The sequence below is a fragment of the Streptococcus sp. FSL L8-0526 genome, assembly GCF_038007145.1.
Lineage (GTDB): Bacteria > Bacillota > Bacilli > Lactobacillales > Streptococcaceae > Streptococcus > Streptococcus thermophilus.
The window spans coordinates 230,686-346,028 of sequence record NZ_JBBOWP010000002.1; the positions used below are offsets into that span (position 1 = coordinate 230,686).

General features: G+C 40.3%; 103 protein-coding genes, 3 tRNA genes, 1 other RNA gene, 13 pseudogenes and 1 other annotated feature (1 of these 121 running past the window's edge). Of the genes and pseudogenes, 105 read left to right on the top strand and 15 right to left on the bottom strand.

What is annotated here, in order from left to right; genetic code table 11:
* The first annotated feature begins 91 nt into the window (after positions 1 to 91).
* From NSQ85_RS08415 to NSQ85_RS08510, 20 genes are all read left to right on the top strand, one after another.
* Positions 92 to 289, top strand: coding sequence for a F0F1 ATP synthase subunit C (locus NSQ85_RS08415; protein WP_179974306.1), 198 nt, complete (start codon positions 92 to 94; stop codon positions 287 to 289).
* Positions 290 to 324: 35 nt separating this feature from the next.
* Complete coding sequence (gene atpB / locus NSQ85_RS08420; protein WP_179972716.1) at positions 325 to 1,032, top strand: F0F1 ATP synthase subunit A; 708 nt, start codon at positions 325 to 327, stop codon at positions 1,030 to 1,032.
* A 20-nt stretch (positions 1,033 to 1,052) separates the two neighbouring features.
* Positions 1,053 to 1,550 (top strand): F0F1 ATP synthase subunit B, encoded by a 498-nt coding sequence (atpF, locus tag NSQ85_RS08425; RefSeq protein WP_179974307.1) that lies wholly within the window; start codon positions 1,053 to 1,055, stop codon positions 1,548 to 1,550.
* Positions 1,550 to 2,086 (top strand): F0F1 ATP synthase subunit delta, encoded by a 537-nt coding sequence (locus NSQ85_RS08430; RefSeq protein WP_179972718.1) that lies wholly within the window; start codon positions 1,550 to 1,552, stop codon positions 2,084 to 2,086. The genes atpF and NSQ85_RS08430 overlap by 1 nt, the downstream gene beginning before the upstream one ends.
* A 15-nt stretch (positions 2,087 to 2,101) precedes the next feature.
* Complete coding sequence (atpA, locus tag NSQ85_RS08435) at positions 2,102 to 3,607, top strand: F0F1 ATP synthase subunit alpha (RefSeq protein WP_179972719.1); 1,506 nt, start codon at positions 2,102 to 2,104, stop codon at positions 3,605 to 3,607.
* Between the two features lie 18 nt (positions 3,608 to 3,625).
* A complete protein-coding gene (locus NSQ85_RS08440; protein WP_179972720.1) occupies positions 3,626 to 4,504 on the top strand; it encodes a F0F1 ATP synthase subunit gamma in 879 nt (292 codons plus the stop codon).
* Positions 4,505 to 4,581: 77 nt separating this feature from the next.
* Entirely contained in the window at positions 4,582 to 5,988 is a 1,407-nt protein-coding gene (atpD, locus tag NSQ85_RS08445; protein WP_179972721.1) for a F0F1 ATP synthase subunit beta, read from the top strand.
* A gap of 12 nt (positions 5,989 to 6,000) precedes the next feature.
* Positions 6,001 to 6,420, top strand: coding sequence for a F0F1 ATP synthase subunit epsilon (locus NSQ85_RS08450; RefSeq protein WP_179973204.1), 420 nt, complete (start codon positions 6,001 to 6,003; stop codon positions 6,418 to 6,420).
* 262 nt (positions 6,421 to 6,682) lie between these two features.
* On the top strand, positions 6,683 to 7,963 hold the full coding sequence (gene ftsW, locus NSQ85_RS08455; RefSeq protein ID WP_179972723.1) for a cell division peptidoglycan polymerase FtsW: 1,281 nt from the start codon (positions 6,683 to 6,685) through the stop codon (positions 7,961 to 7,963).
* 236 nt (positions 7,964 to 8,199) lie between these two features.
* Positions 8,200 to 9,396, top strand: a complete 1,197-nt coding sequence (tuf, locus tag NSQ85_RS08460) for an elongation factor Tu (RefSeq protein WP_179972724.1) — start codon at positions 8,200 to 8,202, stop codon at positions 9,394 to 9,396.
* Between the two features lie 248 nt (positions 9,397 to 9,644).
* The gene (tpiA, locus tag NSQ85_RS08465) at positions 9,645 to 10,403 is read left to right on the top strand and encodes a triose-phosphate isomerase (protein ID WP_179974310.1); all 759 of its coding nucleotides are present in this window, start codon (positions 9,645 to 9,647) and stop codon (positions 10,401 to 10,403) included.
* A 236-nt stretch (positions 10,404 to 10,639) separates the two neighbouring features.
* The gene (gene tmk, locus NSQ85_RS08470) at positions 10,640 to 11,269 is read left to right on the top strand and encodes a dTMP kinase (RefSeq protein WP_064355413.1); all 630 of its coding nucleotides are present in this window, start codon (positions 10,640 to 10,642) and stop codon (positions 11,267 to 11,269) included.
* 8 nt (positions 11,270 to 11,277) lie between these two features.
* Positions 11,278 to 12,153, top strand: coding sequence for a DNA polymerase III subunit delta' (locus tag NSQ85_RS08475; RefSeq protein ID WP_179974311.1), 876 nt, complete (start codon positions 11,278 to 11,280; stop codon positions 12,151 to 12,153).
* Positions 12,150 to 12,956, top strand: a complete 807-nt coding sequence (gene ricT / locus NSQ85_RS08480; RefSeq protein ID WP_179974312.1) for a regulatory iron-sulfur-containing complex subunit RicT — start codon at positions 12,150 to 12,152, stop codon at positions 12,954 to 12,956. The genes NSQ85_RS08475 and ricT overlap by 4 nt, the downstream gene beginning before the upstream one ends.
* A complete protein-coding gene (gene yabA / locus NSQ85_RS08485) occupies positions 12,943 to 13,263 on the top strand; it encodes a DNA replication initiation control protein YabA (RefSeq protein ID WP_002946304.1) in 321 nt (106 codons plus the stop codon). The genes ricT and yabA overlap by 14 nt, the downstream gene beginning before the upstream one ends.
* Positions 13,264 to 13,265: 2 nt before the next feature.
* Positions 13,266 to 14,132 (top strand): 16S rRNA (cytidine(1402)-2'-O)-methyltransferase, encoded by an 867-nt coding sequence (gene rsmI / locus NSQ85_RS08490; RefSeq protein WP_024704223.1) that lies wholly within the window; start codon positions 13,266 to 13,268, stop codon positions 14,130 to 14,132.
* Between the two features lie 139 nt (positions 14,133 to 14,271).
* Positions 14,272 to 15,507, top strand: a complete 1,236-nt coding sequence (locus NSQ85_RS08495; RefSeq protein WP_014621245.1) for an ammonium transporter — start codon at positions 14,272 to 14,274, stop codon at positions 15,505 to 15,507.
* Between the two features lie 10 nt (positions 15,508 to 15,517).
* Positions 15,518 to 15,859, top strand: a complete 342-nt coding sequence (locus tag NSQ85_RS08500; RefSeq protein WP_014621246.1) for a P-II family nitrogen regulator — start codon at positions 15,518 to 15,520, stop codon at positions 15,857 to 15,859.
* Positions 15,860 to 15,956: 97 nt separating this feature from the next.
* On the top strand, positions 15,957 to 16,613 hold the full coding sequence (locus NSQ85_RS08505) for a glucosaminidase domain-containing protein (protein ID WP_024009763.1): 657 nt from the start codon (positions 15,957 to 15,959) through the stop codon (positions 16,611 to 16,613).
* Between the two features lie 22 nt (positions 16,614 to 16,635).
* Complete coding sequence (locus tag NSQ85_RS08510) at positions 16,636 to 17,487, top strand: Cof-type HAD-IIB family hydrolase (protein WP_232087354.1); 852 nt, start codon at positions 16,636 to 16,638, stop codon at positions 17,485 to 17,487.
* 7 nt (positions 17,488 to 17,494) lie between these two features.
* Here the strand turns inward: NSQ85_RS08510 and NSQ85_RS08515 are convergent.
* Positions 17,495 to 18,012, bottom strand: a pseudogene (locus NSQ85_RS08515) (YgjV family protein).
* 37 nt (positions 18,013 to 18,049) lie between these two features.
* Here NSQ85_RS08515 and NSQ85_RS08520 point away from each other — a divergent pair.
* The 7 genes and pseudogenes from NSQ85_RS08520 to NSQ85_RS08560 form a co-directional block, all read left to right on the top strand.
* Positions 18,050 to 18,639 (top strand): annotated as a pseudogene (locus tag NSQ85_RS08520) (PhoU domain-containing protein); the annotation flags it as partial.
* An 84-nt stretch (positions 18,640 to 18,723) separates the two neighbouring features.
* Positions 18,724 to 19,872 (top strand): N-acetylglucosamine-6-phosphate deacetylase, encoded by a 1,149-nt coding sequence (nagA, locus tag NSQ85_RS08525; RefSeq protein WP_340781683.1) that lies wholly within the window; start codon positions 18,724 to 18,726, stop codon positions 19,870 to 19,872.
* A gap of 104 nt (positions 19,873 to 19,976) precedes the next feature.
* Positions 19,977 to 21,221, top strand: a pseudogene (locus NSQ85_RS10755) (YkvI family membrane protein).
* A 391-nt stretch (positions 21,222 to 21,612) separates the two neighbouring features.
* Positions 21,613 to 22,527 (top strand): glycine--tRNA ligase subunit alpha, encoded by a 915-nt coding sequence (glyQ, locus tag NSQ85_RS08545; protein ID WP_340781685.1) that lies wholly within the window; start codon positions 21,613 to 21,615, stop codon positions 22,525 to 22,527.
* 285 nt (positions 22,528 to 22,812) lie between these two features.
* Positions 22,813 to 24,849, top strand: coding sequence for a glycine--tRNA ligase subunit beta (glyS, locus tag NSQ85_RS08550; protein WP_340781687.1), 2,037 nt, complete (start codon positions 22,813 to 22,815; stop codon positions 24,847 to 24,849).
* A 12-nt stretch (positions 24,850 to 24,861) separates the two neighbouring features.
* Positions 24,862 to 25,119, top strand: a complete 258-nt coding sequence (locus tag NSQ85_RS08555) for a DUF896 family protein (protein ID WP_002949992.1) — start codon at positions 24,862 to 24,864, stop codon at positions 25,117 to 25,119.
* Between the two features lie 168 nt (positions 25,120 to 25,287).
* The gene (locus NSQ85_RS08560; protein ID WP_179974314.1) at positions 25,288 to 26,679 is read left to right on the top strand and encodes an amino acid permease; all 1,392 of its coding nucleotides are present in this window, start codon (positions 25,288 to 25,290) and stop codon (positions 26,677 to 26,679) included.
* A 68-nt stretch (positions 26,680 to 26,747) separates the two neighbouring features.
* Here NSQ85_RS08560 and NSQ85_RS08565 read toward each other — a convergent pair.
* Positions 26,748 to 27,373: pseudogene (locus NSQ85_RS08565) on the bottom strand (nucleotidyltransferase).
* Between the two features lie 303 nt (positions 27,374 to 27,676).
* Between NSQ85_RS08565 and NSQ85_RS08570 the strand changes: the two are divergent.
* Positions 27,677 to 29,579 (top strand): annotated as a pseudogene (locus tag NSQ85_RS08570) (glucose PTS transporter subunit IIA).
* A 35-nt stretch (positions 29,580 to 29,614) separates the two neighbouring features.
* On the opposite strand, the gene NSQ85_RS08575 reads toward NSQ85_RS08570, so the two are convergent.
* The gene (locus NSQ85_RS08575; RefSeq protein WP_340781690.1) at positions 29,615 to 30,373 is read right to left on the bottom strand and encodes a peptidylprolyl isomerase; all 759 of its coding nucleotides are present in this window, start codon (positions 30,371 to 30,373) and stop codon (positions 29,615 to 29,617) included.
* 361 nt (positions 30,374 to 30,734) lie between these two features.
* Between NSQ85_RS08575 and NSQ85_RS08580 the strand changes: the two genes are divergently transcribed.
* The 21 genes from NSQ85_RS08580 (at position 30,735) to rplL (ending at position 47,120) form a co-directional block, all read left to right on the top strand.
* Positions 30,735 to 30,998 (top strand): hypothetical protein, encoded by a 264-nt coding sequence (locus NSQ85_RS08580; RefSeq protein WP_084828561.1) that lies wholly within the window; start codon positions 30,735 to 30,737, stop codon positions 30,996 to 30,998.
* Between the two features lie 63 nt (positions 30,999 to 31,061).
* Positions 31,062 to 31,469, top strand: a complete 408-nt coding sequence (locus NSQ85_RS08585) for a hypothetical protein (protein WP_179974316.1) — start codon at positions 31,062 to 31,064, stop codon at positions 31,467 to 31,469.
* Positions 31,466 to 31,942, top strand: a complete 477-nt coding sequence (locus tag NSQ85_RS08590; protein ID WP_340781692.1) for a hypothetical protein — start codon at positions 31,466 to 31,468, stop codon at positions 31,940 to 31,942. The genes NSQ85_RS08585 and NSQ85_RS08590 overlap by 4 nt, the downstream gene beginning before the upstream one ends.
* On the top strand, positions 31,939 to 32,310 hold the full coding sequence (locus tag NSQ85_RS08595; RefSeq protein WP_232087356.1) for a hypothetical protein: 372 nt from the start codon (positions 31,939 to 31,941) through the stop codon (positions 32,308 to 32,310). The genes NSQ85_RS08590 and NSQ85_RS08595 overlap by 4 nt, the downstream gene beginning before the upstream one ends.
* Positions 32,311 to 32,424: 114 nt before the next feature.
* Positions 32,425 to 33,330, top strand: a complete 906-nt coding sequence (locus tag NSQ85_RS08600) for a LysR family transcriptional regulator (protein WP_084828564.1) — start codon at positions 32,425 to 32,427, stop codon at positions 33,328 to 33,330.
* Positions 33,331 to 33,338: 8 nt separating this feature from the next.
* Positions 33,339 to 33,800, top strand: coding sequence for a signal peptidase II (gene lspA, locus NSQ85_RS08605; protein ID WP_002950014.1), 462 nt, complete (start codon positions 33,339 to 33,341; stop codon positions 33,798 to 33,800).
* Positions 33,784 to 34,674, top strand: a complete 891-nt coding sequence (locus tag NSQ85_RS08610; RefSeq protein WP_084828565.1) for an RluA family pseudouridine synthase — start codon at positions 33,784 to 33,786, stop codon at positions 34,672 to 34,674. The genes lspA and NSQ85_RS08610 overlap by 17 nt, the downstream gene beginning before the upstream one ends.
* Positions 34,675 to 34,897: 223 nt before the next feature.
* Entirely contained in the window at positions 34,898 to 35,419 is a 522-nt protein-coding gene (gene pyrR, locus NSQ85_RS08615; RefSeq protein WP_179972735.1) for a bifunctional pyr operon transcriptional regulator/uracil phosphoribosyltransferase PyrR, read from the top strand.
* Between the two features lie 341 nt (positions 35,420 to 35,760).
* The gene (locus tag NSQ85_RS08620) at positions 35,761 to 37,038 is read left to right on the top strand and encodes a uracil-xanthine permease family protein (RefSeq protein WP_179974317.1); all 1,278 of its coding nucleotides are present in this window, start codon (positions 35,761 to 35,763) and stop codon (positions 37,036 to 37,038) included.
* A 24-nt stretch (positions 37,039 to 37,062) separates the two neighbouring features.
* The gene (locus NSQ85_RS08625; RefSeq protein WP_179974318.1) at positions 37,063 to 37,989 is read left to right on the top strand and encodes an aspartate carbamoyltransferase catalytic subunit; all 927 of its coding nucleotides are present in this window, start codon (positions 37,063 to 37,065) and stop codon (positions 37,987 to 37,989) included.
* Between the two features lie 266 nt (positions 37,990 to 38,255).
* Complete coding sequence (locus NSQ85_RS08630) at positions 38,256 to 39,344, top strand: carbamoyl phosphate synthase small subunit (protein ID WP_179974319.1); 1,089 nt, start codon at positions 38,256 to 38,258, stop codon at positions 39,342 to 39,344.
* A gap of 344 nt (positions 39,345 to 39,688) precedes the next feature.
* Entirely contained in the window at positions 39,689 to 42,868 is a 3,180-nt protein-coding gene (carB, locus tag NSQ85_RS08635) for a carbamoyl-phosphate synthase large subunit (RefSeq protein ID WP_340781693.1), read from the top strand.
* A 119-nt stretch (positions 42,869 to 42,987) separates the two neighbouring features.
* The gene (locus NSQ85_RS08640) at positions 42,988 to 43,746 is read left to right on the top strand and encodes a class I SAM-dependent methyltransferase (protein WP_179972740.1); all 759 of its coding nucleotides are present in this window, start codon (positions 42,988 to 42,990) and stop codon (positions 43,744 to 43,746) included.
* Positions 43,747 to 43,848: 102 nt separating this feature from the next.
* On the top strand, positions 43,849 to 44,031 hold the full coding sequence (locus NSQ85_RS08645; protein ID WP_179971883.1) for a hypothetical protein: 183 nt from the start codon (positions 43,849 to 43,851) through the stop codon (positions 44,029 to 44,031).
* A 33-nt stretch (positions 44,032 to 44,064) separates the two neighbouring features.
* A complete protein-coding gene (locus tag NSQ85_RS08650; RefSeq protein WP_340781694.1) occupies positions 44,065 to 44,310 on the top strand; it encodes a hypothetical protein in 246 nt (81 codons plus the stop codon).
* Between the two features lie 293 nt (positions 44,311 to 44,603).
* Entirely contained in the window at positions 44,604 to 44,849 is a 246-nt protein-coding gene (locus tag NSQ85_RS08655; RefSeq protein ID WP_113870410.1) for an efflux RND transporter periplasmic adaptor subunit, read from the top strand.
* Positions 44,850 to 44,910: 61 nt separating this feature from the next.
* The gene (locus tag NSQ85_RS08660; RefSeq protein WP_232087358.1) at positions 44,911 to 45,267 is read left to right on the top strand and encodes an ABC transporter permease; all 357 of its coding nucleotides are present in this window, start codon (positions 44,911 to 44,913) and stop codon (positions 45,265 to 45,267) included.
* Between the two features lie 112 nt (positions 45,268 to 45,379).
* Positions 45,380 to 45,610 carry an ABC transporter permease gene (locus NSQ85_RS08665; RefSeq protein WP_096811899.1) on the top strand — a complete coding sequence of 77 codons (231 nt, stop codon included), beginning with the start codon at positions 45,380 to 45,382 and terminating at the stop codon, positions 45,608 to 45,610.
* 56 nt (positions 45,611 to 45,666) lie between these two features.
* Positions 45,667 to 45,882 carry an ABC transporter permease gene (locus tag NSQ85_RS08670; RefSeq protein WP_269473443.1) on the top strand — a complete coding sequence of 72 codons (216 nt, stop codon included), beginning with the start codon at positions 45,667 to 45,669 and terminating at the stop codon, positions 45,880 to 45,882.
* A 123-nt stretch (positions 45,883 to 46,005) separates the two neighbouring features.
* Positions 46,006 to 46,142, top strand: a sequence feature (ribosomal protein L10 leader region).
* A gap of 31 nt (positions 46,143 to 46,173) precedes the next feature.
* Entirely contained in the window at positions 46,174 to 46,677 is a 504-nt protein-coding gene (gene rplJ, locus NSQ85_RS08675; RefSeq protein ID WP_179974321.1) for a 50S ribosomal protein L10, read from the top strand.
* Between the two features lie 74 nt (positions 46,678 to 46,751).
* Positions 46,752 to 47,120: a 50S ribosomal protein L7/L12 gene (rplL, locus tag NSQ85_RS08680; protein WP_011225636.1), complete on the top strand. Its 369-nt coding sequence runs from the start codon at positions 46,752 to 46,754 to the stop codon at positions 47,118 to 47,120.
* Between the two features lie 465 nt (positions 47,121 to 47,585).
* On the opposite strand, the pseudogene NSQ85_RS08685 reads toward rplL, so the two are convergent.
* Positions 47,586 to 48,715, bottom strand: a pseudogene (locus tag NSQ85_RS08685) (IS3 family transposase); the annotation flags it as partial.
* Between the two features lie 72 nt (positions 48,716 to 48,787).
* On the opposite strand from NSQ85_RS08685, the pseudogene NSQ85_RS08690 reads away from it, so the two are divergent.
* From NSQ85_RS08690 to NSQ85_RS08710, 6 genes and pseudogenes are all read left to right on the top strand, one after another.
* Positions 48,788 to 49,809, top strand: a pseudogene (locus NSQ85_RS08690) (LPXTG cell wall anchor domain-containing protein); the annotation flags it as partial.
* Between the two features lie 368 nt (positions 49,810 to 50,177).
* On the top strand, positions 50,178 to 54,389 hold the full coding sequence (locus tag NSQ85_RS08695) for a mucin-binding protein (RefSeq protein ID WP_340781695.1): 4,212 nt from the start codon (positions 50,178 to 50,180) through the stop codon (positions 54,387 to 54,389).
* 179 nt (positions 54,390 to 54,568) lie between these two features.
* Positions 54,569 to 54,649: pseudogene (locus NSQ85_RS10760) on the top strand (hypothetical protein); the annotation flags it as partial.
* Between the two features lie 365 nt (positions 54,650 to 55,014).
* Complete coding sequence (locus tag NSQ85_RS08700) at positions 55,015 to 56,598, top strand: mucin-binding protein (protein ID WP_445330298.1); 1,584 nt, start codon at positions 55,015 to 55,017, stop codon at positions 56,596 to 56,598.
* 1,064 nt (positions 56,599 to 57,662) lie between these two features.
* Positions 57,663 to 59,399, top strand: a complete 1,737-nt coding sequence (locus tag NSQ85_RS08705) for an ABC transporter ATP-binding protein (protein WP_340781696.1) — start codon at positions 57,663 to 57,665, stop codon at positions 59,397 to 59,399.
* Positions 59,400 to 59,411: 12 nt separating this feature from the next.
* Positions 59,412 to 61,199, top strand: coding sequence for an ABC transporter ATP-binding protein (locus NSQ85_RS08710; RefSeq protein ID WP_340781697.1), 1,788 nt, complete (start codon positions 59,412 to 59,414; stop codon positions 61,197 to 61,199).
* Positions 61,200 to 61,296: 97 nt separating this feature from the next.
* On the opposite strand, the gene queA is transcribed toward NSQ85_RS08710, so the two are convergent.
* Positions 61,297 to 62,340, bottom strand: a complete 1,044-nt coding sequence (queA, locus tag NSQ85_RS08715; RefSeq protein ID WP_340781698.1) for a tRNA preQ1(34) S-adenosylmethionine ribosyltransferase-isomerase QueA — start codon at positions 62,338 to 62,340, stop codon at positions 61,297 to 61,299.
* A 149-nt stretch (positions 62,341 to 62,489) separates the two neighbouring features.
* Between queA and NSQ85_RS08720 the strand changes: the two genes are divergently transcribed.
* The 11 genes and pseudogenes from NSQ85_RS08720 (at position 62,490) to NSQ85_RS08770 (ending at position 71,910) form a co-directional block, all read left to right on the top strand.
* Positions 62,490 to 63,191: a glucosamine-6-phosphate deaminase gene (locus NSQ85_RS08720; protein ID WP_340781699.1), complete on the top strand. Its 702-nt coding sequence runs from the start codon at positions 62,490 to 62,492 to the stop codon at positions 63,189 to 63,191.
* 189 nt (positions 63,192 to 63,380) lie between these two features.
* The gene (gene trhO / locus NSQ85_RS08725; RefSeq protein WP_179974326.1) at positions 63,381 to 64,364 is read left to right on the top strand and encodes an oxygen-dependent tRNA uridine(34) hydroxylase TrhO; all 984 of its coding nucleotides are present in this window, start codon (positions 63,381 to 63,383) and stop codon (positions 64,362 to 64,364) included.
* Positions 64,365 to 64,542: 178 nt separating this feature from the next.
* Positions 64,543 to 64,740, top strand: a complete 198-nt coding sequence (locus NSQ85_RS08730; RefSeq protein WP_179974327.1) for a helix-turn-helix transcriptional regulator — start codon at positions 64,543 to 64,545, stop codon at positions 64,738 to 64,740.
* 13 nt (positions 64,741 to 64,753) lie between these two features.
* The gene (locus NSQ85_RS08735; protein ID WP_340781700.1) at positions 64,754 to 65,251 is read left to right on the top strand and encodes a DUF6773 family protein; all 498 of its coding nucleotides are present in this window, start codon (positions 64,754 to 64,756) and stop codon (positions 65,249 to 65,251) included.
* A 78-nt stretch (positions 65,252 to 65,329) separates the two neighbouring features.
* Positions 65,330 to 66,100 carry a nucleoside phosphorylase gene (locus NSQ85_RS08740; RefSeq protein ID WP_340781701.1) on the top strand — a complete coding sequence of 257 codons (771 nt, stop codon included), beginning with the start codon at positions 65,330 to 65,332 and terminating at the stop codon, positions 66,098 to 66,100.
* An 84-nt stretch (positions 66,101 to 66,184) separates the two neighbouring features.
* Entirely contained in the window at positions 66,185 to 66,874 is a 690-nt protein-coding gene (locus NSQ85_RS08745; RefSeq protein ID WP_340781702.1) for a VIT1/CCC1 transporter family protein, read from the top strand.
* A gap of 79 nt (positions 66,875 to 66,953) precedes the next feature.
* Positions 66,954 to 67,672 (top strand): annotated as a pseudogene (locus NSQ85_RS08750) (16S rRNA pseudouridine(516) synthase).
* Between the two features lie 235 nt (positions 67,673 to 67,907).
* Positions 67,908 to 69,053 carry an amidohydrolase gene (locus NSQ85_RS08755; RefSeq protein ID WP_340781703.1) on the top strand — a complete coding sequence of 382 codons (1,146 nt, stop codon included), beginning with the start codon at positions 67,908 to 67,910 and terminating at the stop codon, positions 69,051 to 69,053.
* Between the two features lie 432 nt (positions 69,054 to 69,485).
* Positions 69,486 to 69,623, top strand: coding sequence for an alanine dehydrogenase (locus tag NSQ85_RS08760; RefSeq protein WP_023909500.1), 138 nt, complete (start codon positions 69,486 to 69,488; stop codon positions 69,621 to 69,623).
* Positions 69,592 to 69,936, top strand: a pseudogene (locus tag NSQ85_RS08765) (alanine dehydrogenase); the annotation flags it as partial. The gene NSQ85_RS08760 and the pseudogene NSQ85_RS08765, both read left to right, overlap by 32 nt.
* Positions 69,937 to 70,593: 657 nt before the next feature.
* Positions 70,594 to 71,910 (top strand): FAD-containing oxidoreductase, encoded by a 1,317-nt coding sequence (locus NSQ85_RS08770; RefSeq protein ID WP_340781704.1) that lies wholly within the window; start codon positions 70,594 to 70,596, stop codon positions 71,908 to 71,910.
* A gap of 268 nt (positions 71,911 to 72,178) precedes the next feature.
* On the opposite strand, the gene NSQ85_RS08775 is transcribed toward NSQ85_RS08770, so the two are convergent.
* Entirely contained in the window at positions 72,179 to 72,742 is a 564-nt protein-coding gene (locus NSQ85_RS08775) for a nucleotidyltransferase family protein (RefSeq protein ID WP_179972752.1), read from the bottom strand.
* Positions 72,743 to 73,004: 262 nt separating this feature from the next.
* Here NSQ85_RS08775 and mvk point away from each other — a divergent pair, with 262 nt between their 5' ends.
* The 18 genes and pseudogenes from mvk (at position 73,005) to NSQ85_RS08860 (ending at position 89,371) form a co-directional block, all read left to right on the top strand.
* Positions 73,005 to 73,883: a mevalonate kinase gene (mvk, locus tag NSQ85_RS08780; RefSeq protein ID WP_340781705.1), complete on the top strand. Its 879-nt coding sequence runs from the start codon at positions 73,005 to 73,007 to the stop codon at positions 73,881 to 73,883.
* Entirely contained in the window at positions 73,865 to 74,809 is a 945-nt protein-coding gene (gene mvaD / locus NSQ85_RS08785) for a diphosphomevalonate decarboxylase (protein WP_179974335.1), read from the top strand. Before mvk ends, mvaD begins: the two co-directional genes overlap by 19 nt.
* Positions 74,802 to 75,797 carry a phosphomevalonate kinase gene (locus NSQ85_RS08790; protein ID WP_011680888.1) on the top strand — a complete coding sequence of 332 codons (996 nt, stop codon included), beginning with the start codon at positions 74,802 to 74,804 and terminating at the stop codon, positions 75,795 to 75,797. The genes mvaD and NSQ85_RS08790 overlap by 8 nt, the downstream gene beginning before the upstream one ends.
* Positions 75,798 to 75,846: 49 nt before the next feature.
* Positions 75,847 to 76,854, top strand: a complete 1,008-nt coding sequence (fni, locus tag NSQ85_RS08795; protein ID WP_011680889.1) for a type 2 isopentenyl-diphosphate Delta-isomerase — start codon at positions 75,847 to 75,849, stop codon at positions 76,852 to 76,854.
* A 548-nt stretch (positions 76,855 to 77,402) separates the two neighbouring features.
* On the top strand, positions 77,403 to 78,785 hold the full coding sequence (gene glmU / locus NSQ85_RS08800) for a bifunctional UDP-N-acetylglucosamine diphosphorylase/glucosamine-1-phosphate N-acetyltransferase GlmU (protein ID WP_014608101.1): 1,383 nt from the start codon (positions 77,403 to 77,405) through the stop codon (positions 78,783 to 78,785).
* 75 nt (positions 78,786 to 78,860) lie between these two features.
* The gene (locus NSQ85_RS08805; protein WP_179974336.1) at positions 78,861 to 79,409 is read left to right on the top strand and encodes an NUDIX domain-containing protein; all 549 of its coding nucleotides are present in this window, start codon (positions 78,861 to 78,863) and stop codon (positions 79,407 to 79,409) included.
* Between the two features lie 3 nt (positions 79,410 to 79,412).
* Positions 79,413 to 79,673 (top strand): cell wall synthase accessory phosphoprotein MacP, encoded by a 261-nt coding sequence (macP, locus tag NSQ85_RS08810; protein WP_011226984.1) that lies wholly within the window; start codon positions 79,413 to 79,415, stop codon positions 79,671 to 79,673.
* Positions 79,674 to 79,739: 66 nt separating this feature from the next.
* Entirely contained in the window at positions 79,740 to 80,432 is a 693-nt protein-coding gene (locus tag NSQ85_RS08815; protein WP_002947976.1) for a 5'-methylthioadenosine/adenosylhomocysteine nucleosidase, read from the top strand.
* A 495-nt stretch (positions 80,433 to 80,927) separates the two neighbouring features.
* Positions 80,928 to 81,236 carry a hypothetical protein gene (locus NSQ85_RS08820; protein ID WP_179974337.1) on the top strand — a complete coding sequence of 103 codons (309 nt, stop codon included), beginning with the start codon at positions 80,928 to 80,930 and terminating at the stop codon, positions 81,234 to 81,236.
* A gap of 87 nt (positions 81,237 to 81,323) precedes the next feature.
* Complete coding sequence (locus tag NSQ85_RS08825; protein WP_232087359.1) at positions 81,324 to 82,238, top strand: Spy0128 family protein; 915 nt, start codon at positions 81,324 to 81,326, stop codon at positions 82,236 to 82,238.
* 130 nt (positions 82,239 to 82,368) lie between these two features.
* A complete protein-coding gene (locus NSQ85_RS08830; protein ID WP_198506948.1) occupies positions 82,369 to 83,367 on the top strand; it encodes a glycosyltransferase family 4 protein in 999 nt (332 codons plus the stop codon).
* A complete protein-coding gene (locus NSQ85_RS08835) occupies positions 83,368 to 84,690 on the top strand; it encodes a glycosyltransferase family 4 protein (RefSeq protein WP_179974338.1) in 1,323 nt (440 codons plus the stop codon).
* A gap of 331 nt (positions 84,691 to 85,021) precedes the next feature.
* A pseudogene (locus NSQ85_RS08840) lies at positions 85,022 to 85,347 on the top strand (MazG-like protein).
* A 55-nt stretch (positions 85,348 to 85,402) separates the two neighbouring features.
* Positions 85,403 to 87,349 carry a threonine--tRNA ligase gene (thrS, locus tag NSQ85_RS08845; RefSeq protein ID WP_179974339.1) on the top strand — a complete coding sequence of 649 codons (1,947 nt, stop codon included), beginning with the start codon at positions 85,403 to 85,405 and terminating at the stop codon, positions 87,347 to 87,349.
* 100 nt (positions 87,350 to 87,449) lie between these two features.
* Positions 87,450 to 87,866, top strand: coding sequence for an alpha/beta fold hydrolase (locus NSQ85_RS10765; protein WP_232087360.1), 417 nt, complete (start codon positions 87,450 to 87,452; stop codon positions 87,864 to 87,866).
* A gap of 230 nt (positions 87,867 to 88,096) precedes the next feature.
* The gene (locus NSQ85_RS10770) at positions 88,097 to 88,291 is read left to right on the top strand and encodes a hypothetical protein (RefSeq protein ID WP_232087361.1); all 195 of its coding nucleotides are present in this window, start codon (positions 88,097 to 88,099) and stop codon (positions 88,289 to 88,291) included.
* Positions 88,292 to 88,310: 19 nt separating this feature from the next.
* Positions 88,311 to 89,177 (top strand): DUF3114 domain-containing protein, encoded by an 867-nt coding sequence (locus NSQ85_RS08855; RefSeq protein ID WP_179974340.1) that lies wholly within the window; start codon positions 88,311 to 88,313, stop codon positions 89,175 to 89,177.
* Positions 89,178 to 89,188: 11 nt separating this feature from the next.
* Entirely contained in the window at positions 89,189 to 89,371 is a 183-nt protein-coding gene (locus NSQ85_RS08860) for a hypothetical protein (RefSeq protein WP_179972764.1), read from the top strand.
* Positions 89,372 to 89,432: 61 nt separating this feature from the next.
* On the opposite strand, the gene NSQ85_RS08865 is transcribed toward NSQ85_RS08860, so the two are convergent.
* From NSQ85_RS08865 to NSQ85_RS08885, 5 genes and pseudogenes are all read right to left on the bottom strand, one after another.
* A complete protein-coding gene (locus tag NSQ85_RS08865) occupies positions 89,433 to 89,513 on the bottom strand; it encodes a PspC domain-containing protein (protein WP_232086292.1) in 81 nt (26 codons plus the stop codon).
* Positions 89,514 to 89,682: 169 nt separating this feature from the next.
* The gene (trhA, locus tag NSQ85_RS08870) at positions 89,683 to 90,360 is read right to left on the bottom strand and encodes a PAQR family membrane homeostasis protein TrhA (protein WP_179974341.1); all 678 of its coding nucleotides are present in this window, start codon (positions 90,358 to 90,360) and stop codon (positions 89,683 to 89,685) included.
* Positions 90,353 to 90,802: pseudogene (locus NSQ85_RS08875) on the bottom strand (DUF1836 domain-containing protein). The gene trhA and the pseudogene NSQ85_RS08875 overlap by 8 nt, the downstream one beginning before the upstream one ends.
* Positions 90,803 to 90,977: 175 nt before the next feature.
* A complete protein-coding gene (locus tag NSQ85_RS08880) occupies positions 90,978 to 92,249 on the bottom strand; it encodes a hydroxymethylglutaryl-CoA reductase, degradative (RefSeq protein WP_179974342.1) in 1,272 nt (423 codons plus the stop codon).
* The gene (locus NSQ85_RS08885) at positions 92,242 to 93,417 is read right to left on the bottom strand and encodes a hydroxymethylglutaryl-CoA synthase (RefSeq protein WP_011680902.1); all 1,176 of its coding nucleotides are present in this window, start codon (positions 93,415 to 93,417) and stop codon (positions 92,242 to 92,244) included. Before NSQ85_RS08885 ends, NSQ85_RS08880 begins: the two co-directional genes overlap by 8 nt.
* Positions 93,418 to 93,738: 321 nt before the next feature.
* On the opposite strand from NSQ85_RS08885, the gene NSQ85_RS08890 reads away from it, so the two are divergent.
* From NSQ85_RS08890 to NSQ85_RS08930, 9 genes are all read left to right on the top strand, one after another.
* The gene (locus NSQ85_RS08890; protein WP_179974343.1) at positions 93,739 to 94,599 is read left to right on the top strand and encodes a thymidylate synthase; all 861 of its coding nucleotides are present in this window, start codon (positions 93,739 to 93,741) and stop codon (positions 94,597 to 94,599) included.
* Between the two features lie 107 nt (positions 94,600 to 94,706).
* Positions 94,707 to 95,210, top strand: coding sequence for a dihydrofolate reductase (locus NSQ85_RS08895; protein WP_084825846.1), 504 nt, complete (start codon positions 94,707 to 94,709; stop codon positions 95,208 to 95,210).
* 4 nt (positions 95,211 to 95,214) lie between these two features.
* Positions 95,215 to 95,385 (top strand): hypothetical protein, encoded by a 171-nt coding sequence (locus tag NSQ85_RS08900; protein ID WP_002886174.1) that lies wholly within the window; start codon positions 95,215 to 95,217, stop codon positions 95,383 to 95,385.
* 17 nt (positions 95,386 to 95,402) lie between these two features.
* A complete protein-coding gene (gene clpX / locus NSQ85_RS08905) occupies positions 95,403 to 96,629 on the top strand; it encodes an ATP-dependent Clp protease ATP-binding subunit ClpX (RefSeq protein WP_084825847.1) in 1,227 nt (408 codons plus the stop codon).
* Between the two features lie 9 nt (positions 96,630 to 96,638).
* Entirely contained in the window at positions 96,639 to 97,238 is a 600-nt protein-coding gene (gene yihA / locus NSQ85_RS08910) for a ribosome biogenesis GTP-binding protein YihA/YsxC (RefSeq protein ID WP_179974344.1), read from the top strand.
* Positions 97,239 to 97,367: 129 nt separating this feature from the next.
* Positions 97,368 to 98,744 (top strand): amino acid permease, encoded by a 1,377-nt coding sequence (locus NSQ85_RS08915; RefSeq protein WP_340781706.1) that lies wholly within the window; start codon positions 97,368 to 97,370, stop codon positions 98,742 to 98,744.
* Positions 98,745 to 98,755: 11 nt separating this feature from the next.
* Positions 98,756 to 99,706 carry a homocysteine S-methyltransferase gene (gene mmuM / locus NSQ85_RS08920; RefSeq protein ID WP_084825850.1) on the top strand — a complete coding sequence of 317 codons (951 nt, stop codon included), beginning with the start codon at positions 98,756 to 98,758 and terminating at the stop codon, positions 99,704 to 99,706.
* A gap of 112 nt (positions 99,707 to 99,818) precedes the next feature.
* Positions 99,819 to 100,073 (top strand): DUF1912 family protein, encoded by a 255-nt coding sequence (locus NSQ85_RS08925; RefSeq protein WP_002950164.1) that lies wholly within the window; start codon positions 99,819 to 99,821, stop codon positions 100,071 to 100,073.
* 71 nt (positions 100,074 to 100,144) lie between these two features.
* Positions 100,145 to 100,504: a helix-hairpin-helix domain-containing protein gene (locus NSQ85_RS08930; protein WP_002950165.1), complete on the top strand. Its 360-nt coding sequence runs from the start codon at positions 100,145 to 100,147 to the stop codon at positions 100,502 to 100,504.
* Between the two features lie 113 nt (positions 100,505 to 100,617).
* Here NSQ85_RS08930 and plsY read toward each other — a convergent pair whose 3' ends face one another.
* Positions 100,618 to 101,259, bottom strand: a complete 642-nt coding sequence (plsY, locus tag NSQ85_RS08935; protein ID WP_179974346.1) for a glycerol-3-phosphate 1-O-acyltransferase PlsY — start codon at positions 101,257 to 101,259, stop codon at positions 100,618 to 100,620.
* 137 nt (positions 101,260 to 101,396) lie between these two features.
* On the opposite strand from plsY, the gene parE reads away from it, so the two are divergent.
* From parE to NSQ85_RS08995, 12 genes and pseudogenes are all read left to right on the top strand, one after another.
* Entirely contained in the window at positions 101,397 to 103,346 is a 1,950-nt protein-coding gene (gene parE / locus NSQ85_RS08940; RefSeq protein ID WP_179972772.1) for a DNA topoisomerase IV subunit B, read from the top strand.
* Positions 103,347 to 103,984: 638 nt separating this feature from the next.
* Entirely contained in the window at positions 103,985 to 106,441 is a 2,457-nt protein-coding gene (gene parC, locus NSQ85_RS08945; RefSeq protein WP_179974347.1) for a DNA topoisomerase IV subunit A, read from the top strand.
* Positions 106,442 to 106,598: 157 nt separating this feature from the next.
* Positions 106,599 to 107,627, top strand: a complete 1,029-nt coding sequence (locus NSQ85_RS08950) for a branched-chain amino acid aminotransferase (protein WP_332068342.1) — start codon at positions 106,599 to 106,601, stop codon at positions 107,625 to 107,627.
* Positions 107,628 to 107,745: 118 nt separating this feature from the next.
* Positions 107,746 to 107,976 (top strand): DUF2969 domain-containing protein, encoded by a 231-nt coding sequence (locus NSQ85_RS08955; protein WP_179972775.1) that lies wholly within the window; start codon positions 107,746 to 107,748, stop codon positions 107,974 to 107,976.
* Between the two features lie 60 nt (positions 107,977 to 108,036).
* Positions 108,037 to 108,117, top strand: a tRNA-Tyr gene (locus NSQ85_RS08960).
* A gap of 68 nt (positions 108,118 to 108,185) precedes the next feature.
* Positions 108,186 to 108,257, top strand: a tRNA-Gln gene (locus NSQ85_RS08965).
* Between the two features lie 120 nt (positions 108,258 to 108,377).
* Entirely contained in the window at positions 108,378 to 109,580 is a 1,203-nt protein-coding gene (rpsA, locus tag NSQ85_RS08970; RefSeq protein WP_179974349.1) for a 30S ribosomal protein S1, read from the top strand.
* Positions 109,581 to 109,647: 67 nt separating this feature from the next.
* Positions 109,648 to 109,719, top strand: a tRNA-Arg gene (locus NSQ85_RS08975).
* A gap of 294 nt (positions 109,720 to 110,013) precedes the next feature.
* Positions 110,014 to 110,363: a transfer-messenger RNA gene (ssrA, locus tag NSQ85_RS08980) on the top strand.
* Between the two features lie 43 nt (positions 110,364 to 110,406).
* Entirely contained in the window at positions 110,407 to 111,027 is a 621-nt protein-coding gene (locus NSQ85_RS08985) for a DUF3862 domain-containing protein (protein ID WP_179974350.1), read from the top strand.
* Between the two features lie 733 nt (positions 111,028 to 111,760).
* Positions 111,761 to 112,996: an aminoacyltransferase gene (locus NSQ85_RS08990; RefSeq protein WP_179974351.1), complete on the top strand. Its 1,236-nt coding sequence runs from the start codon at positions 111,761 to 111,763 to the stop codon at positions 112,994 to 112,996.
* Between the two features lie 98 nt (positions 112,997 to 113,094).
* Positions 113,095 to 114,058: pseudogene (locus NSQ85_RS08995) on the top strand (Gfo/Idh/MocA family protein).
* Between the two features lie 40 nt (positions 114,059 to 114,098).
* Here the strand turns inward: NSQ85_RS08995 and NSQ85_RS09000 are convergent.
* The 3 genes from NSQ85_RS09000 to NSQ85_RS09010 all read right to left on the bottom strand — a co-directional run.
* Positions 114,099 to 114,401: a DUF1827 family protein gene (locus tag NSQ85_RS09000; protein WP_014608115.1), complete on the bottom strand. Its 303-nt coding sequence runs from the start codon at positions 114,399 to 114,401 to the stop codon at positions 114,099 to 114,101.
* 9 nt (positions 114,402 to 114,410) lie between these two features.
* Positions 114,411 to 114,869, bottom strand: a complete 459-nt coding sequence (locus NSQ85_RS09005) for an NUDIX hydrolase (protein WP_002947302.1) — start codon at positions 114,867 to 114,869, stop codon at positions 114,411 to 114,413.
* Between the two features lie 142 nt (positions 114,870 to 115,011).
* On the bottom strand, positions 115,012 to 115,343 hold the 3' portion of the coding sequence (locus NSQ85_RS09010) for an ATP-dependent Clp protease ATP-binding subunit (protein ID WP_014621345.1). Its footprint extends 1,927 nt past the window's final position; only the last 332 of its 2,259 coding nucleotides appear in the window; the start codon falls outside the window, past its right edge; the stop codon is at positions 115,012 to 115,014.

Sequence of the window (115,343 nt, forward strand, 5' to 3'; positions counted from 1 at the left end):
AAATGTCCAAAAAATCGTCAATTCATTGACTTTCGTAAAAAATAGGACTAGAATGGCATGGTAAAAAAATAATTAAAAGGAGAATTCTACTATGAATTTAACTATCTTAGCCCTCGGTTTGGCCGTTATGGGTGTATCTATTGGTGAGGGTATCCTCGTTGCCAATATTGCTAAGGCTGCAGCTCGCCAACCTGAGATGTTTAGTAAACTTCAAACATTGATGTTTATTGGTGTTGCCTTCATCGAAGGTACTTTCTTCGTATTGTTTGCCCTTAGCTACATTGTCTAATAGACAAATAAAAAAAGATGGAGGAGGGATGAGCAGTGGAAACTACAAGTAATCCAACCGTCTCATTATTTGGGATTGATTTTGACTTGACGATCCTTGCCATGTCTCTCTTGACAGTAATTATCGTTTTTGGAGTGGTTTTTTGGTCAAGTCGTGATATGACCATTAAACCAAAGGGAAAACAAAATGTACTCGAGTTTATCTATGAATTTGTGAACAACACCATTTCTCAAAGTCTTGGAAAATTCACAAAAAATTATAGTTTGCTCTTGTTTGTGATTTTCACTTTTGTGTTTACAGCAAACAACTTAGGTCTGCTTGTATCTATTAAAAGTGAGCATTACAATTTTTGGTCTTCTCCAACATCGAATTTCGGTGTTACTATCACTCTTTCTTTGATTATTACCCTCGTTAGTCATATTGAGGGGATTCGTAAAAAAGGGTTTAAAGGCTATCTCAAAGGTTACATTTCACCATACCCAGCTATGCTACCGATGAACATTTTGGAACAATTTACCGACCTTGCATCATTGGCCTTGCGTTTGTTTGGTAACATTTATTCTGGTGAGGTAGTAACTGACTTGATTCTTCAATTAGTGACATGGTCTGTTTTTGCAGCACCTGTGTCCTTTGCTTTGAACCTTGTCTGGGTTGCCTTTTCAGCTTTTATTGGGTTCATTCAAGCCTATGTCTTTATTATCCTAAGTTCTAAATACATTGGTGATAAAGTCAACGAAGAATAATTAAGAAAGGGAAAAATGAAATGTCATTACTGATTAATAGTACGACACTTGGTAATATGATTATTACGCTCGGCTCAGTTTTTCTCTTGTATTACCTCATTCGTAAATTCGCATGGGATCAAATTACAGGAATCTTTGTCGCTCGTGAAAAGAAAATTGCCGCAGATATTGATAGTGCTGAAAATGCTCGTCAAGAAGCAGAAATCTTGGTACAAAAACGTCAAGATGAGTTAGCTGCCGCTCGCACAGAAGCAACTCAGATTATTGATGAGGCCAAGAAAACTGGTAAAATTAAAGAGTCAAAAATCATTGCAGAAGCATATGATGAAGCTAAACGCTTGAAAGAGAAAGCAAATCAAGATATTGCCCGAAGCTGGGCGGAAGCACTTGCTGGTGTTAAAGGTGAGGTTGCTGACTTGACTGTCCTTTTGGCAGAAAAAGTCATTAAACAAAACCTTGATGCAAAAGCGCAATCCGACTTGATTGATAGCTATCTTGATCAATTAGGAGATGCTTAATGGATAAGAAAACACAAGCTCTTGTTGAGCAATATGCCAGAAGTCTGGTAGAAGTCGCTTTTGAACAAGACGCCGTGTCAACAATCCAAGAAGAAGTAAGGCAAATCCTAACAGTTTTTGCTGAAACAAATCTAAAAACCTTCTTGTCTCAAGTAAATGTGACAAGCGAGGCTAAGAAGGAAAGTTTAAGTTTCTTTCAAGAATCTTGTTCAGTATACATGAACAATTTTCTTAAGATAATTTCACTCAATGACCGAGCTAACATTCTTTATGATGTCTTGAAATTGGTTCTTGAGCTCTTTGATCAAGAAGACAACACTTACGATGTCACTGTGACATCAGCAAGTCCCTTGTCTGAAGAACAAAAAACTAAACTTTTGACGATAGTTTCACAAAAATTTGAGATTAAGACACGTCGTTTAGTAGAAAAAATTGATGAGGAACTCATTGGAGGATTCGTCATCAAAGCAAAGAATAAGTTTGTTGACACGTCAATTCGCAGTCAATTACAAACATTTAAAATGAATTTGAAATAGAAAGTGGTGTGACTTTTGGCAATTAATGCACAAGAAATTAGCGCTTTAATTAAAAAGCAAATTGAAAACTTCCAGCCAAATTTTGACGTCACAGAAACTGGTGTAGTCACTTATATCGGTGATGGTATTGCCCGTGCTCGTGGACTTGATAATGCCATGAGTGGAGAACTTCTCGAATTTTCAAACGGTGTCTTCGGTATGGCTCAAAACCTTGAGTCTAATGACGTTGGTATCATTATTCTTGGAGATTTTTATACAATTCGTGAAGGTGATGAAGTTAAACGTACTGGTAAAATCATGGAAGTACCAGTAGGTGAAGCTCTTATTGGTCGTGTCGTAAACCCACTTGGTCAACCAATGGATGGTCTTGGAGATATCAAGACAACTGCAGCTCGTCCAGTTGAAGCACCTGCACCAGGCGTTATGCAACGTAAATCAGTTTCTGAACCACTCCAAACTGGTCTTAAAGCGATTGATGCTTTGGTTCCAATTGGACGTGGTCAACGTGAGTTAATCATCGGTGACCGTCAAACAGGTAAAACATCTGTTGCGATTGATGCAATTTTGAACCAAAAAGGACAAGATGTGATTTGTATCTATGTTGCTATTGGTCAAAAAGAATCAACTGTTCGTACACAAGTTGAAACACTTCGTAAACATGGTGCTCTTGATTACACAATCGTTGTGACAGCTTCAGCTGCACAACCATCACCATTGCTTTACATCGCGCCTTACGCTGGTGTTGCAATGGCTGAAGAGTTCATGTATAACGGAAAACATGTCTTGATTGTTTATGATGATTTGTCTAAGCAAGCCGTGGCTTACCGTGAACTTTCATTGCTTCTCCGTCGTCCACCAGGTCGTGAAGCCTACCCAGGGGATGTATTCTATCTCCACTCACGTCTTTTGGAACGTTCAGCTAAGGTTTCAGATGATCTTGGTGGTGGTTCAATTACTGCCTTGCCAATCATCCAAACACAAGCAGGAGATATCTCAGCTTATATCGCGACAAACGTTATTTCTATCACAGATGGACAAATCTTCTTGCAAGAAAATCTTTTCAACTCAGGTATTCGTCCTGCGATTGATGCTGGTTCTTCAGTATCACGTGTTGGTGGTTCAGCACAAATCAAAGCAATGAAGAAAGTTGCTGGTACCCTTCGTCTTGACTTGGCTTCTTACCGTGAACTTGAAGCCTTTACACAATTCGGTTCTGATTTGGATGCCGCAACACAAGCTAAACTTAATCGTGGACGTCGTACAGTTGAAGTGCTTAAACAACCACTTCATAAACCACTTCCGGTTGAAAAACAAGTTCTTATTCTTTACGCTTTGACACATGGTTTCTTGGACAGTGTTCCGGTTGATCAAATCTTGGATTTTGAAGAAGCCCTCTATGACTACTTTGATAGCCATCATGAGGATATCTTTGAAACAATCCGTTCAACTAAGGATCTTCCTGAAGAAGCTGTGCTTAATGAAGCTATCCAAGCTTTCAAAGATCAATCGGAATACAAATAGAGATAGGGAGGACAGCATATGGCAGGCTCTCTAAGAGAAATCAAAGCAAAAATTGCTTCAACTAAGGAAACGAGTCATATTACAGGAGCCATGCAAATGGTTTCTGCTTCTAAATTGACACGTTCTGAGCAAGCTGCTAAAGATTTCCAAATCTATTCCTCAAAAATTAGACAGATCACAACAGATCTTCTACATTCAGAATTGGTTAACGGTTCTTCAAATCCGATGTTGGATGCACGTCCAGTTCGTAAGTCAGGGTATATTGTCATTACTTCAGATAAGGGATTAGTTGGAGGATATAATTCAACTATTCTTAAAGCTGTCTTGGATATGATTAAACGTGACCATGATTCTGAAGATGAATATGCTATCATCTCTATTGGTGGAATAGGTTCGGATTTCTTCAAAGCTCGTAACATGAATGTTGCTTTTGAACTTCGTGGCCTTGAAGATCAACCTAGTTTCGATCAAGTCGGGAAAATCATTTCTAAAGCTGTAGGAATGTATCAAAATGAGCTTTTTGATGAACTTTATGTGTGTTACAATCATCATGTTAATAGTTTGTCTCGTGTAGTTCGTGTTGAAAAAATGCTTCCAATTGTTGATTTGGATCCCAATGAATCTGAAGGCCATGTATTGACCAAGTTTGAATTAGAACCAGATCGTGATACTATTTTGGATCAACTCTTGCCACAATATGCTGAGAGTCTTATCTACGGTGCTATCGTAGATGCCAAAACAGCTGAGCATGCTGCTGGTATGACCGCAATGCAGACTGCCACTGATAATGCTAAGAAAATGATTAACGATTTGACACTTCAATACAACCGTGCACGTCAAGCAGCCATTACTCAGGAAATCACTGAGATTGTTGGCGGTGCTAGTGCACTTGAATAGCTAGAGATTTGTCTTGATTTGACATACAATAAAAAGGGGATGATTGTCATCCAGAAAACTATCATAAGGAGAAAACAATGAGCTCAGGAAAAATTGTTCAGGTTGTTGGTCCTGTTGTAGACGTAGCGTTTGCAACTGGCGATAAACTTCCTGAGATTAACAATGCATTGGTCGTTTACACTGATGAAGAAAAGTCTAAACGTATCGTGCTCGAAGTAGCTCTTGAACTTGGAGAAGGTGTGGTTCGTACCATTGCCATGGAATCTACTGATGGATTGACTCGTGGGCTAGAAGTTCTGGACACAGGTCGTCCAATCAGTGTTCCTGTTGGTAAAGAAACTCTTGGACGTGTTTTTAACGTGCTTGGAGATACCATTGACTTGGAAGCACCTTTTGCAGATGATGCAAAGCGTGAACCAATTCATAAAAAAGCACCTACCTTCGATGAATTGTCAACAAGTACTGAAATCCTTGAAACAGGGATTAAAGTTATCGACTTGCTTGCCCCTTATCTTAAAGGCGGTAAAGTCGGACTTTTCGGTGGTGCTGGTGTTGGTAAAACTGTCCTTATTCAAGAGCTGATTCACAACATTGCTCAAGAGCACGGTGGTATTTCCGTGTTTACGGGTGTTGGGGAACGTTCACGTGAAGGTAATGACCTTTACTGGGAAATGAAAGAATCTGGCGTTATCGAAAAAACAGCCATGGTCTTTGGTCAAATGAATGAACCACCTGGAGCACGTATGCGTGTTGCCCTTACTGGTTTGACTATCGCTGAATATTTCCGTGATGTTGAAGGACAAGACGTGCTTCTCTTCATTGATAATATCTTCCGTTTCACTCAAGCAGGTTCTGAAGTATCAGCCCTTCTTGGTCGTATGCCATCAGCCGTTGGTTACCAACCTACATTGGCAACTGAAATGGGTCAATTGCAAGAACGTATCACATCAACTAAAAAAGGTTCTATTACCTCAATCCAAGCTATCTATGTCCCAGCCGATGACTACACTGACCCAGCGCCAGCAACAACATTCGCTCACTTGGATTCAACAACTAACCTTGAACGTAAGTTGACACAAATGGGTATTTATCCAGCTGTTGACCCATTGGCATCAAGCTCACGTGCCCTTTCACCTGAAATTGTTGGTGAAGAACACTATGCTGTTGCGACTGAAGTTCAACGAGTACTTCAACGATACCGTGAATTGCAAGATATTATCGCTATCCTTGGTATGGATGAATTGTCGGACGAAGATAAAACATTGGTTGGACGTGCTCGTCGTATCCAATTCTTCTTGTCACAAAACTTCAATGTTGCTGAACAGTTTACAGGTCAACCAGGTTCTTATGTTCCAGTTGCTGAAACTGTTCGTGGCTTTAAAGAAATCCTTGAAGGTAAATATGACAATCTTCCTGAAGATGCCTTTCGTAGCGTAGGGCCAATTGAGGATGTAGTAGCTAAAGCTAAAGCTATGGGCTACTAATGAGGTGAAGATATGGCACAAATGACCGTACAAGTGGTAACTCCAGATGGTCTTAAATATGACCACCATGCCAGCTTTATCCACGCGGTTACTAAAGATGGTCAAATTGGTATTTTGCCAGGCCATATTAACTTGATTGCTCCACTTGAAGTGGATGAGCTCAAGGTTCGTCGTGTGGATGACGAGAGTCACGTCGATTGGATTGCCGTAAACGGTGGTATCATCGAAGTTAAAGATGATTTCATTACTATCGTTGCCAATTCAGCAGAACGTGATCGCGATATTGATGTTTCTCGTGCCGAACGTGCCAAGAGACGTGCCGAACGTGTCTTGGAAGAAGCAACAAAATCTGACCGTAATGATGAAGTTCAACGTGCTCAGGTTGCTCTCCGTCGAGCACTTAATCGTATCAATGTCGGTAAAAAAAAATAAGATAAAAAAGCGGGACCTAAGTCTCGTTTTTTTTGTTTATCCTTAAAGAAAATATGAGAACTAGCAATATTACTACAGAAAGCTAGTTTACAAATGAATTTGAGTATAAAAGATTAAATAAAAGTTTTAGAAATGAAAACGGTTAATTTATCTTTTACTTTAGTTTAAGATATCAAAGTGTTATAATATATGCTGTTAGCTTTATGTTTTTTTATGATATGAAATGTAGGGTAACGTAATTGAAAGTATGAGTTTTTTAGATATGAAAATTGAAAAGAAACATCTTTTGGACTATACCATCTTGATACCTTATTTAATTTTATCAGTGGTTGGTTTGATTGTGGTTTATTCAACAACGAGTGCTCGTCTAGTAACTTTTGGAGCCAATCCTTTCGCATCAGTTATGAACCAAGGTGCCTTCTGGCTAGTATCCTTATTATTTATCTTTTTTATTTATCGATTGAAATTGAATTTCCTTAGAAAAGATAAGGTTTTAGGAGCTGTAATAATTGTCGAAATTATACTTTTGGTTGTTGCGAAATTTTTCACTAAAGAAATTAATGGAGCGAATGGATGGATTGTACTGGGTCCCTTATCTTTCCAACCAGCGGAATATCTTAAGGTTATTGTTGTTTGGTATTTGGCGCACACCTTCTCAAAACAACAGTCTGCTATAGAACATTATGACTATCAGGCCTTAACTAAAAATAGGTGGATACCGAGGACTAAAGAAGAATTTAATGACTGGCGTTACTATTTGCTGGTAATGATTGGCTTAGTTGCCATCCAACCAGACTTGGGAAATGCGGCTATCATCGTATTAACAACGGTTATCATGTTTTCAATTTCTGGTGTTGGTTATCGCTGGTTTACGGCACTGTTTGCTGGTATTGTAGGGCTGTCGTCTGCTTTTCTTGGATTGATTGCTTTGGTTGGAGTACAAAACATGGCTAAGGTACCTGTCTTTGGATATGTTGCCAAGCGTTTTGCAGCTTATTTTAATCCTTTTAAGGATTTAACAGGTTCAGGACTTCAGTTATCTCATTCTTACTATGCTATGAGTAATGGGGGGTGGTTCGGTCTTGGTCTCGGAAATTCGATTGAGAAAACCGGTTATCTCCCAGAGGCAACGACAGACTTTGTGTTTTCAATTGTTATTGAAGAGTTAGGTCTCATTGGAGCAGGCTTGATTCTTGCCCTTCTCTTTTTCCTTATTCTTCGTATTATGATTGTAGGAGTAAAAGCTAGAAATCCATTTAACTCTATGATGGCACTTGGTGTGGGGGCTCTCATGCTTATGCAAGTTTTTGTTAATATCGGTGGAATCTCAGGTTTGATTCCATCGACAGGGGTTACCTTCCCTTTCCTTTCACAAGGTGGTAACTCTCTTCTGGTAACTTCCGTTGGTATTGCTTTTGTCTTGAACATTGCCGCTAATGAAAAGCGAGATAATATTGTTCGGACTATTGAGGAAGAGTTGTCTCGGACTCAAGAACTTGAAAATCAAAATGAAAAAATTGTACCTTTGAGAAGAAGTCGTTAGCATACGACTTCTTCTTGTCTTTTGGAGTGTAGTCATGTTTTGGATAGAATATAAAGGTTATAAAAATAGTAGAAAGATAATTATTGAAAGAAATATTTGTGATTACTATAAAGAAAAACTGAAAACTATATAAAATACTTGCAATTATATGACATTTTGATAGAATAGTAGAGTAAAGTTAGACTGTATTGCCTACTGTCTATCTATAAAATATATTTTATTGGAGGCTTTTCCTAATGGCAAAAGAAAAATACGATCGTAGTAAACCACACGTTAACATCGGTACAATCGGACACGTTGACCACGGTAAAACTACTTTGACAGCTGCAATCACAACTGTATTGGCTCGTCGTCTTCCTAGCGCAGTTAACACACCAAAAGACTACGCTTCAATCGACGCTGCTCCAGAAGAACGTGAACGCGGTATCACAATCAATACTGCACACGTTGAATACGAAACTGAAAAACGTCACTACGCTCACATCGATGCGCCAGGACACGCGGACTACGTTAAAAACATGATCACTGGTGCCGCTCAAATGGACGGTGCTATCCTTGTAGTTGCATCTACTGACGGACCAATGCCACAAACTCGTGAGCACATCCTTCTTTCACGTCAGGTTGGTGTTAAACACCTTATCGTCTTCATGAACAAAGTTGACTTGGTTGACGATGAAGAATTGCTTGAATTGGTTGAAATGGAAATCCGTGACCTTCTTTCAGAATATGGTTTCCCAGGTGATGACATTCCAGTTATCCAAGGTTCAGCTCTTAAAGCTCTTGAAGGTGATTCTAAATATGAAGACATCATCATGGACTTGATGAATACTGTTGACGAATACATTCCAGAACCAGAACGTGACACTGACAAACCATTGTTGCTTCCGGTCGAAGACGTGTTCTCAATTACTGGTCGTGGTACTGTTGCATCAGGACGTATTGACCGTGGTGTTGTTCGTGTTAATGACGAAGTTGAAATTGTTGGTCTTAAAGAAGAAAGCCAAAAAGCAGTTGTTACTGGTGTAGAAATGTTCCGTAAACAACTTGATGAAGGTATTGCCGGTGATAACGTCGGTGTTCTTCTTCGTGGTATCCAACGTGATGAAATCGAACGTGGTCAAGTATTGGCTGCGCCTGGTTCAATCAAGCCACACACTAAATTCAAAGGTGAAGTTTACATCCTTTCTAAAGAAGAAGGCGGACGTCACACTCCATTCTTCAATAACTACCGTCCACAGTTCTACTTCCGTACAACTGACGTAACAGGTTCAATCGAACTTCCTGCAGGTACTGAAATGGTTATGCCTGGTGATAACGTGACTATCGACGTTGAGTTGATCCACCCAATTGCCGTTGAAAAAGGTACAACATTCTCTATCCGTGAAGGTGGACGTACTGTTGGTTCAGGTATCGTAACTGAAATCGAAGCTTAATTAATATTAAGTTCCCAATACAATTATTAGTCAGACAATAATTGAGAGAGTCGAGTTTACTCGGCTCTTTTTGGTTTTTAAATATCTGATAGTCTTCTTTGTTTGCATTTAGTTGACTAAAGTTAGCTTTTATAGAGAACAATCTTAATAAAGCAAGTCGAGTTTTCGGAATTTTCCTGAAATCCTAGTAATAGTAAAGGATTTGTGATAAAATAATCGAGTAAATAAAAAAAGAAGAGGTATGTGAAATGTCACGTAAACCATTTATCGTTGGTAACTGGAAAATGAACAAAAATCCAGAAGAAGCAAAAGCATTTGTTGAAGCTGTAGCGCCAAAATTGCCTTCAGCTGACCTTGTTGAAGTTGCTATTGCGGTTCCTGCAGTTGATTTGACAACTGTTATTGCTGCTGCTAAAGGTTCAAACCTTAAAGTTGCTGCACAAAACACTTACTTTGAAAATTCAGGTGCTTTCACTGGCGAAACTAGCCCACAAGTTTTGAAAGAAATCGGTACTGACTATGTTGTTATTGGTCACTCAGAACGTCGTGAATACTTCCACGAAACTGATGAAGACGTCAACAAAAAAGCTAAAGCAATCTTTGCTAACGATATGATTCCAATCATCTGTTGTGGTGAATCCCTTGAAACTTACGAAGCTGGTAAAGCAGCTGAATTCGTAGGTGCTCAAGTTTCAGCTGCTTTAGCTGGATTGACTCCTGAGCAAGTAGCTTCATCAGTTATTGCGTACGAACCAATCTGGGCTATCGGTACCGGTAAATCAGCTTCACAAGACGATGCACAAAAAATGTGTAAAGTTGTGCGTGATGTTGTGGCAGCTGACTTCGGTCAAGAAGTTGCTGACAAAGTACGTGTTCAATACGGTGGTTCAGTTAAACCTGAAAACGTTGCTGAATACATGGCTTGTCCAGATGTTGACGGAGCTCTTGTAGGTGGTGCATCACTTGAACCTGAAAGTTTCTTGGCATTGCTTGACTTTGTTAAATAATGAATAAAAAGTTCGAGAACTGTTCTCGGCTTTTTTGTTTGTAAACATATGTCTAAAAAACTAAACCTAATAAGATAAATATGTGGTTTATATAAATAGAGTTTTGAAACGTTTTGTGGTTTTGATGATATGCTAAGATGTATACTCTTTTACCATAGGCTATATGCTTTCTGAGATTGTTCATTTAGCCTAAAATTTGATAAAATAGAAGGTAAATAAACAACAAAGGAAATATCATGTCTAAAGGGTTACTAATCTCAATCGAAGGACCAGATGGGGCTGGAAAAACTTCAGTTTTGAAGGTGCTTTTGCCACGTTTAAGAGAGGTTTATCCAGCTCAGGTCATAACGACACGTGAGCCGGGTGGCGTGGCTATTGCAGAGCAAATCCGTGAAGTTATTCTGGATATGGATAATACGGCTATGGATGCTAAAACAGAACTTTTGCTCTATATTGCTGCTCGTCGCCAACATTTGGTTGAAAAAGTTTTACCAGAACTTGAAAATGGCAATATGGTTATCATGGATCGCTTTATTGATTCCTCGGTAGCCTATCAAGGAGCAGGCCGAGGGCTTGAACAAGATGAAGTTGCTTGGTTAAATAATTATGCGACGGATGGTCATAAACCTGATTTGACCTTGTTGTTTGATGTGGATTCTGAAACTGGTTTAGCTCGTATTGCGGCAAATGGTGAGCGAGAAGTCAATCGTTTGGATTTAGAAAAACTTGATATGCACCAACGTGTACGTCAAGGGTATTTAGATTTAGCTGAAGCTGAGCCAGAACGTATTAAGAGAATCGACGCCTCGCAAACTTTGGAAGAAGTTGTAGAGGATACCTGGGAAATTATTAAAAGTTATTTATAAGGAGCAAGATGAAGTTAGCTGAATGTCAAAGCAAACTTTTTGAAGAGTTTTCACAAATTATCAGAGAAAATCGTTTGAGTCATGCTTATTTATTCTCGGGTGATTTTGGAAGTTTCGACATGGCTATTTGGCTAGCGCAGAGTCGCTTTTGCTTGACTCCCGAGGATGGTCTTCCTTGTAGTCACTGTCGTCCGTGTCGTTTGATTGCACAGGGAGATTTTTCAGATGTTAAATTGGTTGAACCGCAAGGGCAGATTATAAAAACAGATATTATTCGTCAACTGACAAGAGAGTTTAGCCAATCGAGTTTCGAGGGCCACGCTCAAGTGTTTATCATTCGTGATGCAGATAAAATGCATGTTAATGCGGCCAATAGTCTCTTGAAGTTTATCGAAGAACCTCAGAGTCAGATTTATATTTTTCTGTTAACAGCTGATGATAGTCGTATCTTGCCTACGATTAAAAGTCGAGCGCAACTCTTTTATTTTCCTAAGAACAAGGCCTATCTAGAAGACTTACTCCAGAGAGAAGGTTTGTTGCTGACACAGGCCAAAGTTTTAGCGGATTTTGCTAAGGATGAAACGCAAGCTTTGAGTTTGTCTAAAGATAAAAAGGTTCTTGATATCATCGATATAGTGGAGCGTTTTGAACAATCCTTGCTGGCTAATCACGACCTTCTTTATTTGGATGTTGCAAAGTTGGCCGTCCAGTGTAGTGAAAAATCGGAACAAGAGATGGTATGGGCTTTTTTAACTTATCAATTGGGAAAGGAGATACAAAATCCACAAGCACGACGATGGTTAGATTTAGTTTTTAAGGCACGTGAAATGTGGCTTGCTAATGTCAGCTTTCAAAATGCGATGGAGTATTTGGTATTATCATGACAGAAGTCATTGGAATCAAATTTGAAGAAAATGGAGCGGTAGAATACGTTGTTCCTGATAAAAATTACACCAAAGGTGACTTTGTAGTCGTTTTGGAGAAAAAAGATAAGCGTCTAGCCCAGGTTGTTATGGAAAATACTGTTTTTCCAGATGTTAGTTTACCTGTGGATTTGAATCGGGTCGAAGGCTTGGCTAGTGAGAGAGATTTTGCTAGATATGATGAAAATCTTTTAAAGGCTGAACAGAGTATGGGAGTAGTGGCTGATTTAATTGCTCAAAATCAGCTAGATATGAAAGTGGTGGGCATAGTCTTTCCTCTAAATAGCTCTTATGTGCTTATCAGTTTCGTGGCTGAAAAGCGGGTAGATTTTCGTCAATTGCTCGAGGATTTGGCGGCTTATTTTAAGACGCGAATTGAGTTACGTCAAATTTCCAGTCGTGAGGAATCAAAAATTTATGGTGGTTTAGGTCCTTGTGGACGTGCACTGTGTTGTTCTAGTTTTTTGGGCGAATTCCCACCGGTATCGATTAAGATGGCTAAAAATCAAAGTTTGTCCTTGAATTCTGGTAAGATGAACGGTGTCTGTGGACGTCTCATGTGTTGTCTCAGTTATGAAGATGATTTTTACCGAGACAGTAAGGCTAGTTATCCTGACTTGGGTGAAGAGATTGAGACCAAGGAAGGTAGAGGTCAAGTCATTGCTATTGATGTGATTGCAGGGACTGTTAAAGTTATGTTTGAAAAAGGGGGAGCTCCCCTAACTTATGGAGTGGAGGAAGTTCAGCTAAATGGAAAAGCGTGAATTGTATGATAAATTCGAAGAATTATCACAAAATTTGATGTCAATGTTGGCAGAGGTAGAAGCGATTAAGGCGAACTTCTCAGGGATTTTCGAGGAAAATACGGCTCTCAAGTTGGAGAACGACAAGTTACGTGAGCACTTGAGTCAAGTGGTTCAAGAGGAGACAGGGACTAAAATGTCTCATGGCAAGGTGAACCTCGAGGCTATTTATGATGATGGATTCCACATTTGCCCAGATTTTTATGGTCAACGTCGTGATAATAATGAAGCTTGTGGATTCTGTGCAGAATTGTTGTACGGAGATTAAGCATGCAGGTTCAAAAGAGTTTTAAGGGACAATCTAACTACGGTACCCTTTATTTGGTTCCCACACCTATTGGGAATTTGCAGGATATGACTTTTCGTAGTGTGCAAATCTTGAAAGAGGTGGATCTTATTTGTGCGGAGGACACGCGTAATACGGGTCTCTTGCTCAAACATTTTGAAATTGAAACCAAGCAGTATTCTTTTCATGAGCACAATGCTTACGAGAAAATTCCAGATTTACTGGAACGTTTGAAGTCAGGCCTTTCTTTGGCTCAGGTTTCTGATGCGGGTATGCCTTCTATTTCGGATCCTGGTCATGATCTGGTCAAATCCGCTATTGCTGAGGATATTCCTGTAGTAGCCTTACCTGGCGCATCAGCTGGTATTACTGCTTTGATTGCTAGTGGTCTAGCGCCTCAACCTCATATTTTTTATGGTTTCCTCCCCCGTAAAAAAGGCCAGCAGATTGATTTTTTCAAGGAAAAGCTATCTTATCCTGAGACACAGATTTTTTATGAGTCGCCTTATCGTGTGGCAGATACCCTTGAAAATATGCATGAGATCTATGGCAATCGCCAAGTTACACTAGTTAGAGAACTGACCAAGCTTTACGAAGAGTACCAACGAGGAACTATTTTAGAAATCTTGGATTATATTGCTAGTAATCCACTCAAGGGTGAATGTTTACTGATTGTAGCTGGGGCTTCTGAAAATGATAGGGAAGGATATCTAACATCAGATGTTGCTCCAATCGAGGCTGTTGAAGGTTTAATTGCTTCTGGCATGAAGCCTAATCAGGCTATAAAAACCATTGCTAAAGAACGGAAAATAAATAGACAAGAGCTTTATAACCTTTTTCATGGGGTGTAAGAAGCTCTTTTTTTATGGTAATATAAAATGTCAGAAAAGAAAAAATTATCAAAAAATTACATAAATAAGCTTGTGGGTTTTTTCTTTTTGTGTTATATTATTTAACATAAAAATAATTTCTTTTGATTGGAGTGATTTTATGGATACAGGTAGCACTGCCTTTATATTGATATGTTCAGCCATGGTGTGTTTAATGACACCAGCTTTGGCCTTCTTCTATGGTGGTCTGGGGCGTCGAAAAAATGTCATTAATACCATGATGATGTCTGTTCTTCCCTTAGCAATTGCCTCCCTCTTGTGGGTTGTTGCCGGTTATTCACTTTCTTTTGGTGGTCAAGGCTATTTCTTTGGGAATATTAGTCATCTCTTTTTACATGGAGTCTCTGAAACGACTTCAAGTCGTGGTCTAGCTATTACTGATCTCTTGTTTTCGGCTTTTCAGATGATGTTTTCCATTATCAGTGTGGCGATTTTGACAGGTTCAGTAGTAGGACGTATGCGCTTTACTCCTTTAGCTATTTTCATAGTCTTTTGGTTACTTTTGGTCTATTATCCTTTTGCACATATGGTATGGGGAGACGGAATTCTTGCCAAGTGGGGGACGATTGACTTTGCGGGTGGTGATGTGGTCCACATTACTTCAGGTGTTTCGGCTTTGGTTTTGGCAATTGTTGTTGGAAAACGTCGTGACTATGGGATTTTAGAGCACCGTCCTCATAATGTTCCTTTTGTTCTGTTGGGAGCGGGTCTTCTGTGGTTTGGTTGGTTTGGTTTTAATGCAGGTTCTGCCCTAGCGGCCAATGGATTAGCAGGTCATGCTCTTGTGACTACGCATGTTTCTGCAGCAGCTGCCATGTTTTCGTGGATAGCTCTTGAAAAATATGTGATAGGTCATCCAACTTTGGTCGGTGCTTCGACCGGTTTAGTAGCCGGGCTTGTTGCCATCACGCCTGGGGCTGGCTTCGTTTCCATCTGGAGTTCCATTCTAATTGGAGCCATGGTTAGTCCGGTTTGTTTCTATGCCATCTCTGTCTTGAAAAAACACACTGACTATGATGATGCTTTGGATGTTTTTGGTTGCCATGGTGTCGGAGGAATCTTTGGTGGTTTGTGTACAGCTGTTTTTACAACACCAAATCTAGCCCTAGATAAGGCTAATTTTGGACTTATCTATGGAAATGCTCGTTTGTTTGTAGTGACAGTTCTAGCCATTGTTTTCACAGTTACTTGGTCGGGGCTGGTAACCTATGGTATCATAAAAGTAATTGGCCACTATATACCTTTGCGTGTCAGTGACTGTGATGAGGCTATTGGTCTTGATGACTGTGAACACAAGGAAACAGCCTACCCAACCTTTATGGGTATGGATTCGTAGGAGGATACTGATGAAAAAAATCGAAGCGATTATTCGTCCGGATAAATTGGAAGATTTGAAAAATGCCTTGACTGGTAGTGGTTTGGCTAAGGGAATGACTGTGAGTCAGGTCTTGGGTCATGGGACCCAACGTGGCTTTGCGGAGTTTGTCCGTGGTCAACGGATTGTTCCGACCTTATTGGCTAAGGTTAAGGTGGAAATAGTAGTCAAGGATCTGGCAGTTGATGAGGTTGTGGATACTATCCGTAGCGCTGTGGCGACAGGCGAAGTCGGTGATGGGAAGATTTTTATTGTTCCTATTGATGATGTCATTCGTATTCGTACTGGCGAACGGGGTGCAGACGCTATTTAATGTCATATTGAATTAGGGCTTAAACCAGTTGGTTTGGGTCTTTTTTAGTGAATTTTGATATACTTACAGGAGTTAGTATGATTGAGGGGGTGACCGATTGGCGAAAGGAAAAAAGAAAACTAAGTCGAAAGCTAGACCTAAGAAATCTAAAAAGAAAAAGAACTCTGTCTTGCTTTTTCCTAAATTTTTCCAAAAGTGGAGTCTGATTTTTATTGGCCTATTTGCCTTATTGGGTCTCCTAGCTAGTTTAAATTTTCCAAGATTGACTATGGAAAAAAATATGACACCTACGGATGAGACGACGGTTGCTTTTATTGCAGAGATTGGTGAGACGTCGCGCTATTTGGCAGCTAGAAATGATCTTTATGCATCTGTCATGATAGCTCAGGCTATTCTAGAATCTGACTCTGGACAATCACAATTAAGTCAAAAGCCATTTTACAATTTCTTTGGAATCAAAGGAGAATACAATGGTCAAAGTGTAACCTTACCGACCTGGGAGGATGATGGTAAGGGAAATCCCTACCATATCGATGCTGCCTTTCGTTCCTATGGTTCTGTGGAAAATTCTCTACAGGACTATGTGGAGTTTCTTAAGGGTAGCTACTATGTGGGAGTACACCGCTCCAAAACGAGAAGTTACAAAGATGCGACTGCAGCCCTAACAGGTGTTTATGCCACCGACACGACCTATGGTGATAAGTTGAACAGCATCATTGAACAATATCAGTTAACTATTTATGACACATATTAGGGTTAAGGAGGATAAGAAAAATATGAACCAGAACCAAGTGAAACTCATTGCAATTGACATGGACGGGACCCTCTTAAATACCCAAAAAGAGATACCTGAAGAGAACATCAAGGCTATTCAAGAGGCGACTGCAGCAGGTATTAAAATCGTACTCTGTACGGGTCGCCCATGTTCAGGCATTGTTCCCCATTTTGAAAAATTGGGTCTTAGTGAAGAAGAGTACATTATCATGAACAATGGTTGTTCAACTTATGAAACTAAAAATTGGACCTTGCTTGAATCTGAAAGTTTATCTCGCTCTGAAATGGAAGAACTCTTGCAGGCTTGTGAAGATTTCCCAGGGGTGGCTCTAACATTTACTGGTGAAAAAAGTTATTATGTTGTGGGTAATGAGGTACCTGAGCTAGTAGCTTATGATGCTGGGACTGTTTTTACAGAAGCGAAAGCTAGGAGTTTGGAAGAAATCTTTGAGGAAAGGCAAGTTATTTTCCAAGCTATGTATATGGCTGAATCTGAACCTTTGGACGCCTTCCAAAACGCTGTACAAGATATACTTAATCAGAGCTATAGCACAGTTCGTAGTCAAGAATATATTTTTGAAGTCATGCCACAGGGGGCAACTAAGGCTAGCGGGCTTAAACGTTTAGTTGAAAAGCTTGACATTAACCGGGATCAAATCATGGCTTTGGGTGATGCTGCCAATGACCTTGAAATGCTACAGTTTGTAGGTCAAAGTGTTGCCATGGGAAATGCTAGTGATGACATCAAGTCTTTGAGTAAATATGTGACCTTGACAAATGACCAGGCAGGGTGTAGCCTACGCCATTCGCACCTGGGCTTTATAAGAAAAAGACCTTTAGCTTTTAATTGCTAAAGGTCTTTCAATTTCGGATAATGGCAATGAGAGTGGTTAGTGTAATGGTGATATCTATGATGGCAGCGGGGTAAGCCTTAATGGTCAAATCGTAAATTAGCCAGAGTAACATATTCTCAATAATGACCCAACGAAACTACTGGAGGTTTCGTGTGATAGCAATTGCTAGACTATAAGAGACTTAAGAGATGATTGGCAAATAGCGAATAACCCCAAGTTGATTGAGATAAGATCCTACGATGGTCCGAAGAATAATGAGGATGGACAAAATAGTCTTGGTCATTTTCGTTTTGATCATCAAACGATTTCTGATGATCAAAATACTAATGGTTAAGGCACACCGGTATAGCCACCCAATAAGAGGTCAGCAGCGGCAGTGAAAATGTAGTCGGTAATTTGCCAGACGAGCATCTTATTTTTTGGTTTTGCAAAAGAGGATATGGCAACACAGAGGGCTCCAATGGCTGAGAGTGCTTGTGCTAGAAGGTAGATTGTCGTGATGCAACTTCCAATTTTTTTCTTTATTATATCACAAGAAAGAAGGATTTATTTCGATAATATCTATCCGTTAACTAAAATTATTCCTGGTGAGGATGATGTTAACAAGTACGAAGCGCTTTACTTGGATTGTTTGCTTATCACACAAGCACCAGCCATTCCCTTGGTGATGCTCAGAAAGACTTGGTTCACTTAGCATCATATGCCATTCAATCTTTGGTGGCTTCATACGCTTTCTTTGATAAAGGTGATGAGAAATACTTTGGCAAGGTAGAGAAGTATGAAACAGCTGTTAACAGTATTGATGAAGAGTTAACAACTTACTTGATTGACATCTTTAACGAATTGCTTAGTGTTTCTGAAAACGAAATTTTGGCAAGTGTTTTAGATTCTGTTCGTGACTTGGAGCGTATTGTTCTTGATAGTATTCGTGTTGTTGTGGATGATGACAAAGTGCTTGCAGGTCAAGTTATCCTTCGTCATGAAGAGTTGAAAAAACTTGAAAAACTATTGCGTAAGATTCATACCAAACGTCTTAATAATGGTGAATGTACTGTGCAGGCAGGTACCAACTATGTTGACCTCTCACATTACACACGTATTGCAGACCATACCATCAACCTTGTTGAAAAGGTTACAGAAGGTGTGATTTAATATCGAAAGTCGAGAACTTTTCTCGGCTTTTCTGATATAATGAAGGCGTATTGAGAACATAGAAAATTGATGAGAGGTAGTCCTATGACTTATTATATTTCAGCCAAACGTTTTTATTTTGATCATAAGGTCAAAGAAGGTGGCTACTTGGCGGTCACAGATGGTCATTTTGGTAAGTGGACAGAAAATGTACCTGAGGGTGCAGAAGTGCTAGATTATAGTGATTATCAGATTGCTCCTGGCCTTGTGGACACTCACATTCATGGCTTTGCAGGGTATGATGTTATGGATAATTCTGAGGAAAGTCTCCTAGGCATGAGTCAAGCCTTGCTTTCAGCAGGTGTGACTTCTTTCTTACCGACAGCATTGACAGCGCCATTTGAAGAGCTAAAAGCTATCTGTCAGACAACAGCAGAGACGGCTGGTAAGGAGCTTGGTGCTAAAATCCAGGGACTCTTCTTTGAAGGACCTTATTTCACTGAGACCTATAAGGGAGCGCAAAATCCTAAATACATGGGCAACCCAAGTATCGAACAGTTGCAAGCCTGGCAAGACGCGGCTAAAGGAAAGTTAATCAAATTAGCCCTGGCTCCCGAGCGTGAAGGAGTGGCTGGCTTTATTAAAGAAGCGACTAAACAAGGTGTAACGATTGCTTTAGGACACTCCAATGCTACTTATGAAGAAGCCATGGCAGCAGTGGAAGCTGGTGCTTCAGTCTGGGTTCACGTCTACAATGGAATGCGTGGCTTTAGTCACCGTGAGCCTGGTATGGTTGGTGCAGCCCTTGATACTCCTGAGACGATTGGTGAACTGATTGCGGATGGTCATCATGTGGTTCCTGCAGCTTGCAAGGTACTCATCAAGCAAAAAACGCCTCAAGGAGTTACCCTTATTACAGATTGTATGTCAGCGGGAGGTTGTCCTGATGGTGACTATATGCTAGGTGAGCTTCCTGTTATTGTGGAAAATGGTACCGCTCGTCTTAAGAAAGGTGGTAACCTAGCTGGCTCTATCCTACAACTCAAAGACGGTGTCAAACATGTAGTTGATTGGGGACTCGTGACGGTTGCTCAAGCCTTACAAATGGCAACTAGTGTTCCTGCTAAATCGGTTGGACTAGAAAATATTTGTGGCAGCCTTAAAGCTGGTCTCCCAGCCGATTTCATCGTCTTAGATGATTTCTTGGAGTTACAAGCAACCTATATTGATGGGTGTAAAGGTTGGGAGAAGTAATAATATAAACAGTGCTTTCTTATTTAAGTACTTTTTTTGTTTTTTACAGAATTGTAACAGTAAAGGTGTAAAACGGAAATAGCTTTTATTTTATAGGAGGTAATATGTCAAAACATATATGGAGCATTGCCCTGGCTTATGTCGGTGTAATGATTGGTGCAGGAGTATCTTCTGGACAGGACCTCTTGCAGTATTTTGTCAGTTTTGGAGTCTGGGGGGTTGATAGGTGTTATTGTCCTTGGTGTTCTACATGTTGGTTTTGGCCGTTTGATGATTGCTCTGGGAAGGTATTACCGTTCTGATGACTATTCAGTCGTTCTGGCTGAGATTAACCATCCCGTTATTTATCGTATTCTGGACATTGCTCTGATTATCACATGCTTTCTTTTTGGTTTTGTTATGACGGCAGGTGCAGGGGCTAATTTAAATCAGTAGTTTGGTATGCCGATTTGGGTAGGCTCCTTCCTCTGTACAGCCTTGACTATCTTTGTTAGTTTCTTAGATTTCAGGAAAATCATCGGTGTTATTGGAGTCTTTACCCCTCTGATTTTGATTATGATTGCCATGATTTTCGTGACCAATGTTCTGGGGCGTAACTGGGATTTTGTAGAGATGAATAAGGTGTCTCAAACTATTCAATCACCCTTCCCAAGTGTTTGGATGTCTGTAATCAATATTTTTCTGTTTGTGTCATGTCGGCTATAGCGATGGCCTTTGTGATGGGAGGCTCTATTCTCAAAATTAATGAAGCTGAAAAGAGCGGAGCATGGGGAGGCTTCATGGTTAGTGTGATTTTCTTCATCACGACCTTGATTCTCTTTGCTAACAGTGATAAAGTTGCTAGATCGGATGTTCCTATGTTGGCTATTGCTAAGGAAGTGAACCCTATCTTTGCGACACTCTACGCCTTAGTGATTTTTGGTTTGATTTTTAATACCGTCTTTAGTCTTTACTATGCCCTTGGAAAACGCTTCTCAGCGGGGAGTGATAAACGATTCAAGTTCTTTGTGGCTGCCTTTGCCCTGTCTGGTTTTTCTATATCTTTTATGGGTTTCCGTCAACTGGTGGCAGTTATGTATCCCATTATTGGTTATCTGGGGTTGTTGATGTTGGTTGTCCTAGTTGTAGCTAGCTAGCGCAAAAAAGGTGGAATTCGCAAGGACAAAGAAATCTAAAATTATCTTTTAGGTATTGTCGAGAAAGCTTATGATTCTGAACAAGATTTAACATCTCAGGATAAGGAAAAGGCAAAACAACTTCGAGAAGATTCGATTATTTATAATGATATTCTCCATGAAGATACCCATGCACATGTCCGTCAGGAAATGGGACTCGGTAAGAAGGGTTAGAATTTTATTTTACAAATTTCTCTATTTTTGCTATAATACTAAGAAGAAAGAAGAGCTTATGGCGTTTTTCTAGCGAGCTTGGGATAGTGAAAGCCAAGTAGAACAAAGTGGGCAACGGCGCTTTCTCTCAGCGAAGAGCTGAGTACAAACAGATAAAATGAAGTAATAAATTAGGGTGGAACCGCGTTTCTGACGCCCCTAGGTCGAACGACTTAGGAGCAGAGACACGGTTCTTTTTGCATCCTGAGTCTCAAAGATAAAGGAGTAAATCATGTCTAAAAAATTGACTTTTTGCTACGTCTGTGACAGAGACCTCCTTTCAGTCGGACTGCCTCGTATGATTGACGAATCAGACTCATGTCACAAGAAATTATAGAAAAAGGAGTTAACAATGTCTAAAAAATTGACTTTCCAGGAGATCATCCTTACTTTGCAACAATACTGGAATGACCAGGGTTGTATGCTCATGCAGGCTTATGATAATGAAAAGGGTGCGGGTACGATGAGTCCCTACACCTTCCTTCGTGCCATTGGTCCGGAACCATGGAATGCGGCTTATGTTGAGCCATCTCGTCGTCCAGCAGACGGTCGTTACGGGGAAAACCCAAATCGTCTCTACCAACACCACCAATTCCAAGTGGTTATGAAACCATCACCATCAAACATTCAAGAACTTTATTTGGAGTCATTGGAAAAATTGGGCATCAACCCATTGGAACACGATATTCGTTTCGTTGAAGACAACTGGGAAAATCCATCAACTGGTTCAGCTGGTCTTGGTTGGGAAGTTTGGCTTGACGGTATGGAAATTACTCAGTTTACCTACTTTCAACAAGTTGGTGGCTTGGCAACTAGACCTGTTACCGCTGAGGTCACTTATGGATTGGAACGTTTGGCTTCTTACATCCAAGAAGTAGACTCTGTTTACGATATTGAGTGGGCTCCAGGTGTTAAATACGGAGAAATCTTCCTTCAACCAGAATATGAGCACTCAAAATACAGCTTTGAAGTCTCAGACCAAGATATGCTTCTTGAAAACTTTGAAAAATTTGAAAAAGAAGCAGGACGTGCTTTGGAATTGGGTCTTGTTCACCCAGCCTACGACTACGTATTGAAATGTTCACACACTTTTAACATGCTTGATGCTCGTGGTGCTGTTTCTGTTACAGAACGTGCTGGCTATATCGCTCGCATCCGTAACTTGGCCCGTGTTGTAGCCAAGACCTTCGTTGCAGAACGTAAAAAACTTGGTTACCCACTTCTCGACGAAGCCACACGCAAAAAACTCCTCGTAGAAGAGGAATAATAAAGAGAGTTTCAAGAAAGGAAAAGGGCGAACAGAGTGAGCCCATGTGGTACCCAGAGGCAAGTTAAAGGCTTGCTAAAGGGATAGAGGTGCCGCCGTACTGCCTGGTGGAGATTTTTGAAACCTCAAGTTCAAAAATCAGTTGATTAAATCCACTTTGATGAGACTGTTGGAAATCTATGGCAAGGAGACATAGAATTTCCCTACAGCCTCACAAAGTTGGTTAGCAACGTCCCCAGTATCTTAAGGTGCCTATCAAAAAGAAGAAGATGTAAAGGAAAAAACATGACAAAAAATTTATTAGTAGAACTAGGACTTGAAGAGTTGCCAGCCTACGTAGTCACACCAAGTGAAAAACAACTGGGTGAGAAAATGGCAGCTTTCTTGGATGAAAATCGCCTTTCATATGAAAGCATTCAAACCTTCTCAACACCTCGCCGTTTAGCAGTTCGTGTACTTGGTTTGGCTGATCAACAAACCGATTTGACAGAAGATTTTAAAGGACCATCTAAGAAAATTGCCTTGGATGCTGATGGAAACTTCTCAAAAGCTGCCCAAGGATTTGTTCGTGGGAAAGGTTTGACGGTTGACGATATCGAATTCCGTGAAGTCAAAGGGAAAGAATACGTCTATGTGACGAAACATGAAGCTGGAAAATCTGCCAAAGAAGTATTGGCTGGTATACCAGAAGTACTTGCTTCATTGACCTTCCCCGTCAGCATGCACTGGGCTAACAACAGCTTTGAATATATTCGCCCTGTTCACACATTTATCGTCCTTTTGGGGGATGAAGCCCTTGAACTAGACTTTTTGGGGATTAAATCAGGTCGTGTTAGTCGTGGGCACCGTTTCCTCGGGCACGAAGTGGAAATCACCAATGCGGATTCTTATGAAGAAGACCTTCGTACCGTTTACGTGATTGCAGATAGTAAAGAGCGTAAAAACATGATCCGTGAGCAAATCAAAGCTATCGAAGCAGAACAAGGTGTTCAAGTCCAAATCGAAGAAGACCTTTTGAACGAAGTTTTGAACTTGGTCGAATACCCAACTGCTTTCATGGGAGGTTTTGATACTAAATATTTGGACGTTCCAGAAGACGTTTTGGTGACATCAATGGAGACCCATCAACGTTACTTTGTAGTGCGTGATCTTGATGGTAAGCTTAAACCAAACTTTATCTCAGTTCGTAATGGGAATGCTGAGCACTTGGAAAATGTCGTTCGAGGAAATGAGAAAGTCTTGGTGGCGCGTCTCGAAGATGGTGAATTCTTCTGGCGTGAAGACCAAAAACTCAAGATTGAAGATCTCGTTGCTAAATTGGCAAACGTCACTTTCCATGAAAAGATTGGCTCTCTTTCAGAACATATGGCACGTGTTGGTGTCATTGCGGCTTCATTGGCTGAGCAAGCAGGTTTGACTGCTGAGGAAAAGGCAGCAGTAGCGCGTGCAGCAGAAATCTACAAATTTGACCTCTTGACTGGTATGGTTGGTGAGTTTGATGAGCTTCAAGGGATTATGGGTGAAAAATATGCTCTCCTTGCTGGTGAAGATGAGGCAGTAGCGACAGCTATCCGTGAGCACTACCTTCCTGATTCAGCAGACGGAGCCCTTCCTGAAACGAAAGTTGGTGCTATCCTTGCCCTTGCGGATAAATTGGATACCCTCCTTTCCTTCTTCTCAGTCGGTTTGATTCCATCAGGTTCCAATGACCCTTATGCGCTTCGCCGTGCAACACAAGGGATTGTTCGTATCTTGGATGCCTTTGGTTGGCACATTCCTATGGATGAGTTGATTGACAGTCTTTACGGACTTTCATTTGATAGTCTCTCATATGACAATCAAGCAGAAGTTATTAGATTTATCAAGGCCCGTGTGGACAAGATGATGGGTAGCACACCAAAAGATATCAAAGAAGCTGTTCTTTCTGGTTCAAACTTTGTAGTAGCAGATATGCTTGAAGCAGCTGAAGCTCTTTCAGAAGCTGCTAAGACGGATGGTTACAAGGCAGCTGTTGAGTCACTCTCTCGTGCCTTCAACTTGGCAGAAAAAGCAGATACTTCAGTAGCAGTCGATGCTAGTCTCTTTGAAAATGATCAAGAAAAAGCCTTGGCTCAAGCAGCAGAAAGTCTTGAATTGACAGGTTCAGCTAGCGACAAATTGGCTCAACTCTTTGTTCTTAGCCCAGTCATTGATGCTTTCTTTGACAATACGATGGTTATGGCAGATGATGTGGCTGTTAAAAATAACCGTTTGGCTCTTCTTTCTGCTCTTGTGGATAAAGCTAAAACTGTTGCAGCCTTTAACCAATTGAATACAAAATAGAGGTAAGAGTAAATGGATTCTAAAAAAATAGCTCGAATCAATGAGCTTGCAAAAAAGAAAAAAACAGAAGGCTTGACACCAGAAGAAGCAGTAGAGCAAGCAAAACTTCGTGAGGAATATATTGCGGGTTATCGTCGTGCTGTTCGTCACCACATTGAAGGAATCAAAATTGTGGATGAAGAAGGAAATGATGTGACACCCGAAAAACTACGTCAAGTCCAACGTGAAAAAGGTCTACATGGGCGTAGCCTAGATGATCCTGAATCATAATAATTTAAAAATAGGGGCTTGAATTTAGTCCGAGCTCCTATTTTTAATTCAAAATATTCTGAATTATATACACAATATTGACCAATTGTTTCAAAAATGGTACAATGCAAGTTATATTAAAAATAGAAGGGCTCTCTGAGTCGTATTAAATAGAATTAGAGTGAAAAAATGTCACAAAAACAACATCATAACGACGACGATAACCAGACTAAAAATGGTATGGTACGAGGTCTTCAAAACAGACACGTTCAGCTGATTGCCATCGCTGGTACAATCGGTACAGGTCTCTTTCTTGGGGCAGGGCGTTCCATTTCCCTAACAGGACCTTCAATCATACTAGTTTATATGCTGACAGGTGTCTTCATGTACTTCATGATGCGAGCTATCGGTGAGATGCTCTACATGGATCCGGATCAACATACCTTTATTAACTTTATTACGAAATACCTTGGTAAAGGCTGGGGATTTTTCTCAGGGTGGTCTTACTGGGTATCGTTGGTATTTCTTGGTATGGCAGAAATTACAGCCGTTGCGAACTATGTGCAGTTTTGGTTTCCAAGTTGGCCTGCCTGGCAAATTCAGATTGTCTTCCTAATTATCTTGAGTTCGGTAAATTTGATTGCGGTTAAGATTTTCGGGGAAGTTGAGTTTTGGTTTGGGATGATCAAGATTATCGCCATTCTTGCTTTGATAGCTACAGGGATCTTTATGGTAGCAACTAACTTTGAAACGCCAGCTGGACATGCGAGCCTTAATAACATTACGCAAGGCTTTCAAATGTTTCCTAAAGGTTGGGTAAGGTTTGTCGTGGCCTTCCAGATGGTTTTCTTTGCCTACCAAGCTATTGAGTTTGTAGGAATTACAACATCTGAGACAGTAAATCCTCGTAAGGTGTTGCCAAAGGCAATCAAGGAAATTCCGGTTCGTATTGCAATCTTCTATGTGGGAGCACTCATTGCCATTATGGCTATCTTTCCGTGGCAGAAGCTCCCAGTTAATGAGTCACCGTTTGTAATGGTCTTCCAAATGGTTGGTATCAAGTGGGCAGCAGCTCTCATTAACTTTGTTGTCTTGACATCAGCAGCCTCATCTTTGAACTCAACACTTTATTCAACTGGTCGTCACCTTTTTCAAATCGCTAAAGAAACACCAAACAGCAAGGTTATGAAATCTTTGAAGATTGATACCTTGGCACGTAATGGTATTCCTTCTCGTGCCATCATTGTATCAGCTATTGTGGTATGTATCTCAGCCTTTATCAATGTCTTACCTGGTGTGTCTGATGCCTTTGCTTTGATTACCGCATCGTCATCAGGTGTTTACATTGCTATCTACATCTTGACCATGCTTGCTCATCTCAAGTACCGTAAATCTCAAGAATTTATGGCCGATGGCTTCCTTATGCCAGCCTATAAAATTCTTAATCCTTTGACTATTGCATTTTTTGTCTTCGTCTTTGTTTGTCTCTTCTTGCAAAAGTCAACTATTGTTGGAGCTATTGGAGCAGCGCTCTGGATTGTGGTATTTGGTATCTATAGTAACTTAAAACATAATAAATAAATCAACCTAACTCACCTTTCTGGTGAGTTTTTTATTGCAAAAAGGACACAAGGTGTCCTGGTTATAAATTATGTAATGCTTTCTTGGTTTTCATGTTGAAGAAAACCATCTAAGAGGCTTTTGCTGCGGTGAAAAATAGCAGGCTTGTGATTGTGGTGTGCACGCCCATTTATATCTAGTTTGGCCCATTCTAAGCATTTCGATCTGATACCGTAGAAGTACCAATGTAGCTGTAGATACCTGCCTGAAAGAGAATAAAGCCTTGAAGTTGGCGAATGTGTTCGTCGTTAAGTGCTTCTGAAAAATATATCTTAACAGTCTTATAAGTTAAGGATTGAACAGACTCAACGATAGGCGACTCTGCTAAGAGATGTAGCAATGCTTGATGTTTAGTAAAGTACTTATCATAGTCCATTGGAAGAATAATAGTATGGGTAATCCAATCCTCTAAATTAGCTCTAGCTTTTTCACTAAGTCCTTTAGCTGTAATATTGAGTGTATCTATGGTGAAAGGAAGCTGGTCGATGTGAGCAGTGTTAGAACCATATGCCTTTCTGAAAAGCGGTGTACTCGATAGAATATGTCCAGTAGGTGAAATAATCGCCAAGGCGGTTTCCTTGGTTTGGTAACCAAGTTCCTGACATTCCATGCTAGCGTAAGTGTCTTTAAATTCAATAATTGCTCTTGTTTTCATCGTATAACTCTCTTTATGTTAGTTTATAAACTAACAATAGTTTATCACGACTTAAAGTCTTGGTCAAGATTTTACATCCAAAAACAAAACATAATTTTGTAAGGGTTTGCAAAATTATTTTAACTCTGATATTATAGAACCATAGCAAGAGGATTGTTACTGGTCAGCAGGCAAACTTAGATAAATACGAAAAACTAATGGGAGTAGTGCATACTCAACCCAATTGGTTCTTGGTATTTATTTAGGTTTTTTCGTTGAAAAAGCCTCAAAGCAACTAAAATCCTAGAAAAGAAAGGAGCCCTTATGGCTAAATATACTGAATTATCTGAGGACATTCTCAAACACGTTGGTGGTAAAGAAAATATCAATAGCTTGAAACACCGTGTGACACGTTTACGCTTTGATTTGAAAGATGAGCTAAAGCAGATGATAACTATCTTAAGAACCGTGATGGTGTCGTTACAGTTGTGAAGGCATGAGGTCAATATTAGGTGGTTATCGGTAACCATGTCCCTGATATTTATGCGGAGGTTCTTCAAGTTGGCGGTCTTCCAGCAGGTGGTAGTCTGGATCTTGATGAAGGTGATGCACCAAAGGGAAATCTCCTTGAACGCTTTGTATCTCTAGTCTCAAGTATTTTTCAACCTTTCCTTGGGCCTTTGGCTGCAGCAGGGATTATCAAAGGTATAGTTGCTATAATGGCAGCATGTGGCTTGTCAGCTACAATGAGTTCTATGTATGCTATCTTGAGTGCAGCAGGAGATAGTGTCTTCCAATTCTTGCCAATATTTATTGCATTAACATCTGCCCGTCGTTTCAAGGTTAATGAGTTTACAGCTTTTTGCGATTGCAGGATCACTTGTTTATCCTGATATTGCTACACTAGTCACTGCTCTTCAAAAGGTTGATCAAGGACATGTTCTAGGAGTAATTCCTTTTGCACTTCCTGCAGGAGGTTACCTTTCAACTGTGATGCCTTCTATCTTAGCAATTTGGGTGGCTTCATACATTCAAAAATTCTTTACTAAGATGACAACAGATGTGATTAAAGTCTTCGTATTACCTCTTTTTACATTACTCGTTACCGTTCCATTAACATTCTTGGTGGTGGGACCAGTTGCCAATACTTTGTCTGATGGATTGATAAAGTATTGGCAAGCAATCATGAACTTCAATCCGATTGTCTTTGGTCTTGTACGGTATTTTGTGGCAAGTCTTGGTTATGTTCGGAATGCACTGGGCACTTATTCCTCTTGCAATCTTAGATGTGGCAACAAACGGTAGTTCAAGTATTCTTTCAGCAGCACTTTTGCCATGTTTCACGAAAACGGGTGTATTGGGAGCTATCATGCTTAAGACAAAAGAAGAAAAAGTCCGCACCATCTCTATGCCAGCGTTTGTTTCATCTATTTTTGGGGTTATAGAACCAGCTATCTATGGTGTGACACTGTCAATGAAAACACTATTCTACATTTCATGTGGCGTTTCTGGACTGATGGGAGCTGCTATGTTGGCCCTAGATATTAAGATGTATTCAACTGGTGGTCTCGGTGTCTTTGTCTTCCCAAGCCTTATTGGCCAGGACGGTAGCCTACTAAAGTTATCTTTGCGATTCTTATTGCTGTCCTTGGCGGTGTTCTCGCCTTCCCCATCCAACTCTTTGTACGAGTACCAAATCTATAACAGTGGCGGTGAAGTAGCTAAGGCTGAGGGAAAAGCTGATGAAGCTGCACCTGCTCCTAAAGAAATTCAACAAGAAATCATTGCTAGTCCGCTTATCGGGAATATTGTACCGCTTAACCGTGTATCTGACCAAGTCTTTGCATCAGGAGCTATGGGTAAGGGAATTGCTATTGATCCTACTGATGGTGTAGTTGTTGCACCAGCTAAGGCAACCGTTAATTTAGTCTTTCCTACTGGGCATGCTATTGATTTAACAACTGAAAATGGTGCAGAGCTTCTCATCCATATTGGTATGGATGCTGTTTCATTTACTGGTAAAGGTTTCAAGACCTATGTATAAGCCGGGGATGTCGTAGAAGCAGGCCAAAAACTTATAGAATTTGACCTAGCAACTATCCGAGACGCTAAATTACCAGTCATCACACCGGTCATTGTGACAAACACTGCTGACTTCGGTGGTGTCTTAACTACTAAAGAAGCCCGCGCTAACGCTGGTGATTATCTCCTCGCTGCTGTTAAATAAAAATAAATCCGAGAAGCTGATTCTCGGATTTATTTTTATTTGAATTTGTAGTCTTTAACGACTTCGACTGAATTAACAGTTAGATTTTCTTTTGGTTTGTTATTGTCATCAACTTCAAGGTTAGCAATAGTATCAACGACATCCATGCCTTTGATGACTTGTCCAAAGACGGTATATTTCGTATCACCAGCAGGGTAACCACCTTTTTTATAGGCGTCAATGATAGGTTTTGGATAGCCTGCGTTTCCTAGTTGCTTACTTTGGTCATCCTTGTTTTGAACGATGAAGAATTGGCTGCCGTTTGAATCTTTGGCACCTGTATTAGCCATAGCAAGTGCGCCACGAATGTTGTAGAGGAATGGTGTAGGCTCAACAGCGAAACCTTTCTTCCATATAGATTCTCCACCGGTACCATCTCCCTTAGGATCACCACTTTGAATCATGAAGTCCTTGATAACACGGTGGAAGGTAAGACCATCGTAGTACTTATCCTTGGCGTGCTTCAAGAAGTTTTCAGAAGCCTTAGGAGCAAGCGTAGGGAAGAGTTTAACAGTGATATCACCTTTTGAAGTATGGAGGATAACTTCAGCTTCGTCCTTGCCGACTTTGTCTGTCAACTGTGGAAAAGCCTCTTTTCCGGATTTTTGAGCTTTTTCTAATTGTTTAGTGAATATCTTGTTATCCACGTAAGCATCTCCACGAACAGCGCGTGAGATGTTCTCTCGATAAGCAAAACCTAGTCCGGCGATAACAAGTACAATAATTAATGGAATGTACTTTTTAATGTTTTTCATATATAACTCCTTTGGTGCATTATACCTACTATTGTAGCAGAAAAAAAACTTTTGGGAAACGGTTAACAAGAGGTATTTAATTATGCTAGAATGAAATTATCAACAATAAATTGAACATGGGACTAGATATAGGGAGAGGTTGCCTCAAGGTGTAAAGTGAGGTCAGCCTTTTTTTAAGGGACATTTGCACCAACCTCGATCGGAGATGGTTGTCTAAATCCTTACTATAGAAAACTTCACTAATTTGAAGGAATGTCTTGTTTAGATTTCTTGAAAAAAGGAGATCTTTATGTCAACTAAAGCAGAATGAGCTGAACTCTTTGAGTCGGTACATGGGCGTAAACCTATCCCCCAAGAATTTTTGGACGCTAAAGCAGCTGACTTTGACACTAGCGCTTTGACTGCTCAAGTAGCATCTGTACAAGAACCAGCTAATGAACCTGTCGCTGAAGAAGTTCCAGCAGAACAAGCTGATGTTGCTGAAACAGCTGAAGGTGCTGTCACAGAACAAGCAAGCAGTGAATCACCATTTGGAACGGCAGCCTTCTCAGAAGCGCCTGCGCAACAACTAACACCACAATTTGATTCAAGCATGTTTGAAAAGGCATCTATCCCTACAGCTTAAGGATTCGGAACTGTACCTAATTCAGTAGATAGCTCAGCGGATAAACCACTCTTCAACCTTATCTTGCCAATCGTTGCAATTGCTCTTGCAGTAATCTTTTCCATCTTGGCATGGTTTGTCAGTCCTACTTGGCTCTTCATCATTTTGACAGTCCTTACAGTTACTGTAGCAGTCGTTTCGCTTGTCTTCAGCCTTAAATCAAGCAAGAAATTGCTCTCGATCATCGCAACAGGTGTTGCTGGTCTTATGATCTTTGTGTCTATTGGTGGTTTGATTTTCCAAATATCTCAAAACTCTAGTGATAGCACAAGCTCAAGCAAGACATCAAAAGTTGCTGATAAAGATGATGATGACAAAAAAATGATGACAGCGATTCAAAATCAGACTCAAAAGGTGATAGCACTGACGCCAACGATTACATTGACAAAAATGCTAAACTTGACTGGAATGAATCTAAATTCAAGAAGTTGAAAGTTGGAAAAGACTCTGCTAAGTCAATTATGAAGACTTACTGTAAAGCATCAGATGCTCAAATGTCAGGTGATGACTTGAACATGACTTATTCTGGCAAAGACTATATCAAAAGTGTCTACCTAACCTTTAAGAAACAGTATGATGGTACCTTTATCTTGTCACATGCTTCAGGAAACTTCCCTACAGATGCTGTACAAACTGATGACTCTTACAAATCTGACTGGACGAAAGAACAGTTTGATGCTCTTAATAAGGGAGATTACAGCAACCCATCAAACGGAACAAAACTCGAAGGTATCCTTAAGGATCACCCTAAAGCTTCAGACGCTGATTACACCATCTCAACAGTTCGTGAAGGTGAGTTCAAGAAAGAATTGACCGTTTTTTATAACGACTTTAAATCTGAAGATGGTAAACTTAAGACTGTTTACTTGTTATTTGACACTACAGAAGATGGTGATACATTTTGACCTTTAAGTCTAAAGATGGTGTTTACATCCTAGCGCATGCTTCCGCAGACTTCGGCTATGATGAGGTTAAGGAAGTTAGTGACTATCAAAGCGACTGGACAAAAGAGGATTTTGATAAGTTAACTGTTGGTACTCAAGCAGATTTGCTTAAGGGAACACGTCTTTCAGATGTTGTCTCAAACCACTCTGAGGCCAGCTTTAGTACGCATGAGCTGACTCAGACTAATGAAGGAGACCTCACGCAAAAAGTATCGCTTAGTTTCTACGATTATAGTCCAGACAGTGGTAAACTTAAGACGGTTCACCTAACTTTTGACTATGATAAACGTGAAAACGAGTACTTCTTAACAGACAAATTAGGCGAATAAGACTACTTTTTAGTAATTCAAGCTCAGGGTTGCCTGGGCTTTTTACTATCAACAAAAGAGGATAAAATCTGGTATAATAAAACTGATTGATTTTTCAAGAAAGAAGTGTCACATATGAACATACAACAACTACGTTATGTCGTAGCCATTGCCAACAGCGGAACCTTTCGTGAGGCGGCCAGCAAGCTCTTTGTGAGTCAGCCTAGTCTATCAGTGGCTATCAAGGATTTGGAGCAGGAGTTAAATTTTAAAATTTTCACCCGTACAACGACGGGGGCAGTCTTGACCAGTCAGGGCATGACCTTTTATGAACGCGCGCTTGAGGTGGTTCGAAGTTTTGATAGTTTTGAAAATCGCTATCTTAATGCTTCTGAAAAGGGCAACCAGTTTTCGATTTCCAGTCAGCACTATGATTTTTTGCCACCTTTGATTACAACTTTTTCGGAACGTTACCCTGATTACAAGGATTTCCGTATCTTTGAGTCTACGACCATTCAAATTTTGGATGAAGTAGCCAAGGGGAATAGTGAGATTGGAATTATCTATCTGAATCGTCAAAATAGTAAGGGCATCCAACAAAATATGGATAAACTTGGGCTTGAGTCTATTGATTTAATTCCATTTAAGACTCATATTTATCTTCGTAAGGGCCATCCACTGGCTCATAAAGAGAGTTTAGTAATGGAGGATTTGGCACACCTACCTACCGTACGTTTTACTCAGGAGAAGGACGAGTACCTGTACTATTCTGAAAACTTTGTGGATACATCAGATTCGTCTCTTATGTTTAACGTGACAGATCGTGCGACTTTGAATGGTATCTTGGAGCGTACGGATGCTTATGCGACGGGTTCTGGTTTCCTTGATGCTCAAAGTGTAAACGGTATTACAGTTATTCCACTTGAGGATAATTTGGATAACAAGATGGTTTATGTTCGCCGTAAAGGAATTAATTTGTCGTCGTGTGCTCTCAAGTTTGTCAATGTTATGTTTGACTACTTTGATACTTATAAACCATAGGAGGACTTATGCGTAAAGTTGCGATTCCTTTGGCTATTCTGGCTTTGATTGGTTTGGATCAGTGGGTCAAGCATTGGGTTGTGGCAAATATTTCCCTCAACCAAGTTATTAAGGCTATTCCTGGCGTTTTCAGCTTGACCTATCTACAGAACCGTGGTGCTGCTTTTTCGATTTTACAGAATCAGAAATATTTCTTTGTAATTTTGACGGTTCTAGTGATTGGTGCGGCTCTGTTCTATCTGGTTAAGAATTACCAGAAGAGTCTTTGGTTGGTTCTATCTTTGATTTTGATTATCTCAGGTGGTATTGGCAACTTTATCGACCGTGTGCATTTGGGTTACGTGGTTGATATGGTTCAGCTTGATTTTATCGATTTTGCAATATTTAACGTGGCAGACTCCTATCTAACGGTGGGTGTGCTGCTCTTGATTTTAATCTTATGGAAAGAGGAAAATGGAAGTCATCATTAAAGAGGCGGGAAACCGTCTGGACAAGTCTTTGGCCGATTTGACAGAATTGTCACGTAGTCAGGCCAATGAAGCGATTAAGGCTGGAACAGTATTAGTCAATGGTAAGTCGGCCAAGGCTAAGTATGTGGTAAAAGAGGGTGATGTCATCACCTATGTATTGCCTGAAGAAGAGGTCTTGGAATACAAGGCTGAAGATATTCCTTTGGATATTATCTACGAGGATGCGGATGTGGCAGTGGTCAACAAACCTCAAGGTATGGTGGTCCATCCATCAGCTGGCCACACATCTGGCACCTTGGTCAATGCTCTTATGTACCATGTCAAGGACCTTTCGTCTATCAATGGCGTGGTTCGTCCTGGGATTGTTCACCGTATCGATAAGGACACGTCTGGTCTCCTTATGATTGCTAAGAATGATAAGGCCCACAATGCTTTGGCAGCTGAGCTTAAGGATAAGAAGTCGCTTCGCAAGTATGTGGCTATCGTGCATGGCAATCTGCCTAACGATAGAGGTGTGATTGAGGCTCCGATTGGGCGTTCGGACAAAGACCGTAAGAAACAGGCAGTAACAGCTAAGGGAAAGCCTGCAGTAACACGCTTCACCGTTCTTGAACGTTTTGGCAACTATACGTTGGTAGAGTTGCAGCTGGAAACAGGTCGTACCCACCAGATTCGTGTGCACATGGCGTATATTGGTCACCCGGTGGCGGGAGATCCTCTTTATGGGCCACGTAAGACTCTCAAGGGCCATGGACAATTTCTACATGCTAAGACCCTTGGTTTCACGCATCCTACGACAGGCGAATTGGTCGAATTTACCGCAGAAGAACCCATTATTTTCAAGGAGACCTTGGAGAAATTGAGGAAATCTTAATAGTCATCCAACGGATGTTCTTTCTTGTGAGAGAGTGTCCGTTTTTTTTTTTTTCTTGTAAAAGAGTCTGAAATTTGCTATAATCTACCTAATTAAATAAGTCCTTTAATTACTGTCCAGAGAGGCAGGCAAGGAGCCATGAGAAGTGCGCAGGTGAACTGTGCCATGTTTTTGTGTATCTCCTTGTTTCAAGGGGATTTTTTGTATTTAGAAAGGTTTTTTTATGAAGAAAAAAGAAATCGTCGATGACGTAACCATGAAACGTGCCATTACACGTATCACTTATGAGATTATTGAGCGAAACAAGAATCTCGACAAGATTGTCTTGGCTGGTATTAAGACACGTGGTGTTTATATTGCTCAGCGTATTCAAGAGCGATTGAAACAATTGGAAAACCTTGATGTACCATTGATTGAGCTTGATACTAAGGCTTACCGTGATGATGTTAAATCTGAACAGGACACATCCCTTATTCCTATCGAAATTGATGGTACGGATGTTATCCTTGTAGATGATGTGCTCTACACAGGTCGTACTATCCGTGCTGCGATTGATAATATCGTTAGTCATGGACGTCCAGCGCGTGTTGGATTGGCTGTCTTGGTTGACCGTGGTCACCGTGAATTGCCAATCCGTGCGGACTATGTTGGTAAAAATATCCCAACAAGTGAGTCAGAAGAAATTGAAGTCTTGGTGACAGAAGTTGATGGTAAGGATAGTGTCAACATTCTTGATCCAAACTAGATTTTAGTCTTTAGATAGGTGAGTTTACGATCCTACAATGATTCTTTCGCTGTGGTGAGAGAGTTGAGATGTTGATTTAAATAAACACGGGACACATTTCTTAGGAAAAAAGATAAGTCTCCTAGCACACTTTGGAGTGCATTGTCGACTTTCTATTTTTCTACAGAAATGTTTGGCTTAGCCAAAACGTCCCTTAGTGTCTTGTTAATTGAACATGCCCTAAGCCTTGTGTAAAAAAGATAAATACTCTTTGGAGCCATCGCTCCGTCATCGTATTTCCTATTTTTGCTTTAGGTTTTAGACGGGCTTTGTATCTTGTTTTTAAGGAGTATTTTGATATCGTGAATAACGTAAAATATGATGTGAATGATATGCCTAAAGTTGGTTTATTGGTGGGTTTGTCATTCCAGCACTTGTTTGCAATGTTTGGTGCGACGGTTCTTGTACCGATTTTGGTTGGAATTGATCCCGCTATTGCTCTTTTCTCATCTGGTTTGGGAACTTTGGCTCACTTGGCGGTGACTAAGTACAAGATTCCAGCTTACATGGGGTCTAGTTTCGCCTATATTGCGGCTATGCAAACGCTTATGAAGACTGACGGTATTGCAGCGGTGGCTCAAGGTGCCATGGCTGGAGGTTTGGTCTACTTGATTGTTGCCTTGCTTGTTAAGTATGTGGGGAATGCTTGGATTGATAGAGTCCTACCGCCAATTGTGGTTGGTCCAATTATCATCGTAATTGGTTTGAGTCTTGCGGCAAATGCAGTCAAGGATGCGACAATGGTTAATGATACCTATAGTATCTTTAGTCTTGTGATTTCTATGGTAACTCTCTTTGCCGTCATCCTCTTTAATATGTATGGTAAGAAAATCATCGGTGTTATCCCAATTTTACTTGGTTTAATCGTGGGTTACGTTTTCTCAGTGGTTCTTGGTTGGTTAACGGGCCATGAGTTTGTCCAATTTTCAAAAGTTGCGGCTGCTCATTGGTTCCAAGTTCCAAGTTTTGACATTCCGTTTGTAAATTATGACTTCAAACTCTATCCAAGTGCGATTTTGACAATGGCTCCGATTGCCTTTGTGACAATGACCGAACACTTTGGGCATGTTATGGTTTTGAATAGTTTAACTGGACGTGATTACTTTAAAGATCCAGGTCTTGATCGTACTCTGACAGGTGATGGTTTAGCACAGATTATCGCTGGTTTCTTTGGAGCTCCGCCAGTAACTTCTTATGGTGAAAATATTGGAGTTATGGCCCTCAGTAAGGTCTACTCAGTTTACGTTATTGCGGGTGCAGCAGTGATTGCGGTCTTGATGAGTTTTATTGGTAAGGTGTCTGCTCTCTTGAGTTCCATACCAACAGCTGTTTTGGGTGGAATTTCAATTGCCCTCTTTGGGGTTATCGCTGCTAGCGGTTTGAAAATTTTAGTTGAACATAAGATTGATTTTGATAATAAAAAGAATCTCTTGATTGCTAGTGTTATCTTGGTATCTGGTATTGGTGGTTTGATGATTGATCTTGGTGGTTTTCAAATCACGGGTGTGGCAAGCTCAACCATTCTTGGAATATTGCTTTACCAAATCTTGCCAGATCCTAATAAAGGTAGCAAGGACTAATCAATCATTAAAAAAGGAAAAACTATGGCGATTGCAGATGGGAAAGTGTCACTAAAACATTTGGTGACTATGGAAACCCTCACGAACGAAGAGGTCTTGGGCATGATTCGTCGAGGTGGAGATTTTAAAAACGGTAGAGCTGATTTTCAGCTGAATCGACAGTATTTCGCTGCCAATCTCTTTTTTGAAAATTCAACACGAACACATAAGTCCTTTGAAGTAGCTGAGAAAAAACTTGGATTGGACGTGATTGAGTTTGATGCTGGGACTAGCTCAGTAAATAAGGGTGAAACCCTTTATGATACGATTTTGACGATGTCTGCTTTGGGTGTTGATATCTGTGTGATTCGCCACTCGGAAGTCGATTACTACAAGCAGTTGATTGACAGTAGGACTATTCAAACTTCTATTGTTAATGGTGGTGACGGTTCTGGGCAACACCCAAGTCAGTGTTTGCTTGATTTGATGACAATTTATGAAGAGTTCGGAACTTTTGGAAATCTAAAGATTTGTATTGCAGGCGATATTACGCATTCGCGTGTAGCTAAGTCAAATATGCGAATTCTCAAGCGTTTGGGAGCACAGCTTTATTTTGCTGGCCCTACAGAGTGGTATTCAAGTGAGTTTGATGTTTATGGTCAGCATGTGGCCATTGACGACATCATTGAGGACTTGAATGTGCTCATGTTGCTTCGTGTTCAGCACGAACGTCATGGGAATGACAAAGGATTTTCAAAAGAAGAGTACCATACTCTCTATGGTTTGACTGAAGAACGTTATGCCAAGTTAGCAGATCAAGCAATCATTATGCACCCAGCTCCGGTTAATCGTGATGTGGAAATTGCTGATAGCTTGGTTGAGGCACCTAAGGCACGTATCGTTACTCAGATGCAAAATGGAGTCTTTGTCCGTATGGCGATTATCGAAGCTATTTTAAATGGCAAAGCGTAAACAACGTTAACAGATTCCTGAGAGACTCAGACGAAAAAGAACACGGGCTAAATCCTCGGAAAATAGATAAATCTTCCTAAAAACTAGAACTTTTAAGTCAGATTTCCTAATTTTCATTAAGATTTTAATGCCCTTTGTATCTTAGTAAAAAGAACACGCCCTAAGGCCTTGTGCAAACGAATTACTTTTTGGTGCAGCTGCATTATTGTTGTTTGCTTTAGACTTGAGACGGGCTTTGTTCTAAGTGAAAGGAACAATATACTATAATGGCAAAACGTTTACTTATTTTAGAAGACGGCACTATTTTTGAAGGTCAGGCCTTTGGTGCTGATGTGGATGTGACGGGTGAAATCGTCTTTAATACTGGTATGACGGGTTATCAAGAATCTATCACTGACCAGTCTTACAACGGTCAAATTTTGACTTTTACTTATCCACTGGTTGGAAACTATGGGGTTAACCGTGATGACTATGAGTCAATCACGCCAACAACTAAGGGAGTGGTTGTTTCAGAGGCTAGCCGTCGTGCCAGCAATTGGCGTAACCAAATGACCTTGGATGAGTTTTTGAAAGCTAAAAACATCCCGGGTGTTTCTGGTATTGATACACGTGCTTTGACTAAGATTATCCGTCAACATGGTACCATGAAGGCGACTTTGGCTAATCCTGGAGACAGCATTGAGCACTTGCAAGATCAATTGCGTGCCACTGTTTTGCCAACCAACAATATTGAGCAGGTATCGACTAAGACAGCCTACCCAGCACCTGGTGTTGGTAAAAATATTGTTTTGGTTGACTTTGGTCTGAAGCACTCAATCTTACGTGAATTCTCAAAACGTGATTGTAATGTGACGGTTGTTCCTCATGAGATCACAGCTGAAGAAATTCTCCATCTCAATCCAGATGGTGTGATGTTATCTAATGGTCCAGGTAACCCTGAAGATGTGCCTCATGCACTTGATATGATTCGTGGCATCCAAGGCAAAATCCCAATTTTTGGTATTTGTATGGGTCACCAGTTGTTTAGTTTGGCGAATGGTGCCAAGGCCTACAAGATGAAGTTTGGTCACCGTGGATTTAACCATGCGGTTCGTGAAATTGCGACTGGTCGTGTTGATTTCACCAGCCAAAACCATGGTTATGCCATTGACCGTGACACACTTCCAGAGTGCCTCATGGTAACGCACGAAGAGATTAACGATAAATCAGTTGAAGGTGTTCGTCACCGTGACTTCCCTGCCTTCTCAGTGCAATTCCACCCAGATGCAGCGCCTGGTCCACACGATGCGAACTATCTCTTTGATGAGTTCTTGGAATTGATTGATGCTTTCCAAGCTGAAAATGCACGTCGTTAATTGCAACTGTCTAGTGACTATAATGGGGTGTGACCCTTGTTTTCCCCAGTCTACTACCTTATTTAATGACAACCAGAGAGTTGTCAAATAGAAAGGAGAATTAAGGACTTGTATTCAGTTAAAGAGATTAATTAAACTGTATTGTTTTCAATTTTAGTGATGCTTGCTTTGATTACAAGGAATTACAGATTCACTATCAAGTTAAGAGCGTCATATTAACAATATTATCTTAAACTGAACACGGACGGAAAGCTCGGAATTTAGAACAATCGTTTTGGATGCTGGCATCCTGCAACGATTGCCTAAAATTCTGGCACTTTCTGGTTGTCCTTTGTATCTTAAATATGCCTAAACGTTCTGATATTAAAAAAATTATGGTTATCGGGTCTGGTCCTATTATCATTGGTCAGGCTGCTGAGTTCGACTACGCTGGTACGCAAGCTTGCTTGGCTTTGAAAGAAGAAGGCTACAGTGTTGTTCTTGTTAACTCTAACCCTGCGACTATCATGACTGATAAGGAAATCGCAGACAAGGTTTACATTGAACCTATTACGCTTGAGTTTGTCACACGTATTCTTCGTAAAGAGCGTCCTGATGCCCTCTTGCCAACACTTGGTGGACAGACTGGTTTGAATATGGCCATGGAATTGTCAAAAGCTGGTATTCTTGATGAGCTTGGAGTAGAGCTTCTGGGAACAAAATTGTCTGCCATTAACCAAGCCGAAGACCGTGACCTTTTCAAACAATTGATGGAAGAGTTGGAACAACCAATTCCAGAATCAGAAATTGTAAATACGGTTGAAGAAGCAGTTGCCTTTGCGACAGAGATTGGCTACCCAGTTATCGTTCGTCCAGCCTTTACCCTTGGTGGTACTGGTGGTGGTATGTGTGCTAACGAAGATGAACTCCGTGAAATCGCTGAAAATGGATTGAAATTGTCACCAGTAACCCAATGTTTGATTGAGCGTTCGATCGCTGGTTTCAAAGAAATCGAGTACGAAGTTATGCGTGATGCTGCTGATAATGCTCTTGTGGTATGTAACATGGAAAACTTTGACCCAGTTGGTATCCACACAGGGGACTCAATCGTATTTGCCCCAACGCAAACCTTATCAGATATTGAAAGCCAAATGCTTCGTGATGCCAGCTTGAAGATTATCCGTGCCCTTAAAATTGAGGGTGGCTGTAACGTCCAGTTGGCGCTTGACCCACATAGCTTCAAGTACTATGTTATCGAAGTAAACCCTCGTGTATCACGTTCATCAGCCCTTGCCTCAAAGGCCACTGGTTATCCAATCGCTAAATTGGCGGCTAAGATTGCTGTTGGTTTGACACTTGATGAAATGATTAACCCAGTCACTGGTACAACTTATGCCATGTTTGAACCAGCCCTTGACTATGTGGTTGCTAAGATTCCACGTTTCCCATTTGATAAATTTGAACACGGTGAACGTCGTCTTGGTACTCAGATGAAAGCGACAGGTGAAGTTATGGCTATTGGTCGTAACATTGAAGAGTCACTTCTTAAAGCATGCCGTTCACTTGAAATCAGAGTTTACCACAATGAAATGTCTGAGCTTGCCGAAGTAACAGACGATGCCTTGGTTGAAAAAGTTGTTAAAGCTCAAGACGACCGCCTCTTCTATATTTCTGAGGCCATTCGTCGTGGTTACACTATTGAAGAATTATCAGAGTTGACTAAGATTGATATCTTCTTCCTTGATAAATTGCTCCACATCTTCGAATTGGAACAAGAATTGGCTACTCACGTAGGCGATGTTGATGTTTTGAAAGAAGCTAAACGTAACGGTTTCTCTGATCGTAAGATTGCTGATCTTTGGAATCAAACAGCTGACCAAGTACGTGCGACACGTTTGGAAAATAACATTGTTCCTGTTTACAAGATGGTTGATACTTGTGCGGCTGAGTTTGAATCATCAACACCATATTTTTACTCAACTTACGAGTGGGAAAATGAGTCAATCAAATCTGATAAAGAATCAATCATCGTTCTTGGTTCAGGTCCTATCCGTATCGGACAAGGGGTTGAGTTCGACTATGCGACAGTTCACTCTGTAAAAGCTATCCAAGCTGCTGGCTACGAAGCCATCATCATGAACTCTAACCCTGAGACAGTTTCAACAGACTTCTCAGTGTCAGACAAACTCTACTTTGAACCATTGACCTTCGAAGACGTGATGAACGTTATTGAATTGGAACAACCTAAGGGTGTGGTGGTTCAGTTTGGTGGACAAACAGCCATCAACTTGGCAGAGCCATTGTCTAAAGCAGGTGTGAAAATCTTGGGTACACAGGTTGCTGACCTTGACCGTGCAGAAGACCGTGACCTCTTCGAACAGGCTCTTAAAGATCTTGACATTCCACAACCACCAGGACAAACAGCGACAAATGAAGAAGAAGCAGTTGAAGCGGCTCGTAAGATTGGTTTCCCAGTTCTTGTTCGTCCATCATACGTTTTGGGTGGACGTGCTATGGAAATCGTTGAAAATGAAGATGATCTTCGTTCTTACATGCGCACAGCCGTTAAGGCTAGTCCAGACCACCCAGTCCTTGTTGATAGCTATATCATCGGACGTGAGTGTGAAGTGGATGCCATCTCTGATGGTAAGGATGTCTTAATTCCAGGTATTATGGAACACATCGAACGTGCAGGAGTTCACTCAGGGGACTCAATGGCGGTTTACCCACCACAAACTCTTTCTAAGAAAATCCAAGAGACTATCGCTGATTACACGAAACGTTTGGCTATCGGTCTTAACTGTATCGGTATAATGAACATCCAGTTCGTTATTAAGGACGAAACGGTCTATGTTATCGAGGTTAACCCACGTGCCAGCCGTACAGTACCATTCTTGTCTAAGGTGACTGATATCCCAATGGCTCAAGTTGCTACAAACTTGATTCTTGGTAAATCATTGGCTGAGCAAGGTTATAAAGATGGTCTTTATCCAGAAAGTAACCATGTCCATGTCAAAGCACCAGTCTTTTCATTCACAAAATTGGCTAAGGTAGATAGTCTCCTTGGACCTGAAATGAAATCAACTGGTGAAGTTATGGGTACAGATGCGACTCTTGAAAAAGCGCTCTATAAAGCCTTTGAAGCATCTTACCTCCACTTGCCAACCTTTGGTAACGTCATCTTTACTATTCACGACGATACCAAAGAAGAAGCCCTTGACTTGGCTCGTCGTTTCGATGCTATCGGTTATGGTATCTACGCAACTGAAGGAACAGCTAAGTTCTTGAATGAACACGGGGTTCACGCAACGCTTGTTAACAAGTTGGGTGAAAACGATGACAATGACATTCCAGCCCTCGTTCGTACAGGTAAAGCACAAGCTATTATCAATACAGTTGGTAACAAACGTACTTATGACGAAGATGGAGCAGCTATCCGTAGTTCAGCTATTGAAGCAGGAATTCCACTCTTCACAGCCCTTGATACAGCAGATGCTATGGTACGTGTGCTTGAAAGCCGCAGCTTTACAACAGAAGCTATCTAAACACAATATTGAGTCTCAGCTTTGCTGGGGCTTTTTTCTTACACGAATATAAGCTAAGAAGTTAAAAATGAAGGCTTAGGCTATAGTTTTGTTTCCTAAGATTCTGCTATACTAGAAACATGATTATTACGACATCTTTACGTGAAAACGAGTCCTTAATTGCACTTGCCCAAGAATTAGCTAGCGAACTAGGAGCTGGCTATCAGCCACGACACAAGTTGTCTTTATCCAAATGTCTGGAACGATTTGGCTCATTTTATCTTCTATATAAGGACAGATTGTCTTTTGTCAATGCAGATGCCAGTGAGTTGACCTTTCATCCAGATACGGCTGTTCTTCGGCTTAAGGCTCCACATGATGCTTTAATTAGTCTTTTGGGGCAATCTCCCAAGTCTATTCTTGACACGACCATGGGGTTGGCTTCAGATAGTCTAGTGATGGCAGCAGTGGGAAATAGAGTGACAGCCCTTGAGAGTCAAGAAGTGATTTTTCAGCTGGTTTCTCGTGGTCTGGCAACTTATCGGACGGATAATAAGCAGATTGAAAAGGCCATGCGGTCTATTAAGGCTGTTAAGAGTGATAGTTTAACCTTTTTAAGATCTCAGGCTGATCATTCTTTTGATATTATCTATGCTGATCCTATGTTTTCAGAGACCATAAAGGAATCAGAAAATCTACATGCTATCAAACCTCTGGCCAATGGCAGTCGCTTAACGCGAGAATGGCTCGATGAGGCTAAACGTGTTGGCCGAGAACGAATTATCATCAAGGCACATTTTCGTGACCCTGTTTTTGAGGAACTTGGTTTTGAACGTCAGGTTCGTCCCAATCAAAAGTTGCACTATGGTGTGATGAAACTCATTGACACGGAACATTAAAAACATCACAATTTCTATATCTATAGAACACAATCAGAATGAGAGACTATGTGAAAGAAAATCAGTCCAAAGTTATTTAAAAATCAAAAAGAGTTTGGATTATTGAAGGTAAAAAAGGAACAACTTGCCTCGTCCGTTCTTCTAATTGGTATGGTGAAGGCAGAATCGGAACAGTACGTTTATTTTGACAATACTATTGGACGAAATGCATCTGTGACAGTCTATGTTGGTGAGGAAATTAGTGTTGCTCAGCAATTGATCCAATATGACAGTACATCAGCCTAAGCAGCCTATGATACCGATAGTCGTGCTTATAATATGGCAGTTCGTGACTGCAATTTTTTCCAACAGTATGGAACAGCTCCTTTGGTTTCAACGCAAACAAATAGTGATTCGTATGAGGATGATTCAACACCTACAGTCAGACCTCAACAGCGTCAGCAAACTGAGGCAAGTAATTACCAAACCTTGCAAGATTATAATGATGCCGTTGCTAATGCAGCATCATATCTAGAAAAGGGCGCAAGATGTCCTCAACCAAACCATCATTGTTTCAGATGTTAATGGAACAGTTGTAGGAGTTGCGGACTCTGTGGACCCTACTTCAAAAGAGAGCTAAACTCTAGTTCGTGTGCAAGTGAAGGCAAATTGAGATTCAAGGGACCTTAACAGAATATGACATTCCAAATATTTCAGTAGTTCAAAAGGTCAAGATTGCTTCCAAAGTATACCCAGATCAAACTTGGACAGGTAAAGTCAGCTACGTTTCCAATTATCCTAAGCAAAATGCCAGTCAGTCAGATGGGACATCTGGCAATTCAGGTCTGACAGGTTCCCAGTATGAATATAAGGTTCGATTGACTAGCTCCATCGGCAAACTTAAGCAAGGTTTTAATGTATATCTTGAAGTGACAAATGATGATGTCTTGTTGGTTCCTGTAACTGCTATGAGCAAGAAAGGCACTGACAACTATGTCTGGCTTTACGATGATGAGACTCAGAAAATCAAGCAAGTTAAGGTCAAACTTGGTAATGCCGATGCCAAGCAACAAAAAATTGCATCAGGGCTGAAAGAAGTTAAAAAAAGTTATTACCAAGGCTGAAAAATTCTTTAAGGATGGCGAGACACTAAAGGCTGAGGAGCTAGATCCTGCTTATGCAGATTTGGCAAAACCTACCAAACTGGTTAAAGAAGTTTGGCTAGAGCAAGTGGCCAAGCAGATGCCAGGTATCGATAGTTATTTTGTGACCAACAACCTAACGTCCTCTATCTCCCTCCAAAAAACTGTGAAGAATGTTAATATCACAGGTGCCAGTCAGGGTTACTTTAAAGCTAAAAAGTTAGGGATGCTGGCAGGACGTTCCTTGCAAGACAATGATTACAAAAACTTTTCGCGTGTCATTGTCATTGATCAGATGGTAGTTAAAAAATTCTTTGAGACCAATGAGGATGCCCTTAATCAAGTAGTTACTGTTGGTAACAATGATTGTCGTGTGATTGGTGTCTATAAGAAACACTGACACAGCGATTGGTTCCTCTGGTGAAATTGGGACAGTTCTTGTGGCCAATATCTAGTTAGCAGCTGAGAATAATACTGATCCTAATGGTCAGATTTGTTTCCATGTGACCGATGTGAAAAATAGTAGCAGTGTCGCTAAGGATGTCGCTAAACGCTTGACCCACTTGTCCCAAGATGACAATGGAGAATATAAGGCAGCAGATATGAGTTCAGCCTTAGATCAGGTCAACACGATTATTGGGATCGTTACCACTGTTGTCGGTGATATTTCTGCGATCTCATTATTAGTTGGTGTGATTAGTGTTATGAATATCATGTTGGTTTCAGTAACTGAGTGGACATGAGAGATTGGTCTTCGTAAGGCTTTAGGCGCCACATGTCGTAAAATCTTGACTCGTTTTTGATTGAATCGATGGTCCTTACCATCCTGGATGGCCTGATTGGTCTAGGTTTTGCAGCCCTAGTCGTTGGACCAATTGGGAATGCCATGGACCTTAAAGCGACGATTTCTCTTGGTGTAGCCATGGGAAGCATAGCCTTCTCAGCAGGCGTAGGAATCCTGCCGGCAAATAAGGCATCAAAACTCGATCCTTTCGAAGCTCTTAGATATGATTAGAAAAGACCTCTTGAATCTTTGGATTTTGAGAGGCTTTATGATGTTCAAAAAAAGATAGAGAAAAAATCCAAAAAAGTTGTATTTTTCTCTTGACGTCTGATTCAGGTAATGGTATTCTATATAAGGTTTGAAAAAAACTGACCTAAGACAGTTGGGGAGCTGGACTCGTAAACATCCAACCGAGGCACAAAACGTAACTATTTTTTTGTGACGTATTGTACTTTCGTGTCTAGGTTTAGGTACGGTTTTTTTGTGCCTAGCCCAAAAATAAAAACGGAGGTAAAACTACTAATGAGTGAAGCTATTATTGCTAAGAAAGCTGAACAAGTTGCTATTGTCGCTGATAAAATGAAAGCAGCAGCATCTATCGTTGTTGTTGACTCTCGTGGACTTACAGTTAACCAAGATACAGTTCTTCGTCGTAATCTTCGTGAATCAGGCGTTGAATTTAAAGTTATCAAAAACTCTATCTTGAGCCGTGCAGCTGAAAAAGCAGGTCTTGAAGACCTTAAAAAACTTTTCGTTGGTCCATCTGCAGTAGCATTCTCGAACGAAGATGTTATCGCACCAGCAAAAGTTATTAGCGAATTTGCTAAAGGCGCTGAAGCTCTTGAAATCAAAGGTGGTGTTGTTGACGGTGCGATCACTTCAGTCGAAGAAATCAACGCTCTTGCATCACTTCCAAACAAAGAAGGTATGCTTTCTATGCTCCTTTCTGTACTTCAAGCGCCAGTGCGCAACGTTGCATACGCTGTCAAAGCTGTTGCAGAAAGCAAAGAAGACGGCGCTGCGTAAGCCCATCTTCACAACTCGTAGCCTAAGCTACGTTTAAAATACTATATTAAAAAACACATTTGGAGGAAATCACAATGGCATTGAATATTGAAAACATTATTGCTGAAATTAAAGAAGCTTCAATCCTTGAATTGAACGACCTTGTAAAAGCTATCGAAGAAGAGTTTGGCGTAACTGCTGCTGCTCCTGTAGCTGCTGCTGCAGATGGTGCTGCTGACGCTGGTGCTGCTAAAGATTCATTCGACGTTGAATTGACATCTGCAGGCGACAAAAAAGTTGGCGTTATCAAAGTTGTACGTGAAATCACAGGCGAAGGTCTTAAAGAAGCTAAAGCTATCGTTGACGGTGCACCATCAGTTATTAAAGAAGGTGTTGCTGCAGCTGAAGCTGAAGAAATCAAAGCTAAACTTGAAGAAGCTGGAGCTTCAGTTACTCTTAAATAAGAGTCACATCATAATTAGATTGCGGAAGCCTAATAAATCAAGGTTTTCAAGTCGCTTAGGGCGATTAAAATAGTGGGGAAATAGTTTCATTCCCCACCAAAACCCCACCAAGATTAAATCTTGGTGGGGTTTGTTTATAACCATCAAGGATTAGATTGCGAAGTAAACCAATTTGCAACAACGAAAAGAGAAAATCAGTGTATTTCTGCCACTTTTTTATATGATAGTTTTGTCATTGTCAATTAAAAGTATCAAAGAGAAGATTCTGAAATAATTATTTTTCTTCATCAAACTGAATTATAAATATTGTCTTGTGTTAAAATAATCATAAATAATGTTTAGATAAAATCCTAACTTTGGTTATAGTTATAGGAGGGTGATAGAGTGGAATTAAGTTATCGTGGTAGTGGTTCTGTCCTGGTCAAGCATTTTTGTAACACCATTGCCTAAATAAAATTGTTTCAATCGTTTTTCTAGAGGTGTTAGGTAGTTATTATAAGAATGAAGTCTAATTTGATTATACCAAACATAGGCAAAGTCGTTTATAGCTTGGTCCAGTTCCTCGATAGTATCATACCGATGTTGATAAACTTCTTCAGCTTTTAATGTATTGTAATAGCGTCCCATTGGAGCACTATCATACGGAGTACCCGCACGACTCATACTTTGAGAAATACCCAATGATGAACAAAATCTCGTAAATTCTAGTGAGGTGAATTGTACACCTCGATCTGAATGAAGTATCAGTTTAGATGGATTACAATGCTGAGCATGAATTGCTTTATTAAGGGTCTGAATAGCCAAAGTAGCTGTAATGTTGTTACCATTCTCACTTTCAACCACACTACGGTAGTATAAATCGATTATCGTACAATTGTAACGAACAGTGCCGTTTGTTAGATATAAATAAGTAAAGTCCGTACACCATACACGATTTGGCTCAGAAGCGACAAAGTTTTGCTTGAGAAGATTGGGAAAGAGTCTGTGGGCGTTGCTTTTTTTATAATTTGGTTTCTTTCTTCGACAAATGCCTTTTAATTTCATTTCTTTGTTCATATATTTATGAACGGTTGTTTTAGAAAGATAAATATCTCGTCTTCCTAGAAAAACTTTCATGAATCTGTGTCCGATGCTTCCACTGCACTCATGGTAGATATCTCGAATAGCATTAAGAATAGCTTTCTTTTGACGATGATAGTTAGTCTTTGTCTTTTTAAGATAATTATAATAAGTATTGGGATGAATATTCATATGCAAGAACAACCAACGCAAACCAAACTCTTCTTTATAGTTATCAATAAAACGATATGCCTCTAATCGATTTCCTTCGCAAAGAATGCCGTTGCTTTTTTTAAGAAATCATTTTCCTTTTCAAGCTCTGCCTTTTCTTGATGTAATTTACGAACTTCCTCCATGAGTTCAAGTTGTGATTTTTCCTTCTCATTAGTTTGGTATTCTTTGCGATAATGTCGTACCTAATTAGAGACTGAGGCTTGGGATACACCATATTCAGCAGCTAAGCTTTTTAATGTTCATCCGTCTTGAATGTGCAGTCGAACAATTTTTTGTCGTGTTTCATCTGGACAGTGTTCCATGTTATGTCTCCTATTCTAATGAATAGTTTAACTTATTAGGTAGGAATGTTACAAATTTACTATACCAGAACATACACACCAATAGTTACACCAGTAAAACCAGAAGGAACACCTGCAGAATCTGAAGGACCTAAAGGACAACCACAAACAGGGACACCAGTCTTCGTCCCAGGAAATCCAAATGTACCAATTGATGAAACTGTTAAACGAACATTTGACGATGGAACAACTGAGAAGAAAGTACCAGGCGAAGGAATATACACAATCGATGAAAACGGTAAAGTAACCTTCACACCAGAACCTGACTTCATAGGTAAAGCAACAGGAGTAACAGTTAAACGTGTGATAAGAACGGAACGCCAGCAACAGCTACTTACACACCAAAGGTTCATCCTAATACTTTATTCGTTGATAAAGATGGTAACTCACTTTCACCAACAGAAGATGGAACTAAACCTACTAAAGATATCCCAGGATACAAGATTGTTAAAACTGAAGTAGACGAAAAAGGAAATACAAGACATATCTGTGAAAAAGTCATAACAACTTATAAAGATAAAGATAGCAATGTAATTCCAGGAACAACTACTGAGGAAGGTACAACTCCTAAGAAAGATATTCCAGGTTACCGCTTTGTAGAAACTGAGACACTTCCAAAAGGAGATACAGAGCATGTTTATGAGAAAGTTTCAACACCAGCTCCAACATCTTCACCTGTTCCTCAACCAACTCCAGGTAAGCAAAATACAACTACTTGGGCTGATGAGAATGGAAATCCATTGAAACCAACTGAACCAGGCTCTAAAGAACCGGGAACAGTTTCAGGTTACGAATATGTGAAGACTATGACTGAACCAAATGGAAATATCAAACATATCTTCAAGAAAGTTGAGATGCCGACTCCAAGACCGATTGAACCAAGTCAACCAGCAACACCAAAATATGTTGAAGGTCAAAAAGAGTTGCCAAATACAGGTACTGAAGAGAATGCTATCCTAGCAGCACTTGGACTTCTTGGAATATTGAGTGGATTTGGTCTTGTAGATCGTAAGAAGAAGGAATATCAATTAAATCTTTCTGATAAACGAATATAACAGAAAACCAATGATATAAAAATCATTGTTTTTTTGAAATTTACAAATGTTTTCTGAAAATGAGTTGGCTAACTTTTTATAAAATGGTAAAAATTATTTTAATATTACAAAAAGAGGATAGATACTTAAAAACAAAAATATAATTACTACTATAAATAATTTTTGAAAAATAAAATTTAGTTATTATAGTCTAAATTTTAAATGGAATTGTTTGCTTATAATACGGAAGTGTGCTATCATTAAACCGATTTCAAAGTATATAGTTTCGGCATAAAAACATTGTTACATTAAATGTTAAAAATGCCGTTTTTTAAAAAAAATTAAATATTTTGAAAAATTAAACAATTTATAAGGGGCTTATTACTCATATGCGAGGGAAACAACAAGATTTTCGAACAGAGAAGTACATTCGTTACGGTATTCGTAAGTTCAGCTTTGGAGCAGCATCAGTAGCGATTGCTGTTGGTTTAATGTTTTTAGGTAATGGCGTAGTATCAGCGATGGAAGTACAACCAGCTGAAACAGCTATTATAACATCTTCTTCTAATCAAGGTGATAAGGAAACGGAAAAGGCTGAGCCTAAATCCGAAACAGTAGAAACTGTGAATCCAGAAACTGTGAATCCAGAAACTGAAAAAGCTACAGCGGTGAAATCAGAAGTTGCAGCTACAATGGCAGCACCTAAAGCAACTCTAGGGAATACAGATGCTAGTCAAGCCGATGTAGATGCACAAGCAGAAACTGTATCAGCTTTGAGCACATCTGTAACTGAATCAAATACAGCTGAATTCGATAAGAAGCAAGTGGCTGAAAAAGAAACTGCAAAAGTAGAGGCTGACAAGAAAGCAACTCCATCTGAAAAAGCTCTTTCAGTAGATACAACAACAGCACTTAAAGATCCTTCAACAGTAACAGTTGTAGAACCAACAGCAAAATCAAAAGACTCAGCAGGAGTACAAGCTGAAACGACCAGTGCAAGTAGTAGCAGTGCAACGAAAGCTGAAACGACCAGTGCAAGTAGTAGCAGCGCAACGAAAGCTGAAACGACCAGTGCAAGTAATAGTTCAGTAAAGGCTGATGTAACCAGTGCAGATGGAAAACAGAGTGTAGCGCAGATAGCCACTTCAGTTACCTATCCGGGTTTCTCAGTTAGTGATCCAGATTATCCATCTGGAATGTGGATTGATCCAGATAAATCTCATTACAGTTATGAATGGGTGCAAACATATATTGGAAACCAGATTGTTCTTTCAACTAATCGAACGGGCGATGGAATTGTTTATGTAACGGAATTATCGCCATCAAATAAAGTTTTAAAACAATACACTTTAAATCAAAATACTAAGGTACCATCTGCTGTATTTGATAGTATTACCTACTATAATGATACTTATTATGCGATGGTTGAAAGTTTAAGAGATCCTCTTGCTGTTAAATATATTGTTAGTAAATATGATACTGGCTACTACAATAAACTATCCTATATGGTACCCAAATTGATCACACAAACAACCTATTTTGTTGATAAAGATGGCAAGCAAATCACCGACAGTAATGGTAATCCGGTTGTTCCTTATACACAAAAAGGGTTAGTTGGCCAAAAATATACGACGAGTCCCATACTTATAAATGGTTACTATGCTACTGCACCTTCTAATTCAAATGGCGTTATGTCACCATTCGGAGAGATTGGTGCTAGTTATGTTAAAGACTTTCATGATGGAATAGTTGTTACTTACACTCAGACTGGTTCAGATGGAACAATGTCTGCTTCAATTGCTCAAGATGGAAAAGTTCTCAAGACATATACAAATATAAAGCCCTCAGATCCTGTGATAAAGTATCAAGTAGGTTATACGACAGTCGCAATTAAAAATCCATATATTCCACAAACCTCTGATGTTAAGTATGTTTACAGAAAGCTCGGCAACTGGGTCGTCTCTAATCCTGATGGCTCGACAAAATCAATTATTTATCCCAATGATCCTATTGACCCTACTAAGATTGCTGATTCATCTGTGCCTGGTTACCCGGTTATTGATTTTCTTCCTGGCTATACACCTAAAGACCATATGGGGACTCCTTTGGTGCCAGTTGATCCCGATGATCATACTAAGGGCTATATTCCACCAACACCTTCTGATATTGGGAAAGATACAACGATCACCTATACAGCAGATAAGCAAAAAGCAACAGTAACTTATGTTGTAGAAGGAACAGGAACAGTACTTCACACAGATAACCTAGAAGGTAAATCTGGAGAACCAATTGATTACTCAACAGTAGCTAAGCTTGCTGAACTTAAAGCTCTAGGGTATGACCTCGTAACTGATGGATTCACAACAGCTACAGATAAGAACTTCGATAAAGATACGAAAGTAGATCAAAGCTTTGTAGTAACGGTTAAACCACACGTTGAACCAATCAAACCAGTAGATCCAGAAAATCCAAATGATCCAAATAAACCAAAACCAGGTGATCCAATCGATCCTAACAACCCTGATGGACCAAAATGGACAGAAGATCTCATTAAACAGATTGATACAACTCGCCACGTGAACCGTACAATCACATCCGTTAACGAAAAAGGTGAGGAAGTAGCTCAGAAAGTAACAGATAAAGTTACATTCACTCGTGAAGGTAAGATTAATTCTGTAACAGGTGAAATCACTTACGGCAACTGGACAGCTAAAGATGGAGATACAACATTCGATAAAGTTGAATCACCAGTAGTTCAAGGCTACATCCTGAAAGATGCTAAACAAAAAGAAGTAGCAGCTACAACAGGATTAACGGTAGACTCTAAAGATGAAAATATCGAAGTTGTCTACACTAAACTTGGTTCATGGGTACCAAAAGTACCAGAAGGATTCGAGGAACCAAAACTTGATAAACCTCAATATCCAAACGATCCAACAGATCCAACAAAACCAGGAACACCAACAACAGTGATTCCTCAAGTGCCAGGAACAACTCCAAAAGATTCAAATGGAAACCCACTGAAACCAGTAGATCCAAACGATCCAAGTAAAGGATATGTTCCACCAACACCTGAAAACCCAACAGAAGATACTGTAATCACTTATGAGAAAGATTCTCAAAAAGCAACAGTAACTTATGTTGTAGAAGGAACAGGAACAGTACTTCACACAGATAACCTAGAAGGTAAATCTGGAGAACCAATTGATTACTCAACAGTAGCTAAGCTTGCTGAACTTAAAGCTCTAGGGTATGACCTCGTAACTGATGGATTCACAACAGCTACAGATAAGAACTTCGATAAAGATACGAAAGTAGATCAAAGCTTTGTAGTAACGGTTAAACCACACGTTGAACCAATCAAACCAGTAGATCCAGAAAATCCAAATGATCCAAATAAACCAAAACCAGGTGATCCAATCGATCCTAACAACCCTGATGGACCAAAATGGACAGAAGATCTCATTAAACAGATTGATACAACTCGCCACGTGAACCGTACAATCACATCCGTTAACGAAAAAGGTGAGGAAGTAGCTCAGAAAGTAACAGATAAAGTTACATTCACTCGTGAAGGTAAGATTAATTCTGTAACAGGTGAAATCACTTACGGCAACTGGACAGCTAAAGATGGAGATACAACATTCGATAAAGTTGAATCACCAGTAGTTCAAGGCTACATCCTGAAAGATGCTAAACAAAAAGAAGTAGCAGCTACAACAGGATTAACGGTAGACTCTAAAGATGAAAATATCGAAGTTGTCTACACTAAACTTGGTTCATGGGTACCAAAAGTACCAGAAGGATTCGAGGAACCAAAACTTGATAAACCTCAATATCCAAACGATCCAACAGATCCAACAAAACCAGGAACACCAACAACAGTGATTCCTCAAGTGCCAGGAACAACTCCAAAAGATTCAAATGGAAACCCACTGAAACCAGTAGATCCAAACGATCCAAGTAAAGGATATGTTCCACCAACACCTGAAAACCCAACAGAAGATACTGTAATCACTTATGAGAAAGATTCTCAAAAAGCAACAGTAACTTATGTTGTAGAAGGAACAGGAACAGTACTTCACACAGATAACCTAGAAGGTAAATCTGGAGAACCAATTGATTACTCAACAGTAGCTAAGCTTGCTGAACTTAAAGCTCTAGGGTATGACCTCGTAACTGATGGATTCACAACAGCTACAGATAAGAACTTCGATAAAGATACGAAAGTAGATCAAAGCTTTGTAGTAACGGTTAAACCACACGTTGAACCAATCAAACCAGTAGATCCAGAAAATCCAAATGATCCAAATAAACCAAAACCAGGTGATCCAATCGATCCTAACAACCCTGATGGACCAAAATGGACAGAAGATCTCATTAAACAGATTGATACAACTCGCCACGTGAACCGTACAATCACATCCGTTAACGAAAAAGGTGAGGAAGTAGCTCAGAAAGTAACAGATAAAGTTACATTCACTCGTGAAGGTAAGATTAATTCTGTAACAGGTGAAATCACTTACGGCAACTGGACAGCTAAAGATGGAGATACAACATTCGATAAAGTTGAATCACCAGTAGTTCAAGCTACATCCTGAAAGATGCTACATTCGATAAAGTTGAATCTACACTAAGTAGTTCATTCAGCTACATCCTGAAAGATCCAACTAAACAACTCCAAAAAAGAAGGTAGCAGCTACAACAGGATTAACGGTAGACTCAAAAAGCAACAGTAACTTATGTTGTAGAAGGAACAGGAACAGTACTTCACACAGATAACCTAGAAGGTAAATCTGGAGAACCAATTGTCTCAACACTAAACTTGGTTGAACATGGGTACCAAAAGTACTACAGATAAGAACTTCGATAAAGATACGAAAAGATCAAAGCTTTGTAGTAACGGTTAAAAACGTTGAACCAATCAAACCAGTCAATATCCAAATGATCCAACAGATCCAACAAAACCAGGATTGACACCAACAACATCCGTTGATTCCTCAATTCACTCGTGAAGGTAAGATTAATTCTGTAACTCCAAAAGATTCAAATGGAAACCCACTGAAACCAGTAGATCCTGAAACGATGCTAAACAAGTAAAGGATATGTTCTAAAGATGAAAATATCAACATGGGTACCAAAAGTACCAGAAGGATTCGAGGAACCAAAACTTGATAAACCTCAATATCCAAAGAAGATCCAACAAAACCAGGAACACCAACAACAGTGATTCCTAATGCCAGGAACAACTCCAAAAGATTCAAATGGAAAGAAGTAGATCCAAACGATCTCAAAAACCCAACAGATACTGTAACTTATGAGAAAGATTCTCAAAAAGCAACAGTAACTTATGTTGTAGAAGGAACAGGAACAGTACTTCACACAGATAACCTAGAAGGTAAATCTGGAGAACCAATTGATTACTCAACAGTAGCTAAGCTTGCTGAACTTAAAGCTCTAGGGTATGACCTCGTAACTGATGGATTCACAACAGCTACAGATAAGAACTTCGATAAAGATACGAAAGTAGATCAAAGCTTTGTAGTAACGGTTAAACCACACGTTGAACCAATCAAACCAGTAGATCCAGAAAATCCAAATGATCCAAATAAACCAAAACCAGGTGATCCAATCGATCCTAACAACCCTGATGGACCAAAATGGACAGAAGATCTCATTAAACAGATTGATACAACTCGCCACGTGAACCGTACAATCACATCCGTTAACGAAAAAGGTGAGGAAGTAGCTCAGAAAGTAACAGATAAAGTTACATTCACTCGTGAAGGTAAGATTAATTCTGTAACAGGTGAAATCACTTACGGCAACTGGACAGCTAAAGATGGAGATACAACATTCGATAAAGTTGAATCACCAGTAGTTCAAGGCTACATCCTGAAAGATGCTAAACAAAAAGAAGTAGCAGCTACAACAGGATTAACGGTAGACTCTAAAGATGAAAATATCGAAGTTGTCTACACTAAACTTGGTTCATGGGTACCAAAAGTACCAGAAGGATTCGAGGAACCAAAACTTGATAAACCTCAATATCCAAACGATCCAACAGATCCAACAAAACCAGGAACACCAACAACAGTGATTCCTCAAGTGCCAGGAACAACTCCAAAAGATTCAAATGGAAACCCACTGAAACCAGTAGATCCAAACGATCCAAGTAAAGGATATGTTCCACCAACACCTGAAAACCCAACAGAAGATACTGTAATCACTTATGAGAAAGATTCTCAAAAAGCAACAGTAACTTATGTTGTAGAAGGAACAGGAACAGTACTTCACACAGATAACCTAGAAGGTAAATCTGGAGAACCAATTGATTACTCAACAGTAGCTAAGCTTGCTGAACTTAAAGCTCTAGGGTATGACCTCGTAACTGATGGATTCACAACAGCTACAGATAAGAACTTCGATAAAGATACGAAAGTAGATCAAAGCTTTGTAGTAACGGTTAAACCACACGTTGAACCAATCAAACCAGTAGATCCAGAAAATCCAAATAAAGGATATGAAGTACCAAACGTACCAAACGATCCGACTAAGGATACACCAATCAACTATGTTCCAGTACCACAACCTGTAAGACCTACAGATAATGGAGATAACAATGGAAATAATAATGAAACTCCAACAACTGCAGCTCAACCAGCATCACCTTCTACACCTCAATATATGGATGGCCAACGTGAACTTCCAAATACAGGTACAGAAGATAATGCTAGCCTAGCAGCACTTGGACTTCTCGGAGTATTGAGTGGATTTGGTCTTGTAGCTCGTAAGAAGAAAGAAGATTAATCTTTCTAATTGATACGATTTGTTTGCTATGAACATATCTTCCTTAAAACTGATGAATCGAATGATTCATCAGTTTTTTTACTTTATCTATGAAAGGAATATGTGCACATTTGAAAGGAGTATGTGCACATTGAACTAAAGGAAGTATATGTAGTTTAATTGAAATAAAATTATACTAATTTATTCTTGGTAAAAAACAAAAATATATAATCTCTTCAGGAAACTAAACTGAAAATTGAATTCTTAATTTATTATGATAAATATCATATATTGAGTGTAATTGGGATGGCTATAAACCTTATAAAAAGCTTCTCAACGCCTATGAAACACTTTAAAAAGTTGAATATGGAAATTAGTATTCTAAGTAGCAAGCAAAGATGGTTGCTGGATTGCGTAAAATTGATTTAGACGATGTAACTTTAGAAGTATTAACTAATTGGCGTGAGTTCAAGTGAAAAATGACGAAGATGATTATGTTTTAGCTCGATTTGGCAATTCCTTATTTAAATCAATTATTTGCCGTATTATTAAATGACAGGATGAGATTGTGGATGTTCCAAGGATTCCCAGAAAAGGCTTGAGTTATAGTCATTCATCTTATCTTCTTAATGTCCTAAGATGTGTCCCTATATGTTTCACATAGACTAGGTAACACTGATAAATCAGTAACTTAAAATGCTTATAGTCTTTGATATCATAATGATGTAATCGGGATTCTGGAAAGATCACTCAAAATATGTTCCAATCAAATATTCTTTAGTATCCTTCCAAAAAATTGTCAAAATGTAAATTCATTAAATAAATTCAGCAATATCAGTAATTAGAATCAGTCTGCTTCAGTTACTCTTAAAATAATAAGGTAACGACTCAAGTCGCTTAATAAAGAAAACCAGGGTGTAAGCCCTGCCTTTTTCTATTGCTTTTAATATTTTCATTTGTTAGAATGTAGGTAATTTGCGTGCTTGTCACGCCCTTTTTATGTGCTTTTTAAGGTATTGAAAGTTAGTATCCGATTCTTGTGAACCTAAAAGTATAGCTAAATGAAGAAGAAAAAGGGGGAATTTATGGCTTATATTTGGTCTTATCTCAGGCGTTACCCTAAGTGGCTAGCGATGAATTTTACGGCAGCTATTTTATTTGTTATTGCTAACCTGGGTCTGCCGACGGTTCTCGCCAGAATGATTGATGAGGGAATTAACCGTGGGGATGCTGACAAGCTTTATACCTATGCTTGGGTCATGTTTGGTGTGGTCTTAACTGGTATTGTTGGTCGTGTGCTTTTGGTCTATGCGGTTGGTAAGTTGACGACTACTATGGTGCAGGTCATGCGTAATGATATCTACGCCAAACTTCAGGAGTATTCACACCATGAGTACGAACAAATTGGGGTATCTTCTTTGGTGACTCGTATCACGTCGGATGCTTTTGTTCTCATGCAGTTTGCAGATCAAGTCCTCAAGTTGGGTGTTATCACTCCTTTGATGATGGTTTCCAGTGTCTTTTTGATTTTGACGACAAGTCCATCTTTGGCTTGGATTGTGGCAATCTCCTTGCCTTTACTAGCTGTAGTTGTCTGGTATGTGGCGGTAAAAACGCGTCCGCTTTCTGAAAAACAACAGGCAACTCTCGACAAGATTAACCAGTATGCTCGTGAAAATCTGACTGGACTTCGTGTCATCCGTGCTTTCGCTAGAGAAGATTTCCAAGAGAAGAAGTTTGCCTCTGAAAATGCTGTCTATGCAGATAATTCAAGCAAGCTCTTTAAATTGACTGGTTTAACAGAGCCACTTTTTGTACAAATCATCATCGCTATGATTGTGGCTATTGTTTGGTTTGCCCTAAATCCATTAGGTTCTGGAACTCTGGCAATCGGGGACTTGGTTGCCTTCATTGAGTACAGTTTCCATGCACTATTATCCTTCCTCTTTCTAGCTAATCTCTTTACCATGTATCCTCGTACAGCGGTATCTAGTGAACGTCTGCAGGAAATTATGGATATGCCTATTTCTATCAACCCAAATGAAGATGGGGTGACAGAGACTGATACTAAGGGATATTTGGAATTTGATAATGTGACCTTTGCCTATCCTGGTGAAACTGAGAGTCCTGTTCTACACAATATTTCTTTTAAGGCTAAGCCAGGTGAAACTATTGCCTTTATTGGGTCTACGGGCTCAGGAAAATCATCACTTGTACAGTTGATTCCACGCTTTTATGATGTCACACTTGGACGTATTCTTGTGGATGGTGTGGATGTACGTGACTACAATCTTAAGGCTCTTCGTCGTAAGATTGGCTTTATTCCACAAAAAGCTCTACTCTTTACTGGAACTATCGGTGAAAATATCCGTTATGGTAAGGAAAATGCTAGTCATGAAGAATTGAATCAAGCTACGGATGTGGCTCAGACTAAGGAATTTATTGAAAGCAAGGAAGAGCGCTATGATTCTCACTTGTCTGAGGGTGGTAGCAACCTTTCTGGGGGACAGAAGCAGCGTTTGTCAATTGCACGTGCGGTGGTTAAACGTCCTGATCTCTATATCTTTGATGATTCCTTCTCTGCCTTGGACTACAAGACTGATGTGACCTTGCGCCGTCGTCTAAAAGAAGTGACTCAGGATGCGACGGTCTTGATCGTGGCTCAACGTGTGGGAACCATTATGGATGCAGATCAGATTATCGTTCTTGATAAGGGTGAAATTGTTGGTCGTGGCCGTCACGAAGAGCTCATGGAAAGTAATGAGATTTACCGTGAGATTGCTAATTCACAATTGAATCAAAAGAGTCTTATGGAAGACTAGAAGGAGGTCAAAATGAATGATCATAAAAAGAAAACAACTCATTCCTCAGGTTTTGGCCGCCTTTGGTCATACCTGCAGGTTTATCGTTTCCCACTTTACTTAGCTATTTTCCTGAAAATTATTAGTGTCATCATGAGTGTTATTGAGCCGGTGGTCATTGGTTTAGCCATTACGGAATTGACTAAAAATACACTGGACATCATAAAGGGGGTAGCAGGTGCTCATATCAACGTGTCCTACGTTGGCTTAGTTTTGGTCTTTTACCTCTTGCGTGGTCTCATCTATGAGTTGGCTTCTTACTATTCCAACTATTTTATGACCAATGCTGTGCAAGCAACGGTTCAGGATATGCGAAATGAGATGATTGAGAAAATCAATCGTACCTCAGTGTCATACTTTGATAAGCAACAATTTGGAGACCTTTTAGGTCGCTTTACTAGTGACGTCGAGACAGTTTCAAATGCCTTGCAGCAGTCATTCTTGCAGGTTGTCAACGCCATCTTTACTCTAGCCTTGGTTATTGGGATAGTGCTTTACCTTAATCTTCAGTTGGGAGCTGTGGTTGTTATCACTATTATGATTTCTTACTTTGGTGCTCGCTTCATTATGAGTAAATCTCAACCTTACTTTAAGCAGCAGGCTCACGCCCTAGGTACTCTTAACGGTTTTGTTCAGGAAAATCTGACTGGTTTCAATGTGATTAAACTTTTTGGGCGTGAGGATAGATCTTTAGACGACTTTAAAGAAATTACGGAAGACCTTCAAAAGGTAGGTTTTAAGGCCAATTTCATTTCAGGCCTCATGATGCCTTTCCTTAATGGTTTATCTGACTTAACCTATCTAATTGTTGCCGTCCTAGGTGGTTTGCAAGTCTTGGCTGGTCGCTTGACGATTGGTAATATGCAGGCTTTCGTTCAGTACGTTTGGCAAATTAATCAACCTATTCAGAACTTGACTCAGTTGGCTGGACAATTGCAGAGTGCTAAATCTTCCTTGGACCGTATTTTTCAACTAATGGATGAACCAGACGAGGCTAATTATGCTACTGAGGTGCTTGAAGGAGATTTAACTGGCCAAGTTATCTTTAATCATGTGGACTTCCAGTATGTAGCTGATAAACCTTTGATTCGTGACTTTAATCTTGAGGTTAATCCTGGTGAAATGGTGGCTATTGTCGGTCCTACCGGTGCTGGAAAATCAACTATTATCAATCTTCTCATGCGTTTCTATGATGTTACTGCAGGTTATATCTCGGTTGATGGTCATGATATACGCAACTTGTCGCGTAAAGATTATCGTAAACAGTTTGGTATGGTGCTTCAGGATGCTTGGCTCTTTGAAGGAACTATCAAGGAAAATCTTCGTTTTGGTAATCTTGAGGCAACTGATGAAGAAATTGTTGAAGCAGCGAAGGCTGCCAATGTGGATCACTTTATCCGTACGCTGCCTGGTGGCTACAACATGGAAATAAACCAGGAATCAAGTAACATTTCACTGGGACAAAAGCAACTTTTGACCATAGCCCGTGCACTTTTGGCTGACCCTAAAATCTTGATTTTGGACGAGGCAACCTCATCAGTTGATACCCGTCTGGAACTCTTGATTCAAAAAGCCATGAAAGCTCTCATGCAAGGTCGAACAAGTTTTGTCATTGCTCACCGTTTATCAACTATCCAAGAAGCAGACAAGATTTTGGTCCTTAAAGATGGACAAATCATCGAACAAGGGAACCATGAATCCCTCCTTGCAGATAAAGGTTTCTATTACGATTTGTATAATAGTCAATTTGCAGAGAAATAAACAAAATAATCCATCAGTTCATAACTGGTGGATTTTTTCTGAATGTGATGTGCAGTAAGAGAGACTTCCCCTGTAAGAGAAGTCTCAACATCACTATTTATTTTTCCGAAGGTCGTGTTACGAACATGGCATCTCCGAAACTGAAGAAGCGGTAGCGTTCTTGGACGGCGTGTTTGTAGGCCTCTAGGACGAATTCACGACCAGCAAAGGCTGAAACCAACATCACCAAGGTTGATTTTGGAAGGTGGAAGTTAGTTGAGAAGGCATCTACGACTGTGAATTGGTAGCCTGGTTTGATAAAGATATTAGTCCAGCCTGAGTCGGCTTGGAGTTGGCCATTATATTTATTTCCGATTGTTTCCAGTGTTCGGATTGAGGTTGTCCCTACTGCAACAATGCGATCTCCAGCAGCTTTGACACTATTGAGGGTATTGGCCGCTTCTTGGCTGAGGTTGTAAAATTCTGAGTGCATTTCATGCTCGTCGACATTATCGACAGAAACAGGTCGGAAGGTTCCCAGTCCAACGTGGAGGGTGAGGTAGACCAATTTTACGCCTTTAGCTTCAATTTTTTGAAGTAACTCAGGTGTGAAATGGAGGCCAGCTGTTGGAGCAGCGGCAGAGCCATTTTCCTTGGCATAAACCGTTTGATAACGATCGCGGTCTTCCAATTTTTCATGGATATAAGGTGGCAGTGGCATCTCGCCTAAGCTTTCCAAAACCTCAAGGAAGATACCGTCGTAGCTAAATTCTACGATACGTCCGCCGTGATCCAGTTCCTCAGTGACAGTGGCAGTCAAGCGACCATCACCAAAACTGACTTTAGAACCTACTTTAAGGCGTTTGGCTGGTTTGGCCAAGACTTCCCATTGGTCACCTTGGGTATTTTTCAAAAGGAGAAATTCTACATGGCCGTGTGTATCAGTTTTTTCACCGTAGAGGCGGGCAGGAAGCACGCGCGTATTGTTCATGACCAAGGCATCTCCAGGGTTAAGCTGGTCAATGATGTGGTCGAAGTGGGTATCAGTCATTTCCCTGGTTACAGGATCAATGACCAAGAGTTTAGAGGCATCACGTTGTTCCAATGGGGTTTGGGCAATCAGTTCCTCTGGTAGTTCAAAATCAAAATCGTTTGTATTCATTTGTTTCCTCGTTTAAAAATTTTCAGCCTTCTTATTATAGCACGATATAGGACGACCGTCATTAAAAGAATTGAGTGAAAGCGCTTGACAAAAAAGTTAAAAAAGAGATAATAAAGAAAACGGTATATACCAATATCGAGGTGAATAGAATGGAAAAGATTTTAGTTAAAAATCAAGTTGAGGGAGGCAAAGTTGCCTTTGATCTTCTTAAAGAGAGCCTTGCAGCTGGTGCTCAAACATTGGGGTTGGCTACAGGTAGTTCACCTATCGCCCTCTACCAAGAGATGGTTGAAAGCGACTTGGATTTTTCGGAACTTTACAGTGTCAATTTGGATGAATATGTTGGTTTAGCACCAGAGCATGAGCAGAGCTATCATGCCTTTATGAAGGCTCAACTCTTTGACGCCAAGCCATTTAAAGAGAGCTTCTTGCCTGACGGCATGGCTGAAGATTTGGAGCAGGCGGCTAAGGATTACGATGAGATCTTGTTGCACCATGCCATTGACTTGCAAATCTTAGGAATTGGAAGTAATGGGCATATTGGTTTTAATGAGCCAGGTACGCCTTTTGATAGTCAAACCCATGTGGTCGACTTGACTGACAGCACCATTGAAGCTAATAGCCGTTTCTTTGCCAGTCGAGGCCAAGTCCCTACAAAGGCTATTTCGATGGGGATTGCTTCTATTATAGCTGCCAAGAAGATAATCTTGTTTGCCTATGGTGACAAGAAGGCGGATGCCATTTTCAAGATGATTAAGGGTCCGGTGACAGAGGAAGTGCCAGCTAGTGTCTTACAAAATCATCCAGACGTGACTCTTATCTTGGATCAAGCAGCTGCTGCGAAATTGTAATACTATCTTGTGAAAAAATAATCCCATAAAACTTTGGTTGAGGCATTTGGCACTCAGCCTTTTTCTGTTGTGAAAATTCTTCTTCAAGCAAATCAATTGCCTAGTCCTCTTTGATAGCGGTATAATAATTAAGTTGATTTTATTATCAAACAACAAATATAGATATTTCATAAAGAAAGAGGAAATACAATGGCAAAACCTATTCGAGTATTGCTTTATTATAAATACCTTCCCATCGAAAACGCTGAGCAATTTGCGGCTGACCACTTGGCTTTTTGTAAGTCAATCGGTCTAAAAGGTCGTATCTTGGTCGCTGACGAGGGGATTAATGGAACGGTTTCTGGAGACTATGAAACCACTCAAAAATACATGGACTACGTTCATAGCCTTCCAGGGATGGAGGACCTTTGGTTCAAGATTGATGAGGGAGAAGAACAAACTTTCAAGAAGATGTTTGTTCGCTACAAGAAGGAGATTGTTCACCTTGGCTTAGAGGATAATAACTTTGATAGTGACATCAATCCACTTGAAACTACAGGTGATTACTTGTCACCCAAAGAGTTTAAAGACGCTCTTTTGGATGAGGATACTGTTGTCCTTGATACACGTAACGATTATGAATATGACCTTGGTCACTTCCGTGGAGCCATTCGTCCTGACATTCGCAACTTCCGTGAATTGCCACAATGGGTCCGCGACCATAAAGAAGAGTTCATGGATAAGCGCGTGGTTGTTTACTGTACTGGTGGTGTCCGCTGTGAGAAATTCTCAGGTTGGTTGGTCCGTGAAGGCTACAAAGATGTTGGCCAATTGCATGGTGGTATTGCGACTTACGGAAAAGATCCAGAGGTTCAAGGGGAGCTTTGGGATGGTAAGATGTACGTCTTTGACGAGCGTATTGCCGTTGATATCAACCATGTAGATCCTATCGTTGTCGGTAAGGACTGGTTTGATGGCACACCTTGTGAACGCTATGTCAACTGTGGCAACCCATTCTGTAACCGCCGTATCCTTGCTTCAGAGGAAAATGAAGATAAATACCTCCGTGGCTGCTCACACGAATGCCGTGTTCACCCACGCAACCGTTATGTTTCTGAAAATGGTTTGAGCCAAGAAGACGTTGTTGAACGCCTTGCAGCAATCGGTGAGAGCTTGGATGTAACACCTGCCTAAGTTTAAATATTGAAGAAGCTGGGAGAAATCTCGGCTTTTTATTTTGCAAATTATTTCTAAAATAATGTCAGATTTATATTGCAAATAGAAACATATAGTGTGTAATATCAATGAAAAGAGATGGTAATCACAATCGATTTCGGAGAGAATATCAGATATGCTGAGAAGGAGGGGTCATGTGGCAAAGAATTTACGCTTAAAAGTAGCACAAGCAGAGCATGATATGACTCAGGGTGACTTGGCTGAAGCGGTAGGTGCAACAAGACAAACCATCGGATTGATTGAAGCTGGGAAGTGCAATCCCAGCCTAGCCTCATGCATTGCTATTTGTAAAACACTGGATAGGACTTTGGATCAACTGTTTTGGGAGGATTAGGAAGGAAGTAAAGATGATGAAATTTAAATCGGTTGCTAATAAGGTTACAGACGAACGCAACGAAGCAGTTCTAAATAATAAGGTTGCTGCTGAATGTTTTTATATAATGATTGTAGGGACGCTTGTATGCTTAGTTTATGGCTCCCTCTTTAACAATGGTGTCATCTCTGCTGATTACTTACTTTATCCATTGTTGATAAGTAGTATTTGGTCTATTTATAGAGCTGAACGTCTTGATGTAAATACTTTTGGTAGTTCGAGTATAACAGTCTTAGGTTGTTTACTAGTGACTGGGCTTATCACCCTTATGATAATGTCAGCTAACTATCGGTACAACCATGATGTCTATCATAATAATCCCTTGGATCCTAGATATCTCATGGCTTGGCCAATTACTTATACCATATATGTTCCCTTTGTCTTTTTGGTGAATTGGGCTCTCGCTGCATTGGGAAGATATGAGAGAAGACGTCTCGAAAAACAGCTGGATGATTTGGAGAATGAAGAATAAATAGTGATAGAATCAGACCATTCTTTTTGGTCTGATTTTTTTGTGTTATAATGGTTCCTAAAACTAAGGAGGTCACGTATGCTACTAACTGAATTTGATGCGAATAGACAAGCGATTACCAATCCCGAGGCCTTACATGAGCCTCTTGAAGGTTTTCCTAAAATAGCTGTATCCTGTTTTTCTCGTTCGACCTTTCAACGAATGCTTGAGATGTTTCCCCATGAACTTATCTATGAGACATCCATGGCGAATGTGGCTATTCCGATTTATAAGCTTGTTATTGATGATAATGAGTTGGCCACTTTTAATGCACCTGTAGGCGCCTCTGCCTGTGTGGCTATTTTAGAGGATATTTTTGCCTTGGGAGCTGATAAACTTGTACTTTTTGGTACTTGTGGGGTGCTTGATGAAGATATTAAAGAGACTTCTATTATTATTCCTAGTCATGCCCTTAGAGATGAAGGGACGAGTTTTCACTATGTGGAAGCCAGCGATGAGATTGCGGTAAATGTGGGTGTTTTAGACCATTTTCGTTCCTATCTCAATGAACGTCAGATTTCTCATAAGGAAGGCAAGGTTTGGACAACTGATGGCATTTACCGTGAGACGAATGGTAAACTCAAAGCTCGAAAGGCAGCAGGAGCCATTTGTGTGGATATGGAGTGTTCTGCTGTTGCAGCTTTAGCAAAGTTTAGAGGTGTTGACATCTGCCACTTCTTCTATGCTGCGGACCACCTTTCTGAAGGTAATTGGGACGCCCGTAACTTGATGAATCATATGGACTTGGATGAAAAGGATAAGATAGCTTTATTAGCTTTGGAGTTTGCGTGTGACTGGATTAAACCTTAAAAATTCTACTTTTTAAAGTTTATTATTTGTAATCACTCTAAATAACTGTTATAATATTATTTAGAATGATTCTAAATAAGGAGTATGAAATTGGAAGATAAGAATTTTGCAGAACGTTTAAATATTTTGAGAGCAGGAGTGTTGGGGGCCAATGACGGCATCATTTCCATTGCGGGAGTGGTTATCGGTGTGGCTAGTGCGACATCTAACATCTGGTTTATCTTGATTTCAGCCTTATCAGCGATTTTTGCCGGTGCCTTTTCGATGGCAGGTGGTGAATATGTCAGTGTGTCAACGCAAAAAGATACCGAAGAAGCGGCTGTTGCTAAGGAACAAGCCCTTTTGGATCGCTCACCTGAGGCAGCTAGAGAAAGTTTATATCAAACCTTCCTCAGTCAAGGGGATTGCGAAACAGCAGCGGAAGTTAAGGTCAATCTAGCCTTCAGTAAAAATCCTATTAAGGTCTTAGTTGAGGAAAAATATGGGGTGGATATGGAAGAAATCACCAATCCATGGCATGCTTCCGTATCTAGTTTTCTGTCCTTTTCATTGGGATCTTTGCCTCCAACGCTAGCTATCCTGCTTTTCCCAGACCCTTACCGTATTCCTATAACAGCGGTTGTGGTTGCACTGACCTTAATCTTGACTGGTTATGTTAGTGCTAAACTTGGGAAAGCACCTGTTAAACAAGCGATGTTGCGAAACTTGGCAGTAGGACTCTTGACCATGCTCGTGACCTATGTAGTTGGGCAAGTCTTCCATGTGAATGTGTAATTGTTAGTAGTATGAGTCTACCTTTTAGGTAGGCTTTTTTTGTCTACTAGACCAGACTTATCCATGGTACAATAGGGCTATGCGTTTAGATAAATTATTAGGACAGTCGGGCTATGGTTCTCGCAATCAGGTCAAGAAGCTCATTCGTAGTCGTCAGGTATATGTAGATGGTGTCCTGGCGGATCGAGATAATCTTAATGTGGATGCTAGTCTTCAAACCATCATGGTTTCTGGTAAGGAACTGGAGCATGCGCCAGAAGTCTACTACCTTATGAATAAGCCGTCAGGAGTGGTGTCAGTTAGAAAGGACAAGGAACACCAAACAGTTATTGATTTGATTAGGCCTGAGGATCAGCGAGAGGGCCTTTATCCTGTGGACGTTTGGATAGAGATACGGAAGGTTTGGTGTTGATTACCAATAATGGTCCCTTGGGCTTTGCCATGCTTCACCCACGCTATCATGTGGCTAAGACATATTATGTTGAGGTTAATGATATTCTGGGGCCTGATGCACCTGCATTTTTTGAGTCTGGTGTAGTCTTTGAGGATGGGACTGTTTGTCAATCAGCTCAGCTGGAAGTTTTAAGTTCTGCAAGTGATAAAAGTTGCGCTCGAGTCACGATTTCAGAAGGTAAGTTTCATCAAGTAAAAAAGATGTTTTTGGCTTATGGGGTCAAGGTGACCTATCTCAAGCGTATCTCTTTCGGAGAGTTTAAACTTGATGAAGGGATGGCAGTAGGTTCCTACCGAACCTTGACTGAATCGGAAAAAACAATCTTGCGTACTTATTTGGGTTAGTAGCTAAGGTGCGATAGGAACTTTCAATCAGCTGATAAGACTATCTTATCGCTAGTCTTAATACGACAACACCTATAATGACAGTATTTTTTAGAGGTATAAGAAATACTTATGGAATACTATAAATATTTTTTATTTCTCAAGTATCGCTTCTGGTGGTATGATGGAATCAATTTGATTGAGAGTTTCACAAATGGATTGACAATCCAAAACTGATCAGAGAGGGAGGTTCATTATGACAGAAGTATTTTACGATCATTTAGCAAAGACGCGTCATCAAATTCACCAACATCCAGAGGTTTCTGGGGAGGAGCATGAGACGACAGTCTTTTTGAAAGCTTATTTGAAAAATCTAGGTGTTGAGCCTTTAAATTATCCCTTGAAGACAGGACTCATCGCTGAGATTGGGTCAGGTCATCCTATTATTGCCTTGCGTGCTGATATTGATGCCCTACCGATTAAGGAAAAGACAGGACTTCCTTATGCTAGCAACAATGGTGCCATGCATGCTTGTGGTCATGATTTTCACCAGACCTCTCTGCTTGGTGCTGCTCAGCTTTTAAAAGAAAGAGAAGCAGAGCTTAAGGGGACTGTTCGATTAATTTTTCAACCGGCTGAAGAAAATTTCCAAGGGGCCTATCAGGTCATTGAAGCGGGCGGTATTGAGGGTGTGTCAGCTATCATCGGTTATCACAATAATCCTCACTTGAAACCTGGTCAGATTGGCCTTCGTTCAGGTGCTATTTTGGCAGGCGTGGAGCAGTTTAGGGTTGATGTCAAGGGTGTTTCCTCCCATGCGGCCCGTCCCGATTTGGGTGTGGATACAGTCTTGGTTACTACGACTATCATTAATAATTTACAGCAAATTGTTGCTCGGACGGTATCTCCCTTTGAGTCAGCCGTATTGTCAGTCACTCATATCGAAGTTGGAAATACCTGGAATGTTCTTCCGGCAGACGGCTTTTTCGAAGGAACAATTCGTACCTTTGAGCCTAAGGTTCGGGAAGATGTCATTGCTCGCTTTGAGAAGGTTGTTCAGGCGACAGCAGACCAGTTTGGTGCTGATATAGAGATAAGCTGGGGTAATTCACCTTACGTGACCTACAATGACCATACTCTCACACCGCTCATCTTTGAAAATTCTAAAGCCTTCGCAGAAGTGATTGAAACGCTGCCATCAACAGGCGGAGAAGACTTTGCGGCTTATCAAAAGGAAATACCAGGAGTTTTTGCCTTTGTCGGCTCTAATGGTGAGGAGTATGCCCCAGACTGGCATCATGATGATTTCCTTGTGAAAGATGAAGCCTTGCCTGTAGCCGTTAATTACTATGTGGAAAATGCTCTTTTCCTCCTTGATTATTTTAAGGAGCAAGACGACTGACTATTCCCTTAATTGGAATCACTAGTAATGCAAAAACTGTTGCGGAAAGAAGTCCAATCATCCAGAGTTTCTCTTGGGTCATAAGCAATTAGCAGACCAAGGACTCTTTGATTATTTTATTAAGAGTTTTCCATGAAGCTTAAGGATTTTAAATTGGTGCTGCTTTTGAAAATAAAAAGGAGGATGTGCATAAGAAAAAATACTCTTTTGATCATTTAGTTTACAACTTAAGAACCCAGCCGATTGGTTGGGCTCTTTTGTGAGTTGTTTATATAGTTAGGGGAGTATGATTCTAAGGTCTTAAAATAGCGGAGATTTTTTTCTCTTGATTTTAGTTAAAATAAAAGCGCTATTATTAAAGAAAGATAGATAGGAAGTGGTTAAGCGATTTGCACAATCCTTTACCTTATGACCTACGAATGAGGAGAAAATATGTTAATTGGTATTCCAAAAGAAATCAAAAATAACAAAAACCGTGTAGCTCTTACACCTGCAGGTGTCCAAAGTTTTTTGGCTAAGGGACACGTAGTATTAATCGAAACAAATGCGTCCAAGTTCTGTTATTGTTAACGTTGCCGTTGACCAAGGTGGGGTTGTTGAGACTGTGAATTGTGTGACAAGTCACGATGAGCCTGTTTATGAAACACACGGTGTCCTTCACTATGCTGTTGCTAATATTCCAGTTGCAGTAGCACGTACATCAACCATTGCTCTTACCAATGTTACCCTTCCTTATATCGAAGCTTTTGCAGGAGTAGGCTTCAAACAGGCTATTGAAAATGACGAAGGCCTTCACCAAGGTGTAACGACTTATCAAGGTCACATCTCTAGCCAACCTGTTGCAGAAGGATTGAATAGAAGCTATACAGCTATTGACGAATGACTATAAGTTTATAATGCTATCAGAATGAAAGAGAAGTCGCGCCATGAATGGGTGTGACTTTTTTTAGTTAGGATAAGAGGTAATCGTGTATTTGGTAGTTGATTGTCAAGTGTCTATAAAGCTTAAATATGCTTATTTTTTCTAATCTAGGTCTTGTTTTATGCTATAATGAGCAGACATCTCAACATTAGTAATGAGTACCTATGACTCTTTCTGTTTTTACTTAAAAAATGCGCTAATAAAGAGGTTTTACCATGACCAATCATATTCGTGTTCTCACAGCAATTATTTTCTCTTAGCTTGTCGTCTTTTATTTTGGTGTAAAAATCGATGTATCATTGACCAAGCTTCTAATTACAGTAGGTGTGGCAGCGCTGCTTGAAATGATTTACCATGTGATACTTGCTCGAAGATAGGAGCAAATATTTCTTTCGAAGCTTTTTGGAGAAACTGTGGACAACTCTTTAGAAAAAATGTTGAGTTCTTCGTTTTTTTTTAGTTTTTTACCACATAATTTTCAAAGGGTGCATATATCTCCATTAACATAAGATATTAAATCGGTTATATCAAAAGCTGTAGCTTTTTTATTTTCAAGTTCAGATATTAGCAGTCTGAAAAATTAAATGATAGAATGACAGTATATAGGAGAATACAGAAATGGTAAACTATGATTTGATTGTTATCGGTTTTGGTAAAGCCGGTAAAACGTTGGCTGCTAAGATGAATGCGGCTGGTAAGAAAGTTGCTGTCATCGAGCGCAGTAAAGCTATGTATGGTGGTACTTGCATTAATATTGCGTGTATCCCAACTAAGACTATGATTGTTGCGGCTGAGAAGGGCTGGTCATTTGACGACACCATGAAAGAACGTGGTGCAGTGACTAGTCGTCTTAATGCTAAGAATTATAAAATGTTGGCAGACAATGGCGTTGATGTCATTGATGCAGAGGCACATTTTGTGTCAAATAAGGTTATTGAAGTAGTAGCTGGGGATGACCGCCAAGAGCTTACAGCTGAGACTATTGTTATCAATACTGGTGCTGTATCTAATATCTTGCCTATTCCTGGCTTGACAACAACTAAGAATGTTTACGATTCGACTGGTATTCAAACCCTTGAAGCTTTGCCAAAACGCTTGGGTATCCTAGGTGGTGGTAATATCGGTCTTGAATTTGCTGGCCTTTATAACCGTTTGGGTAGTCAAGTGACTGTCTTGGATGCAGCGACTAGCTTCTTGCCACGTGTAGAGCCATCTATTGCTAAGTTGGCCAAGGAATACATGGAAGAGGACGGTATTGTCTTTGAGCAAGGTGTTAAAACTTCCGAAGTAAAAAATGACGGTGATGAAGTTGTCGTTGTTACTGACAAAGGGGACTTCCGTTTTGATGCGCTCCTCTATGCGACAGGACGCAAGCCTAATATCGAACCCCTTCACTTGGAAAATACTGATATTGCCTTGACTGAACATGGTGGTATCCAGGTTAATAAGCATTTGGAAACAAGTGTTCCAGGTGTCTTTGCGGTGGGTGATGTTAATGGTGGACTTCAATTCACTTATATCTCACTAGATGATTTCCGCATTGTCTTTAATTACCTAACTGGTGATGGTAGCTATAACCTTGAAACACGTGGAGCTGTTCCAACTGCTTTGTTTCTCAATCCACCTTTGGCACAAGTTGGTCTTACTGAAGATCAAGCCAGAGCAGCAGGTGGACCGGTTGCTGTCAAAGAACTTCCAGTTGCTGACATGCCTCGTGGCCATGTTAATGGCGATTTGCGCGGTGCCTTCAAAGCTGTGGTAAATCCTGAAACTAAGGAAATCTTGGGTGTGACCCTCTTTGGTCAAGAATCTCATGAAATTATCAATCTAATTACCCTTGCTATGAACCATCATATTCCATACACAGATTTGGCTAAACAAATCTTTACTCACCCAACTATGGCTGAGAACCTAAACGATTTGTTTGCGATTTAACATGAAAAGAGCCGTGAGGCTCTTTTTTAATATAGAAGAAAAATTTTTTAAGACTTTCCTTAGGTGATTTCGGTCGTCAGCGACCTTCTTCGAAGTTCCATGACTAATTTTTGAGCCCCTTCACTTTTTAATTTCTAGGCTCAGGCTAAAACAGTTTCCCGAACTGTTTTACTCTCAAAAATTCCGAGTTCCTGAAACTATTATGCTTCAGGAACTTTTCTCACAGCGGAAAGTCTTGTAAAAAGTAAATCACAAATCATAGGTTAATCTATTTGATAAATTCTATAGAAATGTTTGGCCAGAATGCGTTCCAATTTTTCTTTTTTACTCTCTCGTTATAGACCGTTTGTCGTTCTTTATCTGAAAAGTAATATGGTGTGGGTGAGACTCTGAAGTTAGTCAAATCGCCTGGTCCAAAAGGAATAAATACCTCTAGTTCCTGATTGTCATTTAGTCTAGCAGCTATGGCAGTACATTTTTCGGGAAATTTTGAAACAGCATCGGTAGAGATGACATACTTTTCAGTATTAGGACTATGTATATTCATATAATACTGATTTTTTATTTCCCAATTGTATTCAGGATATTTTTTCTTTATTTGATTTTCTATTTCAACAGTTTGCTCATATGATATGTTTTTATCAAAGAAAATGACATCGATATCTGAGAAATTGATATTTGAAGATGTATTTCCGGTGCTTAAGTAGTCCCAAATATAATTGCGTAAAGTTCCAGCACAAAGCCAACAGTCATTAAGTTGGAAAGAGTGGATAATCTTTAATAGTGCCATTAGTTCGGAGTTCTGTTTAATTAGTTTTTCGACATCAATCATTTTTTAACCTCATTGGCATTGTACTAGTTTAAGATAGAAATATCAATTTAGGACCATGTTTCTAATGCAAAGCGACACTCTAGGTTAGATATCGCTTTTTTTGCGCTTTGATGATAAGATAGAAGTGACATAGGAAAATTCCTTAGATTGGTGCTCTTTGTCTCCTTTGAATGCATGATTGACCTTGAGTCACCACTAGAATCTGTATGAAAAATATAGAAAGACACTCGCCTGAAAATTTGTCTGTGAGTGTGTGTAACTTATGACTAATAAAGTAGGAGTGGGCAAGGCTCACAGTAAGATTATTTTGATGGGGGAGCACTCGGTCGTTTATGGTCATCCTGCCCTCGCTCTTCCTCTTAAGGATATTGAGGTTGTCTGTCAAATTCAGGCTGCTGAGACTCCTTTGACGCTCAAGGCTCAAGATCCCTTGACGACGGCTATATTTTCAGCCCTTAGCTATCTGGAAATCAAGAATCAGCCTATCAGCTATGCTATTAAGTCAAGTGTTCCTAAAAAGCGCGGCATGGGGTCGTCTGCGGCTGTAGCCATTGCGGCAATTCGAGCGGTCTTTGATTATTTCGATCAAGAGCTTAGCCAGGCGACCTTGGAAATGTTGGTTCATCAGGCGGAGACCATAGCACATAGTAAACCGAGTGGTCTGGATGCTAAGACATGCTTGAGTGACCACGCAATCAGTTTTACTCGTAATATTGGTTTCGAGGAAATTGAGGTCAATCTAGGTGCCTATCTGATTATTGCTGATACGGGCATCCATGGAAACACCCGTGAAGCTGTGGAAAAGGTTGAAGCTAATGGTTTAGATGCCTTGTCAGACCTCAACCAATTGGGTGAATTAAGCCAGAAGGCGGAACTAGCTCTCAAAGCTAAGGACCAATATACTCTTGGACAGCTCATGTCTCAAGCCCATAATCATCTTAAGTCTTTAGGCGTGTCTTGTGCCTTGTCGGACCTTCTAGTAGCAACTGCTCTGGATCACGGTGCACTGGGAGCAAAGATGTCAGGTGGAGGGCTTGGTGGCTGTATTATTGCTCTGACAAGTACTAAAGACCAAGCCCGAACGATTGCTAAAAAACTTCAAGAAAAAGGAGCCGTAAACACGTGGATAGAAAGCCTGTAAGCGTCAAATCGTACGCAAATATTGCTATTGTCAAATACTGGGGTAAGGCGGATGCGGATCGTATGATTCCTTCAACCAGTAGTATCTCACTGACTTTGGAAAATATGTATACGGAAACCAAGTTGTCTTTTCTGCCTAAGGATGCGACCAGTGATGTCATGTATATCGGTGACGAGCTCCAAGGAGAAAAAGAGACGACTAAGGCCAGCAAGGTTTTAGATGTCTTCCGTACTGATCCAAATCAGCCTGTCAAAATCGAAACATGGAACAATATGCCAACAGCAGCAGGCCTATCATCAAGTTCCTCAGGCCTTTCAGCTTTGGTCAAGGCCGCTAACGAGCTCTTCCAAGTAGGAAAAACGCAGTCTGAATTGGCTCAGATTGCCAAGTTTGCTTCAGGCTCATCATCACGTTCTTTCTTTGGGCCGCTGGCAGCTTGGGATAAGGATAGTGGTGAGGTTTATCCAGTTGAAACAGATCTCAAATTGGCCATGATTATGTTGGTTTTGACAGATCAAAAGAAACCCGTATCTAGCCGAGACGGTATGAAATTGTGTACCGAAACATCGACTTCTTTCCCAGAGTGGATCAGACAGTCTGAGCTAGATTATAAGGATATGTTGGCCTATCTCAAAGCAAATGATTTCCAAGCGGTCGGTGAGCTCACTGAAGCCAATGCCCTTCGTATGCACCAAACAACAAGTACGGCTAACCCTCCATTTTCATATCTAACGGAAGCCTCTTATCAGGCTATGGACAAGGTTAAGGCCCTCCGTGCCTCTGGTGAGCAATGTTATTTCACTATGGATGCAGGACCAAATGTCAAGGTGCTCTGTATGGAAGAAGACCTTGACCGCCTAGCAGAACACTTACGCAAGGATTATCAGGTCATCGTTTCACGCACCAAGGAGTTGCCAGATGCCTAAGCAGTCGGTCAATCAGGTCACAGTAAAAACAGGTGGGAAACTCTACATTGCTGGAGAATATTCAGTCTTAACACCGGGGCAGACAGCCCTAATTCAATTTATTCCTATTTTTATGTCAGCAGAGATCAAGAAAGCCCAAACTACCCAGTTGACCTCAGACATGTTTGACTACAGTGTGGACCGTGAGCCAGACGTAAATTACGCCCTCATTCAAGAGGCCTTGAATACTTTTGAGGCCTATTGTGGTGAGAACTTGCCTGCTCTAGACCTTTCAATCACTGGAAAGTTGGAACGAGATGGGGTTAAATTTGGCATTGGCTCATCAGGTTCAGTTGTAGTATTGACCCTTAAGGCCTTGGCGGCATCGCTTCAGAAAGACTTATCCAAAGACATTCTCTTTAAATTAGCTAGTTACACCCTCCTCAAACAAGGAGACAATGGTTCTATGGGAGATTTAGCTTGTATCGTATACGAGGATCTGGTTTCCTATCACTCCTTTGACCGTGCAAAAATAGCGGAGCTTATAGATCAAATGACTCTATCCGAACTTTTGGAAATAGACTGGGGTTACCGTATCAGTCCAGTAGTGTCAGAACTAAAAGCTCGCTTCTTAGTGGGGTGGACCAAGCAAGCTGCTATCTCAAAAGACATGGTTAAAATGGTCAAATCTCGCATATCAAGCAAGTATTTAAGTGAAACAGAAGTTGCCGTCCAAGATGCCATCAAGGCACTGGAAACAGGAAATAAGAATTTGCTTAAGAGAAGCCTTCAAACAGTAAGCGACCAGTTAGAATCATTGAGTCCAGATATCTATGTGGACAAGTTGAAAAAACTCAAAGAAGCTGAACAACGGCTTGATGCTATTGCCAAGTCCTCTGGAGCTGGAGGTGGTGACTGCGGTATCGCCTTTACCTTTGATCAAGCTAGCAGAGATATCCTAGTTGAGCGCTGGCAACAGGCAGGCATAGAGCTCTTGTATGAGATTTAGGGTCAGCTTAGTAGAATATAATCCACGCAAGAAAGTAAAGAAATAACCTATGACAAATCGTAAAGACGATCACATCCGTTATGCCCTCAAGTACCAGTCGCCCTACAATAGTTTTGACGATATGGAACTTATCCACAAGTCTCTACCGACTTATGATTTAGATCAGATTGACTTGTCCACACATTTTGCTGGACGAGATTGGAAATTCCCCTTTTATATCAATGCCATGACAGGTGGATCTGCCAAAGGTGGGGCTGTTAATCGAAAACTAGCTGAGGTGGCTAGCCGAACAGGTATTCTCATGGTGACGGGTTCCTACAGTGCTGCTCTAAAAGGAGAGGCACCAGAATCCTTTGACTATCGTAATGAGTTTCCAGACTTAGACCTTGCGACCAATATCGGTGTTGATAAGTCTGTGGACCTGGGGATTAAGACGGTGGAAGCTATGGATCCAGTCTTTTTACAGCTCCATGTTAATCTTATGCAGGAGCTTCTCATGCCTGAGGGAGAGCGTATTTTCCACACTTGGAAGGAAAATGTGGCGGCTTATGCACAGAAAATAGAGGTTCCTCTTGTGCTTAAGGAGGTTGGCTTTGGTATGGATGAGAAAACCATTCGCTACGCCATGTCTCAGGGCATCAAGACTGTGGACATCTCAGGTCGTGGTGGAACTAGCTTTGCCTATATTGAAAATAGTCGAGGTGGTAACTGTGATTACCTAAATGACTGGGGACAAAGTACGGTTCAGACCCTTTTGCAAGCCCAAGACCTTCGTGAGGAGGTGGAAATCCTAGCCTCTGGTGGCGTGCGCAATCCACTTGATATGGTTAAATGTCTGGTCTTAGGAGCAAAAGGTGTAGGCCTCTCACGAACAGTTCTTGAATTGGTGGAACGTTATCCTGTGGATAAGGTTGTGGCTATCGTCAATGGCTGGAAGGATGACCTTCGCCTTATCATGTGTGCCCTTGATTGTCGCACTATTGATGAGCTCAAATCTGTAGATTACATCTTATATGGAAAGTTACAAGGGACTTATGTCAAACAAGAGAAGTCATAAAGGTGATATCACTTTAACCTCGGTAAAGGATAAGTAACTCAAATCTTGTTTAGACTTGATTTAAAAGAGCATTTAATGAGACTTTCCGCTGTGAGAAAAGTTCTTGAAACACTAGTGTTTCAAGAACTCGGAATTTTTGAGAATAAAACAGTTTGGGGAACTGTTTTAGCCTGAGCCTAGAAATTAAAAAGTGAAGGGGCTCAAAAATTAGTCATGGAGCTTCGAAGAAGATCACTGACGTCCGCACTCACTTCAGGAAAGTCTCAAAAAAGATTATTCTAAAAAGAGCGTCAGCTCTTTTTTCAATACCGTCCATTCTGCCAAAACCTTTTCATTTATGGTATAATAGGGCGATTATAGATAATCAGAGGCCCTAAAAAAAGTCAGTTATGAGGACATATTTTCTAAGAAATAAGAGACTTATTTTTAAGGCCCCTCTCTTTCGTAGGCTATCCCAGTGGGAGGTGGAGGCCCTGAGATTTGGGACTCAAGGCTAAAACCGCCTCGAAGGAAACCATCACAAAAAAATCTTAAGAAGGAAAAAGAAAATGAGTAATTACGCTATTATCCTTGCTGCGGGTAAAGGAACTCGCATGAAATCAGATCTTCCAAAAGTATTACACAAGGTTTCAGGCATCACTATGCTTGAGCATGTTTTCCGTGCAGTTTCAGTTATCGAACCAGCTAAAAATGTTACTGTTATTGGTCATAAGGCTGAGCTTGTTCGTGAGGTTTTGGATGGTCAATCTGCCTTCACTATGCAAACTGAACAGTTGGGGACTGGTCACGCAGTAATGATGGCTGAAGAAGAGTTGGCTGGACTTGAAGGGCAAACGCTTGTTATCGCCGGTGACACGCCTTTGATTACTGGTGAAAGCCTTAAAAACCTTATTGATTTCCACGTTAATCATAAAAATGTTGCCACTATCTTGACTGCAACTGCCGATAATCCATTTGGTTATGGCCGTATCATCCGTAATGAAAATGGTGAAGTCACTAAGATTGTTGAGCAAAAAGATGCAAATAAGTTTGAACAACAGGTTAAAGAAATTAATACAGGGACTTATGTCTTTGACAATAAACGTCTCTTCGAAGCACTTAAAAATATTAATACTAACAATGCTCAAGGGGAATACTATTTGACAGATGTCATCTCTATTTTCCGTGAAAATGGTGAAAAGGTAGGTGCGTATACCCTTCGTGACTTTGAAGAAAGTCTTGGAGTTAACGACCGTGTTGCCCTAGCTACGGCAGAAGATGTTATGCGTCGTCGTATTAACAAGACTCACATGATTAATGGTGTTACTTTCCAAAATCCAAATGCGACATACATTGATGTAGATGTGGAAATTGCACCGGACGTTGTGATTGAAGCTAATGTTACTCTTAAAGGACAAACTAAAGTCGGAGCAGAGTCGGTGTTGACTAATGGAACTTATATTGTTGATTCAACTATCGGTGCCAATACTGTTATCACTAACTCAATGATTGAGCATTCAGTGGTTGAAAAAGGCGCTACAGTTGGTCCATTTGCCCATATTCGTCCGGATTCAATGCTCAAAGAAGGCGTTCATATTGGTAACTTCGTCGAGGTTAAGGGGTCTACTATCGGTGAAAATACTAAGGCCGGTCACTTGACCTACATTGGTAATGCGGAAGTTGGTTCTGACGTTAACTTTGGTGCAGGGACGATCACTGTAAACTATGATGGCCAACATAAATTCAAGACCCAAATTGCTAACAACGCCTTTATCGGAAGCAATTCAACCTTGATTGCACCGCTTGAAATTGGGGACAATGCACTTACAGCAGCTGGTTCAACCATTACGGATAATGTCCCAGCTGACAGCGTAGCCATTGGACGCAGCCGTCAGGTCAATAAAGAAGGCTACGCTATTAAGAAACCTCACCACCCAAGCCAACAAAAGTAGGCTTAAGCTCATCTAAGTCTTGGTTCTATTGAGGAGATGAATTAGATTGGGCTTATAGATTGAAGGAGTCAAGTCATGGAGTTTGAAGAAAAAACACTCAAACGTGAGTTAAAATTTAAGGGACATATTTTTGAAGTTGCAGTGGATGAAGTTCTCTTACCAGACGGTAAGACAGCTGGCCGTGAACTGATTTTCCACAAGGGAGCAGTGGCCGTTTTAGCTATTACCCCTGAAGGGAAAATTATTATTGTCAAGCAATACCGTAAGGCTATTGAGGCGGTTTCCTACGAGATTCCTGCGGGTAAACTGGAAGTCGGTGAGGCTGGCGATGAGATTGCTGCAGCAGCGCGTGAACTTGAAGAGGAAACTCAGTATAGGGGCGAACTTAAATTGATTCATGAGTTTTACACATCCATTGGTTTCTGTAATGAAAAAATTAAACTCTATGTGGCTACAAACCTCCAGCCTGTTGAAAATCCACGTCCACTTGACGAAGATGAGTTTCTTGAAATCTATGAGTTGACTTATGAGGAGTGTATGGAACTCGTAGCTTCAGGTGCTATTCAGGATGCTAAAACCATCATTGCTCTCCAGTACTATGCACTTCATTTTGGAGGAAAATAAGTTATGAGTAAGCCACTTTTGACTGACGATGTCATTGAGCAAGCCAAGCGTGGGGAAATTGACTTAGAGGATCATCCTTATTATCAGGATTACGAGGAAGAGTTCTATGATGAGGACTATGAGGCTAATTATCAGCCCTCTGCATACAAGAGCCGCCGGATTGAGAATGCTAAACGTAATCAATTTCAGCACAAGCTTAATCGCATTCTCTTTTGGATTGTCGTCCTCTTAATTATTCTCATTGTTGCTGTCTTTTATTTCTAAAAAGTCTGGAGTTGGATGGATGTATTTGCTGATCTCTGTTAAGATTACAAGTAAAAAAGGAACTATATGAAAATCGGAATTATCGCTGCCATGGAGCAGGAATTAGTGCTTCTAGTGGAGCAATTGGAAAATAAGGTTGAAGAAATTGTTTTAGGCAATATCTACTATACAGGACGATTGGGTAAACATGATGTTGTTTTGGTGCAATCAGGTGTAGGGAAGGTTATGTCAGCCATGTCTGTGGCTGTTCTGGCAGACCACTTTGAGGTTGATGCCCTAATTAACACTGGCTCTGCAGGAGCCGTAGCGCCTGAACTTAAGATTGGGGACGTGGTTGTGGCATCAAGATTAGTCTACCACGATGTTGATTTGACAGCTTTTGGCTATGATTATGGTCAAATGTCTATGCAGCCGCTTTACTTTGAAAGTGACCCTAGCTTTGTAGAGACTTTTGAAAAGGTTTTGGCTCAAGCCTCTATCGACTCTAAAATTGGTCTTATTGCGACTGGTGATAGCTTTATTGCAGGTCAGGATAAGATTGATGCTATTAAAGGGCACTTTCCAGAAGTCTTAGCCGTGGAAATGGAAGGAGCAGCCATTGCTCAAGCTGCACAAAGTGTGAAGAAGCCTTTCATCGTTGTCCGTGCTATGAGTGATACAGCAGCTCATGACGCTAATATTACCTTTGACGAATTTATTATTCAGGCGGGTAAACAATCAGCTGCGATCCTAGTGGAGTTTCTCAAAGAACTTGCTTAAGTAGTATAAATGAGTGTTAAGGTCCACCTTCTTAATAAGGTTAAAAGCTACTGTCATTCTTAAGAGGATGGCAGTTTTTTTCTACTATACATTCATATAATCTTCCAATCTTTGAAAGCAATAACTTGAATTTCGGCATTTTTAAAATAGAATCACAATTAAAATTATGGCAAAAAATGAGGAAGTGAAACAATGTTAAAAGAGGGGTCTGACCATAAAGTCTATAATATAAGTTTTTTTAGATTGCACTATCTATTTACTTGCAAAGTTATTAAAATAGCGTGTAATTATGGTTGAAAAGGATTACAAAAATAGGAAGATAGAATCATGAATAATCTATTCTGTGATTTAAGGCTGCGTTTCCCTACTAGCTACGATATCAATGTCTATAATCCTAAAAATGAAATTGTGGGTCTTGAATAGATAAATCCTGAAAAGAATCGTATCACAACGACTTTTAATAATTATTTCAAGATTCATCTAAACAATAAGCTTATGATTTGGGAGTTGGATACCTTATATTCTGATGAAGTAGAAGAAAGGAAGCATATTACTCTTGATTTTGTGGAACGTATCATTCAAGTTACAGTGGGTAAAGTGCAGTCACCTCCTCCATGGGAAGAGGTCATCTCTAAATGGGGAAGCCAAGACAAGCAGAGTCTAACTCTTCTAAATTGGCAAATGTGTCTAAACAACTCACGTCTTGTCCTTAGCAACTTGAGATTGATTGACACTTGGTCTGACAATCAACGGTTTTTGGACGGTTCTCTACAGCTTCGCTACATTGATTTAGCAGATCCCTGAATTGACAAGGGATCTGCTAAAGACCTGATTAAGAGTTTCTCTTATGACGACTCCCATTTTGATATTAAACTTAATCAGTTAGACCGCATGGTCTATGTTTGCTATCAAACTCGTTTGACACGACCTGTTGAAGAATCACACAATCCTGTTAACCGTATTAAACTTCATGCTGATGTTATTTCTAATTCTTACAAGTCAACCATTCGCTTGGATGGAGGTCGTGGAGATGTCATCGGGGATAACCTTACTCATTTCAATTTTGAACTTGAGAAGGAATTGGCAGGTAGAGACCTCAAAGATAGAGAGTTTACATTCAAACTCCTTGATGTTACTGATGGTGCCAATCCTGTTGAGTTAGGGGAAACCACTAATGATGCCAAGAGTAAAATTGTCTTTTCAGATTTCTCACTTAGCAAGCCAAGCATCTATCATTATCGCGTGACTGAAGTTCCAGGAAATGATGAAGATGTGGTATATGATAAGCTAGAAGCCAATATCACTATTCAGCTTGTTCGTGAAACTGTCGATAACCAAGTTAAATTGGTTGCCAAGGTTTCCTACCCAGAAGACGGTATCTTTAACAATAAGTTTGAGACTCCAGCTAAAGCCACTATTCAGTTCAGCAAGGAATTGACTAAGACAGGTGTTATGCAAGATCTAAAAGCAGATCAATTCCAATTTGTCCTTAAAGACCGTTTTAGAAAAGTCCAAGTGACTGTTACTAAGACTGTGGGTGAAAAGGATAATCTGCTTGTAGCAGCGGTTCTCCTTCCTTTGAATATGGAATTCAACAATAGTTTCATTCTACTAAAACCTCGAACAACACCAACTCCGCCTACTCCACCGGTGACACCAAAATCAGCTAAGCCAGTTGTATCCTCTGAGAAATCAGGTCCTCAACTTCCAGAGACTAATCAAACTAATGATACTGCTTTGCTCTCACTAGGAGTGGTAGCAGTCATGGGTGTAGCATATAGCCATCGTCGCCGTAAAAACGTTTAAGACGATAACCTAAAATATCGAGAGTACTCGATCTTTTTTGTGCTTTTCTACCCTATCTCATTAAATGAGAAATCAAGATAAAGTTAACTGAAAGATGAAATTTGGTGCAAATTAAGCTATAATTATGAGTATGAAAGTTCTACTTTATCTTGAAGGAAAATCGATTCTTGAAAAATCAGGAATCGGACGGGCTCTTCACCATCAGATGCGTGCCTTGGACTTGGCGGGGATTCCCTATACAACAGACATCTTGGGTGATTATGATGTTGTTCATATCAATACTTATGGACCACACAGTTTGATGTTGTTGCATGCAGCAAAACGTCGTGGTAAGAAGGTCATCATGCATGGTCATTCGACACGTGAAGACTTTGAAAATTCATTCATTGGTTCTAACTTCATGGCGTCACTTTTTGGGAAATATTTGACCCATATGTATCAAAAGGCTGATTACGTGATTACGCCATCTGAGTATTCTAAAAAATTGATTCAATCTTATGGGGTGACCACACCAATCATTGCTGTTTCAAATGGGATTGATCTGAAAAAATACGGCAAGGACCCACGCAAGGAAGAAGTTTTCCGAGATTACTTTGGTATCGAGGAAGAACAACCAGTGGTTATTTGTGCGGGTCTTTACTTCCAACGTAAGGGAATTGAAGATTTTGTCAAGGTTGCTGAGAAGATGCCACATGTTCGTTTCATTTGGCTAGGCAGTATTAGTAAATGGCTAATTCCTAAAAAGATTCGAGACATTGTCAATGGTAAGCATCCTGATAATGTCAGCTTCCCAGGTTATTTCACGGGAGATGTCTTCCAGGGAGCTATGAGTGGTGCCAACGCCTTCTTTTTCCCATCTTATGAAGAGACAGAAGGAATTGTAGTACTTGAAGCCCTTGCTAGTCACCAACATGTAGTCTTACGTGATATCCCTGTTTATGAGGGTTGGATTGATGAGAAATCTGCTTCATTTGGTCACAATGTGGATGAATTTGTAGTGGCCTTACAAGATATTATCGATGGTAAAGTGGACAAGCGTGAAGCAGGATACAAGGTTGCGGAAAGTCGCTCGATTGATGATGTCGCCCAAAAACTTGCTAAAGCCTACAAAGAAGTATTGGAGATTTAAATGCGTATCGGATTGTTTACGGATACCTATTTTCCACAGGTATCCGGTGTTGCGACTAGTATTCGCACACTGAAGACGCAGTTGGAAAAAATGGGGCATAATGTCTTTATTTTTACTACGACTGATAGAGATGTTGATCGCTATGAAGACTGGCAGATTATTCGTATTCCTAGTGTGCCCTTCTTTGCTTTTAAGGATCGTCGAGTGGCTTATCGTGGCTTTTCTAAGGCTTTAGAGATTGCAAAACAGTACAAGCTAGATATTATTCATACGCAGACAGAGTTCTCCTTGGGGCTTCTAGGGATTGCCATTGCGCGTGAACTTAAGATACCTGTTGTACACACCTATCACACCCAGTATGAAGACTATGTCCGCTATATTGCCAAAGGTATGGTTATTCGACCGAGTATGGTTAAATACATTGTTCGTGGTTTTATGAGTGACTTGGATGGGGTTATCTGCCCGAGTGAGATTGTTTATGACCTTTTGCTCAAGTATAAGGTTGCTGCTGAGAAAAGGGTCATTCCAACAGGTATTGAACTTGAGAAATTCCAGCGTCCAGAGATTACTGAGGAAGATGTGTCGGACTTGAGAGCCAAGCTTGGTATTTCCTCAGATGAAACCATGTTATTGAGCTTGTCTCGTGTCTCTTATGAGAAAAATATCCAAGCAGTTATGGCGGCTCTACCTTCGGTTTTAGAGGAAAAGGACAAAGTTCGGTTAGTTGTTGCTGGCGATGGACCTTATCTACCACACTTGAAGTCCCAAGCTAAGAAACTTGGTATTGAGGATAAGGTGGTTTTCACTGGTATGATTGCACCTGGCGAAACAGCTCTTTACTATAAGGCTGCTGATTTCTTTATCTCGGCATCAACCAGTGAGACTCAAGGGTTGACTTATTTGGAGGCCTTGGCAAGCGGTACACCTATCATTGCTCATGGAAATACTTATTTGGACAATATCATCACTGACAAGATGTTTGGAATACTGTATTATCATGATAATGATTTAGCAGGGGCAATTTTGGAAGCGGCTATAGTAACGCCAGAAAAAGATGAAACTAAGTGGGCTGAGAAGCTCTATGAAATTTCTGCGGAAAACTTTGGAAAACGTGTCTATGAGTATTACTTGGACCTTACGATTTCTAAGGATTTCCATAATGATCTTAATGGTGAAGATAGCACTATGAAACGATTGACCCGTATGGTGACTCATTTACCAACTAAGGCTATTACCTTGCCTGTCAATGGCTCTGTTCGGATTATCAAAGGATCTGCCAAACAGGTCAAGAAAATCAGAAATATCAAAAAATTTTTGGATTAGGAAAGCTATCACATTTTCCTAGTCAGATAAAATTTTAGATTGATTAATAAAAGAGAAAATTAGCTTGAAAAATTACTGTTTCATGCTATAATAACGCATAGAGACATATCAGTCATGGGAAATCTTTCAGAGAGCGTGCGGTGCTGGAAATCACGCAGAGGACATGGTTGGGACTACTCGATTAACTTTTTATGCAAACATAAAACGGTGGCCACGTTAGAGCCAATCAGAGGTGTAAGACAGACTTATTTTTTGTCGTACACGAACTAAGGTGGAACCACGTTGCGACGTCCTTTTTGGATGTTGCAATTTTTTTGTGAGGAGACTAACTATGGACTTGCAAGAATTAGTGGACCGTAGTTGGGCAATCCGACAAGCTTATCACAATTTGGAAGTTAAGTATCATGATTCCAAGTGGACGGTAGAAGAGGACCTCTTGGCTTTATCTAATGATATTGGAAATTTCCTACGACTAGTGATGACAAAGCAAGGAGACGCTACTATGATGAAATACCCCACACACTGGAATAAAAACTTTCAGAAAATATCCGGTGGCTAGTAGAACTTTCTCAACGTTTGGATGTAGATATTCTGACGGAAATGGAAAACTTCCTCTCTGATAAAGAAAAACAGTTGAACATTAGGACTAGGAAGTAGTCTGATAGTCAAAAGTCAATGCTTAGAAACTATGAAATAATAAAAGGAGAAAATTATGATTAACATTACTTTCCCAGATGGCGCTGTTCGTGAATTCGAATCTGGCGTGACAACCTTTGAAATTGCACAATCTATCAGTAATTCTTTGGCGAAAAAAGCTCTTGCTGGTAAATTTAACGGTAAATTGATTGACACAACTCGTGTAATCACTGAAGATGGAAGCATCGAAATCGTGACACCAGATCACGAAGATGCCCTTCCAATCTTGCGTCACTCAGCGGCACACTTGTTTGCTCAAGCAGCTCGCCGTCTCTTCCCAGATATTCATTTGGGTGTAGGTCCAGCTATCGAAGATGGATTCTACTACGATACAGACAATCAAGCTGGCCAAATCTCTAACGAAGACCTTCCTCGTATCGAAGAAGAAATGAAGAAAATCGTTAAAGAAAACTTCCCATCAATCCGTGAAGAAGTGACTAAAGACGAGGCACGTGAAATCTTCAAGAACGATCCATATAAATTGGAATTGATTGAAGAACACTCAGAAGATGATGGTGGTTTGACTATTTATCGTCAAGGCGAATACGTTGATCTTTGTCGTGGTCCGCACGTGCCATCAACTGGTCGTATCCAAATCTTCCATCTTTTGAATGTTGCTGGTGCTTACTGGCGTGGAAATAGTGATAATGCGATGATGCAACGTATCTATGGTACAGCCTGGTTCGATAAAAAAGATCTCAAGGCTTACCTTAAACGCCTTGAAGAAGCTAAAGAACGTGACCACCGTAAACTTGGTAAAGAACTTGATTTGTTCATGATTTCTCAAGAAGTCGGTCAAGGGCTTCCCTTCTGGTTGCCAAATGGTGCCACAATCCGTCGTGAGTTGGAACGCTATATTGTAGACAAGGAAGTCGCTGCGGGCTACCAACACGTTTACACCCCACCAATTGCGTCAGTTGAACTTTATAAAACTTCAGGTCACTGGGATCACTACCGTGAAGACATGTTTCCTCCAATGGATATGGGAGATGGGGAAGAATTTGTCCTTCGTCCAATGAACTGTCCACACCATATCGAAGTCTACAAACACCATGTTCACTCTTATCGTGAATTGCCAATCCGTATCGCTGAGATCGGTATGATGCACCGTTACGAAAAATCAGGTGCCCTTACAGGTCTTCAACGTGTACGTGAAATGTCACTGAACGATGGACATACTTTCGTTGCTCCAGAACAAATCGAAGAAGAATTCAAGAAAATCCTTCAATTGATCATTGATGTTTATGAAGATTTCAACTTGACTGATTACCGTTTCCGTTTGTCTTATCGTGACCCTGCAGATAAGCACAAGTACTTTGACAATGATGAAATGTGGGAAAATGCTCAACGCATGTTGAAAGCAGCTGTTGATGACATGGGTGTTGAATACTACGAAGCTGAAGGTGAAGCAGCCTTCTATGGACCAAAATTGGATATCCAAGTTAAGACTGCTCTTGGTAAGGAAGAAACTCTTTCTACCATCCAGTTGGACTTCTTGCTTCCAGAACGTTTTGACCTTCACTACATCGGTGCTGACGGTGAAGAACACCGTCCAGTGATGATTCACCGTGGGGTTATCTCAACTATGGAACGCTTTACTGCGATCTTGATTGAGAACTACAAGGGGGCCTTCCCAACATGGCTTGCCCCTCACCAAGTAACCCTTATCCCAGTATCTAACGAAAAACACGTGGACTACGCATGGGAAGTGGCTAAGAAACTTCGTGATCGTGGTGTTCGTGCCGAAGTTGATGAACGTAATGAAAAAATGCAGTTTAAGATTCGTGCTTCTCAAACGCAAAAAATTCCTTACCAATTGATTGTTGGTGACAAGGAAATGGAAGACGGAACTGTTAACGTTCGTCGTTATGGTCAAAAACAAACACACACTGAGACTGTGTCAGAATTTGTAGAAAATATCCTTGCTGATATCGCTCGCAAATCACGCCCAGATGCCGAATAAATCAGAAAGTCGGTTAGCTAAGCTAGCTGACTTTTTAGTAGGATGAACCATGAATGTTTTTATAAAGAGACTTTTATTTCTGCTGGGAGTAGTTCTAGTCTTGTTACTGGCTAGATTTACTTATCATAGGTTAGCCTTGCAAAGAGAGAAGGCTTCTATTAACCCCCCTGTAGGGCAAAATGGAGCTGTCAATGGATACAAAATTAGCGTCTTTGTAAAGGGTCAGGGGTCACAAACCCTAGTTTTTCTCTCTGGTGCTGGGACGGCTTCACCAATTCTAGATTTTAAAGATGTTTATGATGGGTTTTCAAAGGAGTACAAAATAGTTGTTGTTGAAAGAGCTGGCTATGGTTACAGTGAGGACACGTCTACGTCAAGTGATGTATCTGTGATCCTTTCAGAGACACGTCAATCCCTAGCCAAGTCGACAAGTATCAGGTCCATATATTATTCTTTCTCATTCGATGGCCTCCTTAGAGACGCTTCTATGACAAGAAAAACTACCCAAGTTAAGTGAAAGCTGTGGTTTGTCTTGATTGGGCATTTCCAGAAAGCGATTTCCAGTTGAAGAGGCACCCTCAGATGTTACGTTTAGCTCGTTGAGAAAGTCAATTAGGACTGTTAAGATTACTGCCGACACAATTATATATTCCCAATGAGAACCTAAGTGATAGTGACCGACATCTTTATCAAGAAATAGATTACAGACAACTCTTGTCGCAAGCTATGTTAAATGAGAGCCTATGTGTGAAAGAAAATGCTAAAAAGGTAAACTCTACTAGTATTAAATCTCAAATGCCCGTGTTACTCATGGTGTCTAATGGGAAAGGGACAGGTTTCAGTCAGGAGCAGTGGCGACATTGTGCGATTAGTTTTGCGAAGCGTCAGAAAAATATGGAAGTCACTTATTATGAGGAATTCATACAAGAGACAACTGATTAAATGATTGAGGAGAGATGAGATGCTCATAGGTTCAAAAGCCTTTTCTAGCTTATGGAAGGAATGGCAAAAGGAATATCAGCCATTACAGGCACTGAAGTTATTGCTTGCTTATATAGAGATGCCAGAGGATCTATCTGGGGAGCTTGAGGAAACTCAGCGGTTATTATCCTATTTTGACCTTGACTTGGCGCCTCATGATGTCTTCTGGAAGGATATTGTCAGTTTGGTAGATTTGGCTTTTCCTGGTGATAGCTTGTCTCAGGAAGGCCTTGTAGAGCGACAAATCCATCAGCTACGTTACCTGATTTCGAGTCAACAAGCCCAGTATGTGAGGACACATTATAAAAGAACAGGGATGACAGACAAGGAAGCTTTAGCTGTCTATCTCAGATGGAAACCTTTCACCATGTTTGATCAGGGACGTCTGCACCAAAAGATTGCTGTCCGTGATGGCAAGGTGATTTATCCAGATGGAACTCCTAGTGTTAATCTCAAGATTCTCCTTTATAATCGCATAGAGTTTATTTTGGATAGTCAGGGAAATTTTCTCAATGAGCTCGATGCGGAGAAGGTAACTGAGAGTGGTGTGGTAAATGGTGCTAGTTTCAACTATGGTAATTTCAAGCGCCATTGGCAACTGGATGTGGAGCCAGTCCAACCAAACGATCCGGCCTTTCGTAATCGGATGACTAAGGGGTTTCGATCACCCAACAAATTGAGGAGGAAGTGGGGCCAAAAAGAGCCTGAGCATTTTGACAAGTCTTTTTACAATCCAAATGGTATCTATGCCCAGTCCCATAGATCTTTGGCCAATGATGTCAAACGCCAAGCCAGAGCTTTTCTCGCCATGGTTTATGGTGTCAAGCCGTTTTATACAAAGCAATAAAAGAGGTTTATATGTCTAATCAACCACAAAACAATGAAGAAGGAACAGCGGTTCTAGGATCGCTAGTTTTTATGGCCTTATATGGCCTAGGTATTTGGCACAATGCTGTCCGAGGAAATATCCCTTTCCTCATTCTTTGGAGTGTTTTACTACTTGTTAATGTCAGCTATTTGATTTTCCGTTTGAAAAAATAAAGAAAGAGCCAGATCTGTAAGAAATTCAGGTCTGGCTTATTTTTTTATATTTAATTATAACTTACCACTTGCTTTCTTCTGGGATAATAATCCAACAAATGATGTAGAATAGAAAACCTGTTCCAAATAAGAAAATCGCCACAGCCCAGATAAGGCGAATAATGACAGGGTCAATGTCAAGATAATTGACGATACAGAACAAACACCGGCGATGATTTTGTTGTTAGTATCTTGCCTGAGTTCTTTTTTTCATATGATTTACCTCCGTATGGGCTTATTATATCATAACTATTTGAAGCCTAGTATTAGTTTTAAGGAAGCATGAAATAGACGATCCCCATATACTGGAGAGCTGAAGCCAACATGATGAAGAGGTGCCAAATCATGTGGAAGTATGGTTTTTTCTTAGCATAGAAAGCTACGCCAACCGTGTATGATAATCCGCCTGCAAGCATGAGACCCCAAAAGGCAGGGCCTGTCTTAGTGACGATAGCTGGAATAATGAATATAACTAACCAGCCCATTATTAGATAGAGGAATAGGGAGAATTTTTCATTGAATTTTTTAGCAAAGATTTTGTAGAGAATACCAAGAATCGTTGTTCCCCATTGGAGGATAATGATGCTGTAACCTAGCCAACCGCCTACTAGCGATAGGGCAACAGGCGTATAGCTCCCAGCAATGGCAATGTAAATCATGCTGTGGTCAATGATACGTAGGACCATCTTGTGAGGTGAATTGTAATCCATGGCATGATAGATGGCTGAGCTCAAAAACATGAGGAAGAGGCTAATGACAAAAACGGACATTCCGACAGCAGCAGTCAGGCCGTAGCCGTCGTTGGCATGAACGGCAGTGATTGGCAGTAAGACCAACATGGCCATAGCTCCAACAGCATGTGTTACGCTGTTCGCTACTTCCTCACCAACGCTAAGTTTTTTACTGAGTTTAAGATTGGGAGAAGTGTTAAAAGTAGCATTATTAGACATTGTTTCCTCCTTCAAGGTCGTTCAAAAGTTGATGGCTAGCTCGGTAGCATTGAAGTGTCTGGCAAGCTGAAAGTATGACATGCGGAGCCTCTTTGGGGACTTGACCATTCATGCAAGCCACAAAGTCATTGTAGTAGGTCTTTTGACTTTTGTCGTCTGTCCGTAGGATTTCCAAAGTTTTAGCAATCTCAGAGATCTCAAAAACGGTCTTCAGACTGGTAATGAAAATGAGTCTGGCTAATTGAGCTGCATTATATTTTTAATTGATAGGTTTTGCGACATGGTCATGTTTGACATAATTATTGACCACAGAGGCGGTTAGCCCCTTATCGTTTGGTCCCAAAGTACTTTGGGTGACCTAATTGACATAGAGCAAAACTTGATCTAAATAGAGTTCTATCTCTGGTAATTCCTCCCAGAGAGGGTATTCTTGTGTTGTCAAATCATAAAAACCCCCTTATCTGGTTTTTATGGCTAGATTATAACATTATAGAGATTCAAGTCAAGTCAGAACTTAAAAGACGAGAAAAAAGATGACGGAATAAGAGGTTCCAACATCTTCTTTTCTTTCAGTCTTAAAAGGGTAAGTGATATTTTAAACTGCTACGGTATTCTTTTTAAGGATTTCTGAGTTTTTCCAAAATCGCTTGGGCAGTTTCCTGATTCATATGTTTGGCCTTGAGAAGCTCAGACAAAACGTGAGGTATCTCTTCGGGACTAGCACCAGCTAGTAGGGCTAGAGATTTAGCCTGAAGTTTCATATGTCCTGCTTGGATACCTGTAGAGGTAAGTGCTTTAAGAGCAGCAAGATTTTGTACCAAACCAAGAGAGACGATGATACCTGCTAGGGTTCTAGCATCTGGATGGTTGAGCAAGTCGTGGGCGATTGATACACTTGGATTAAGTCCAATAGAACCACCTCGGGTCGCGATTGGCATTGGTAGGGTTAATTCTCCCACCAGTTCCTTAGTTTCTTGATTATAGGTCCATGTCGATAGGCCACGATAGCTTCCGTCTTTGCTAGCATAGGCGTGGCACCCAGCCTCAACTGCTCGCCAATCATTGCCAGTCGCGATAACTAGGGCATCGATACCATTGAAAATTCCCTTATTATGGGTAGCTGCTCGGTAAGGGTCGACCTGGGCCAACTGGCTAGCCAGTTCCATTTTTTTAGCAAAATCATGGGCCTCTGCCTTGTTACGACTGAGAAAGCGTGTGCTAAGACGACAGCTAGCTGTGACAAGACTTTCGGTAGCTAGGTTTGAGAGAATGGCCATGAGGCTTTGACCTTCCGAGAGATTTTCTAATTCTGGTACCAGGGCTTCCATCATGGTGTTGACCATATTGGCGCCCATGGCTTCTTGAGTATCAACTGCCAAGTAGACAATGAGGAAATCTTCCTTGGTTTCAGTCCAGAGCTTGCGAGGACCACCCCCACGCTTAACAATAGAAGGGTGAGCTTCTTTGGCGATATCTATAAGTTCCTGACTAGCTGCTTGAATCTTACTTGCCGCAATGGCTTTATCAGGGACATCAAAGAGGGCTACTTGCCCAATCATCTGCCGGTCATGAATCTTGGTTGTAAAGCCACCAGAACGCTTGATGAGTTTGCTAGCATAGGAAGCAGCAGCCACAACTGAAGGTTCCTCGGTAACCATGGGAACCTGATAGGTAACGCCATCTACCAATACATCTGGGCAAATGGCGAAGGGAAGTGTAAAGCGACCAATGACATTTTCAGCCATTTGATTAGCTGTTTCAAGAGTAAGCTGTTGGTCATTATCCAGAAGGTCTTGATTTTCCTGAGACAAAAGAGCATTATTTTTCAAATGCTCTTTGCGTTCTTGCGATGTCTTCTTGGAAAAACCAGTCCAAGAGAGTTTAGTCATTTTGATTTCCTTTATAGATACGTTGATGTTCAGAGATTTCAGTCAAACGGAAAGGTCCGGTTTGATAAGTATTGAATTGGGTTGAGCCAGTGTCATCCAATTGAGCCTCTTCATAGAAAAGTTGCTCATAGTCAGCAACGCTCAAGTTATGGCGTTGGGCAAAGATATCTAGACGATCAGAACGAAGCATGTCTTTGTAGCCTTCCACTAAACGACCGGAGAAAATTTCAGAGACGGCTCCAGAACCATAAGAAAAGAAGCCTATCTTATCTCCTGTTTTAAGATTTTGTGACTGTTCAAGCAAAGAAAGAAGTCCAAGATAAAGTGATCCTGTATAGATATTTCCGATTTGTCGACTATAGGTAATAGAAGCTTCGAAGTTACTTGTGAGACGCTCTTTATTCTCTGGATTCAAATCTTTGGGAATAATCTTATTAAGTCCCTTAAGAGCCAATTTAGGATAAGGAAGGTGAAGGCAAAAAGCTGCAAAATCAGCAAAATCGACTTGATGACGTTCTTGATAAGCTACCCAAGTTGTCTTCAAACTATCAAGGTACTGCTTGTTTGAATAGATGCCTTGAACAAATGGTGTTGAACTATAGTTTGGACGCCAGAAGTCCATGACATCACGGGTTTGTGCCACATTGTCATCCGCAAGTTCTAAAATACGTGGATTTTGACTGACTAACATGGCTACGGCACCAGCTCCCTGAGTAGATTCACCTGAGGATCCTACACCATAGCGGGCGATATCACTAGCGATAACCAGAACCTTGCTATTCGGGTGAGCTGCTACGTGTAATTTAGCGTAGTTAAGACCAGCAGTTGCTGCATAGCAAGCTTCCTTCATTTCAAAAGAACGGGCAAATGGTTGAATGTTGAGAAGACTATGGACATAAACTGCAGCAGCCTTTGATTGGTCAATGGAAGACTCAGTAGCTACAATGACCATATCAATGGCCTTCTTGTCGTCATCAGTTAAAATGTCAGCGGCTGCGTCAGATGCAAGTGTCACGATATCTTCTGTAATTGGTGTAATGCTGGTTGCATCAAGCATCAGCCCCTTGCTGAATTTTTCAGGATCCACTCCTCGAGCAAGAGCAAGATCCGCCATGTTTAGAACATATTGACTGGTCGCAAACCCAATCTTGTCAATTCCAATAGACATATGATGTTTCCTTTTATTCTTCATTGTAAAGTATCCAGAGGATACTAATCTATAGTGATTTTACCATAAAAGAGAGCTTTCGCCTTGAAAAAAACTCTGATAGTTAGCAACACTTTATTTTTTGATATGAACTAGAGGATTTCAAAAGACGTAGTTTTGGTAATCTCATAGGTTTTAGTTCTCATTTGCACCAGAATAAGGTAAAATTAAAATGAAAAGCAAGATTATTTACAGCTATAATTAGATAAGCAAAGTTATTTCCATCTATATGTTACGAGTATTAAGTGAGACTTTGTTTTCAATGGAAAAAAGAGGAAAATCATGACGAAAGCAGACACTATTTTTAAAGAAAATATCACTAAAATCATGGAAGAGGGAGTTTGGTCAGAGCAAGCACGTCCTAAATACAAGGATGGCACAACAGCCAATTCCAAATACATCACAGGGTCTTTTGCAGAATATGATTTGAGCAAGGGAGAGTTTCCAATTACGACTCTGCGTCCCATTGCTATCAAATCTGCCATCAAAGAAGTGTTCTGGATCTATCAAGACCAGACAAATAGCCTAGATGTGCTTGAAGATAAGTATAATGTTCATTATTGGAATGACTGGGAAGTTCAAGGCGTCCCTGCTAATAATGGGGACAAGCGTTCAATCGGTCAGCGTTATGGGGCAGTCGTTAAGAAGCACGATATTATTAATCGTTTGTTAGCACAGTTAGAAGCCAATCCTTGGAATCGCCGTAATGTCATTTCCCTTTGGGATTACGAGGCCTTCGAGGAGACAGCTGGACTTCAGCCTTGCGCCTTCCAGACCATGTTTGATGTTCGTCGTGTGGGTGAGGACGTTTATTTGGATGCCACTTTGACGCAGCGCTCAAACGATATGTTGGTGGCCCATCACATTAATGCTATGCAGTATGTAGCACTTCAGATGATGATTGCCAAGCATTTTGGTTGGAAAGTTGGTAAATTCTTTTATTTCATCAACAACCTCCATATCTATGACAATCAGTTTGAACAAGCTGAGGAACTCCTCAAGCGTCAGCCGTCTGATTGCCAACCACGCTTGGTCCTCAATGTTCCTGATGAAACTAATTTTTTTGATATCAAACCAGAAGATTTTGAATTGGTGGACTATGATCCTGTTAAACCTCAACTCAAATTTGACTTAGCAATTTAATACATGCTTATGATTTAAGCCCATAAAGAGCTGGCAAAGTTTTTCCAAGCTCTTTTTGTCTTTTTTTGTTAGAATGGATTGTAAACCTATAAAGAAAAGGAAATACCGTGTCTAAACAAATCATTGCTATTTGGGCGGAAGCTCGTAACCATGTTATTGGGAAGAATCACAGCATGCCGTGGCACTTGCCTGCTGAATTGGCGCATTTCAAGAAAACGACCATGGGTTCAGCAATTCTTATGGGACGTGTGACCTTTGATGGCATGAACCGTCGTTGCCTCCCAGGACGTGAAACCTTAATTCTAACACGAGACAAGGACTTCGACTGTGAGGAAGTAACGACCGTTACGAGTGTTGAGGAAGCTCTAGCTTGGTTTGAACAGCAAGATAAGGATCTCTATATTGCTGGTGGTGCTGGTGTCTACAAGGCTTTTGATGGACATTATGATGTGCTCATCAAAACAACTATTGAGGCTGATTTAGAGGGAGACACATATTTTCCACAACTAGATACGACGGCATTTAAAGAGGTATCGCGTGACCGCGTGCCCAAGAATGAAAAAAATGCCTATGACTTTAGTATAAGTCGCTATGAAAAAGAAAGGGACTAGGTTCATGCAACGTAGTGTTTTTGGATTATTTACTGCATTATTGGGAGTGCTTTGTGTGCTTTCCGCAATTCCTGCCTTTCGTAAGAAACGTTATGGGTTAGCAGTTTTTCTCTTTTTAAATGCTTTTACTAACCTTGTCAATACTATTCATGCCTTCTATGGCACCCTATTTTAGAAAAGAGTGAGGAATAAATGGCTGGAAATCGTAATGAAGAGATGGTTTATTGTTCATTTTGTGGCAAAAACCAAGAAGAAGTGAAGAAAATTATCGCCGGTAATGGCGTCTTTATCTGTAACGAATGTGTGGCCTTGTCACAAGAAATCATTCGTGAGGAAACGGCTGAAGAAGTTTTAGCTGACTTGGCTGAAACGCCAAAGCCAAAAGAACTTTTAGATATTTTGAACAACTATGTCGTGGGGCAAGATCGTGTCAAACGTGCCTTGGCAGTAGCTGTTTACAACCACTATAAACGTATCAACTTCACAGAAAGTCGTGAAGATAATGATGTGGACTTGCAAAAATCAAATATCCTCTTGATTGGACCAACAGGGTCAGGGAAAACTTACTTAGCTCAGACTTTGGCTCGTAGTTTGAATGTTCCTTTCGCGATTGCGGATGCGACATCATTGACAGAGGCAGGTTATGTGGGTGAGGATGTGGAAAATATCCTCCTCAAACTAATCCAAGCGGCAGACTTTAATATTGAACGTGCGGAACGTGGGATTATCTACGTGGACGAGATTGATAAGATTGCCAAAAAAGGTGAGAATGTTTCAATCACTCGTGATGTTTCAGGTGAAGGGGTTCAACAAGCTCTCTTGAAGATTATTGAGGGAACAGTGGCTAGTGTTCCACCTCAAGGTGGTCGTAAACACCCTAATCAAGAGATGATTCAAATTGATACTAAGAATATTCTCTTTATCGTGGGTGGTGCTTTTGATGGTATCGAAGATATCGTTAAGCAACGTCTTGGTGAGAAAATCATTGGGTTTGGTCAAAATAATAAAGCAATTGATGACGAATCATCATACATGAAAGAAATTGTGGCTGAAGATATCCAAAAATTTGGACTTATCCCTGAATTTATCGGACGTTTGCCAGTTCTTGCGGCCCTTGAACAGTTAACGGTTGACGACTTGGTGCGTATTTTGACAGAGCCTAGGAATGCCTTGGTGAAGCAGTATCAAACCCTCTTGTCTTATGATGGGGTTGAACTTGAGTTTGACCAGGATGCCCTTGAGGCTATTGCAAGTAAGGCAATTGAACGTAAGACTGGTGCGCGTGGGCTTCGCTCTATCATTGAAGAAGTCATGATGGATGTTATGTTTGAAATCCCTAGTCTGGAAGATGTCACTAAGGTTCGTATCACCAAAGAAGCTGTTGATGGGAAAGCTGCTCCAGTATTGGAAACAGCATAAGGAGGACCTATGACTGAAGAACAAGTCCTAAATATGCACAATGCTGAGATTTTACTCAGTGCGGCAAATAAGAGTCACTACCCACAAGATGACCTACCTGAAGTTGCCCTAGCAGGACGATCGAATGTTGGTAAGTCAAGCTTTATCAATACACTTCTTGGTCGTAAAAATCTAGCACGTACTTCTGGGAAACCAGGAAAAACACAATTGCTCAATTTCTATAATATTGACAACAAGTTACGCTTTGTGGATGTTCCAGGTTATGGTTATGCCCGTGTTTCCAAAAAAGAACGTGCTAAATGGGGGAAAATGATTGAGGAGTACCTTGTGACTCGAGATAATCTTCGTGTCGTTGTTAGCTTGGTTGACCTCCGACATGAGCCAACTCAGGACGATATTCAAATGTATGAATTTCTAAAGTATTATGAAATTCCAGTTATTGTTGTAGCGACTAAGGCTGATAAGATTCCTCGTGGAAAATGGAACAAGCACGAATCAATCATTAAGAAAAAACTCAATTTCGACAAAAATGACCATTTCATCGTTTTTTCATCTGTCACACGTGATGGCTATGACGAGGCATGGGATACTATTTTGGCAGAATTGTAAGAAAAGCTCGGTGAAATCCGAGTTTTTTTCTTGTGATAGTTTTTCTCTATCTCTTTGATAGTTTCAACCTATTATCCAAAGATCTTTTATTGTGATAAGCTTGTTTTATTACATCTATTGGAGGAATCTATGGAAAACCATAATTATGAAAATGAAGGTCAGTTCCAACGGAAGATGACCTCACGCCACCTCTTTATGCTATCACTGGGTGGTGTTATCGGTACTGGTCTTTTCTTGAGCTCAGGCTATACGATTGCACAAGCAGGTCCCCTTGGTGCTATCCTCTCTTATCTTGTGGGGGCTGTTGTTGTTTACTTGGTTATGCTTTCGTTGGGGGAGTTAGCAGTAGCTATGCCAGTAACGGGATCCTTTCACACCTATGCCACTAAGTTTATCAGTCCTGGAACAGGTTTTACTGTAGCCTGGCTTTATTGGATTTGTTGGACGGTTGCCTTGGGGACAGAATTCCTAGGTGCGGCTATGCTGATGCAACGCTGGTTTCCGTCAGTTCCGGCTTGGATTTTTGCAGCCTTCTTTGCCTTAGTAATTTTGGGGATTAATGCTTTGAGTGTTAGATCTTATGCGGAAGCAGAATCCGTCTTCTCGTCAATCAAAGTCATCGCCATCTTGGTTTTCATCATACTAGGTCTAGGAGCTATGTTTGGTTTGGTGAGTTTTGAAGGTCACCATGAAGCTATTATGTTTAAGCATTTGACGGCCAATGGTCTCTTTCCCAATGGAGGTCTTGCCATTGTGTCAGTTATGTTGGCGGTTAATTATGCCTTTTCAGGAACAGAATTAATCGGTATTGCAGCTGGTGAAACAGATAATCCCAAAGAGGCTGTTCCACGTGCTATTAAAACAACCATTGGACGTTTGGTTATCTTCTTCGTCTTGACTATTGTGGTATTGGCTTCGCTTCTTCCAATGAAAGAAGCAGGGGTATCCTCAGCCCCTTTCGTTGATGTCTTTGACAAGATGGGGATTCCATTTGCGGCAGACATCATGAATTTTGTTATCCTGACAGCTATTCTTTCGGCTGGGAATTCGGGGCTCTATGCTTCAAGCCGTATGCTTTGGTCTTTGGCCAATGAGGGAATGCTCAATAAAAAACTAGTGAAAATCAATAAGCATGGTGTTCCAATGACAGCCCTTTTGATTTCCATGGCTGGGGCAGTTTTATCGCTCTTCTCAAGTATCTATGCAGCGGATACGGTTTATCTAGCTCTAGTATCAATTGCTGGTTTTGCAGTTGTTGTTGTTTGGCTTTCTATTCCTATGGCACAGATTAATTTCCGAAAACAGTGGAAGCTAGAACATTCCGAAGACGAACTGGACTATAAGACACCGTTTAATCCAATCCTCCCTTATATCACAATTGTTCTGTTGGCTATTTCTGTGCTTGGGATTGCTTGGGATAGTTCACAACGTGCGGGACTCTATTTTGGTATTCCTTTCATGATTTTCTGTTACCTTTATCACTACCTTTACTTTAACAAATGGTAAGGAGGAGTTTTATGGCAACATTTAAAGATTATTTGGAAAATAATTATCCCCTCATTCTTCATGGGGCTCTAGGAACAGAGATGGAAGCGCTGGGGTATGATATTTCAGGTAAGCTCTGGTCAGCTAAGTACCTTCTTGAGAAGTCAGAAGTTATTCAAGAACTTCACGAAACTTATGTAGCTGCTGGGGCTGACTTAATTACCACGTCATCTTATCAGGCGACCTTACCTGGATTGGTAGAGGCAGGACTTACCGAGAAAGCAGCGGAGCAGATTATTGCCCTAACGGTCCGGTTAGCAAAGGCTGCACGTGATAAGGTATGGGGAGCATTAAATGAGACTGAGAAAGCAAAACGACCATATCCTTTGATTTCTGGAGATGTTGGTCCGTACGCGGCTTATTTGGCTAATGGTTCTGAGTATAGTGGTGATTATGGTGAAATTACTATCAATGAGCTTAAAGATTTTCATCGCCCTAGGATTCAAATTCTCCTAGATCAAGGTGTAGATTTGTTGGCTTTGGAAACCATTCCAAATCGTTTAGAAACACAAGCCTTGATTGAACTTCTAGCTGAAGAGTTTCCAGAAGCAGAAGCTTATATGAGTTTTACAGTCCAGATTCCAGATGCTATCAGTGATGGGAATTCTCTAGCTGAAATGGCCAAGCTTGTTTCTCAGTCAAATCAAATCTTGGCTGTAGGCATCAACTGTAGTTCACCTCTTCTGTATAACCAGGCTCTAAGTTTTCTTAAGAATACTGGCAAGGCGCTCATTACTTATCCCAATTCAGGTGAAGTTTATGATGGCGACAGTCAGACTTGGAAATCCAAAGATAAAGACGCTTTAACCCTAGTTGAACATAGCAAATATTGGCATGCTCATTTTGGCGTGAAAATTTTGGGTGGTTGCTGTCGAACACGTCCAAATGACATTAAAGCCTTATATCAAGAATTTAGAACCTAGTCAAATTTCTAATTATTTGTTATAATAAGAAATTGTAAGGCTATTAGCTCTACACACTATTAGTAGAAAATGAAGCCAGCATTAAGCTGGTTTTTAAAATGAAGAGGAAAACATGACCTACGAACAAGAATTTCTAAAAGACTTTGAGGAATGGGTTGTTACCCAAGTTAAAGTAAACGAGACGGCTTTGGCTGCTAGCAAGAAAATCTGGGAAGAAGATGGCGATGAGCGTGCACGTGATGCAAGTTTCCGTTATGAGGCTAAATTAGATGCCTACAATTTCCTAATTGGTAAGTTTACCAATTATCGTGCGGGTAAAGGTTTCCATGATATGCCAGATGGCCTGTTCGGAGAACGTCACTATTAATAGAGAATGAAAAAAATGACAACCGTGCTTTATAAGAAAAAGTCGTTTGTCAAAATAGGAGAAAACTAGACATGGCTAAAGTAAAAAATAAAAAGAAAGCTTTTAAACACCGTTTGAAAAAACAAGGACTTTTCAATAATCTTAAAGCCCCTGTTCCACCGGTGCCACCAGTAGCACCACAACCTCTTGCTGAATCTAAGACAGTTGCTAAGGAAGAAGTGGTAACTACAGATCTTAGTCTTGAATCCTTTGCAGAACTTCCAGAAGTTGACGGTCTTCGTTCGAACCTTGTAGAGACCCTCTACAATGAAGGTTTGACGTCAGTAGCGGCTTTTGCTACTGTGACTGAAGAAGAAGTCCTAGCGCTCAAGGGGGTAGGACCTGCGACAGTTAAAAAATTAAAAGAAAATGGTGTCAGCTTTAAAGCTTAAGCCTAAAAAGATCCGAGGTAGAGACTTTGGATCTTTATTATTTGTTTTGAGGCCGTCAGTTGGTTAGCAGAACAAGAAAACCACTAGCTTGGCTAGTGGTCAATAGTAATTAATTATTTATTTGGATTTTGTTTAGTTAAATTAAGTCCAAAGGGTACCAGGTTTTCTCGATGGTTACGGATACGAGCTATATTTTCAGTATGACGGAAAATAATCACTAAAGCCATGATGATAAGAACAGCACTAAAGATTGGGTCATAGCTATCTAGCAAGAAGTGAATGGCTGGAAAAGTAGCCAAGGTGATCAGTCCAACAACTGCAGTAGTGACACTTGAAAATGAAATCATGCTGGTTAAATAGAGCGTTAAAGCAAAGACCAGGAGTAGGAAGACAAAGTAGAGGGGAGCAAAACCAAGAAGCACCCCAGCACTTGTCGCAACGGCTTTTCCACCCTTAAATCCCGTAAAGAATGGAAAAACATGCCCGATAATTGCAAAGAAACCAATGATTAGGGGTGACACTTCCGTGACACCCAGCCAAATAGGTAAGAGCACTGCTAAAGTTCCTTTAAGCATATCCACTAAGAAAGTGATTGTGCCAGCAGTCTTACCAAGAACACGGAAGGTATTGGTTGTTCCAGTATTTCCAGATCCATGCTCTCGAAGATTAGTATGAAAGAAAACTTTTCCAATCCAGAGACCAGTCTGAATGGAACCTAGCAAGTAGGCGATAAGGATTAACAATAAGATTTTCATGAGATAATTATAGCATACAGCCTAGTAATTGACAAAGCTAGTCAGCATAAAGATATCTTATGAGCTTTCTCAATTTCCTTTGCAAATTCTTTTGAAAACTTATAAAATAATAAGGATGAAAATTTTGGAGGTCACTCTTGGCTAAAAAAGAAATAAATGTAAATAATTATAATGATGATGCCATTCAGGTACTGGAAGGGTTAGATGCTGTTCGCAAACGACCAGGGATGTACATTGGCTCAACAGATGGGACAGGTCTTCATCACCTGGTTTGGGAGATTGTCGACAATGCGGTCGATGAAGCTCTCTCAGGCTTTGGTGATGTCATTGCTGTCACCTTAAATAAGGATGGTTCCGTTTCCGTTTCTGACTCTGGACGTGGGATGCCGACAGGTATGCATGCCATGGGTAAACCAACGGTAGAAGTTATTTTCACAGTCCTCCACGCAGGTGGTAAATTTGGACAAGGTGGTTATAAGACTTCTGGTGGTCTTCACGGTGTAGGATCATCAGTTGTAAATGCACTTTCTAGCTGGCTTGAGGTAGAGATTACCCGTGATGGTAGTGTTTATCGCCAGCGTTTTGAAAATGGTGGTCACCCTGTTACAGGGCTCGAAAAGATTGGCAAGGCACCCAAGTCTAAGACAGGGACAAAAGTAACCTTCATGCCTGATGCTAGCATCTTTTCAACGATAGACTTCAAATTTAATGCTATCTCAGAGCGTCTCAAAGAATCAGCCTTCCTTCTTAAGAATGTTACCATGACATTGACAGACTTGCGTGGTGAAGAAGAAGTACGCGAAGAATTCCATTATGAAAATGGAGTCCAAGACTTTGTGTCTTACTTGAATGAAGACAAGGAAACGCTGACGCCAGTCATCTATTTTGATGGAGATCAGCAAGATTTTCACTTGGAATTAGCCCTTCAGTACAATGATGGTTACTCTGATAATATCCTTTCCTTTGTTAATAATGTCCGAACTAAGGACGGAGGTACTCACGAGACGGGCTTCAAATCTGCTATTACCAAGGCCTTTAACGATTATGCACGAAAGACTGGTTTACTCAAAGAAAAGGATAAGAACCTTGAAGGATCGGATTACCGTGAAGGCTTGTCAGCGGTTATCTCGCTCTTAGTTCCTGAAGAGCACCTTCAGTTTGAGGGGCAAACCAAGGATAAGTTGGGGTCACCACTTGCTCGCCCTATTGTTGATGGTATTGTTTCAGAGTATCTGACTTATTTTCTTATGGAAAATGGAGATCTGGCTTCTAACTTGGTGCGTAAGGCTATCAAGGCCCGTGATGCCCGTGAAGCTGCCAGAAAAGCTCGTGATGCTAGCCGAAATGGAAAGAAAAATAAAAAAGACAAGGGACTCTTGTCAGGGAAACTGACGCCAGCCCAGTCTAAAAATGCCAAGAAAAATGAGCTGTATCTGGTCGAAGGGGACTCTGCTGGTGGATCAGCTAAACAAGGCCGTGATCGTAAATTCCAGGCGATTCTGCCCTTACGAGGTAAGGTCCTAAATACAGAGAAAGCCAAGATGGCAGATATTCTCAAAAATGAAGAAATCAATACCATGATTTACACTATTGGTGCAGGTGTTGGAGCTGATTTTAACCTTGATGATATCAACTATGACAAGATTATCATCATGACCGATGCTGATACCGATGGAGCTCACATCCAGACCTTGTTGCTTACTTTCTTCTATCGTTATATGCGTCCACTGGTTGAAACAGGGCACGTTTATATTGCTTTGCCCCCTCTTTATAAGATGTCTAAAGGTAAAGGCAAGAAGGAAGTTGTCGAATATGCTTGGACCGATGGGGAACTTGAAGAACTTCGTCAAAAGTTTGGTAGAGGTGCGCTTCTCCAACGTTACAAAGGGCTTGGTGAAATGAATGCTGACCAGCTTTGGGAAACAACCATGAATCCAGAGACCAGAACGCTTATCCGAGTGACTATTGACGATTTAGCACGTGCCGAACGCCGCGTCTCAGTGCTAATGGGAGATAAGGCAGCTCCTCGCCGTCAATGGATTGAGGATAATGTTAAATTTACCTTGGAAGAAACGACAGTGTTTTAAGGAGGGTGAAGAATGGATCTATACTTAGGTTTTCTTTTATTAGTTTTTTGTCCTCAATTTTTCTTGTAATCATCATGAATCGTCGAAAAATTAGATTTTTAGGATTGTATAGACCGATAGTATTTCGTCTATGCATACTTAAGGTAATTGAATCTAAATTTGGAGACCCTAAAAGTTTTTTTTAGAGGTAAGGCTTCTCATGATGATTTTACAGGGAAGTATGATTGGCTAAAAAGATGGGGTTTGCCTACAATCATAAAGAGGATGAGAGATGACGGCTTATGCTGAGGAGGAACTCTCTAATCACTGATTTAATAATCTATTTTAAACACTTTAAACTACAGAAAGGATTGTTCGGTTACTTGCAGTAACTAAATTCCTTTTTCTATAGAAAACTACTCAACATTCTTTGAAAGGAGTTGAACACGCCCTAAATACTGTGTGAAAATTCCTTCCCCACCATTTAACAACGTATTTTAAACTTTACAGAAAGGGTCGTTTGGTTACTGAATGTAACCGAACACGGGACTAATTTCTTAGGAAAAGAAGATAAATCGCTTTGGCCTCATCGAAGCTTGCATCGGTTTCCTATTTTTCTACAGAGATTTTCGGCAAGCCGAATCGTCCCTATGTATCTTATGTCTAACATTCAAAACATGTCCCTTGAGGACATCATGGGAGAGCGTTTTGGACGCTACTCCAAATACATCATTCAGGAGCGTGCGCTTCCTGACATTCGTGACGGTCTGAAACCCGTTCAACGTCGTATTCTTTATTCCATGAATAAGGATGGCAATACCTATGACAAAGGCTATCGTAAATCGGCTAAGTCTGTTGGTAACATCATGGGTAATTTCCACCCACATGGTGATAGCTCTATTTACGATGCCATGGTGCGTATGTCCCAGGACTGGAAGAATCGTGAAATCCTAGTTGAGATGCACGGTAACAATGGTTCTATGGACGGTGATCCACCAGCGGCTATGCGTTATACCGAGGCACGCTTGTCAGAGATTGCTGGGTACCTTCTTCAAGATATCGATAAAAACACTGTTCCTTGGGCTTGGAACTTTGATGATACAGAGAAGGAACCAACCGTTTTACCTGCAGCCTTTCCAAACCTTTTGGTCAATGGTGCGACAGGGATTTCTGCTGGTTATGCTACAGACATTCCACCACATAATCTGGCAGAAGTCATCGATGCCGTTGTTTATATGATTGACCACCCAACTGCTAAACTGGATAAGTTGATGGAATTCTTGCCTGGACCAGATTTCCCAACAGGTGCTATTATTCAGGGGAAAGATGAGATTCGTAAGGCTTACGAATCTGGTAAGGGCCGAGTAGTCGTGCGTTCGCGTACTGAAATTGAACAACTCAAAGGTGGCAAGGAACAGATTATTGTTACTGAGATTCCTTACGATGTTAATAAGGCAGTTCTTGTTAAAAAAATCGATGATATTCGAGTCAATAATAAGGTTCCAGGCATTGCAGAAGTTCGTGATGAGTCTGACCGTTCAGGCTTGCGTATTGCTATCGAACTTAAGAAGGATGCTGATAGCCAAACCATTCTTAACTACCTTTTGAAATATACGGATCTGCAGGTCAACTACAATTTCAATATGGTGGCTATTGATCATTTCACCCCACGTCAAGTAGGCTTACAAAAGATTTTGTCTAGCTACATTGCTCACCGTCGCGATATTATCGTTGCTCGTTCAAAATTTGATAAGGAAAAGGCTGAAAAACGCCTTCATATTGTTGAAGGGTTGATTCGTGTTATCTCAATTTTGGATGAGGTTATTTCCCTCATCAGAGCTTCTGAAAATAAGGCTGATGCCAAGGAAAATCTTAAAGTCAGCTATGATTTTTCAGAAGAACAAGCCGAAGCTATCGTGACCTTGCAACTTTATCGTTTAACAAATACGGATATCGTCACTCTCCAAAATGAGGAAGCCAATTTACGTGAACAGATTGCGACCTTGGCTGCCATCATTGGTGATGAGCGTACCATGTTTAATGTCATGAAACGTGAACTTCGTGATATTAAGAAGAAATTTGGAAATGAGCGTCGTTCAGAGTTACAAGCAGAAACCAAGACTATTGAAATTGATACCGCAAGTCTGATTGTTGAAGAAGAAACCTATGTCAGCATCACTCGTGGTGGTTATGTCAAACGTACTAGCCCACGATCTTTCAATGCTTCGATGATTGAAGAAGTTGGAAAACGTGATGATGATGATTTGATTCTGGTTCAGCAGGCTAAGACGACACAGCATCTATTGATTTTTACCAATCAGGCCAATGTAATTTATCGTCCAATACATGAGTTACCAGATATTCGTTGGAAGGATATAGGAGAGCATTTGTCACAAACTATAACTAATTTTTCGAAAGATGAAGAAGTGCTTTATGCAGAAATCCTGGATGAGTTTGAAACTGGTACTTACCTGGCAACCACTAAGCTTGGTCAAATTAAACGTTTCGAACGTAAGGAATTTACGCCATGGCGTACCTACAAGTCTAAGTCAGTTAAATATGGTAAACTCAAGGATGAAAGTGATGTGATCGTCACAGTAACTCCAATTCAATTGGATGATATCATGATTATCACTCAAAAAGGATATGCCCTTCGTTTCAATGCGGATGAAGTTCCAGTGGTTGGTGCTAAGGCAGCAGGTGTTAAGGCAATCAATCTTAAGGATGACGACAAGGTTCAGGCCGTTTTTATGGCAAATACGCAAAGTTTCTACTTACTCACACAACGAGCTAGTCTCAAACGTGTGGCGACGTCCGATATTCCACTGGCTAAGCGAGCTGGTCGAGGTCTCCAGGTTCTTCGTGAGCTTAAGACTAAGCCTCACCGTGTCTTCACAGCTGGCCCAGTCTTTACAGAAAATGCTGGAACTGATATAGATCTTCTAGCAATACCAGTAGAAGAGACTCCTCAGACCTTATTTGTAATAGCTACGACAGGTGAAACTGCAGAGGTTGATTTATCACTTCTTAATCTCTCAGAGCGTACTAGCAACGGAAGTTTCATTGAAGGACTAGCAGATAAGGAAGTCTTCTCAGCCAAAATTCTTAAAAAATAGAGTTAAGAAAGCTTTGTTCCCTTACTAGAGGGCAGAGTTTTTTCTTTGGCTGACAAAATAACTCTTATAAAAGAATTGTCAGAATTTTGCAACATAACCTTGAAATTTTCAATGAAAAGGACTATACTAGAAATCACTTAGTAACAGAAAAGAGGACATACACATGACAGTTGATTTAGACTGGGAAAATTTAGGATTTAATTACCGTAAACTTCCATTCCGTTATATTTCATATTACAAAGATGGTAAATGGGATGAGGGGCAATTGACTGAGGATGCAACCTTGCACATTTCAGAATCGTCTCCATCCCTTCACTATGGTCAAGAAGCTTTTGAAGGTCTCAAAGCTTACCGCACTAAAGATGGCTCTATTCAATTGTTCCGTCCAGATGAAAATGCCAAACGTCTACAACATACTGCTGATCGTCTTTTGATGCCACAAGTTCCAGTGGAAAAATTTGTAGAGGCTTGTAAAAAAGTAGTCCGTGCTAATGAAGAATACGTCCCACCATATGGTACTGGCGCAACACTTTATCTTCGTCCACTCTTGATTGGGGTTGGAGACATTATTGGTGTTCACCCGGCAGATGAGTATATCTTTACAATTTTTGCTATGCCAGTAGGGAGCTACTTCAAAGGCGGATTGGCTCCAACGAATTTCCTTATCCAGGACGAATATGACCGTGCTGCACCACATGGTACAGGTGCTGCTAAGGTTGGTGGTAACTACGCGGCAAGTATGTTGCCAGGGAAAATTGCCCATGATTCTAATTTCTCTGATGTTATCTACCTTGACCCAGCAACCCACACTAAGATTGAAGAAGTCGGTTCTGCAAACTTCTTTGGGATTACAGCAGATAATGAGTTCATTACTCCGCTTAGCCCATCTATCTTGCCATCAATTACGAAATTCTCATTGCTTTACCTGGCTGAAAATCGTTTTGGTATGAAAACTATTCAAGGTGATGTTAAGATTGCCGAGTTGGATAAATTTGTCGAAGCCGGTGCCTGTGGTACAGCTGCTGTTATCACACCAATTGGTGGTGTACAACACGGTGATGACTTCCATGTCTTCTATTCAGAAACAGAAGTCGGACCTGTAACACGTAAACTTTATGATGAGTTGACAGGTATCCAATTTGGTGACGTTGAGGCCCCAGAAGGATGGATTGTCAAAGTTGACTAATTCCAAGTAAATAAATGATTATTTTAAAGCTTGCCCTTGCAAGCTTTTCTCTTTTTCGGTAAAATTAAGGACATACACTAAGAAAGGATAGCTCGATTTAGGTATCGGGTATAGATCTATGAGTAAAAAAGACAAAAAAATTGAAATCCAAATCAAAGATGCCAAAGTCATTGTAAACAAAGCAACCATTGAAGGTTTTAAGCTTCTTGTTGGAAAGAAAGTCATCGGACAAATTGTAGAAATTGATGGAAAGTTTGCCGTTGTTGATAAAGAAAATGTAGCAGGTTTCCACAAGAAAATGGATGATGCAATAGCTGCCATTATCGAAGTCTACAATCTTAATCATTAAAATCCAAAGTAAGGGCTTGCTTTGAACAAGAAACTGTGTTATACTATTTTTTGTTCTTAAGGAGAGATAGCGAAGAGGCTAAACGCGGCGGACTGTAAATCCGCTCCTTCGGGTTCGGGGGTTCGAATCCCTCTCTCTCCATGTCTAAGAAACTGAATCGGAATATTCGATATCGAGTGCTTAGATGTTTTTTTATAGCATTTTGCTATTGGGGTATAGCCAAGCGGTAAGGCAAGGGACTTTGACTCCCTCATGCGTTGGTTCGAATCCAGCTACCCCAGTCAATGGTATCGGGTGCATTGGCACCGTCTATGTTAATAATTGTCTTTGCGGGTACCTTGAAAAATATATTGTTATCAAGGGTCAGAATTGGCTGGCTCTTGTTGGAGGATTTTTTTAGAATGAACGAATTTGAAGAATTGCTAAATAGTGTTAGCGAAGTTAGCACAGGTGACGTTGTAACAGCTGAAGTTATCTCAGTAGATAATGATCAAGCAAATGTTGTTATCGAAGGAACAGGTATCGAAGGTGTTTTGACACGTCGTGAATTGACAAACGACCGTGACGCAAACGTTGCCGACCTTGTTAAAGTTGGTGGAACACTTGAGGTGCTTGTTCTTCGTCAAGTTGTTGGTAAAGATACTGATACTGTAACTTACCTTGTATCTAAAAAACGCTTGGAGGCTCGCAAAGCTTGGGATAAACTTGTTGGTCGTGAAGAAGAAGTTGTTACTGTTAAAGGAACACGTGCTGTTAAAGGTGGACTTTCAGTTGAATTTGAAGGACTCCGCGGATTTATTCCAGCCTCAATGATTGATACTCGTTTTGTTCGTAACACTGAGCAATTCGTAAGTCAAGAATTTGACGCTAAAATTAAAGAAGTTGACCCATCTGAAAACCGTTTCATCCTTTCACGTCGTGAAGTTGTTGAAGCAGAAGCTAAGGAAGCTCGTAAAGAAGTCTTCTCTAAACTTGAAGTTGGTTCAGTAGTAACTGGTAAAGTTGCTCGTTTGACAAGCTTCGGTGCTTTCATTGATCTTGGTGGTGTAGACGGACTTGTTCACGTGACTGAATTGTCTCACGAACGTAACGTTTCACCTAAATCAGTTGTATCTGTTGGTGATGAAGTTGAAGTTAAAGTTCTTGCTATCGACGAAGAAGCAGGACGTGTATCACTCTCACTTAAAGCAACAACCCCTGGACCATGGGATGGCGTTGAACAAAAGCTTGCTGCTGGTGATGTAATCGAAGGTAAAGTTAAGCGTTTGACTGACTTTGGTGCTTTCGTTGAAGTATTACCAGGAATCGATGGACTTGTTCACATCTCACAAATTTCACACAAACGTGTTGAAAATCCGAAAGATGTTCTTTCAGTAGGTCAAGACGTTACTGTTAAAGTTCTTGAAGTAAACGCTGATGCAGAACGTGTATCACTTTCTATCAAAGCTCTTGAAGAACGTCCAGCTAACGCTGAAGGCGAAAACAACGAAAAGCGTCAATCACGTCCACGTCGTCCAAAACGTCAAGAAAAACGTGACTACGAACTTCCAGAAACTCAATCTGGATTCTCAATGGCGGATCTTTTCGGAGATATCGAATTATAATATAAAAAAAGACATGTTTCCATGTCTTTTTTTATATTATATAGTATGCTATAATAGTATACTGTTAGCACCCTTAGTGTAATGGATATCACGTAAGATTCCGGTTCTTGAGATAGGGGTTCGATTCCCTTAGGGTGCAAAGTGGAAACGTTGAGAGCGTAGTGCTTTCAGCGTTTTTTAGTTGTTAAATTTATCAAGAGTGCTCTTTAAATTCAGGGAATGTTAGAAAAGGTAACTGATATATAGTATCTTTAGAGTTTAGGGAAAAAATCAATGAATAGTAATTTGTAATAATAACCGAATTATCTATTTCTGTAAATTGGGTAGAAAGCTAGATGTTAATAAATCGTACATAGTCTATACTTTTGTGTATATCTTGGAAATTTTTTGCTATTTATTAAAAATTTTGCTATAATAATCAGTATCTCATATTGGGGCCGTTACGGATTCGACAGGCATTATGAGGCATATTCTGCGACTCGTGTGGCGACGTTAACGCTCAGTTAAATATAACTGCAAAAAATACTAATTCTTACGCTGTAGCAGCCTAAACACCTGCTCGCGTGACTTCTAGCAGATTGCTTATGTTTGTTTAGAGGTTTTATTGATTTATAAGCTACGTTCGATCATTGCCTAGCTGGTCGAAAAGAGATTTATAGGCTCGCATATAGAAGGCTTGAGTTATGTGTCGCCTATCTGTTAAATGAAAGACATAACCTATGGTCGTAGACGAATATGTTGGCAGATGCTTGGACGTGGGTTCGACTCCCACCGGCTCCATAAAAACTTGAGGCGTCAGCCTTTTATTTGTGTATAGGAACTTATTATGAAAAAATTTTTCTCTTTGACCGTTTTAGGTGTCTCACTTGTTTCCTTAGCTGCTTGCGGAAATTCTTCATCTAAGTCTGAGACGAAAGGTTCTTTGGATAATGAAGCATCAAAGATTTTAACTGTTAAGCATGGAAATGTTCGTCAGAACTTTGATAAGATTACCATGGCAAATGCTTCTCAGGAGTTTTCTGGGGGATCAAATCTTGATAGTTTGAAGGGGTGGTTTGGTGAGCCAACATCAACTAGTCATGAGCAAGCAGGAGACGCCACGCTTGATGTCTATAATTGGCAGTATGATAATGTTGTTGTTACAGCAAAACTTTTTAACAATAGTACCGTTGTTAAGTCAATTTCAACTTTTTCTTACGTTCGGGATTCTAAAATCACTTTGAAAATGTATGAAGATCTTAAAAATGGAACTAGCTATGATAATGCGATCAAAACACTTGGGGTACCAGATGTTTATTCTATCGCTGTTTCTTCTGATGCGACAATGACACAAGCACTTTGGTCATCTAACCTTGTAACTAAGAAAGGGAAAACAGGTAGCCTTACTCTTAACTTTAAAAATGGTACCTTGGGAAACAAGTCTCAAGAAAATTTGATTAACAAGTAATCACAGTAAAAGATGCCTTTCTAAATCAATGAAGGTATTTTTTTTGTTATAATAAAAGGAGTGATTAAATTTGTGAAAATGTAATGACTAAAAAGGGTATTTTTTATAGGGATAGCAGGTTTCATTCTGGTAATCTTATGGCCTCTTTTAAATAACTTTATCCCCAAAATCAAGAAATAGAGAAATGCTAACCATGATTAAACCTTTTTAAAAGAGGTTTTTAAGCAGGCAAATTTTTTAAATACACTTGTTCTTATTAGTCTCATGATTCTGTCATTAGCTATTTTTGGAGTTTCAAGTTCTATTTTTTGTATTTTTGTTGGGCTACGTTATGCCCCTTTGCTTTCAATTTCCTTGAATATTATAGGTAATACTTTTGATAATTTGGCTAGATTTTAAATTTTAAGAAGACTTGATAAGTCTAAACGTATGGAGAAACTCCTAAACTATGATGAGCCTTTTAAACATCGCTTTATTGGTATTTTCCTAGCATTCTCTATTCCTTTTATCCCATCAGCTTTGGTCAATTATGCTTATGTTCAGATGAAATTACCCACAAGGACAAGGATTTTAGCGCCACTAATTAGAACGACCCCACTCTCCGTTATTTATGCTGTCAGTAGGAATTTGTTACTTAATTGTCGTCCAATCCGACTACCGTTTGAGGCAATACTTGTCCTCTTGCTGTTTATCTCACTAGTAATTTACTGTATCCATTTTAGGAAGGAAAAAAATGAGCTTTATTCAAGTAACTAAAGAAGAATTTAATACACATGCTCAACAGGTTTCTGAGCGTTCTTTTATGCAAACTGAAGAAATGGCTAAGCTTCTTGAGAAACGTGGATTTAGCATTAGCTATGTTGCCTGGAAAGAAGGTAACCAAATAGAAGTTTCAGCGATTGTCTATAGTATGCCTATGACTGGTGGGCTTCGTATGGAGGTGAATTGTGGACCAATTCACTCAAGTGTGGCTCATCTAAGTGACTTTTACCAATGTTTGAAGGACTATGCTAAGGCAAATGGTGCTCTTGAACTGTTAATCAAACCTTATGATACTTATCAAACCTTTGATAGTAATGGTGAACCAATAAGTAGTGAGCAGAAGCAATTGATTAGTCAATTGACTGACTTAGGTTATAGTTTTGATGGTTTGCAGACAGGGTATCCTGGTGGTGAGCCCGATTGGCACTATGTTAAAGAATTGTCTGGGATTGAAGAAAAAGATCTCATCAAGTCATTCAGTAAAAAAGGGAAACCTCTTGTAAAAAAAGCCAAAACATTCGGTATTAAACTGAAGAAATTGAAACGCGATGAGTTATCTATTTTTAAGGAAATCACTTCAGCGACCTCTGATCGTCGTGAGTATAGTGACAAATCTTTAGATTATTACCAAGATTTTTATGATGCTTTTGGTGATAATGCTGATTTTATGGTAGCTACCCTGAATTTTCAAGATTACTTTGATCATTTAGAGAGTGATCAGGCAAAGTTGAGAGCTAGAATTGTCAAATTGCAAGCTGATTTAGATGCCAATCCAAAATCTGAGAAAAAACAAAACCAGTTGAGGGAGCTATCAAGTCAGTTTGAGACTTTTGATGTTCGCAAGGGCGAAGCAACTGCCTTTATTGACAAGTATGGTCAGGAAGACATTGTTCTAGCCGGAAGTCTTTTCGTTTACACACCTCAAGAGGCAGTCTATCTTTTCAGTGGCTCTTACCCTGAATTTAATAAGTTTTATGCACCTGCACTCTTGCAGGAGTATGTGATGACACAGGCTATTAAACGTGGTATTGGTTTCTATAATTTCCTTGGTATCATGGGCATCTTTGATGGTTCTGATGGGGTTTTGCGATTTAAACAAAACTTTAATGGTTATATCGTTCGTAAGATGGGAACTTTCCGTTATTATCCACAACCGCTAAAATATAAAGCCATTCAAGGAGTTAAGAAACTGCTTGGACGTAACTAAGTCTCGGAGGGCTTCTATGGGAGTCCTCTTTCATTATAGTTGTGTTTATGGAATTACTCCATGTATAAAAGCGTTTAGAGAAAGAAGGAGGTAGTTTAATGAAACTGGCACTATTAGGTACAGGAATGATTGTTACAGAGGTCCTTCCTGTGTTAAACGACTATTGAGAACATTGAGCTGAAGGCTATAATGTCGACACCACGATCCTTGATAAGGCTGAAACTTTAGCCAAACAATATGGTCTAACTCAGGCGACAAGTGATTATGAAGCCATCTTGTCCAATCCAGATGTTGACACCATTTATGTTGGAACACCTAATCATACTCACTATGATTATGCCAAGCAAGCACTTCTGGCTGGCAAGCATGTCATCTGTGAGAAACCTTTTACCCTGCATTTGGAAGAGTTCGAAGAACTGATTAAGCTTGCTCAAGAAAAAGAGCTTCTCTTGATAGAAGCAATAATAAATCAATATTTGGAAAATTTTAAAGTTATCAAGGACTCCTTATCTGAAATTGGTGATATCAAAATTGTCAACATCAATTATTCCCAATATTCGTCACGTTACGATGCCTTTAAGCAAGGAGAGATTGCTCCTGCCTTCAATCCTGAAATGGGTGGTGGAGCCGCTTAGAGATCTTAATATCTATAATATTCACCTTCTTGTTGGTCTTTTTGGAAATCCTAATCGTGTGGAATATCTACCGAATGTAGAGCGAGGAGTAGATACTTCAGGAATTTTAGTTTTGGACTATTGTAACTTTAAGGCTGCTGCCATTGGAGCAAAGGACTGTAGTGCTGAAATTCGCTCAACTATTCAAGGTGATAAGGGAGCTATTACCATTTTTGGTGTAACCAACACCCTTCCTGAAATTGGTCTTACTCTTAATGGTCAAGAAGAGATTGTGACTAATCTTAATAACCCAAACCATCGTATGTATGATAAATTTGTAGCTTTTGAAAAAATGATTGCGACAATGGATTTTGAAAGTGTTGTCAAGCAGTTGAAGCATAGCCGCCAGGTTATGGAAGTCTTGGACCAAGCTTCTAAAGTCTTATAAAAAAGAAGCTGTGGCGGTTGGCGACGGCTTCTTTTTGAATTTATACAGTTGTTGGGAATGAGATCTCAATTAATTTATCTGTGTGTACTGTTCTTAGTTTGTCCATCAAAACGATGTCTTTGTCAATTTTTCGTTTGAGGAAGAATTCACGGATAACTTCTAATTCGTTGTCCTTAACAGCACGGTGTTTATTTGAGATTAGAAGTTCGTAATGTTTCGGTGCTTGTGTAAAGACAACATCTGTATTTCCAGCAGAGTATGTCTCTACAAGAAAGGCATCTGTATTATTGAGTTGATTGTTTACTAGTTCTTGATGGGTCCAGGTTGTATTAATGAGTTTCATAGTTTCCTCCTAGGATTTGGCAATTAGTGTATTGCTTTCTTTCCATTGTTCGATTCCCCATTTATGGCTACCACGTTTTAGCTTGGCAATTGCTTCATCAATTGGAAACCATGCCAGGTTGTTGAAATCTTCAAGGGGCTTTCCAATCTCTGAAAAATCTACAACTTCATAAATGTAGGCTGGATTGTAGTAGTATGTGTCACGATGGCTTGAATAAAAGTATTCGTCAGCTTGTCCATAGTACTGACCTAAAGTGGCTGTGTACCCAATTTCTTCAATTAACTCGCGTTTTAAGGCACTAAAGTGATTCTCACCTGCTTCGATTTCTCCGCCTGGGAGAAACCAAGCTTCATTAGGAGCCTGCACTAAAATGATCTTTGTCTTGTCTTGGTTAGGAATTACAGCATAAACACCGTAACGTGTTTGATAATGAGCTTCCTCAACCTTGTCACCAAATGTTGGATTCATGAGTTGCTCCTTAGGTTTATTTTCCTACATTATACTAAAAAACTCCTCATTTTCCTATTGATTTAGGCAGAATTAGGGATAATTTTACAAAGAGAAAATGTAAAAGTATAAAAAACCAAGTCATTCGACTTGGTTTCTTTCCTTAGTTGACTTCTTTTAATGCTTCAGTTTTCTGAGAAGTTTTTTCAGTTTTTTTAGCAGATTTAATGGTGATGTGTCCCTTTGAAGTCATTACAGCCTTGAAATCTTTTTCATTTGGATTTTTAAGGTAGAAGTCTGTAATGGCATCTTCGATGTGGTCTTGGATTGTACGACGCAATGGTCGAGCACCCATCTTAGGATCATAACCAAGGTCAACCAGTTTTTCCTTAACTTTATCAGTCACACTGAGGTGGATACCGTTGTTTGCCAAGCGTTGGTTGACGCCATCAAGCATAAGGTCCACGATAGTAAGGAGATTTTCCTTGCTTAGGG

What these genes read in the sequence shown, in the direction of transcription:
- NSQ85_RS08415 (WP_179974306.1), top strand. Translation starts at nt 92, where the DNA reads ATGAATTTAACTATCTTAGCCCTCGGTTTGGCCGTTATGGGTGTATCT.
- atpF (WP_179974307.1), top strand. Translation starts at nt 1,053, where the DNA reads ATGTCATTACTGATTAATAGTACGACACTTGGTAATATGATTATTACG.
- NSQ85_RS08430 (WP_179972718.1), top strand. Translation starts at nt 1,550, where the DNA reads ATGGATAAGAAAACACAAGCTCTTGTTGAGCAATATGCCAGAAGTCTG.
- NSQ85_RS08440 (WP_179972720.1), top strand. Translation starts at nt 3,626, where the DNA reads ATGGCAGGCTCTCTAAGAGAAATCAAAGCAAAAATTGCTTCAACTAAG.
- atpD (WP_179972721.1), top strand. Translation starts at nt 4,582, where the DNA reads ATGAGCTCAGGAAAAATTGTTCAGGTTGTTGGTCCTGTTGTAGACGTA.
- NSQ85_RS08450 (WP_179973204.1), top strand. Translation starts at nt 6,001, where the DNA reads ATGGCACAAATGACCGTACAAGTGGTAACTCCAGATGGTCTTAAATAT.
- ftsW (WP_179972723.1), top strand. Translation starts at nt 6,683, where the DNA reads ATGAAAATTGAAAAGAAACATCTTTTGGACTATACCATCTTGATACCT.
- tuf (WP_179972724.1), top strand. Translation starts at nt 8,200, where the DNA reads ATGGCAAAAGAAAAATACGATCGTAGTAAACCACACGTTAACATCGGT.
- tpiA (WP_179974310.1), top strand. Translation starts at nt 9,645, where the DNA reads ATGTCACGTAAACCATTTATCGTTGGTAACTGGAAAATGAACAAAAAT.
- tmk (WP_064355413.1), top strand. Translation starts at nt 10,640, where the DNA reads ATGTCTAAAGGGTTACTAATCTCAATCGAAGGACCAGATGGGGCTGGA.
- NSQ85_RS08475 (WP_179974311.1), top strand. Translation starts at nt 11,278, where the DNA reads ATGAAGTTAGCTGAATGTCAAAGCAAACTTTTTGAAGAGTTTTCACAA.
- ricT (WP_179974312.1), top strand. Translation starts at nt 12,150, where the DNA reads ATGACAGAAGTCATTGGAATCAAATTTGAAGAAAATGGAGCGGTAGAA.
- yabA (WP_002946304.1), top strand. Translation starts at nt 12,943, where the DNA reads ATGGAAAAGCGTGAATTGTATGATAAATTCGAAGAATTATCACAAAAT.
- rsmI (WP_024704223.1), top strand. Translation starts at nt 13,266, where the DNA reads ATGCAGGTTCAAAAGAGTTTTAAGGGACAATCTAACTACGGTACCCTT.
- NSQ85_RS08495 (WP_014621245.1), top strand. Translation starts at nt 14,272, where the DNA reads ATGGATACAGGTAGCACTGCCTTTATATTGATATGTTCAGCCATGGTG.
- NSQ85_RS08500 (WP_014621246.1), top strand. Translation starts at nt 15,518, where the DNA reads ATGAAAAAAATCGAAGCGATTATTCGTCCGGATAAATTGGAAGATTTG.
- NSQ85_RS08510 (WP_232087354.1), top strand. Translation starts at nt 16,636, where the DNA reads ATGAACCAGAACCAAGTGAAACTCATTGCAATTGACATGGACGGGACC.
- nagA (WP_340781683.1), top strand. Translation starts at nt 18,724, where the DNA reads ATGACTTATTATATTTCAGCCAAACGTTTTTATTTTGATCATAAGGTC.
- glyQ (WP_340781685.1), top strand. Translation starts at nt 21,613, where the DNA reads ATGTCTAAAAAATTGACTTTCCAGGAGATCATCCTTACTTTGCAACAA.
- glyS (WP_340781687.1), top strand. Translation starts at nt 22,813, where the DNA reads ATGACAAAAAATTTATTAGTAGAACTAGGACTTGAAGAGTTGCCAGCC.
- NSQ85_RS08555 (WP_002949992.1), top strand. Translation starts at nt 24,862, where the DNA reads ATGGATTCTAAAAAAATAGCTCGAATCAATGAGCTTGCAAAAAAGAAA.
- NSQ85_RS08560 (WP_179974314.1), top strand. Translation starts at nt 25,288, where the DNA reads ATGTCACAAAAACAACATCATAACGACGACGATAACCAGACTAAAAAT.
- NSQ85_RS08575 (WP_340781690.1), bottom strand. Translation starts at nt 30,373, where the DNA reads ATGAAAAACATTAAAAAGTACATTCCATTAATTATTGTACTTGTTATC.
- NSQ85_RS08600 (WP_084828564.1), top strand. Translation starts at nt 32,425, where the DNA reads ATGAACATACAACAACTACGTTATGTCGTAGCCATTGCCAACAGCGGA.
- lspA (WP_002950014.1), top strand. Translation starts at nt 33,339, where the DNA reads ATGCGTAAAGTTGCGATTCCTTTGGCTATTCTGGCTTTGATTGGTTTG.
- NSQ85_RS08610 (WP_084828565.1), top strand. Translation starts at nt 33,784, where the DNA reads ATGGAAGTCATCATTAAAGAGGCGGGAAACCGTCTGGACAAGTCTTTG.
- pyrR (WP_179972735.1), top strand. Translation starts at nt 34,898, where the DNA reads ATGAAGAAAAAAGAAATCGTCGATGACGTAACCATGAAACGTGCCATT.
- NSQ85_RS08625 (WP_179974318.1), top strand. Translation starts at nt 37,063, where the DNA reads ATGGCGATTGCAGATGGGAAAGTGTCACTAAAACATTTGGTGACTATG.
- NSQ85_RS08630 (WP_179974319.1), top strand. Translation starts at nt 38,256, where the DNA reads ATGGCAAAACGTTTACTTATTTTAGAAGACGGCACTATTTTTGAAGGT.
- carB (WP_340781693.1), top strand. Translation starts at nt 39,689, where the DNA reads ATGCCTAAACGTTCTGATATTAAAAAAATTATGGTTATCGGGTCTGGT.
- NSQ85_RS08640 (WP_179972740.1), top strand. Translation starts at nt 42,988, where the DNA reads ATGATTATTACGACATCTTTACGTGAAAACGAGTCCTTAATTGCACTT.
- NSQ85_RS08650 (WP_340781694.1), top strand. Translation starts at nt 44,065, where the DNA reads ATGGCAGTTCGTGACTGCAATTTTTTCCAACAGTATGGAACAGCTCCT.
- rplJ (WP_179974321.1), top strand. Translation starts at nt 46,174, where the DNA reads ATGAGTGAAGCTATTATTGCTAAGAAAGCTGAACAAGTTGCTATTGTC.
- rplL (WP_011225636.1), top strand. Translation starts at nt 46,752, where the DNA reads ATGGCATTGAATATTGAAAACATTATTGCTGAAATTAAAGAAGCTTCA.
- NSQ85_RS08695 (WP_340781695.1), top strand. Translation starts at nt 50,178, where the DNA reads ATGCGAGGGAAACAACAAGATTTTCGAACAGAGAAGTACATTCGTTAC.
- NSQ85_RS08705 (WP_340781696.1), top strand. Translation starts at nt 57,663, where the DNA reads ATGGCTTATATTTGGTCTTATCTCAGGCGTTACCCTAAGTGGCTAGCG.
- NSQ85_RS08710 (WP_340781697.1), top strand. Translation starts at nt 59,412, where the DNA reads ATGAATGATCATAAAAAGAAAACAACTCATTCCTCAGGTTTTGGCCGC.
- queA (WP_340781698.1), bottom strand. Translation starts at nt 62,340, where the DNA reads ATGAATACAAACGATTTTGATTTTGAACTACCAGAGGAACTGATTGCC.
- NSQ85_RS08720 (WP_340781699.1), top strand. Translation starts at nt 62,490, where the DNA reads ATGGAAAAGATTTTAGTTAAAAATCAAGTTGAGGGAGGCAAAGTTGCC.
- trhO (WP_179974326.1), top strand. Translation starts at nt 63,381, where the DNA reads ATGGCAAAACCTATTCGAGTATTGCTTTATTATAAATACCTTCCCATC.
- NSQ85_RS08735 (WP_340781700.1), top strand. Translation starts at nt 64,754, where the DNA reads ATGATGAAATTTAAATCGGTTGCTAATAAGGTTACAGACGAACGCAAC.
- NSQ85_RS08740 (WP_340781701.1), top strand. Translation starts at nt 65,330, where the DNA reads ATGCTACTAACTGAATTTGATGCGAATAGACAAGCGATTACCAATCCC.
- NSQ85_RS08745 (WP_340781702.1), top strand. Translation starts at nt 66,185, where the DNA reads ATGAAATTGGAAGATAAGAATTTTGCAGAACGTTTAAATATTTTGAGA.
- NSQ85_RS08755 (WP_340781703.1), top strand. Translation starts at nt 67,908, where the DNA reads ATGACAGAAGTATTTTACGATCATTTAGCAAAGACGCGTCATCAAATT.
- NSQ85_RS08760 (WP_023909500.1), top strand. Translation starts at nt 69,486, where the DNA reads ATGTTAATTGGTATTCCAAAAGAAATCAAAAATAACAAAAACCGTGTA.
- NSQ85_RS08770 (WP_340781704.1), top strand. Translation starts at nt 70,594, where the DNA reads ATGGTAAACTATGATTTGATTGTTATCGGTTTTGGTAAAGCCGGTAAA.
- NSQ85_RS08775 (WP_179972752.1), bottom strand. Translation starts at nt 72,742, where the DNA reads ATGATTGATGTCGAAAAACTAATTAAACAGAACTCCGAACTAATGGCA.
- mvk (WP_340781705.1), top strand. Translation starts at nt 73,005, where the DNA reads ATGACTAATAAAGTAGGAGTGGGCAAGGCTCACAGTAAGATTATTTTG.
- NSQ85_RS08790 (WP_011680888.1), top strand. Translation starts at nt 74,802, where the DNA reads ATGCCTAAGCAGTCGGTCAATCAGGTCACAGTAAAAACAGGTGGGAAA.
- fni (WP_011680889.1), top strand. Translation starts at nt 75,847, where the DNA reads ATGACAAATCGTAAAGACGATCACATCCGTTATGCCCTCAAGTACCAG.
- glmU (WP_014608101.1), top strand. Translation starts at nt 77,403, where the DNA reads ATGAGTAATTACGCTATTATCCTTGCTGCGGGTAAAGGAACTCGCATG.
- NSQ85_RS08805 (WP_179974336.1), top strand. Translation starts at nt 78,861, where the DNA reads ATGGAGTTTGAAGAAAAAACACTCAAACGTGAGTTAAAATTTAAGGGA.
- macP (WP_011226984.1), top strand. Translation starts at nt 79,413, where the DNA reads ATGAGTAAGCCACTTTTGACTGACGATGTCATTGAGCAAGCCAAGCGT.
- NSQ85_RS08815 (WP_002947976.1), top strand. Translation starts at nt 79,740, where the DNA reads ATGAAAATCGGAATTATCGCTGCCATGGAGCAGGAATTAGTGCTTCTA.
- NSQ85_RS08820 (WP_179974337.1), top strand. Translation starts at nt 80,928, where the DNA reads ATGATTTGGGAGTTGGATACCTTATATTCTGATGAAGTAGAAGAAAGG.
- NSQ85_RS08825 (WP_232087359.1), top strand. Translation starts at nt 81,324, where the DNA reads ATGGTCTATGTTTGCTATCAAACTCGTTTGACACGACCTGTTGAAGAA.
- NSQ85_RS08830 (WP_198506948.1), top strand. Translation starts at nt 82,369, where the DNA reads ATGAAAGTTCTACTTTATCTTGAAGGAAAATCGATTCTTGAAAAATCA.
- NSQ85_RS08835 (WP_179974338.1), top strand. Translation starts at nt 83,368, where the DNA reads ATGCGTATCGGATTGTTTACGGATACCTATTTTCCACAGGTATCCGGT.
- thrS (WP_179974339.1), top strand. Translation starts at nt 85,403, where the DNA reads ATGATTAACATTACTTTCCCAGATGGCGCTGTTCGTGAATTCGAATCT.
- NSQ85_RS08855 (WP_179974340.1), top strand. Translation starts at nt 88,311, where the DNA reads ATGCTCATAGGTTCAAAAGCCTTTTCTAGCTTATGGAAGGAATGGCAA.
- NSQ85_RS08860 (WP_179972764.1), top strand. Translation starts at nt 89,189, where the DNA reads ATGTCTAATCAACCACAAAACAATGAAGAAGGAACAGCGGTTCTAGGA.
- trhA (WP_179974341.1), bottom strand. Translation starts at nt 90,360, where the DNA reads ATGTCTAATAATGCTACTTTTAACACTTCTCCCAATCTTAAACTCAGT.
- NSQ85_RS08880 (WP_179974342.1), bottom strand. Translation starts at nt 92,249, where the DNA reads ATGACTAAACTCTCTTGGACTGGTTTTTCCAAGAAGACATCGCAAGAA.
- NSQ85_RS08885 (WP_011680902.1), bottom strand. Translation starts at nt 93,417, where the DNA reads ATGTCTATTGGAATTGACAAGATTGGGTTTGCGACCAGTCAATATGTT.
- NSQ85_RS08890 (WP_179974343.1), top strand. Translation starts at nt 93,739, where the DNA reads ATGACGAAAGCAGACACTATTTTTAAAGAAAATATCACTAAAATCATG.
- NSQ85_RS08900 (WP_002886174.1), top strand. Translation starts at nt 95,215, where the DNA reads ATGCAACGTAGTGTTTTTGGATTATTTACTGCATTATTGGGAGTGCTT.
- clpX (WP_084825847.1), top strand. Translation starts at nt 95,403, where the DNA reads ATGGCTGGAAATCGTAATGAAGAGATGGTTTATTGTTCATTTTGTGGC.
- yihA (WP_179974344.1), top strand. Translation starts at nt 96,639, where the DNA reads ATGACTGAAGAACAAGTCCTAAATATGCACAATGCTGAGATTTTACTC.
- NSQ85_RS08915 (WP_340781706.1), top strand. Translation starts at nt 97,368, where the DNA reads ATGGAAAACCATAATTATGAAAATGAAGGTCAGTTCCAACGGAAGATG.
- mmuM (WP_084825850.1), top strand. Translation starts at nt 98,756, where the DNA reads ATGGCAACATTTAAAGATTATTTGGAAAATAATTATCCCCTCATTCTT.
- NSQ85_RS08925 (WP_002950164.1), top strand. Translation starts at nt 99,819, where the DNA reads ATGACCTACGAACAAGAATTTCTAAAAGACTTTGAGGAATGGGTTGTT.
- NSQ85_RS08930 (WP_002950165.1), top strand. Translation starts at nt 100,145, where the DNA reads ATGGCTAAAGTAAAAAATAAAAAGAAAGCTTTTAAACACCGTTTGAAA.
- plsY (WP_179974346.1), bottom strand. Translation starts at nt 101,259, where the DNA reads ATGAAAATCTTATTGTTAATCCTTATCGCCTACTTGCTAGGTTCCATT.
- parC (WP_179974347.1), top strand. Translation starts at nt 103,985, where the DNA reads ATGTCTAACATTCAAAACATGTCCCTTGAGGACATCATGGGAGAGCGT.
- NSQ85_RS08955 (WP_179972775.1), top strand. Translation starts at nt 107,746, where the DNA reads ATGAGTAAAAAAGACAAAAAAATTGAAATCCAAATCAAAGATGCCAAA.
- rpsA (WP_179974349.1), top strand. Translation starts at nt 108,378, where the DNA reads ATGAACGAATTTGAAGAATTGCTAAATAGTGTTAGCGAAGTTAGCACA.
- NSQ85_RS08985 (WP_179974350.1), top strand. Translation starts at nt 110,407, where the DNA reads ATGAAAAAATTTTTCTCTTTGACCGTTTTAGGTGTCTCACTTGTTTCC.
- NSQ85_RS08990 (WP_179974351.1), top strand. Translation starts at nt 111,761, where the DNA reads ATGAGCTTTATTCAAGTAACTAAAGAAGAATTTAATACACATGCTCAA.
- NSQ85_RS09000 (WP_014608115.1), bottom strand. Translation starts at nt 114,401, where the DNA reads ATGAAACTCATTAATACAACCTGGACCCATCAAGAACTAGTAAACAAT.
- NSQ85_RS09005 (WP_002947302.1), bottom strand. Translation starts at nt 114,869, where the DNA reads ATGAATCCAACATTTGGTGACAAGGTTGAGGAAGCTCATTATCAAACA.